Consider the following 115,343-nt stretch of genomic DNA (forward strand, 5'->3'; position numbering starts at 1 on the left):
CCCGGCCGTGGTCAGCGGCGAGCACGCCGCGGCCATGTCACCTCAAGGATGCCGGCTCGGCGTCGGCTCGGTGGCGCCCGGCACGGCGTGGACCGACCTGCGGTACCTCGGCACCCGGACGGTGCTCGTCGTGCGGGCCGGGCACGGCAGCGCCGCATGGCTGCACACCGTGGCGCGGCAGCTCGCGGACCAGCGCGTCGAGGTGATCGGCGTGGTGCTGATCGACCCCGACCCGCGGGACCGGACCGACGGCACGCTGTGGGACGGGCTGCACACCGCGCTGCGCGGCCGCGGCGAGCGACCGGCCCGGCAGGGCGGTGGGGGCACCTCCCACGCCGTTCAGGCAGTGGGCGAGGGCAGGCGGCGGGCGGAACGACAGCCGATGCGGGCCGCACTCGTCCCGGACAACGACCAGGAGGCGCGGTAGGACATGTGTGGCATCGCGGGTACGTTCCGATGGCCTGAGGGGAAGCTGGTGACCGACCGGCTCACCGACACCCTCGCCCACCGCGGCCCGGACGGGGCGGGCCGATACAGCCATCCCGTGGGTGACGGCGAGGTGCACTTCGGGCACCGCCGACTCGCCGTCATCGATTTGTCCGCAACCGGCGCCCAGCCGATGGTCTCGGACGGCCTCGCCCTGACGTACAACGGCGAGCTGTACAACGCGCCCGAGCTGCGGGCCGAACTGGCGGCCGCCGGGGCGCGCTTCAGGGGTACCTCGGACACCGAGGTGCTGCTGGAGGCCTGGCGGCGCTGGGGCACGAACTGCCTGCCCCGGCTGCGCGGCATGTTCGCGTTCGGGATCTTCGACGAGCGCACCGGTGAACTGGTGCTGGCCCGCGATCAGTTGGGCGTCAAGCCGCTGTTCCTGCTCCGGCGGGGCGCGGGCCTGGTGTTCGCCTCCGAGCTCAAGGCGCTGGCCGCCGCGACCGGCGGGGCGCTGGAGGTGGACCACGCGGCACTGGTGGCCTCGCTCCTCTACTACTGGGTGCCGGACTCACGCTGCGCGCTGCGCGAGGCGGAGAAGCTGCCGCCGGGGAGCTGGCTCAGGTGCCGGGCCGACGGCCGGGTGGAGCGGGGCCGGTTCTGGAACCTCAAGGACGTCGCGGCCGAGGGCCAGGAGCGGGCCCGGACCGGCGAGCGGCCGGACATCGCCGCCACCGTCGAGGAGTCGACACGGCGCCACCTGCTCTCCGACGTCCCCGTGGCGACGTTCCTCTCCGGCGGCCTCGACTCCAGCTATCTGACCGCGCTGGCCGCCCGCCACCGGCCCGGGATCTCCGCCTACACGATCGGGTTCCGCGCCGAGGACGCCAGGTTCGAGGCGATGCCGGACGACCTGCGCTACGCCCGGCAGGTGGCCGAGCGGTTCGGCGTCGACCTGCACGAGATCGAGATCGCCCCGAACGTGCTCGACCTGCTGCCGCGGATGACGTACCACCTGGACGAGCCGATCGGCGACCCAGCGGCGATCAACACGTTTCTCATCTGTACGGCCGCCCGGGAGGCCGGGGTCAAGGTGATGCTCTCCGGGATGGGCGCCGACGAACTGTTCGCCGGATACCGCAAGCACCTGGCCAACCTGCTCGCGCTGCGCTACCAGCGTGTCCCGCGGCCCCTGCGGCGCGGGGTGTCCGCGGCCGTGGACCGGCTGCCGGTCGCCACCTCCCGCCGCGGGTACCGGTCGGTGCGCTTCGCGAAGCGGTTCCTCTCCTTCGCCGATCTGCCGGAGGAGACCGCGTTCCGGCGCAGCTACACCCTGTACGACCGGGGCGAGCTGCTCGCCCTGGTCGATCCGGACCTGGCCGGAACGGTCGAGGACGTGCTGACCGAGCACGCGGACGTCTACCAGGACAACGACCTCGGCGACTTCGTCAACCGCATGTGCCTGGGCGACGCCCGGATGTTCCTGCCGGGCCTCAACCTCACCTACACCGACCGCTCCAGCATGGCCGCGTCGACCGAGGTGCGGGTGCCGTACGTGGACGTCGAGGTGGTGAAGGCGGCGTTCGCGGTGCCCGGCGACCGCAAGATCGTCGGGCGGCAGGGCAAGGCCGTCCTCAAGGAGGCGGCCGGCTCGGTCCTGCCCCGGGAGATCGTCCACCGGCCCAAGGGCCTGTTCAGCGCCCCGCTGCGGGCCTGGATGAGCCGCGACCTGGCGCCGCTGGTGCGCGAGGTGGTCAACGACGGCGAACTCGTCCGTTCCGGGTTCCTGCGCCGTGACGCGCTGGCGCGGATGGTCGCCGAGGACGCCGCCGGGCAGCGGGACTTCTCCAAGCATCTGTGGCATGTGCTGACCCTCGAGTACTGGTATCGCGACGCGACCTCCCGGTCCGGCCAGAGCACTCGGTTACCGGCTTAGGAATCAGAGGAGTTCGGGTGAAGCAGGTTGTGCAGAACTACAAGAGCGGCGAGCTGGCGGTGCTCGACGTGCCGGTGCCGGGGTGCAAGCCGGGCGGTGTGCTGGTCCGCAGCGCCTACTCGCTGATCTCCACCGGGACCGAGCTCATGAAGGTGTCCGAGGCCGGCATGTCGATGCTGGGCAAGGCCCGCTCCCGGCCGGACCAGGTGGCCAAGGTCATGCAGAGCGTGGCCACCAACGGGGTGCCGTCCACGTACCGCAAGGTGATGGGCAAGCTGGACTCCTACACGCCGCTGGGCTACTCGCTGTGCGGGGTGGTCGAGCAGGTCGGCGCGGGCATCGACGACGTGAAGGCCGGTGACCTCGTGGCGTGCGCCGGCAACGAGCACGCGCTGCACGCCGAGTTGAACTGGGTGCCGAAGAACCTCTACACCCCGGTGCCGGACGGCCTCGCGCCGCGGGACGCGGCCTTCGGCACCGTCGGGTCGATCGCGCTGCAGGGCGTCCGCCAGGGCGAGTCCCGGCTCGGTGAGGTGGCGCTGGTCATCGGCCTCGGGCTGATCGGGCAGCTGGTGGTGCAGCTCCTCGCCGCGTCGGGAGTGCGTGTCGTCGGCGCCGACCCCGATCCGGCGCGCTGCGAGCTCGCCGAGCGCCTGGGCGCGGCGGCCTGCGGCGATCCCGCGTCCGCGGCCGTGGAGACCGCGGTCGCCGAACTGACCGGCGGACACGGCGTGGACCAGGTGTACCTGGCCGCCGGGGGCGGCAGCAACCAGCCCGTCGAGCTGGCCGCCCGGCTGTGCCGGGACCGCGGCCGGGTCGTCGACATCGGCAAGTGCCGCCTGGACCTGCCGTGGAACGCGTACTACGAGAAAGAGCTCGACGTCCGCTTCTCCCGCAGTTACGGCCCCGGCCGCTACGACCCGGAGTACGAGCTGGAGGGGCGCGACTACCCGATCGGTCACGTGCGCTGGACCGAGCGCCGCAACCTGGCGTGCTTCCTCGATCTCCTCTCCCGCGGCAGCGTCGACGTGGAACCCCTGGTCTCCCACATCGCCGACTTCGACGACGCCGTGCAGACGTACCAGCGCCTGAAGGACGGCGACCTGAAGGCCGTTGCCGTGCTGTTCCGCTACCCCGGGCCCGGACACACGGCGGAGGCGGCGGCCCCGGCGGTGGATGTGCCCGCGGTGAACGTTCGGCGGATTCCGGCCCGGCCCGCCAGCACACCGGTGCGGCTCGCGTTCGTCGGCGCGGGGAACTACGCGAGTTCGATGCTGCTGCCGCACCTGGTGCGGCGCGACGGCGTCGAGCTGTCCACCGTCGTCACCACGACGGCGCTGTCCGCGGCCAACGCGCAGCGGAAGTTCGGCTTCGCCGGGGCGACCACCGACCTCGACGCCGTACTCGGCGACCCGTCCGTGGACGCGGTATTCGTGGTCACCCGGCACAGCTCGCACGCCGAACTGACCCGGAAGGCACTACTGGCCGGCAAGGCCGTCTTCGTGGAGAAGCCCCTGGCTCTCACCGAGGACGAGCTGGCCGGGGTGCTCGCGGCGGTGGAGGAGTCCGGCAACGACCGGCTGCAGGTGGGCTTCAACCGCCGGTTCGCGCCGCTGCTGCGGGAGGCCAGGCGGCGGTTCGGCGCCCGCAGCGGTGCGGCGAGCCTGCGTTACCTGGTCAACGCGGGCCGCCTCGACGCCGGCAGCTGGTACCTCCGGCGGGGCACCGAGGGCTCGCGGTTCGCCGGTGAGGGCGGGCACTTCATCGACACGGCGAGCTGGCTGCTCGACGCCGACCCGGTCTCGGTGTACGCGGTCGCCACGTCCGGCGACGACGACCTGCAGGTCGTGCTGCGCTACCCGGACGGGTCCACCGCCACCATCAGTTACGTCACGACCGGCCCGTCCGCGTTCCCCAAGGAGACGCTGGACCTGGTCGCGGACGGCAAGGCGCTGCGGCTCGACGACTTCGTCCGTGCCTCGGTCCACGGCCGCAAGCGGTGGGTCAGTTCGCGGCTGCCCAAGGCCCGGGACAAGGGCCAGAACGCCGAACTCGCCGCGTTCGTCAAGGCCGTGCGGACCGGTGGGCCGATGCCGGTGCCGCTTCGGTCGCTGGCCGCCACCACGGCGGCCACCCTCGCCGTGCGGGCCGGCCTGGCGGCCGGCGCCCCGGTGACGCTGGCGGGGGCGCGATGACGGTGAGCTCGGGCAGTGCGGGCTGGTACCTGCGGCGGCTGTCCCGGATGGGGCCGCAGGAGGTCGCGGGCCGGGTCGGCGACACGGTGCGCAGGCGGCGCTGGCGGTCGGCGCGGACGAGCTGCCCGGACGTGACCGGCGCCCGCTTCACCTCCGTCCTGCCCGCCGGGGCGATCGCCGCGGTGCCTCCCGACGCCGCGAAACGTCTCATCGCCGAGGCGGACCGGCTGATGCACGGGCACGCCGAGTACTTCGGGGTGGTCCGCGACGACCTGGCCGACCCGGACTGGTGGTACGACCCGAAGACCGGGCGCCGGGCTCCGTGGGGTTACGCCTTCGACCTGCCGTACCGGAGCGAGGACGCGGTCGGGGACATCAAGCAGATCTGGGAGCTGTCCCGCCACCAGTACCTCACCGTGCTCGCCGCCGCCTACGCGATCACCGGCGACGAGCGGTACGCCGAGCGCGTGGCCCAGCACCTGCGGTCGTGGTGGGCGGCCAACGCGCCGCTGCGCGGAGTGCACTGGATCAGCGGCATCGAGCTGGGGATCCGGCTGCTGTCCTGGGTGTGGATCCGCCGGCTGCTCGACGGCTGGCCGGGCGCGGCCGCTCTGTTCGAGGGCAACCCGGTGGCGCTGAACCAGATCTGGCACCACCAGCGCTGGCTGGCCGCCTTCCCCAGCCGGGGGTCCTCGGCGAACAACCACGTCATCGCCGAGGCCGCCGGGCAGTTCGCCGCGGCCTGCGCGTTCGGGTGGTTCCCCTCCTCGGCGCGCTGGCGGGCCGACGCGCTGCGGTCGCTGGAGCGGCACTTGCGCGGCAACACCTTCGGCTCCGGCCTCAACCGCGAGCTGGCCACCGAGTATCACGGACTGGTGCTGGAGCTCGGCCTGGCCGCGGTGGCGGAGGCCGACGCGGCGGGCAGGCCGGTCCCCGCGTCGATCCGGCTCGTACTGCTGCGGATGACCGACGCCCTCGCCGCCGTCGTGGACAGCAGATTGCGGCCGCCTCGCCAGGGAGACGCGGACGACGGGCACGGTCTGGTCGTGGACGGCGCGGGCACCGACCGCTGGGGCTCGCTGCTGGCCACCGGGGACGCCGTGTTCGGCCGGCTCGACTGGTGGCCGGCGCCGGCCGGCACCGATGTGCGCACCGCGCTGCTGACCGCGCTGATCAAGCCCACCGCACCGGCCGTGGCCCGGCCGGCGAGCCGCCCCGCGCACTTCCCCGACGCGGGCATGACCATCCTGCGCGGTCCGGGGGAGATCTGGTGCCGCTGCGACGGCGGTCCGCACGGCTTCCTGTCCATCGCCGCGCACGCCCACGCGGACGCGCTGTCCGTGGAGGTCCGGCACGACGGGGTCGACGTGCTCGCCGACCCGGGGACGTACTGCTACCACGGGCAGCCCGAGTGGCGGCGGTACTTCCGGTCGACCCTGGGCCACAACACCCTGCAACTGGACGGCGGTGACCAGTCCGTCTCCGGCGGCCCCTTCCTGTGGACCCGGCATGCCCGCAGCCGCGTCCTGGTGGCGGAGACCGCCGGGAAGGGGGCGGCACGCTGGAGCGCCGAGCACGACGGTTACCAGCGCTGCGTGCACCGCCGCCGGGTGGAGCTGACGGCCGCGAGCCAGGAGCTGAGGGTGGTCGACGAGGTCCGCGGCCGGCACGGCCCGCGCAGGGCCGTACGGCTGGCGTTCCACCTCGGCCCGGCGATCGCCGCGGACCTGACGGGGAGCCGGGCGGTGCTCACCTGGACCCGGGACGGCGAGGACCGCTCCGCGGTGCTCGACCTGCCCGGGCAGCTTTCCTGGCGGGCGCATCGCGGCGAGAGCGACCCCCCTCTGGGCTGGTACTCCGCCGGCTTCGGGCGCAAGGAGCCCAGCACGACGCTGCTCGGCACCGGCTTCACCGACGGCACGGAGGCGTTCACGACCGTACTCGGCTTCAGCGGCCAGGGGGACGTGTGACGTCGACCAGGCGACACCGGGCGTGGGCCGCGGCACCGCTGGCGCTTGCCCTGCTGTCGGTGACCGGCTGCGAGAGCGCGCCGGGCGCGCGGCCGAAGCCGACCGCCGCGCCCGCCACGTCGGTGGCCCGGGTGTGCGCCAGGCCCGCGGCCGGGCCGGTGAAGGCGCCGGCGGGCGCGGTGACGGTCGACCCCGAGGTGGTCGGTGACCTGGCCGAGAAGACGAAGAGCAGCCCCCCGGGCACCACGTTCTGGCTTCGGCCGGGCAAGCACAGGCTCCAGCCGGACCGCTACGCCCAGGTCGTCGCCAAGCGGGGGAACCGCTACCTCGGCGCTCCCGGCGCGGTGCTCGACGGCGGGAAGAGGAACAACTACGCGTTCAGCGGCACCGCCGGCGACGTCACGATCCGCCACCTGACCGTGCAGCATTTCACCGCGCCGCCCGACGAGGGCGTGGTCAACCACGACATGGCCGACGGTTGGGTGATCGAGCACGCGAAGATCCAGTACAACTCCGGTGCCGGGCTGATGGCCGGCGCCCGCCAGCGAGTCCGCGCCAGCTGCCTGCGCGGCAACGGGCAGTACGGGATGAATGCGTACAAGACCGGTGACTCCATCCGCCAGCTGGTGGTCGAGGGCAACGAGATCACGGGCAACAACACCGACGACTGGGAGCGGCGCAAGCCCGGTTGCGGATGCACCGGCGGTGTGAAGTTCTGGGCGGTCGACGGCGCCGACGTGCGGGGCAACTGGGTGCACCACAACCGCGGAGCCGGGCTGTGGGCGGACACCGACAACAACGACTTCCGCATCGAGAACAACGTGCTCGAGGCCAACGACGGTGCCGCGCTGATCTACGAGACCAGCTACAACGCGGTGATCCGGAAGAACACGATCCGGCGCAACAACCGGGTCGAGGGCCGTAAGGCGGCCGACCGCGGCGACACCTTCCCGTACGCGACCGTCTACGTGTCCGAGTCCGGCGGCGAGCCACGGATCCGGGCCCGCACGGACAAGCTGGAGATCTACCGGAACGTGCTGGAGGACAACTGGAACGGCATCACCCTGTGGGAGAACGCCGACCGGTTCTGCAACAGCCCGGCCAACACCTCGACCGGTTACTGCACGTTGCTGGTGAAGGACACCGGCCGCTGCGCGAGGACGGCGATCGCCACCGCACCGCTCCACGCCGACTGCCGGTGGAAGACCCAGCGCGTCGACATCCACCACAACCGCTTCCTGCTGGACACGTCGGTCGTCGGGTGCGAGACCGAGTGCGGCCGCATGGCGGTCCTCGCCAACTACGGCACCTATCCGCAGTGGTCGCCGTACAAGGGCAGGCGGGTGGCCGAGGCGATCACCCACAAGCAGCACAACCGCTGGCACCACAACCTCTACCGAGGACCGTGGAGCTTCGTCGCGGAGAACACGGACCGGCTGCTCGACTCCGGACAGTGGCGGAGCACGCCGTACCGGCAGGACGCGGGCAGCACCTTCTCACGACCGGCCGGTGGTTGAGATGGACGAAGACCTGAAGCGCGGCGGTGCGCCGGGCGGAGGGGGAACCGCCGTCCGGTCTCGCGCCGAGCCGCGTGCCGCCGGCACCCCGAAGGCCGTCGCGATCGTCTGGGCGCTGCTGGGCCTCAACACGCTCGGCTCCGCCGGGGCGAAGACCATCGTCCCGCTGCCCCGCTCCCTCATCCAGATGGTCACCATGGGCGCGCTGGCCGCCGCGTTCGCGTTGGCGCTCACGCTCAATCTCCGGCTGCGCGTCCGGCCCAGCGCCTTCGTGTTCCTGCTCACCCTGCTGCTGGTGCCGAGCGTGATCTCCAGCGCGGACCTGGAGTCCGGGTTCGGCGCGCTGTTCCGCTGCGCCCGGCTGGCCCTCTTCGTCGGCACGTTGTGGCTGCTCACCCGGTGGTGGGACGGCGGCCTGACATTCGTCCGGCACCACATCCGGATGTACTTCGCGGCCCTGGGGACGGCGGCCGCGGGCCTGGTCATCTCCCCGGGCGCGGCCATGCCCGAGACCTACGGCGGGCGTCTCGTCGGCGCGTTGTGGCCGCTCACCCCGCCGCAGATCGGACAGTACGCCGCGGTGATCACCGGGCTCACCGTGCTGCTCGTCATGGGCGGCCGGACCACCGGCGGCAGCGCGGCGGCGGTCATCGTGCCGTCCTTGGTGCTGCTCGCGCTGACCCACACCCGGACGGCCACGGTCGGGCTGCTCGCCGGGCTGGCGCTGGCGATCGGTTCGCTCGTCCTGACCAGCGCCGCCGCCCGCCGGTTCTTCACCTGGGCGGTGCTGGTCTGCGCGGTGGCCGCGGTGGGCTTCGCCTCCGCACTGCAGGCGTGGTTCCTGCGCGGCCAGAGCAGGGAGAACTTCACCAGCCTCACCGGCAGGGCCAAGGTCTGGGACGCCCTGCTGGCAGCGCCCAGGACGACCGCGGAGCAGGTGTTCGGCACGGGCCTGGGCGACAAGTCGTTCGGCGGGCTGCCGATCGACAACAGCTGGCTGGCCGTCTACAACGAGCAGGGTCTGATCGGCCTCACCCTCGTGGCGGCGTTCGTCGTCGTCCTCGCGGGTGTCGCGCTGCTGCGGCCACCGTCGCTGCCGAGGGCCTGCGCGATCTTCCTGATCAGCTATGTCGCGATCTCGTCGTACACCGAGGCCGGCCTCGGCGACGCCTCGCCGTATCTGCTGCATCTGGCCCTGGCCGCCTCGCTCCTGGCGGCACCCGCCGCGGCCGTGCAGGGTACCAGGCCCGCGGTCCCCCAGCCACGTATCCCGCGATGGGCCCGGAGGTGACCGTGAGCATGCACGTCCTCGTGGTGCACAACCGCTACTCCTCGGCGCAGCCGAGCGGGGAGAACAGGGTCGTCGACCAGGAAGTGGGGCTGTTGCGCGCGGCCGGCCACCGGGTGGGGGTCTTCGAGCGGCGCAGCGACGACATCGCCGGCCGGTCCCTCCTGGGCAAGGCCGCGGTGCCGCTCCTCGTGCCGTGGAACCCGGCGGTCCGCAGGGAGCTCACCGCCCGGCTGCGCAGCGACCGGCCGGACGTGGTGCACATCCACAACGTCTTCCCGCTCCTGTCGCCCGCGGTCCTCGCCGCCTGCGCGGAGGCCGGTGTACCCGCCGTCGCCACGCTGCACAACTACACCCAGGTCTGCCCGCCGGGCACGCTGCACCGGGACGGCCGGTCGTGCACCGAGTGCGTCGGGACGAAGGCGTCACTGCCCGCCGTCCGGCACGGCTGCTACCGGAACTCCCGCCTTGCGACGGTGCCGCTGGCGGTCAGCCTGTCGGCCAACCGGCGGCGGTGGTGGTCCGGCGTGGCGCGGTTCTTCTGCATCTCCGCGGCGCAGCGCGACGTCCTGGTGCGGTCCGGCATGCCGCCCGAGCGGCTGGCCGTGAAGCACAACTTCGTTCCGGAGCCGGGTGCCCGCCGGGCGGGCGCCGGCGAGCATGTGCTGTTCCTGGGCCGGCTCGCGGAGGCCAAGGGCGTGCGGCTGCTCATGACCGCGTGGGACGACATCGCGGCGAACGGCGGTGTGGGCGTGCCGCTGGTGCTCGCCGGCGCGGGGCCACTGGAGCGGGAGGTGACCGCCTGGGCGGCGGGCCGGGACGACGTGCGCCACGTCGGGCTGCTCGACCAGGCCCAGGTCCGGCACGCCGTCGCGCGGTCGGTGGCCGTGGTGGCTCCGTCGATGGCCCTGGAGACGTTCGGCCTGGTGGTCGCGGAGGCGATGGCGGCGGGGGTCCCGGCCGTCGCCGCCGGTCACGGCGCGTTCGTCGAACTCGTCGAGGACGGGGTGACCGGGCTGCTGCACCGCCCGGGCGAGCCCGGCTCGCTCGCGTCCTGCCTGCGCCGGATCACGGCCGAGCCGGACCGCAACCAGGAGATGGGCCATGCGGCCAGGCGCCGCTACGAGCGGCGCTTCAGCCCGGCCGTCGGGCTGGAGCGGCTGGTGGATGAATACCGCACCGCGATCGCGGGGCGGACGGAAGCGATGGGGGACGGAATCAATGGGGGGCAGTAGATGACACGATGCCGACTCTGCGGCTCGGCGGCGCTGGCGAGCGTCGTCGATCTCGGGGCGACGCCACCGTGCGAGAGCTTTCTCGCCGCGGACCGACTGGACGAGCCGGAACCGGCGTACCCGCTGCACCTGCGGGTCTGCACCGACTGCTGGCTGGCGCAGATCCCGCCGCTGATCACGCCGGAGGAGACGTTCAAGGAGTACGCGTACTTCTCCTCGTACTCGACCTCCTGGGTGGAGCACGCGCGTACGTTCGTCGCCGACGCCGTCCGGCGGGTGGGGCTCGGCCCGGACGCCTTCGTGGTCGAGGTCGCCAGCAATGACGGGTACCTGCTGAAGCACGTGGTGGACCGGGGGATGCGCTGCCTCGGCATCGAGCCGTCGGTGAACGTCGGCGCCGCGGCGCGCGAGGCGGGTGTGCCCACGCTCACGGAGTTTTTGGGCCCGGACACCGGCTCGGCCGTCCGCGAGGAGCACGGCCCGGCCGATCTGGTCGTGGCCAACAACGTGTACGCGCACATCCCCGACGTGATCGGGTTCACCCGGGGCCTGCGTGCCCTGGTCGCCGACGACGGCTGGGTCTCCATCGAGGTGCAGCACCTGCTGACCCTGATCGAGGAGAACCAGTACGACACGATCTACCACGAGCACTTCCAGTACTACACGGTGGCGTCCGCGATCCGGGCGCTGGCGAGCGGCGGACTCGCGCTCGTGGACGTCGAGTTGCTGCCCACGCACGGCGGCTCCGTCCGGCTGTGGGCCCGGCCCGCCGAGGTGGCGGGAGAGCCGAGCCGGCGAGTGGCCGACGTGCTGGCCCGGGAGAAGGCCGCCGGTCTGCGGGAGCTGTCCGGGTACACGGAGTTCTCGGCCCGGGTGGCCAAGGTGCGCCGGGACCTGCTCAAGTTCCTCATCGAGGCGGCCGAGCGCGGCGAGACGGTCGTCGGCTACGGCGCCCCGGGCAAGGGCAACACCCTGCTCAACCACTGCGGCATCCGGCCCGACCTGCTCCCGTACACGGTCGACCGCAACCCCTACAAGCACGGCAGGTTCACCCCGGGCACCCGCATCCCGATCCTGCCGCCGGAGCGGATAGCCGCCGACCGGCCGGACTACGTGCTCGTCCTGCCCTGGAACCTGCGGGCCGAGCTGGTCGAGCAGCTGTCCTTCGTCCACGACTGGGGCGGCCGGCTGGTCTTCCCCGTCCCGGAACTGAGCATCGTCGAGGCCGCGTCCCGAGAGGTCACAGCATGAAGGTCGTTCTGTTCTGCGGTGGTTACGGGATGCGGATGCGCAGCGGTGCCGCGGACGACGTGCCCAAGCCGATGGCGATGGTCGGCCCCAGGCCGCTGATCTGGCACGTCATGCGCTACTACGCGCACTACGGGCACAGGGAGTTCATCCTGTGCCTCGGATACGGGGCCCACCACATCAAGGACTTCTTCCTCAACTACGAGGAGACGACGTCCAACGACTTCGTGCTGAGAGGCGGGCGGACCGAGCTGCTGTCCACCGACATCGCGGACTGGACGATCACGTTCGCGCAGACCGGCATCGAGTCACCGATCGGGGAGCGGCTGCGCCGGGTGCGGCACCACCTGGAGGGCGACGAGATGTTCCTCGCCAACTACGCCGACGTGCTCACCGACGCCCCGCTGCCGGAGATGATCGACCGGTTCGCCCGGCGCGACGCCGGGGCGTCGATGATGGTGGTGCCGCCGCAGTCGTCCTTCCACTGCGTGGAACTGGGCGAGAACGGCCTGGTGGGGGGCATCACCGCGGTGAGCGAACTGCCGCTGTGGGAGAACGGCGGCTATTTCGTGCTGCGCCAGGAGGTCTTCGACCACATACCGGAGGGCGGGGACCTGGTCGCCGACGGCTGCGCCCAGCTGGCCAAGCGGGGCCGCCTGGTGGCGCACCGGCACCGCGGCTTCTGGAAGCCGACCGACACCGTGAAGGAGCGGGCCGCGCTCGACGAGGCCTACGCCCGGGGCGACCGTCCGTGGGCCGTGTGGGAACGGGACGGCGCCGGGGTGAGCGCGTGATCCGCCTGGGGTCCCGCCGCCTGGACCGGATCGTCGCGGTCGGGGCGCACTGCGACGACATCGCCATCGGCGCGGGCGGGACGCTGCTGACGCTGTGCCACGCGAGGCCTGGTCTGCGTGTCGACGCACTGGTGCTCTCCGGTGGCGGCACCGAGCGGGAGCGGGAGGAGCGGGCCGCGCTCGCCGCCTTCTGCCCGGGTGCCGACCTGCGGCCGACCGTGCTCAAGCTGCCGGACGGCCGGATGCCCGTGCACTGGGAGGAGGCCAAGGCCGCGGTCGAGGAGTTGCGCGCGCGGAGCGAGCCGGATCTGATCCTGGCCCCGCGCACCGACGACGCGCACCAGGACCACCGCGGACTGGCACGGCTGATACCCACCGCGTTCCGCGACCACCTGGTGCTCGGCTACGAGATCGTCAAGTGGGACGGCGATCTCGGCCGCCCGGCGGCGTACCAGCCGCTGTCGCCGGAGATCGCCGAGCAGAAGGCACGGCTGCTGCAGGAGCACTACCCCTCGCAGCGGCACCGGCCCTGGTACGACCGGGAGGCCTTCCTCGGCCTCGCCCGGATCCGCGGTGTCGAATGCCACGCGCGCTACGCCGAGGCGTTCGCCGTCACCAAACTCACGCTCGACCTGGGGGACTGAACCTTGCGCGTACTGCTCACCGGACACCAGGGCTATCTGGGCACCGTGATGGCCCCGGTCCTTGACGCGGCCGGACACGACGTCGTCGGCCTCGACGCCGGCCTGTTCGCCGGCTGCGTCCTCGGCCCGGCGCCCGCCGACCCGCCGGGTCACCGGGTGGATCTGCGCGATGTCACGGCCGGCCACCTGGCCGGGGTGGACGCCGTGATCCACCTGGCCGCGCTCTCCAACGACCCGCTGGGCTCCCTGGCGCCGGAGCTCACCTACGACATCAACCACCACGCGTCCGTACGCCTCGCCCGGCTGGCCCGCGACGCCGGGGTGCGGCGCTTCCTGTACGCGTCGACCTGCTCGGTGTACGGAGCCGCCGGCGGGGACGATCTGGTGGGCGAGGACGCCCCGCTGCGCCCGGTGACCCCGTACGCGGAGTCCAAGGTGCGGGTGGAGGACGACCTGCACGCGCTGGCCGACGGCGACTTCACCCCGGTGTTCATGCGCAACGCCACCGCTTTCGGCTACTCGCCCCGGCTGCGCGCCGACATCGTGCTGAACAACCTGGTGGGCCACGCGCTGCTGTCCGGCGAGGTGCTCGTGCTCTCGGACGGCACCCCCTGGCGCCCGCTGGTGCACGCCGCCGACATCGCACGGGCGTTCACGGCCGCGCTGACCGCGCCGCGCGAGGCCGTGCACGACCGGGCGTTCAACATCGGCAGCGAGACCAACAACGTCACGGTCGCCGAGATCGCCGGTCAGGTCGCCGAGGCGGTGTCCGGCGCGAAGGTGGTGATCACCGGGGAGACCGGTGCGGATCCGCGCTCGTACCGGGTGGACTTCTCCCGGTTCCGCGCCGCGGTTCCCGGATTCGACTGCGAGTGGACGGTGAAACAGGGCGCCCTGGAACTCGCCGACGCCTACCGGGAACACGGGCTGACCAGGGAGGACTTCGAGCGGCGCTTCACCCGCCTCGCGGTGCTGCGCGCGGCGTTTGACGCCGGTGCCGTGGACGGCACCCTGCGGTGGCGCCGGTGACCGGGCTCGGCGCTGAGATGCACGCGCTGGTGGAGCGGCTGTACCCGCTGTGCCGGAGCATCACCGGCGACGGTGTGCGCGCCACCCTGGACATCGTCGGCGAGTACATCCCGCTGCGGGTGCACGAGGTGCCGACCGGGACGCAGGTGCTCGACTGGACGGTGCCGCAGGAGTGGAACATCCGGGACGCGTACATCGCCGACGCCGCCGGGAACCGGGTCGTCGACTTCGCGGCGTCCAGCCTGCACGTGCTCGGCTACAGCGTGCCGGTGTCGGCGACGATGCCGCTGGACGAGCTGCGCCCACACCTGCACACCCTGCCGGACCACCCGGGCTGGGTGCCGTACCGCACCAGCTACTACCGGCGGGAATGGGGGTTCTGCCTGGCCCAGGAGACCCTGGACGCGATGCCGGACGGCGAGTACGAGGTGTGCGTCGACTCCACACTCGCCGACGGCCACCTCACCTACGCCGAGCACGTGGTCCCCGGGCAGGTCACCGACGAGGTGATCGTCTCCTGCCACGTCTGCCACCCGTCGCTGGCCAACGACAACCTGGCCGGCATCGCGGTGGCGACGTATCTGGCCCGGGCGCTGGCACGGCGGACGCCGTACTACACGTACCGGTTCCTGTTCGCGCCCGGCACCATCGGGGCGATCACCTGGCTGGCCCGCAACGCGGAACGGGTGGAGCTGATCAAGCACGGACTCGTGCTGGCGTGCGCCGGAGACCCGGGTCAGCTGACGTACAAGCAGAGCAGACGCGGCGACGCGGAGATCGACCGGGTGATGCGGCACGTACTGGCCCGCTCCGAACGCCCCCACCGGATAACGGAGTTCACTCCGTACGGCTACGACGAGCGGCAGTTCTGCTCACCCGGGTTCAACCTCGGCGTGGGCTCGCTCACCCGGACCCCGTACGCCGCCTATCCCGAGTACCACACCTCGGCGGACAACCCGGAGTTCGTCTCCCCGGAGGCGATGGCGGACACCCTCGACGTCTGCCGCGAGGCGTTCGCCGTGCTGGACCGCAACCGGCGCTACCTGAACCTCAGCCCTTACGGCGAACCGCAGCTGGGCCGGCGCGGGCTGTACGACGCGCTCGGCGGCCGCAGCGACACCAGGCAGGCCCAGATGGCCATGCTATGGGTGCTCAACCTCTCCGACGGCGAGCACGGTCTGCTGGACGTCGCCGAGCGGTCAGGGCTGCCGTTCGACACCGTCGCCGCCGCGGCCGCGGCCCTGCACGGCGCCGGGCTGATCAAGGCATGACGCCGATGACCACCGAGGAGGAACAGACGACGGCACCGGCCGGGTCCGCCAAGCGGGCCCTCGCCGGCCGGCTGTCCTGGGGGCTGGCCGACCAGGCGGCCTCCAGCATGTCCAACTTCGCGGTGGGCCTCTACGTGGCCCGCTCGCTGGGAGTGACCGCGTTCGGCGTGTTCAGCCTCGCCTGGGTGAGCTACGGCGTGGTGCTCAACGTCTCCCGCGGCCTGGCCACCGACCCGCTCGTGGTGCGCTTCAGCGGCGTGCCCACCGAGACCTGGCGCGCGGCGGTGACCCGGTCGTCGGGGACCGCGCTCGGCGTCGGTGCCGCCCTCGGCGCGGCGTGCCTGGCGACCGGGCTCGGTGCCGGCGGCCGCGCGGGTTCCGCCTTCGCCTGCCTCGGCGTCGTCCTGCCGGGGCTGTTGTTGCAGGACGCGTGGCGGTTCGCGTTCTTCGCCGCCGGCGCCGGACGGAAGGCGTTCGTCAACGACGTCGTGTGGGGCGTCGCGCTCGTCCCGGCCCTGGTGATGGCGGCCCGAGTGGGCAGCGTGTCCGCGTATCTGCTCGCCTGGGGCGGGTCCGCGGCGGTGGCCGCGGTGTACGGCTGCTTCCAGTCCGGCATCCGGCCCCGGCTGACCGGTGCGCGCGAGTGGCTGCGCGCGCACCGGGACCTCGGCTGCCGGTACCTGGTCGAGAACGTCGGCAACAGCGGTGCGAGCCAGCTGCGGGCATACGGGCTCGGCGCGATCGCCGGGGTCGGCGCGGTGGGCGTGATCCGGGGTGCCGAGCTGCTGCTCGGCCCGTTCCTGGCCGTGCTGATGGGTCTTTCGCTGGTCACCGTCGCGGAGGCGGCACGGGTGCTGCGGCGGGCCCCGCACCGCCTCGGCGCGTTCTGCCTGCTGCTGGGCGGCGGGCAGGCCGCCGCCGCGCTGCTCTGGGGCGGGGCGCTGCTGCTGGTCCCCGACCGGCTCGGCGTGTTCCTGCTCGGCGGCGTCTGGAGCGCCGCCTCGGGGCTCATCGTGCCGGTCACGCTCGGCGTCGCGGGCGCGGGACTCGGCACCGGCGCGGCGGCCGGACTGCGCGCGCTCGGCGCGGCCGCGCGCAGCCTGCGCAGCCAGCTGATCGCCTCCGCCTGCTACGTCACCGGCGGGCTCGGCGGTGCGGCCGTGGCCGGCCCGGCCGGCTCCGCCTGGGGCGTCGCCGCCGCCACCGTCACCGGCTCGGCCGTGTGGTGGCTGCAACTGCGGTCCGCCCGGCGTGAGCACCACCACAAGCCCCTTCGCGAAGTGAGGACGTCATGACCGCCCATCCCCGGCTGAGCATCGGCCTGCCCGTCTACAACGGCGAGGAGTACCTCGCCGAGTCGCTCGACGCCCTGCTCGGCCAGAGCTACGAGGACTTCGAGCTGGTCATCTCCGACAACGCCTCCACCGACGGCACCGAGGACATCTGCCGTGAGTACGCGGCGCGGGACTCGCGCATCCGGTACATCCGGCTGCCCCGGAACATCGGCGCCGCCCCCAACCACAACTACGTGTTCACCCGCTGCCACGGTGAGCTGTTCAAGTGGGCCTCGCACGACGACCTGTACGCCCGGGACCTGCTGCGGGCTTGCGTGGAGGCGCTGGACGAGCGGCCCGACGTGATCCTGGCGCACGCCGACCAGGCGGTGATCGACGGCGACGGCAAGGTGAAGGTCCCGTACGAGTACACGCTCGCCACCGCCTCGCCGAGCGCGCCCGAGCGTTTCCGCAGCATGCTGTTCGAGCCCGGCGGCGACGACTTCTACGGGGTGATGCGGGCCGACGTGCTGCGCCGGGTGAAGCCGCACGACAGCTACCACCACGCGGACCGCACCTTCGTCGCCGAGATCGGCCTGCACGGGCCCTTCCACCAGGTGCCGGAGCTGCTGTACTTCCGCCGCGACCACCCCACCCGCGCCGAGCGGGCGAACCCGTCCAAGCGCTCCCGGTGCGTCAACCTGGACCCGCGGCGGGCCGGTCCGCTGCACCCGACGCCACGGCTGCTCGCCGAGTACGTCTGGGGCTTCGTCGCGGCGATCCGGCGGGCGCCGCTGTCCGCGGCCGACCGGCGCGCCTGCTACCGCCACCTGGCCGCCTGGATGACCAGCCGGGCCCGGCCGGGCGCCGGCGAGCGGGTGGAGGACCGCGCCCCGGTCGACCCGGACCGGTTCGACGTCTGCGTCGACGCCCTCGTCGCCGGCCGTGAGGGGAGGCGGGCATGATCCCGGTGCGGGTGGGCGTGTTCGGCCTCCTCGGCTCCGGCAACCTCGGCAACGACGGATCGCTTCAGGCCCTGCTCGGCTACCTCCGCGCCGAGCATCCGGATGCGGTGGTGGACGCGCTGTGCGGCGGACCCGAGGCCGTCGCGTCCCGGTACGGGATCCCCGCGACGCGACTGCACTGGTACCGCGGGGAGTACCGGACCGCTTCACGTGCCGGCGCGATCGCGGCCAAGGGTCTGGGCAAACTCGTCGACGCCGTCCGCACCGCCGCCTGGGTGCGCCGGCACGACGTGGTGATCGTGCCGGGCATGGGCGTCCTGGAGGCCACGCTGCCGCTGCGGCCGTGGGGCTTTCCCTACTCGCTGTTCCTGCTCTGCGCGTCCGGCCGGCTGTTCGGCACCCGCGTCGCGCTGGTCGGCGTCGGCGCCGCCGCGATCGGCGCCCGGCCGACCCGGGCCCTGGTGCGCTGGTCGGCACGGCTGGCCGCCTACCGGTCGTACCGGGACGCCCTGTCCCGCGACGCGATGCGGGCGATGGGTGTGGACACCGCAGGCGACGAGGTCCACCCGGACCTCGCCTTCGCCCTGCCGGCGCCGCCGCCGGGCACGCCCCCGGACCCGTCGGCCCACCCGCGACCGGTCTGCGTCGGCGTCATGGACTTCCACGGCGGAGACGACGACCGCGGCCGGGCCGAGGAGATCCACCGGCGCTACCTCGACGGGACGACCCGGTTCGTCCGCGCGCTGGCCGAGGAGGGCAGACCGGTCCGGCTGCTCACCGGTGACGCGTGCGACGCGCCGGTGGTCGCGGCGATCCTCGACGCGGTGGACTCGCCGCTGGTCACCGCTGCCGAAGTGACCTCGCTGACCGACCTGATGAAGGAGACGGCGGCCGCCGACACCGTGGTGGCGACCAGGTACCACAACCTGGTGTGCGCGCTGAAGACCGGAACGCCGACACTCGCCCTCAGCTATGCGGCGAAGAGCGACGCGCTGATGGGCCGGATGGGCCTTGCCGCGTACTGCCACCCGGCTCGCGAGGTCGACGCCGACCGGCTGCTGGAGCAGTTCCGGGCGCTGGAGCGGCGATCGCCCCAGGTGCGGCAGACCCTCGCCGAGCGGAACCTGGTCGCCGCCCGGCAACTCGAGCGCCAGTTCACCGCGTTGACCGCGGCCCTGTTCCCGGGGACCGACCACACCACCGCCCGTCAGGAGGCTGCGTGAAAGCGACCGAAGTCCCGGCGATAGCCGGCGCGTACCTGTTCGAGCCGACGCCGTACACCGACGAACGCGGCTTCTTCTGCCGCACCTTCGACGCCGACGTGGTCCGCTCGGTGGGCCTCGACCCGGACGCCTTCGTCCAGGACAGCCTGTCCCGCTCGGTCCGGGGCGTGCTGCGCGGCCTGCACCTGCGCTCCGGCGCCGGCGAGGCCAAGCTGGTGCGGTGCTCGTACGGGCAGATCTTCGACGTCGTCGTGGACCTGCGGCCGGACTCGCCGACCTACCTGGGCCGGGCCTTCTTCGAGCTGTCCGGCGAGACGCAGGCGACCCTCTACATCCCGGCGGGATGCGCGCACGGCTTCCAGGCGCTGACCGAAACCGCCGACACCTCGTACCGGATCGACCGCCCGCACGATCCGGCCGAGGACGTGACCATCGCCTTCGACGACCCGGAACTCGCCGTTCCCTGGCCACTGCCGGTCACAGCGATGTCCGAACGGGACCGAAAGGCGCCAACCCTGGCCGAAATCCTGCGGCAGAAGGAGAGTTGAGGCCGCCGTGCACACCGAAGGCGCTGCAGAGACCGAAGAGCTCCTCCTGCCCCGGTCGCGTACGGCGAACGAGCGGCTGCACACCATGATCCCCGGCGGCGCGCACACCTACGCCAAGGGCGACGACCAGTACCCCGAGAACCTGGCCCCGGTCATCAGCCACGGCCGCGGTGCCCACGTGTGGGACATCGACGGCAACCGCTACGTCGAGTACGGCTCCGGCCTGCGGTCGGTCAGCCTGGGCCACGCCCACCCACGCGTGATCGAGGCGGCGCGCCGGGAACTCGACCGCGGCAGCAACTTCGTCCGCCCGTCCATCGTCGAGGTCGAGGCCGCGGAACGCTTCCTGGCCACGGTACCGACCGCCGAGATGGTGAAGTTCGCGAAGAACGGCTCCGACGCCACCACCGCCGCGGTGCGCCTGGCCCGCGCCGCCACCGGGCGCGCGCGGGTGGCCCTCTGCGCCGACCACCCCTTCTTCTCCGTCGACGACTGGTTCATCGGCACCACACCCATGTCGGCGGGCATTCCGGCGGCCACCACCGACCTCACCGTGGCGTTCCCCTACGGAGACCTGGCCGCCACAGAGGAACTGCTGGAGAGCTACCAGGACGAGATCGCCTGCCTCATCCTCGAACCCGCCACCCACACCGAGCCACCGCCCGGTTACCTCACGGGCCTGCGCGAACTGGCCGACCGGCACGGCTGCGTACTGGTCTTCGACGAGATGATCACCGGCTTCCGCTGGTCCGAGGCGGGCGCGCAGGGTCTGTACGGCGTCGTCCCCGACCTCTCCACGTTCGGCAAGGCGCTGGGCAACGGGTTCGCCGTCTCGGCGCTGGCCGGGCGCCGCGATCTGATGGAGCGGGGCGGGCTGCGGCACTCCGGCGACCGGGTGTTCCTGCTGTCCACCACGCACGGCGCGGAGACGCACTCACTGGCAGCCGCGATGGCCGTGCAGACCACCTACGTCGAGGAGGGTGTCACCGCGCGGCTGCACGCCCTCGGCGAGCGGCTGGCCGCCGGTGTCCGCGAGGCCGCGGCCGCCATGGGCGTCGGCGAGCACCTCGTCCTGCGGGGCCGGGCCAGCAACCTGGTCTTCGCCACCCTCGACGAGAACGGGCAACCGTCGCAGCGGTACCGCACCCTGTTCCTGCGCCGGCTCCTCGCGGGCGGAGTGCTCGCCCCGTCGTTCGTGGTGAGCGCCGCGCTCACCGACGCCGACATCGACCACACCGTCGACGTGGTGGCCCAGGCCTGTGCGGTGTACCGGAAGGCACTGGACGCCGCCGACCCCACCGGCTGGCTGGGCGGGCGCCCGGTGAAGCCGGTGTTCCGCCGCTTGGCGTGACGTGGCGTCAGCGCCGCTCGGGACGGCGACCGGCGTCGGCGGTACGGTCGACTGTTCGGTCAGCCACCTGGTCGACCAGCCACCCCGTCGCCGGTACCACCGCCAGCGCGGTGCACCAGCCGCCGAGGACGTCGGTCGGGTAGTGGGCGCCCAGGACGACCTGGGCCCAGCCCATGGCGGCGCCGGCGACCAGCCCCGCGGCGAGCACGAGTGCGGTGCCGGCCGCCCTGCCGAGGCCGAGCCGGCCGGTCGCGAGCAGCGCCACCGCGAGGGCGAGGGCGGTGAGGAAGGCGGTGTGCCCGCTCGGATAGGACAGGTTTCCGTCGCCGTGGATGGTGCGTCCGACCAGGGACTTGAGCAGCGTGGTCACCGCCACCGCCAGGCCGGCCCCGGCAACGGCGAACACCGCCGCCCGAGGACGCCGGAGCAGCAGGCACCCCGCCACGGCGGCCGCGACCAGCGTTGCCGCTCCTGCCGGCTCCCCCAGGAAATCCACGGCCAGAGCGACGTCCCACCAGGTCGCCCCCACCCCGTCCACGGCCGCCGAGATCCGCGCGTCCACCCTGCCGGGCCGGCTGTCGCCGGCATACAGGGCCGCGAGCACGACGACCACCGCCGCGGCGAGGGCCGCGACCAGAGCGAGCCCGACGCGCAGCCGGGGGGCCAGCACGGCGGACGCGGACCGGGCGGTCACACTCCCACCTCCTTGTCCGTTGTGCACGGCGGGGGACGTGAGTCGATCACGAGGTACCGCTTCCGGCCCTGGACCGTTGTGTGGAGCGGCGCGCCGTCAGGAGCGGCTGGACCAGTCGGCGGCGGGTCACGCCGCGGCGGCCGTTGATGAGGGCGATCAGGAGGTCGACCGCTTGCTCGCCCACCTCGTCCGGCCGGAGGCTGACCGTGGTGATGGGTGGGGTCGTCGTCGCGTAGTCCGGGTCCTCGCTGATGCAGGCGACCAGGAGATCCCGCGGCACCCGGAGGCCGCGGTAGCGGGCGGCGGCCAGGATGTCGTGGCCTGAGTCGGAGTACACGCCGATGACGGCGTCCGGTCGGGGGTCGCGGTCCAGCAGCCGGCCGACTGCCTCACGTTCAGCCGTGACGTGGTCGGGCAGCGTGGCGTACCCCTCGACGAGGACGGCCATGTCCCGCTCGGCGCACCGGGCGTGCCCGGGTTCGCGTGCCGCGGCGAGTACGCGCTGCCTGGTCGCGTCGGACAGGCGTCCGGTGCCGTCGAGTGCGTGGGACACCGTGGCCGTGGACACCCCGGCCCGTGCGGCCACCGCACCGAGCGTGGGACGCCGCCAGGCACGCGAGATCGTCATCCGTACCCCAACACCCTTGCGGCTTGCGGTTAAGACGTTAATCACACACCGTACCGGGCGACGGCGGCCGGTACGGCCGCCGGGTGAGGAGGCGGCGCAGCACAGGGGCGCGCCTCCGCGCCCTGGTCCCCGACATCACCGAACGCGACGTGTACGTCTGCGGGCCGCCCTCGATGACCGCGGCCGTGCTCGGCGCCCTGCGCGAGCTGACGGTTCCCCACCGGCAAGTGCACGCCGAGCGGTTCGGCCTGGCCTGACAGGCCCGGGCGTCCCCCTTCCTGCCGGGACATCAGTGCCGAGGTGTCAAGGCAGTCGACCACCCGGCGAATTCGCCAACTGCCCGCCGGCCGCGGGGTGCAGCGCGTCGGAGTAGAGGGCGAACAGGCGCAGGGCCGGAGTGCCGTCCGCGCGGGGGCCTCGCTCCAGTCGCTTCCAGCAGTCGGCGGCCAGACGGCGGGCGCGGACCCCGGGCCAGGGTTGTGGCAGGAGTTCCGGTGGCAGGAGGGGGTCGGGTCGCATCGCCGCGGCGAAATGGGCGGCGAGCTCGACCGCGTCGGTGAGCCGCCGGGCGTCCGACGGGCCCGGCCCCTCGGTGAGCCGGGTCAGGCAGCCTTCGGTGAAGGCGGCCAGGAGGTCGTACCGCCCGGCGATCTCGCTGAGTGGCCACAGTGCGGCGGCCAGGGCCCGCGGATCGGTGACGTCGCCGATGCGCAGGCCGGTGGTGGTGAAGCGGGTGAGGGTGTCGAGGACGCCGAGGTGCCGCGCTTGTGCGTCGACGAGCTCGGCGATGCGGTTCGCGCTGACGTACAGGCCGCTTTGGACGGGTGCGGCGCCGAGATGGAGGAGGTGCTCGCGCAGGGCGTCGCGGGCGGTACGGCGCGACTCGGGAACGGCGAAGGCGAACAGGTGCCATGTGCCGTCCCACGAGGCGAGTCCGGCGTCCTGCCGGTAGGCGTGGCGGACGTGGGCGGCGTCGGGTGCCAGGGATCCGGTCACGTCGGCCACGGCGTGCAGCGTGGCCTTGCGGCCGCGTCCTTCCTGCGTGAAGCGGCCTTCGGCGACCAGTCGTTTGACGCAGAGCCGGATCTGCTGGTCACTCATGCCGAGCAGGCCGGCGACGTCGTAGAGCTCGCCGGCGTCGACGGTGCCGTCCTCGCGGACCAGGGCGTGGACGACCAACCGGGTGGGGATCTCGGGCCGACCGGCCCCGTCGGCGGAGGCCGGGGTAGTGGTCATCACGCCCGCCGCTCGCTCACTGCGTCCGTGTCCGCGTCGGTGACGAGGCGGTGCATGGTGGTGACCGCCCCGAAACCCATGAGCCTGCGCAGGTAGGGGGTCCGCTCGGTGCGGTGGGCGGTGAAACCGTGCCGCTCGTACAGCGCCCTGGCTCGGGGGTTGGTGTCGATGACGTCCAGACGGACGCGCCGGCAGCCGTGGTCGGCGGCGACGGCGATGATCTCCCGCAACAGGAGGCTGCCGATGCCTCGGCTCCGGTGCGCCGGGTCGACGGCGATGCCGTCCATGACCAGTTCCCCCTCCGCGGGTGTGCGTTCGAACAGGGCGAGGAGCGCGAGCCGGGGAAGGCCGCGGAAGAAGCCGTAGGCGGACAGGACGTCCCTGACGCCGCCGCCGGTCAGCGCCCGGCCCTGGAGCCGGTAGCCGGCGACGCCGACCACCCGGCCCGCGGCGAGCGCGACGGCACCCCGGTCGTGATGGAGGTGGGCCGCGATGAACGCCCGCCCCGTGCCGGGCGGGCTGAGCGCCGGGGCGAGTTTGCGACCGAACGCCTCCCAGTACAGGGCCGCCACCCGTTCCTCGCTGCCCTCGGGCACACCCCTGTGCACCACGGGGCGGTTCTCCGCTCCTTGAGTCCAGCCGGTCCTTGCCACCACGCCACTCCTCGTCCAGCGACAAACCACCTTGCGCTATCAATACTAATACGTTCACTATGGATACGACCGTTTCTTGAATGATAGTTTTAGGGGGGCTGCGGTGTTCCGCTCACGGGGTGCGCCGATGCGGCGCCGGCGGCGATGGGCCGTATGGACGGTGGTGGGACTGCTGCTGGCCACCGGCGGACTCGCCGGGGTGGCGGCGTGGCAGAACACCTACGCCCTGCGCGAGGAGAAGGTGTCGCTGCGGCACGACGGAAAGCTGTTCGAAGGGGTGCTGGCCCGGCCGACTGGCGGCGAGGGGCCGTTCGGCCTGGTGGTGTTCGTCCACGGCGACGGGCCGATCGACGCGACGCACGAGACGTTCTACCGACCGCTGTGGGAGTCCTTCGCCCGCGCCGGGTACGCCTCGTTGTCGTTCAGCAAGCCCGGGATCGGGGGGTCACAGGGCAATTGGCTGGACCAGAGCATGGGCGACCGGGCTGACGAGACGCTGGCCGCCGTGGCCTGGGCACGCGACCGCCCCGACATCGACGGCCGCCGCATCGGCCTGTGGGGAGCGAGCCAGGCCGGCTGGGTCCTGCCCAAGGCCGCAGCCCGGGACCGGCGGTTGCAGTTCGTCATCGCCGTCTCCCCGGCCGTCAACTGGCTTCGGCAGGGCCGGTACAACCTCCTCGCCGAACTGGAGCGGGACGGTGCGACCCCCCGGGAGAAGGACGCGGCGCTGCGCCGGCGGGAGACCACCCTGCGCCTGCTGAAGCGGGGGGCCTCCTTTGACGAGTACCGGGCCGCGGTCGCCGACGTGGGCAGCATGACAGCGGACCGATGGAGGTTCATCGCCAGGAACTACCGCTCGGACGCGACCGCCGACCTGCGCACCGTGCGCGGCACGCCGCTCCTTCTGGTGCTGGCCGGTCATGACGTCAACGTGGACGTCACAGAGACCGAAGCCGTCTACCGCAAGGTCCTTCCCGCGGCGTCCCTGAGCGTCGCGCACTACCCCGACGCCACCCACTCAGACGTAGAACAACGCCCCGCCCAGCAGCAGGGCGAGCATCATGAGCAGGAGGACGATCAGCGCGACGGTGGTGGTCATGGGGTCCCTCGGTCGGTCCGGTGCAGGTGACCGATCATGGAAGGCAGACGCGTGTTTCGGCACGCGCACACTGTTGCGACTTCACGCAACGGCGCAAATGGGGTCGACGGAGGAGAGCGGATGCCGCAGGGGGAGCTGGTTCCGAGGGGACCGCGCACGATGGTCTTCCAGAAGGACGTCGACAGAGCCAAGGTCGGACCGGAGCGTTATGAACTGGCCCTTGCGCTGCGCGATCTGGCTCAACGCCTCGGAGTGTCCCTGAGTCGCTACGCGGTGCGCGTCTCGTGGGACCGATCCACCCTCTCCCGGTTCTTCAGCGGAGCGTTGGTACCTCCCGCCGAATTCGTCGAACAACTCCTGGAGAATGGCGACCGGGAGACCGGTACCGAGTTGACGCCGGCCGCCAAGGACGTGGTGCGCAAACTGCACCGGACCGCCCTGCGTGCCACGAGTCCGGCAAGTGGCGCCCTGCAGGACCTGCGGGACCAGCTGGCAGAGGCCGACCGTGACAACCGCCATTTCCAGCAGGAGGCCCGACTCCTGCGGGAGGTGATCCGCCGCGCGCAGGAGCAGCTCGACGAGCAGCAGTTGCAGCTGCGGCAGTTGGAGAACGCGGGGGCCGCCGAGCGCCTGGCTCACCGCGTCGAACTCGAGCAATGGTCCGACACCTTCGAGGCCATGCTCACCGAGCGGGATGCCCTGCGGGAGTCACTCGCTCGGTACAAGGCGGAACTGGAGCAGGCACAGCGCCGCGCCCACGAAGCCGAGCTGCGGTGCGCCGCGCTGGAACGGCAACTGGAGACCGCCGAGAGCGAAGCCGAGGAGAACGAGGCTCGGGGCGAGGCCGCAAGCGCCCTGCCCCCCGAGTCCCTCCGCGCGGCGACTGCGACCGGACAGTCCACGGCCCGTGACGGTGTCAGCTTTCATCTCGGCTTCGATGCGGCGCTGGGCGCCCGGCTTTGGCGGGCTCTTGAAGAGCAGGCACCCATGCCGCTGTCCGAGGAGAAGCTGCGTGAAATGGTCCCGCGACCCGGGATCTTCCAGCTGATCCGCAAGGTGCCGTACCTGTCACCGGAACTCGTCTACGTGGGCAAGTCCGAGCGGGCCCTGCCGGACCGGCTCGACACCCTCCGCCGGAAGATCCTGGGCCGAAGAGGGATTCTCCCGGAGGAGATGTACTTCACCTCCATGTACATCGAGGACGACATGTCGGCGGTCGCCCCCGAGCGGCTCGTCATCAGGTACCTGAAGGAGGAGCGCGGCGCCCGGCTCCCCTGGAATTCCAACGGGTTCGGCAACAAGGACGCGGGCCGGCAACGGGACCACTCGGAACTCAGCCCCCGGCATTTCAACATGGTCCACCCGATCGACCTGGACTGGGTCCTCCACGACGACGGAACGCGTCGAACATGGCCTCCGAAGGACTTCGCCGATTTCATCAAGGCCGGGCTCCCCTACCGTTTCAGGCACCAGCTGGGACCCGACTACCTGGAAGCCGCTCCGCTGGTAGTCCCGGAGGGTCCGTTGTCCGCGGACGCGGCGTTCCGCCTCCTCGCTCGGAGCCTCGGCGATACGTGGCAGATCAGCGCGCTCAAGGGGCACGTACTGCTGTACCAGGAGCACACCCGATACCCCAATGCCGTCCGCTACTACCGCGGCAGAAGCGTGCAGAACGCCTGAAGTCATGGAGCAGCTGTGCTCGGCAATGGCTCGGTACTCGTCGGATCTGCACCCGCCGCGCTCTCAAGCCGCGCTTCAGCCAGATGTCCAAGGTCCGTGAGCAAGTCGTCCACCACCGTCTCCTCCTCGACCCGGACACCGCACTCGGCGAGAGTGACGGCCAGGGCAGGGTCCCAGGGAGTCGCGGCGGGCGGACCCGTCAGGTCCGGGGCTTCGGCCACCGCGGTCACTGCCGCTCGGTAATCGGCCTCCGTGTAGCGCCACGGCCGCCAGGGGACGCTTCGCGCCAGTGCCGCGGCGATGCGCACACCGCCCCAGTCGAAATCGCCGTGGTGGAGGAGGCGGACTCCCCGCGTGGACAGGTCGCGCAGCAAGATGAGCGCGGCGGCCGACGGTTGCCCCTGGAGGCACACCATCGGCGGGCACGCCGGGCCGAGAGCGTCGGCGGCGGCGGACAGCACGGCCGGGTTCTCGCAGATGTGAACGGTTCCCGCCGCCACAACGGAGGCAACCGGTGCGCGACGGCTGAGGGAGCGGAGCGTCAGCGTCACGGCCGACAGTCCGCCCCTTCAACCCGGTCACTCCGGCCTTCGCCCACACCCTGCTCGACGCGACCGGCGTCCGCCTCGACCGACTCCCGCTCACTCGCGACCGAGTATGGCTGGGGCTGCGAGACGCGGGCCTGACGGATCGGTAGGTGAACGACTCGTGGTGGAACGCTCCCCGTCAGCCGGCCCGAAGACCGACCGCCAGCGTCAGTTCAAGGACCCGGTGTGGCGATGCGAGATCCGGAAACAGCTCCCGCAGCTGTGACATCCGGTACCGGACTGTCTGAGGATGGACGAACAACGCCGCCGCCACCTCGTCCCGCCTGCCCTGGTGCAGCAGCCACGCCCGCAACGTCTCCTCCAGCCGCTGTGCGGTCGCGGCAGGCAAGGGGCGCAACGGTGCGAGGGCTCGGGCACGCAGGTCTGCGAACGCGTCCGCGTCGGCGCTCAGCACCAGCTCGGGCAGGTGATCCTCGGTGTCGCGAATATCGCAGGAGAGGGAGCGCGCGCGTACGGCTCGTGCGTACGACGCGGACGCACGAGTCCATGGCCGGGCCGGGCCGACCACGGCGGTGCGGTCGGTCAGCTGCCGCAAGAGATGTGATCGGTCGGCATCGGGGACGAGCAGCACACCGGTGGTGTCCGGCAGATCGTCGAGGACGAGGGTGCTCGGGTCGAGCGCGCGGTAGGCGGGCCGGGCCTGGGCGGCGGGCAGCAGGACCGCGGTCAGCGAAACCGGAGGCTGCCACCCGGCCCGTTGAGCGGAGGCCAGCAGCACGTCCGGGCTCGCGCCGGCGAGGAGGTCGCGGGCCAGGTGTTCCAGGTGGCGCTCGTGGGCCCTGCCCCGGGCGGCCAGTTCGTCGGCGTGGCCCGCGGCGCTCGCGGCGGAGAGCTCGTCGATGTAGGCGAAGGTCAGCTCGGCGAACTTGGCGACCTCGGCGGCGGGCAGACCCGCGGGTACGGCACCCGCTGCCAGGCATCGCCAGGCCACGCGGGCGCCGACGCGGTAGGCGCTGAGCAGGGCGTCCATCGAGCGGCCGTCGCGCACCTCGCCGCGGCCCAGCTCGTAGGCCGCGTCACTGCCGTCGCCGCCGGTAGCGTTCCCGCTCGCGAGGTCCAGGTAGTGGCCCAGGGCGGTTCGGACGGCTCGGCGGATGGTGGCGCCCATGTGGCCCGAGAGGGCGCCTGCGTAGGGAGGGACCTCGTCGATGATCGCCTGGACGACCTCGTCGGCGGTGGTCTTCAGCGCGGCCCGAAGTGCGGTGACCGTCGTCTCGTCCAGCGCCAGTTCGCTGGCCCTCCGGATTGCATGGCTCACGATTTTGTTCCCTGCGAACAATTCTGTCGACCAAATTCACGTCCTTCGGTCAGGACTTTACGCCTTGCGGCGCACCAAGCTGGAGTCATGACGAGTACAGCCCTCCGCAGCAGGGCGTGGAAACTGCTGGAGATGGTCACGACGCCGTTGCTGCCGTCGGACTACCTCGACCTGGTCAGTCCGCTGCGTGCGGGCGCCGACCTGCGTGGGCGCATCGAGGCCGTGCACCCCGAGACGGGTGACGCGGCGACCATCGTGATCAGGCCGGGACGGGGCTGGCGCGGCCACACGGCCGGTCAGTACGTGCGGATCGGGGTCGACGTCGACGGGGTGCGCCTGTGGCGTGCCTACTCCCTCACCTCGCCGACGAACCGCCAGGACGGCCGCGTCACGATCACCGTGAAGGCGATCCCGGACGGCAAGGTCAGCAACCACCTGGTCCGCAGAGTGAAGCCGGGCACGCTGATCCAGCTCGACCAGGCGACCGGAGACTTCGTGCTGCCGCAGGCCAAGCCCGCCAAGGTGCTCTACCTGACGGCCGGCAGCGGCATCACGCCTGTGATGGGCATGCTGCGCGACACCGAGTTCGACGACGCCGTCATGGTCCACTGCGCGCCACAGCCACACGACGTGATCTTCCGCGACGAACTGCACGCCCTGGTGGCGGCCAGGAAGCTTCGGCTCACCGAGGTGCACACCGACACGGACGGCATGCTCGACATCGCCCGTCTCGACGAACTCGTGCCCGACTGGGCCGAGCGCGAGACCTGGGCCTGCGGGCCCGCGGGCCTGCTCGACGCCGCCGAAGAGCACTGGAGCGAGCACGGCGTCCAAGAGCGCCTGCACACCGAACGCTTCCGCCCCGGCGTCGTCGCGACCGGCGACGGCGGCGAGGTCACCTTCACCGCCACCGGCAAGACCGTCGACGCGGACGGCGCCACGCCGTTGCTGGACGTCGGCGAGGAGGCCGGCGTGCTCATGCCCTCCGGGTGCCGCATGGGCATCTGCTTCGGCTGCGTCACGCCGCTCAAGGCGGGCGCCGTCCGCGACCTGCGGACCGGCGAGATCACCGAAGCCGAGCCGGGCGTCCTCATCCAGACCTGCGTGTCCGCCGCGGCGGGCCCCTGTGACATCGAACGGTAGGAACACCTTGACCGCCATCGACCCCACCGCCCACCTGACCGCGGAGCAGATCGAGGAGCTCGGCCGCGAGCTGGACGCGATCCGCGACGAGGTGATCGCCGGCCGCGGCGAGAAGGACGCCGCCTACATCCGCAAGGTCATCTCGGCGCAGCGCAAGCTCGAGCTGGTCAGCCGGGGCGTGCTGCTGTTCTCGTTCTTCCCGCCCGCGTGGATCATCGGCACCGCCGGTCTGTCCGTGGCGAAGATCATGGACAACATGGAGATCGGCCACAACATCCTGCACGGCCAGTGGGACTGGATGCGGGACCCGAAGATCCACTCCACCACCTGGGAGTGGGACCACGTCTCGCCGGCCGACCAGTGGAAGCACTCGCACAACGAGCTGCACCACGCGTACACCAACGTGATCGGCAAGGACAACGACCTCGGCTACGGCATCATGCGCGTCGACGAGGACCAGAAGTGGCACCCGTTCCACCTCGGCCAGCCGCTGTGGAACTTCATCAACGCCTGCTTCTTCGAGTACGGCATCGCCGCGTACGACCTGGAACTCGGCAAGAACCTGAACAAGCGCCGCCGCAAGAACCCGGAGTTCCGCGCGCGGGCCAAGGCCGTGGGCCGCAAGATCCGCAAGCAGGTGCTCAAGGACTACGTGATCCACCCGCTGCTGTCGGGCCCGTCGTTCCTCACCACGCTCGCCGCCACGTTCACCGCGAACCTGGTCCGCAACCTCTGGTCCCACTCGGTGATCATGTGCGGGCACTTCCCCGAGGGCGTCCAGGTCTTCGAGCGCCGGTCGATCAAGGGCGAGACGCGCGGCCAGTGGTACCTGCGCCAGATGATGGGCTCGGCGAACATCAGCGGCAGCAGGGCCATGCACTTCATGACCGGCAACCTGTCGCACCAGATCGAGCACCACCTGTTCCCGGACCTGCCGAGCAACCGGTACGCCGAGGTCGCGGTGAAGGTGCGCGCACTGTTCGAGAAGTACGAGCTGGAGTACGTCACCGGTCCCCTGCCCAAGCAGGTGTTCTCCGCGTGGCGCAAGGTCTTCCGGCTCTCGCTGCCGAACAAGAAGCCCAAGGTCAAAACCCCGGACCGCGAGCAGGAGCTCGTCGCCGCCTGATGCGGCGGGCGTGGGGCGGTCGTGGCGGCTGACACATCCCACGATCACGTCGATTCGACAGCCACCATCAGCAACGCCGGGTCGGACAGCCTTCGCGAGCCAAGAGAGTGCTCCACACCGTGCGCTCGGGGAAACCGGTCGAGTCCACCCGGCCGCACCCGAGGCACCTGTGAAAGTCGCCGGTCAGAGGCCCTTCGCGGCAGGCTCGAGAATCGCCACGCACTCCACGTGATGCGTCATCGGAAACAGATCGAACGCCCGAAGCGTCCGCACCCGGTACCCCCCGTCCCGGAAGTACCCCAGGTCCCGAGCCAACGCCGCCGGATCGCAAGCCACGTACGCGATCCGCCGCGCCCCCAGCGAAGCCAGATGCTCCACCGTCTTCCGGCCCGCGCCCGCCCGCGGCGGGTCGAGGACGATCAGGTCGACCTCCGTGATGCCCGTGCGCGGCAGCACGCTCTCGACCTTGCCCTGTTCGATGCGCACCCGGTCGAAGTCGGCGAGGTTGTGCCGCGCGTCCTCCACCGCCCGCTTGCCGGACTCGATGCCGAGGACCGCGCCCTGCTCGCCGACCCGGTCGGCGAGGGCTCCGGCGAACAGGCCGACGCCGCAGTAGAGGTCGAGGGCCGTGTCCCCCTTGCGCGGGAGCAGGCCCTGCATGACGGCGGTCACCAGGGTGTCCGCGGCCTTCGGGTGGACCTGCCAGAAGCCGCCGTTGCCGACCCGGTGGGTCCGGCCGTCCGCGCGCTCGCGGACGAAGGGGCGGCCGTGGACGCGGTGGACGCCGCCGGAGCGCTCGTCGACGCGGAGGACCGACACCGGGCGGTCCAGTTCGACCAGCGGGAGGCGGGCGCCCGGCTTCGGCGTGAGCACCACCTGGCGGTCCTGTGAGCCCGTCGCCGCGATCGCCTCGACGGAGTCCATGCCGGTCCAGTCACGCTTTTCGATGCCCAGCTCGCTGACGCCCTCCGCGGCGATCATGCAGTGGTCGATCGGCTCGACCTCGTGCGAGCGGTGCCGGCGCAGACCGGCGCGGCCGTCGGCGGTGACGGCGTACTGGACGCGGGTACGCCAGGCCGGCACCTGACCCGCGGGCACCTTGTCGCCCTCGGCGGGCACCACCGTGCCGTCCCAGCCGGCCTCCTCCGGGGTGAGCCCGGCGAGGTGCTGGAGCTGCTCGGCGATGACGTCGGCCTTCAGGCGGCGCTGCGCGCCCGGCTTGGCGTGCTGCCAGTCGCAGCCGCCGCAGCGGCCGGGGCCGGCGAACGGGCAGGGTACGTCGATGCGGTCCTTGGAGGCGTCGAGCACCTCCACCGCGTCCGCGCGCAGGAAACGCGCGCCCTGCTCGCCCTCGGTCACCCGCGCCACGACCCGCTCACCGGGCAGTGCGTGCCGTACGAACAGCACCTGGCCCTCGGACGTGCGGGCGATGCAGTGACCGCCGTGGGCGACGGGGCCGACTTCGACCTCGTACTCCTCCCCCACCAGCGACTTCCTCGGTTCTGCCTGCATGGCGGGGTGACTCCAAAACGCGTGAGGGGCGTGGGCCGAACGGAAACGGCCGGACAACAGCCCACCAGTCTACGTGGCTGCCGCCCGGCCGTTTCACACGAGCCGTCGCCTCACGACTTGTGCTCGGAGGACTCCTTCGGCCGGACCTGCGCCGGCCCCCGCCGCACCGAACCCGGCGCGTTCCACTCCTGCTGCCTGCGGGCCCGCCGCTTGGCCGCCTCGGAGGACTGGAGCTGGTACGGCACCGACGTCACCATGATCCCCGGCGTGAACAGCAGGCGGCCCTTCAGGCGCAGCGCGCTCTGGTTGTGCAGCAGGTGCTCGTACCAGTGGCCGACGACGTACTCGGGGATGATCACCGAGACCGCGTCCCGCGGCGACTCCCTGCGCAGGCTCTTGACGTACTCGATGACCGGCCGCGTGATCTCGCGGTAGGGCGAGTCCAGGACCTTCAGCGGCACGTCGATGCCGCGCCGCTCCCACTCCTCGCGCAGTGCCTTGGTCTCCGCCGGGTCGACGTTGACGCTCAGCGCCTCCAGGCTGTCCGAGCGCATCAGCTTGGCGTAGGCCAGGGCGCGCAGCGTCGGACGGTGGATCTTGGAGATCAGGACGACGGAGTGGATGCGGGAGGGCCGTACGCTGTCGTCGCTCGGGCCCTCGGGGGCGGCGATCTCCTCGGCGACCCGGTCGTAGTGCTTACGGATGGCCGTCATCGTCGCGTAGAAGATCACCATGCCGAGCAGGGCGACCCAGGCGCCGTGCGTGAACTTCGTGCCGAGGACGACGACGAGTACGAGGCCTGTGAAGAAGGCGCCGAAGGCGTTGATGGCCCGCGAGCGGACCATGTGCCGGCGTTTGGCCTGGTCCGTCTCGGTGGCCAGGTGGCGGTTCCAGTGCCGGACCATGCCGGTCTGGCTCAGCGTGAAGGACACGAACACGCCGACGATGTAGAGCTGGATCAGGCGGGTGGAGTCGGCGCCGTAGATCCACACCAGCAGTCCGGCGGCGCCCGCGAGGAGCACGATGCCGTTGGAGAAGGCCAGGCGGTCGCCGCGGGTGTGCAGCTGGCGCGGCAGGTAGCGGTCCTGGGCGAGGATCGAGCCCAGCAGCGGGAAGCCGTTGTAGGCGGTGTTCGCGGCGAGGAACAGCACCAGCGCGGTGGCCGCGGCCAGGACGATGAACAGGAAGCTGCCCTTGCCGAAGACGGCCTCGGCGACCTGGGAGATCACCGGGTTCTGGACGTAGTCCGGGCCGAGCGGGACGCCGTTGTGGACGAGGTCCTCGGCCGGGTTCTCGGCCATGCGGACGTCGCTCGCCATGGCGAGGCCGATGATGCCGCAGAACATGGTGACGGCCAGCAGGCCCATCATCGCGAGGGTGGTCGCGGCGTTCTTCGACTTGGGCTTGCGGAAGGCCGGCACGCCGTTGGAGATCGCCTCGACGCCGGTGAGGGCGGCGCAGCCGGAGGAGAAGGCGCGCAGGAGGAGGAAGACCAGGGCGAAGCCGGCCAGCCCCTGGTGCTCGGGCTTGATGACGTAGTCCGCGGTGGGTGCCCGCATGGTGTCGTCCAGCACCAGTCCGCGGAAGGCGCCCCAGGCGATCATGGTGAAGACGCCCGCGACGAAGATGTACGTCGGAATCGCGAACAGCGAGCCCGACTCCTTCACCCCGCGCAGGTTCATCAGCGTCAGCAGCACGATGACGCCGATCGCGCAGAGGACCTTGTTCTCGACCACGAACGGGATCGCCGAGCCCAGGTTCTCGATGCCGGAGGAGATCGACACCGCGACGGTGAGGACGTAGTCGACGAGCAGCGCGCTGGCGACCGTGAGTCCCGCCTTGGGGCCGAGGTTGGTGTTCGCCACCTCGTAGTCGCCGCCGCCGCTGGGGTAGGCGTGCACGTTCTGCCGGTACGACGCCACCACGGTGAACATCAGCACGACGACCGCGACGGCGATCCACGGGCTGAAGTGGTACGCCGTCACTCCCGCGATCGACAGGACCAGCAGGACCTCGCCGGGCGCGTACGCGACGGAGGACAGCGGGTCGGAGGCGAAGACGGGGAGTGCGATGCGCTTCGGCAGGAGCGTTTCCCCCAGCCGGTCGCTGCGCAGTGCGCGCCCGATCAGGATCCGTTTGGGCACGTCGGTCAGTTTGGACACAACAGAGGATCGTAAGCGTTCGATTGCGGGCTCGCCCACTCGCCCACCCCTCATCGCTGTTCCGTCTGCTCTCCGAGTGAATTCAGGGGCGGCTGCGGCAGCGGATTCCGCAGGTCACACGCTTCACATGCCTATATGACTAAGCTCCCCCGACTCCTGCCCGCCGCCATCCTCGGAGGCCCCATGCACCCGACCGCAGAACTGATCGGCGCAGCGGCCACACTGGTCGTCCTCGGAATTCTCACAGTGGCGAGCGTGCGGAGCATCAGCCGCCGCAAAGGAGTGCCGCCGGGCGCGCGATAGGGGCCAGGCGCTTCAGCCGCGCTGCCCGCTTCTGACCCTGGCCGGCCCCAGTTCCGCCACCCGGGCGCGCAGTTCCTCCCGCCCGATGGCCGCCGCCCGGGTCGACGGGATGGTGCAGGCGTACGCGCCGGAGACCGTGCCGTGCAGGGCGCAGCGGTGGGGTGGCTCGGCGTTCAGCCAGGCGTGCAGGAAGGCGGCGGCGAAGGCGTCGCCCGCGCCGTTGGAGTCGATGACGGGGGCCGGGGGCGGGGCGGCGGGTACGTGGGTCAGATCGCCGTCGGCGAGCAGATACGCCCCGTCCGCCCCGGCGGTGGCGACGACCAACCGGGCCCGGCCCCGCTCGGCGATCCGCCGCATGGTGCGCTCCGGGTCGGCCAGTGCCGCGGTGGACAGGAACACCAGGTCGGCTTGGTGGGCGAAGGGCTCGTGGTAGGGGTTGGACCCGTCCCAGTCGTGCAGGTCGGTCGAGATCGTGATGCCGGTCTCGCGCAGGACGGGCAGCGCGTGGGCGCACGGCTGGGTGATGACCACGTGGGCGTGCCGGCTGGCGGCCGCCAGTTGTCGCACCGTGGCCTCGGGCAGCCGGTCCGGGTCAGCCGCGCGCGTGGCGTCGTACAGGGACACGCGGCTGCCGTCGGGGCCGACGAGGTTGACCGCGCGCTTGGTGCCGAGCGGCTGCGGGACGGCGGTGAGGGCGATGCCGTGGTCCCGGTGCAGGGCGCGGACCAGCTCACCCTCGGGGTCGTCGCCCAGCATGTCGAGGTGGTGCGTGCGCAGCCCCAGTTCGCTCGCCTGGAGAGCGAAGAAGTCGCCGCTCTGGCCGGCCCGCGTCACGATCCCCTGCCGGATCATGTGGCTGTCCGCGAGCGGCACGGGCAGCTCGGGCACGTGCACGATCGTGTCCACACCCGCGCCGCCCAGGACCAGGACGTCGATCTCGGAGCTCATGGCGATTTCTTCCTCCCCCGTGGCCGCCCCCGCACAAGCCCTGCCCACGCGCCGGCGCAGCCACACCCCCTGGCAGGGCCCCCGGCGCCCCCTGCGGCTTTGCCGATACGTTGGACTCGGGCAGGTGGACGCGGGCACCGGCCCCGAGGGACGTCGTGGCGTCGTTCCACCGGCATGATGTTGCATGGCGGTTGGCACTCAGGCCGCGGCGTGAGGCCCGGCGAGCCGAAAGAGAGACATGATCACGACAGTCATGAAGGTCAGAGGGCCTGCAGGAAGCGCGGTGTGACGCGATGCATATTGTCATCATGGGTTGCGGAAGGGTGGGGTCCGCACTGGCCCAGAACCTGGAGCAACAGGGCCACACGGTCGCCGTGGTCGACCAGGACCCCACCGCCTTCCGCCGCCTGGGGTCCTCCTTCGGCGGCCGCCGGGTGACCGGGGTCGGCTTCGACCAGGACACCCTGCGCGAGGCCGGTATCGAAGAGGCCGGCGCTTTCGCCGCGGTCTCCAGCGGCGACAACTCCAACATCATCGCCGCGCGTGTCGCCCGCGAGATGTTCGGCATCGAGAACGTCGCCGCCCGCATCTACGATCCCCGCCGCGCCGAGGTCTACCAGCGCCTGGGCATCCCCACCGTCGCGACCGTCCGCTGGACGGCCGACCAGATGCTGCGCCGGCTGCTCCCCTCCGGAGCCGAGCCGCTGTGGCGCGACCCCACGGGCGGCGTGCAGCTCGCCGAGGTGCACGCCTCTCCCGCCTGGGTCGGCCACAAGATCAGCCGGCTGCAGGAGGAGACCGGCGTGCGCGTGGCGTTCCTGACCCGGCTCGGTGAGGCGGTCCTGCCCACCTCGCAGACGGTGCTGCAGGAGGGCGACCTGGTGCACGTGATGATGCGCACCGACGAGGTCGACACGGTCGAGGCGGCGTTCGCCAAGGGTCCCGAAGAGGAGGGCGGTCACTGATGAGGGTCGCCATTGCCGGAGCCGGCGCGGTCGGCCGCTCGATCGCGGGCGAGCTGCTGGAGAACGGCCACGAGGTCCTGCTGATCGACAAGGCACCGACCGCCATCTCGGTCGAGCGCGTCCCGCAGGCCGAGTGGCTGCTCGCCGACGCCTGCGAGATCACGTCCCTCGACGAGGCGGCGCTGCAGCGCTGCAACGTCGTCATCGCCGCGACCGGTGACGACAAGGTGAACCTGGTCGTCTCGCTCCTGGCGAAGACGGAGTACGGCGTTCCACGGGTGGTCGCCCGGGTGAACAACCCGAAGAACGAGTGGCTGTTCAACGAGTCGTGGGGCGTGGACGTCGCCGTCTCCACGCCGCGTCTGATGTCGGCCCTGGTGGAGGAGGCGGTGAGCGTGGGCGACCTGGTCCGTCTGCTCCGCTTCAGCCACGGCGACGCCAACCTGGTCGAGCTGACCCTGCCGGAGGAGTCCGCGCTGGCCGGCACGCAGGTCGGCGATGTCGAGTGGCCCGAGGACACGTCCCTGGTCACCATCATCCGCGGCACCCGCGTTCTGGCCCCCTCCCGTGAGGACTCCCTGGAGGCGGGCGACGAACTCCTCTTCGTGGCCGCGCAGGCACGTGAGGAGCAGCTGGAGGACCTGCTGTCCGTACGGCGGGACAGCGCGGGGGGCTGAGCGGGGCCCTGCTGGGGGGCACGCGAAAGGGGCGTCCTGAGATCTCAGGACGCCCCTCCTTCTTCTTCACCTCTGGGCCGACCGCTTCGGGTGGCGGGTGGGCAAAGGTCCCGGAGGCCTGGCGGAGCCCCCGGCGAGCCCAGCGCGAACGCCGGGCACTATTCGGCCGACCGGGCAGCCGCCTCCCTCTCCTCCGCGGCCCTCTCCTCCGCCTCCATCTCCGCGAACACGTCGATCGGCGCGGGCGCCTTCGCCAGGAACACCCAGGTCAGGTACACGGCGAGCAGGAACGGCGGGATCTTCAGGACGACCAGGACCCAGCCCAGCTGCGTGGTGTCGGCCCACCAGTACAGCGGGAAGAGGATCGCGCACTTGGCGAGCAGGATCGCGCCCCAGGCGTAACTGGCTTTCGCGTACGCCTTCTTGCGACCGGGGTTCCGCGTCCGCCAGGAGAGGTTCTCCTTGAAGACCGGACCGAGGATCAACCCGATCAGCGGAACACCGCACAGGGTCGTGATGATGTACGCCAGCCCGAGGCCCAGCGTGTAGAGCATGCCGGGCAGGTAGAAGTCCTTGGCGTTGCCGGTCATCATCGCGAAGACGACGCCGAAGGCCACACCGAAGACGCCGCTGAAGGCGTGCTTGACGGTGTCCCTCGTCACGAGCCGGACCACGACCAGCACCAGCGACACGGCCAGCGCCGCGATCGCCGACATGTGCAGGTCCTTGTTGATCGTGTAGATGGTGACGAAGAGCAGGCCGGGCAGCACCGTCTCGACCATGCCCCGCAGGCCGCCGAACGCCTCGAACAGGGCGGCCTCGGTCACCGCCCGGGCGTCGTCCGCAGATGTCTCTTCGGTCGGCTTGTCGAGCGACGTCACCGGCTACTCCCGTCCGAGGGGTCTCAGTTCGTACTTGGGATTGAACAACACCCGGCGGCCCCGGCTCATCGAGATCCGGCCCGATGCGATCAGCTTGCGCCCCGGCTCTATGCCGACGATGGAGCGTCTGCCGAGCCACACCACGTCCAGCGCGGCGGAGCCGTCGAACAGCTCGGCCTCCAGGGCCGGGACTCCGGCGCGCGGTCGCAGGGTGACCGTGCGCAAGGTACCAGTAACCGTCACTACCTGCCGGTCGTGACAGTCTCCGATCCGGATGCAGCCGGTGGTCTCGGAGTCCTCTCGCAGTTCCTCGGACTCCAGGTCCTCCTGCGAGGAGGAGAGCCGGTCGAGCATGCGCCGGAACCGGCCCGCCGGCTTCTGCGAACGAGGAACAGCACTCATGTCTAGAGCGTACCGGGGCGCCCTGACAGTCTCGAAGCCCCGTGGCGAGGCCCCTGTGTCTCCCGGCCCCCGGTCCCGTATCCACGCTCACTTCTCGAAGCGATACCCCATCCCCGGCTCGGTGATGAAGTGCTTGGGATGCGAGGGGTCCGCCTCCAGCTTCCGCCGCAGCTGTGCCATGTACACGCGCAGATAGTTGGTCTCCGTCCCGTACGACGGCCCCCACACCTCCTGGAGCAGCTGCTTCTGCCCGACGAGGCGGCCCCCGTTGCGCACCAGGACCTCCAGCAGATGCCACTCCGTGGGGGTCAGCCGTACGTCCTTCCCGGCCCGGTTGACCTTCTTCGCGGCCAGGTCGACGGTGAACTCGTCGGTCTCCACGAGCACGTCGTCCTCACCTCCTCCGGCCGGTTCGGCCCGGCGCACGGCGGCCCGCAGCCGGGCCAGCAGCTCGTCCATCCCGAACGGCTTGGTGACGTAGTCGTCGGCGCCCGCGTCCAGCGCCTCGACCTTCTCGTCGGAGGAGTGCCGGGCGGACAGCACCAGGACGGGCACCCGGGTCCAGCCGCGCAGGCCCCGGATCACCTCGACCCCGTCCATGTCGGGCAGTCCGAGGTCGAGGACGATCACGTCGGGGTGGCGGGCGGCGGCGAGCCGGAGGGCGGTGGCACCGTCGTGGGCCGCGTCGACCTCGTACTTGCGCGCCTTGAGGTTGATCACGAGGGCCCGCACGATCTGCGGCTCGTCGTCGACCACCAGCACCCGGGTCATGAGGCCTGCCTTTCTCGTTCCGCCGGCCGGCGGGGCTCCGGACGCGTTCGCGCGGCGCGGAGGGTGAGGACCATGGTCAGTCCGCCGCCGGGTGTGTCCTCGGCGTCCAGGGTGCCGTCCATGGCCTCGGCGAAGCCGCGCGCCACGGCGAGACCCAAACCCACTCCGGCGCCCCGCGGGGCGTCGCCGTAGCGCTGGAACGGTTCGAATATGCGGCCCTTGGCCTCGTCGGGAACGCCCGGCCCCCGGTCGACCACCCGTACCTCGACCCGGTCGGCGAGGGCGCTGGCGGCGACCAGTACGGGCACACCGGGCGGACTGTACTTGACGGCGTTCTCGACCAGGTTGGCCATCGACCGTTCCAGCAGCCCGGGGTCCACGCCCACCATGGGCAGGCCCTCCGGGACGTCCAGGTCGACACTGCCCTCCGGTACGCCGCCGAGCGCCATCGGCACGACCTCGTCGAGGTCGATCTCGCGGATCAGCGGGGTCACCGTGCCGGTCTGGAGCCGGGACATGTCGAGCAGGTTCCCGACGAGGTGGTCGAGGCGGTCGGCGCCCTCCTCGATGCCCGCCAGCAGCTCCGCCCGGTCCTCCTCGGACCACTCGACGTCCCGGGCGCGCAGGGAGGACACCGCCGCCTTGATGCCGGCGAGCGGGGTGCGCAGGTCATGGCTGACGGCCGCCAGCAGCGCCGTACGGATGCGGTTGCCCTCCTCGAGCGCGCGGGCCCGGTCGGCCTCCTCCTGAAGCCGGCGGCGGTCCAGCACGACGGCCGCCTGGGCGGCGAAGGCGGCCAGCACCCGGCGGTCCTCGGCGGGCAGGACCCGGCCGGTCAGCGCGAGCGCCATGTGATCACCGACCGGCACGTCCACGTCCGCCTGGTCGGGCCGCTCGACGGGGCGCCCCTGGCCGACGCGGCCGGCGCAGGTCCACGGCTCGATGTCACCGGCCCGCTCCAGCAGGGCCGCCGACTCCATGCCGAACGTCTCCCGGACGCGCTCCAGCAGGTCCTCCAGGCCGGTCTCGCCGCGCAGCACGTTGCCCGCCAGGAAGGACAGGATCTCCGACTCGGCCCGCAGCCGGGCCGCCTGGTGGGTGCGGCGGGCGGCGAGGCCGACGACGGAGGCCACGGCCACACCGACGGCCACGAAGATCACGATGGCGACGATGTTCTTCGGGTCGGCGATGGTCCACCGGTGCAGGGGCGGTGTGTAGAAGTAGTTCAGCAGCAGCGAGCCCACCGCCGCCGAGGCCAGCGCCGGGAACAGCCCGCCCAGCAGGGCCGCGGCCACCGTCAGCGCCAGGAACAGCAGCATGTCGTTGGCCAGGCCGAGGTGGACCGTGCTGAGCAGCGCCGTCAGGACCGGTGGCCCCGCCACCCCCACGATCCAGCCCCACACCCGCCGGGACCGCCCGAGGCGCGCGCCCCGGGCCACCGGCAGGCCGCGGCCCTTGGCGACCTCGTCGTGGGTGACGATGTGCACGTCGAGGTCCGGCCCGGAATCCCGGGCGACGGTCGCTCCCACGCCGGGTCCGAAGACGTACTGCCAGGTCTTGCGGCGCGAGGAGCCCAGCACGATCTGGGTGGCGTTCACCCCGCGGGCGAAGGCGAGCAGGGCGGCCGGTATGTCGTCGCCGACGACGTGGTGGAAGGTGCCGCCGAGGTCCTCCACCAGGGTCCGCTGCACCGCGAGTTCCTTGGGCGAGGCCGAGGTCAGTCCGTCGCTGCGGGCTATGTAGACGGCCAGCACCTCGCCGCCGGCGCCCTTCTCGGCCAGCCGCGCGCCCCGGCGGATCAGCGTCCGGCCCTCCGGTCCACCGGTCAGCCCGACCACGATCCGCTCGCGCGAGCCCCAGATCCTCGACACCCGGTGCTCGCTGCGGTACTGGGTGAGGTGGGCGTCGACCCGGTCGGCCACCCACAGCAGCGCCAGCTCGCGCAGCGCGGTCAGGTTGCCGGGCCGGAAGTAGTTCGACAGGGCGGCGTCGACCTTGTCGGGCCGGTAGATGTTGCCGTGCGCCATCCGCCGCCGCAGTGCCTCGGGCGACATGTCGACCAGCTCGACCTGGTCGGCCCGCCGTACCACCTCGTCCGGAACCGTCTCCTGCTGCCGCACCCCGGTGATCGACTCGACCACGTCGCCGAGCGACTCCAGGTGCTGGATGTTGACGGTGGAGACCACGTCGATACCCGCGGCGAGCAGCTCCTCCACATCCTGCCAGCGCTTGGCGTTGCGGGAGCCGGGTACGTTCGTGTGGGCGAGTTCGTCGACCAGGGCGACCTGCGGGCGGCGGGCGAGGACGCCGTCCAGGTCCATCTCGGGGAAGACACCGCCGCGGTACTCCAGCCGCCTGCGCGGCACCTGCTCCAGACCGTGCAGCATCACCTCGGTGCGCTGCCGGTCGTGGTGCTCGACGAAGGCCACCACGCAGTCCGTGCCCCGCTCGACGCGCCGGTGTGCCTCGGAGAGCATCGCGTACGTCTTTCCGACGCCCGGTGCCGCACCGAGGTAGATCCGGAGCTTGCCGCGTCCCACGGCCTCATTGTCTTCCGGTCTGCCGACTGCGCAGCGTCGACCTTACGGCCGACCATCACGGCGAACGGGTGCCGGGCGCGGCTCGGGGACCGTCTTTGACGGAACTCTGACGCGCGGAGGTGAACGCGCAGCGCTCTGTGAACGCCAGGCGTGGGACGGAAACGTGGGCGGGAAAAGGGCCGCATCCCCTCTCGGGATGCGGCCCTGATGTCGTCACGACGCTCAGCGGACCTCGGTGATCTCCGGTCCGCGCTGGAGCTGGCCCATGCCGCCGGCGAAGCGGGAGCCCTCCTCCTGCTGGACGCCCTCGGGGACCATCTGCGCGTCGTTCGGCAGCTTCAGCACGATCGGGTCCCGGGGCGCCATGGGCCCCTCGCCGCGGACCACGACCGTGTCCCTGAAGATCTGCTCGAGCAGGCCGGCGGCCTGCGGCTGCACCGCGCCCTGGCCCGAGATGACTCCGCGCAGGAACCAGCGGGGGCCGTCCACACCGACGAACCGCACGACCTGGAAGCCGCCCGTGCCGTCCGGCAGCTGCACCGGCACCTGGGCCCGCAGCTCCCAGCCCAGCGGTCCCTCGACCTCGTCGACGATGCCGCCCTGCTGGGTGATGCCGGCGCCGATCTCCTCGCGCACCTCACCCCAGATGCCCTCACGCTTGGGCGCGGCGAAGCCCTGGAGCTGGATGGCGCTGTCCCGCAGCACGACCGTCGCCGCCACGATCGCGTCACCCGCGACCTCGACCCTCAGCTCCATGCCGTCGACGCCCGGTACGAACAGCCCGCCCAGGTCGACCCGGCCCTCGGCCGGGTCACGCACCTCGGAGCTGTCCCAGGGCCCGTCGGGCCGCGGCGCCGGCTCGAGCCTCAGGCGCTCGCCCTCACCGTCCGCCTCAGTGTCGACACCGTCGACGACCTGCTCGGCCTCGCCGGCCGCGTCCTCGGCGGCATCCCTCTTCTTGCGACGTCCGAACACGTCACTGTCCTTCCCGGTCGGATACGACCGAAGCGTATCGATTCCCACCCGTCTGACCGCCGAAGGCGGCCTGACCGCTTGTGCCGCTCATCCCGTCCACCGCGGCGTGGCCTCCGGTGGATCCGAAGCCCCCCTCGGCCCGCGCGGAGTCGGGAAGCTCCGCCACCTCCTGGAAGCGGACCCTCTCGACCTGCTGGACAACCAGTTGGGCAATCCGGTCGAAGCGCTCGAACCGCACGTCCTCGCGCGGGTCGAGATTCACCACGATCACCTTGATCTCCCCACGGTACCCGGCATCAACCGTCCCCGGGGCATTCACCAGGGCGACGCCGCAGCGAGCGGCAAGACCGGATCGTGGGTGCACGAAGGCCGCGTACCCCTCCGGCAGTGCCACAGACACTCCCGTGGGCAGCACGGCCCGCTCCCCCGGGGCCAGTTGGCAGGCCTCCGTGGTGCGCAGATCGGCTCCCGCGTCACCGGGATGCGCATACGACGGAAGCGGCACCTCGGGGTCGACGCGCCGGATCAGCACGTCCACGGGGTGACGACTCATAGGGCTGGTAGTCATGGGGTTTTCCAGGCTCATGTGGCTCGTGAGGGAACTGGGGATCGTGAGGTCTTCCGGGTGGCGCTTGCAGGGGCAGCGCCCGTCGAGGCGCCCTCCGGCTGGAGGGGCCACCCGGTTCGCACGGGCTCCCCGGACCGAAGAGGCTTCTGTGGCCCGCAGGGTTCCCCGGACTCAAGAGGTCCTTGTGACGGAGGGTTCCCCGGACTCGTGTGGCGGTCCGCGGCCAAGAGGCCCTCCCCGCTCACGGGTTCACCTCGAACGCACGGGTGCGCCGGAGCTGGTCCGGGTCGTTCATGGCGGCCTGGATCTCCTCCCGGCGGCCGTGCCGGACGAAGTGGTCGACCCTCACCTCGACGAACAGCGCGTCGGCGCGGACGGCGACCGGCCCGTCCGGGCCGCCGATGCGTCCGGTGGCGGTCGAGAAGATCTTCCGTCCGGCCACCGCCGTCACCTCGGCCTCCAGGTACAGCGTGCTGCCGACGGGCACGGGCCGTATGAAGTCGGTCTCCAGCCGTCCGGTCACGGCGATCGTGCGCAGCAGCCAGTTCAGCGAACCGAGGGTCTCGTCCAGGGCGGTGGCGAGCACACCGCCGTGTGCGAGGCCGGGGGCTCCCTGGTGGGCGGGCCGGACGGTGAACTCCGCGGTGAGCGACACGCCCTCGCCGGCCCGCGCCTCCAGGTGCAGCCCGTGCGGCTGGTCGCCGCCACAGCCGAAGCACTGGCCGTAGTGCGCGCCGAGGAGCTCACCGGGCGCCGGAGCGTCCGGGTGGCGCACCGGTGGCACGGCGCCGGCCGGAGGCTGAAGAGCTGGGGAAGTACCACTCACAGCCGCAGACCTTACCCGCGCGTCGGCCCGCCGCGGACACCGTGCCAAGCTTGGCTCCATGCAGCTCTCCGCCGCCCCGTACGAAGAACGCCTCACCGCTCCCCGGTCCTGGTGGCTGATCTCGTTCCTCGTCGGGGTCTCCATGGCCCTGGTTCTGCTTCCGTTCGGCACGCTGCCGATGCTCGGCGGCCTGGCCGGGGGCACCGCGGTCGCGGCCGTCGCCGCGAGTTCGTACGGCTCGATCCGGATCCGCGTGGTGGGCGACTCGCTGATCGCGGGTGAGGCGAAGATCCCGGTGGCGGCACTGGGCGAGGCGGAGGTACTGGACGCGGAGGAGGCCCGCGCCTGGCGCACCCACAAGGCCGACACACGCGCCTTCATGCTGCTGCGCGCCTACATCCCCACGGCCCTGCGCGTGGAGGTCACGGATCCGGAGGACCCGACTCCGTACCTGTACCTGTCCACGCGCGAGCCGGAGCGCCTGGCTGAGGCGCTGAGGGTGGCGAAGGGTGCGTAGCACATGCGCGCGGACCTTCACCCGGCGGCGTGCCTGACGACAGGCATACGCGCGCTCTCGTGCCGCCTCAGCGTCCGTCGTCGCGCTTGCCGTGCTCGTCGTGCTCGCGGCGCCCGAGGGGGTCGTGCATGATCTCGCTCATCTCCAGGGCGTCCGCCGGGCGCTCCAGTGCGGGCAGCGCCTCGAGGGCCTCCCAGGGCACCTGAATCCTGCGCAGGTCCTCGCGGATCCGGGTGGCGAGCTTTCTGGTCTCGCTGCGGTTCATGGCCGCCCCGACGGCGGCGCCCACCAGGAAGGGAATCAGGTTCGGCATGTTGCGGACCATCCGCTTCATGATCCGCTGCCGCAGCTCGCGCTTCATGCGGCTGTTCAGCGCCGTGCTCACGGTCGACGGCCTGGTCGCGTCGATCCCGCGCTCCCCCGACCACGAGTCGAGGTACGCCGTGCTGCGCTGCTTGAGATTGCCGGGCGGCCGTACGCCGTAGACCTCGTGGAGTTCGGCGATCAGCTTCAGTTCGATCGCGGCGACACCGGTGACCTCGGCGGCGAGTTCCGTCGGCATCGCGGGCGGCACGGGGAGCATCGCTGCCGCGCCGACACCGGCTCCGACCGCCGCCGTCGCCTTCGCCGCTCCCGTGACGAGCTTGTCCGCGAGCTCTTCGGGCCCGAGGCCCGGGAACTGCCTGCGCAGGGTCGCCAGGTCCCGTACGGGGACCCGCGGGGCCAGTTCGATGATCCGGTCGGCCAGGTCGGCGAGCGCGGCCCGGGCCCGGACCGAGCCCTTGCGGGCGCCCTCCCTGGCCCTCTGCCGGAGCGTCCCCGCCGTCCGCCGGGCGACGGGTGCGGGGACGTCCGCGGACGCCGGGAGGTCACCCCGGTCCGCTGCGGGTTCGAGCGAGGCCGCCCCCGTTCCGGTGGTGCCTCGCTCGTCGTCAAGCGCGCCGTACCGCGGGCCGTCGATCGGCCCTTCGTCCGCCTTCCGCTTGGTCAGGCGGCGCTTCCAGGGAGGGGTCGAGCCAGTCACGGCCGACCCCGCCTCAGTCGCAGTCGCGGCAGATCGGCTGGCCGTTCTTCTCCCGGGCCAGCTGGCTGCGGTGGTGCACCAGGAAGCAGCTCATGCAGGTGAACTCGTCCTGCTGCTTCGGGAGCACCCGGACGGCCAGCTCCTCGTTCGAAAGGTCGGCGCCGGGAAGCTCGAGGCCCTCGGCGGCCTCGAACTCGTCGACGTCCACGGCGGATGCCGACTTGTCGTTTCGTCGAGCCTTCAGCTCTTCGAGGCTGTCCGAGTCGACGTCGTCGTCGGTCTTGCGTGGAGTGTCGTAATCGGTTGCCATGTCGCTCTCCCCCTCTGGGTGTCTGCGGTGTCTCCAGCGCACTAACGCGTGAGAGGCCGGACTTGTGCCCGACCTGAGGCGGAGATTTTGCCTCACATCAAGGTCTGTTACTCAATCGACACCCAACCGGACTCCTCACGAGTGATCGGCTTGGATGGCGATGGGGACCGTACACGGTCCGAATGCCGCGCGCCAAAGGCGTCTCACCGTGTACTTCCCGTGATCAAGACCCCTGAAAACCGGGATTTTCCCGGCTTTCCGGCAGGGTGCATGATCACGGAGAGTAGATGGCCGGAAAGCCGCCCCTGTGATCGATCACACACGGCACACGCGCGGTCAGGTCTCGAAAATTCCGCGCAAAGCGAACATCCCCCCGTGAACCCCGTGCTGATCGGCGTCATGATCTCAGATGGGCAGCGCGACCCGCATCACCAGCCCACCTCCCTCGCGCGGCTGGGCGTAGATGTGCCCGCCGTGCGCCCGGGCCACGGACCGGACGATGGACAGACCCAGTCCCACGCCCTTGTCGCTGCCCGTGCGCTCCGTGCGCAGCCGCCGGAACGGCTCGAAGAGGTTGTCGATCTCGTACGCCGGCACCACCGGCCCCGTGTTGGAGACGACCAGGACGGCCTGGCCGTGCTGGACGTCGGTGGTGACCTCGACCCAGCCGTCCTCGGGGATGTTGTAGCGCACGGCGTTCTGCACCAGGTTCAGCGCGATCCGCTCCAGCAGCACGCCGTTGCCCTGGACGAGCGCGGGCTTCTGCTCGCCGCGGATCGTCACGCCCTTGCTCTCCGCCTCGGCGTGCACCTGGTCCACGGCCTGCCCGGCGACCTCGGCGAGGTCCACCGGCCCGCGCTCGACGATCTGGTTGTCGCTTCGGGCCAGCAGCAGCAGGCCCTCCACGAGCTGCTCGCTGCGCTCGTTGGTGGCCAGCAGCGTCTTGCCTAGCTGCTGGAGTTCCACGGGCGCGTTCGGGTCGGACAGGTGCACCTCGAGGAGCGTGCGGTTGATCGCCAGCGGCGTTCTCAGCTCGTGCGAGGCGTTGCCGACGAAGCGCTGCTGGGCGGTGAAGGCCCGCTGGAGCCGCTCCAGCATGTCGTCGAAGGTGTCCGCGAGCTCCTTCAGCTCGTCGTCCGGGCCGTCCAGCTCGATCCGGCGGGACAGGTCGGAGCCCGCCACCGTGCGTGCGGTGCGGGTGATCCGGCCCAGCGGGGACAGGACGCGGCCGGCCATGGCGTAGCCGAAGGCGAAGGCGATGACCGCCAGCCCCAGCAGGGCCAGGAGCGAGCGGCTGAGCAGGCTGTCCAGAGCGTGCTGGCGCTGATCGTTGACGCACTGGTTCATCGCGTCGTTGAACTCGCTGGGCGAGGCCTGGTCGGGCAGGTTGCAGATGTCGCTGACGACCTTGCCCTCGACGATCTTGAACGGCAGGTCGCTCCCGACGTTCAGGGCCTGTGCGGCCAGCAGGTAGATGATCGACAGCAGCAGGATGCCGGCGATCAGGAACATGCCGCCGTACAGCAGCGTGAGCCGTATCCGGATGGTCGGGCGCAGCCAGGGGAAGGGCGGCGCCGGCCGCCTCGGGTCCCAGGTGGGCTTCGGAGGCGCCTGCGGAGGCGCGGGTGTCGCCGCCACGGGATCAGATCCGGTAGCCGGAGCCGGGCACGGTGACGATCACCGGCGGCTCGCCGAGCTTGCGGCGCAGGGTCATGACCGTCACGCGCACGACGTTCGTGAACGGGTCGGTGTTCTCGTCCCAGGCCTTCTCGAGCAGCTGCTCCGCGGAGACGACGGCGCCCTCGCTGCGCATCAGTACCTCGAGGACGGCGAACTCCTTGGGTGCGAGCTGGACCTCCTTGCCGTCGCGGAAGACCTCGCGGCGATTGGGGTCCAGCTTGATCCCGGCGCGCTCCAGGACGGGCGGCAGGGGCACGCTGGTGCGCCGGCCGAGGGCCCGCACACGTGCGATGAGCTCACTGAACGCGAACGGCTTGGGCAGATAGTCGTCGGCGCCGATCTCCAGGCCCTCGACACGGTCGCTGACGTCGCCGGAGGCCGTGAGCATCAGCACGCGGGTGGGCATGCCGAGTTCGACGATCTTGCGGCAGACGTCGTCGCCGTGCACGAGCGGGAGGTCGCGGTCGAGGACCACCACGTCGTAGTCGTTGACGCCGATGCGCTCCAGGGCGGCCGCACCGTCGTACACGACGTCGACGGCCATGGCCTCCCGGCGCAGTCCGGTGGCCACCGCATCGGCGAGCAGTTGCTCGTCCTCGACGACGAGTACGCGCACGTCTGGTCCTTCCTGATGTCCACCCGCACCGCCCTTCACGGGCGCACGCGGGCAGGGGTCTTCGACGGTGTGTTGGTGTTGCCCTCCATCCTGCCCTTTTCGGTCATAAGTCGGAGGTAAGGCGGGTGAGGGGCGGTGGCCGCGGGAGGGAATACGAGATTTTCTCCTCCGGTTAGGTTTCCTCGGATGGGAGCTTGGGGAGGACGGCTTTACATCCCACGATCACACTCTGCCGGTACCGCACCACCATGCGGTGCGCATCGATCCGCTTCCGCAGAGCGGGCGTGGGTGTCCGGCACCGTCGCCGCCCGGCTGGGCGGCGCTGGGCATCCACCGGAGACGTGATCGTCCCTTCCGAACGGCACACCCCCGTGCCGTCGACCCACGACCCAGGACGAGGGGGCGCAGCATGGACGCATTCACCGCAGGACTTCTGCAGCGCATAAGGGCGACCGAGTCCGATCTGACCCGGGCTCTGGACGACGGCGACGACTTCCTCGTCGAGGTGGAGCAGGGTGAGCTCGACGACCTGCGCCGTCTCGCGGCCGAGCACGGTGTGGAAGTCGGCGCGTAGAGCGTCTGATCAGGCCGTACGGAGCGGGCCCCGGCGAGCACTCGCCGGGGCCCGCTTCGTGCTTCGCGCCCGACGCGCAACGGATCAGTCGTGCCAGGCGCCGAAGTCCTCCAGGAGGCGCTGGAGGGGTTCGAAGACGCCGGGGGTGCCCGCGATGGCGAGATCGCCCGAGGGGCGCTCTCCGGGACGTCCACCGGTCAGCGCGCCCGCCTCACGGGCGATCAGGTCGCCCGCCGCGAGGTCCCAGGGGTGCAGGCCGCGCTCGTAGTAGCCGTCGAGGCGGCCCGCGGCCACGTCGCACAGGTCGACCGCGGCCGATCCGCCGCGCCGGATGTCGCGCAGCCGCGGGATCAGCCGCCGGGCGACCTCGGCCTGGTGGGCACGGACCTCGGCGACGTAGTTGAAGCCCGTCGAGACCAGCGCCTGGTCCAGGGACGGCGCGGGACGGCACGCCAGCCTGCGCTCGCCGTCCCAGGCCCCGGTGGCCCAGGCACCCCCGCCGAGCACCGCGTGGAACGTCTCCGCGCGCATCGGTGCCGTGACGACCCCGACAACGGTCTCGCCGTCCTGCTCGGCGGCGATGGAGACGGCCCAGGTGGGCAGCCCGTACAGGTAGTTCACCGTGCCGTCGAGCGGGTCGATCACCCAGCGGACGCCGCTCGTGCCCTCCGTGGCGGCACCCTCCTCACCGAGGACGCCGTCGTCGGGGCGGCGCTCGGCGATCAGACCGGTGATCAGCTTCTCGGCCGCGATGTCCATCTCCGTGACGACGTCGATGGGGCTGGACTTGGTCGCGGCGACCGCCAGGTCGGCCGGGCGCCCGTCGCGCAGCAGCGCGCCCGCACGCCGGGCGGCCTCCTGGGCGATCTCGAGCAGTTCGGTGTGCAGGGGGTCGGTCACAGGGCTCCTCACGCGTAGGGGCTGTCGGCGCCCGCGGCGGCGGGCCGGGGGGCGCGGCCCGGGCAGCAGCCGACCGGGCAGAGGTGGTGGCTCGCTCCCAGGGAGCCCAGGGCGCAGGGGGTGATCTCCTGTCCGCGCTCGACGGCGGCGCGCTCCAGGACGAGCTCACGGACCGCCGCGGCGAACCTGGGGTCGGCGCCGACCGTGGCCGAGCGGCGCATCGGCAGCCCCAGCTCCTCCGCCTTGGCCTTCGCCTCCGTGTCGAGGTCGTACAGGACCTCCATGTGATCGGAGACGAACCCGATGGGCGCGATCACCACGGCCGGGACACCGGCCGCGTGCCGCTCCTCCAGGTGGTCGCAGATGTCCGGCTCCAGCCACGGGATGTGCGGGGCGCCCGAGCGGGACTGGTAGACGAGCTGCCAGGGGTGGTCGACGCCGGTGCGCTCCCGGACGGCGTCCGCGATCAGCTGCGCCACGTCCAGGTGCTGCTTGACGTACGCGCCGCCGTCCCCGTGGTCGTCGACGGTTCCGGAGGTGTCGGCGGCGGCCGTCGGGATCGAGTGCGTCGAGAAGGCGATGTGTGCCCCGTCCCGGACGTCCTCGTCGAGCTCGGCGAGCGAACGGATCACCCCGTCGATCATGGGCTCGAGGAAGCCCGGGTGGTTGAAGTAGTGCCGGAGCTTGTCGATCTCCGGCAGCTCCAGGCCCTCGGCTTCGAGGGTGGCGAGCGCGTCGGCGAGGTTCTCCCGGTACTGGCGGCAGCCCGAGTACGAGGCGTAGGCGCTGGTGGCGAGGACCAGGACGCGGCGGCGGCCGTCGCGCACCATCTCGCGCAGCGTGTCCGTCAGGTACGGCGCCCAGTTGCGGTTGCCCCAGTAGACCGGCAGGTCCAGGCCGTGGCCGGCGAAGTCCTTGCGCAGGGCGTCCAGCAGGGCACGGTTCTGGTCGTTGATGGGACTCACCCCGCCGAACAGGAAGTAGTGCTGCCCGACTTCCTTGAGTCGTTCCTTGGGGATGCCGCGCCCGCGCGTCACGTTCTCCAGGAACGGGACCACGTCGTCCGGGCCTTCCGGGCCGCCGAAGGACAGCAGGAGCAGTGCGTCGTAAGGGGTGGCATCGCGCGCGTCTGGCATGAGTCGATCCTGCCACCCGGCACCGACAGCCGGGAAACGGCGGGTGCCCCTGTGCGGCGGCCGGCCGGGGCCGGTCCGCAGCCGGGCCGGACCGGTGCGTGACGGCGTTCTGAGCCGTAAGCTGTCTCGACTGCGTTCGCAGCTTACTGAGCCTTTCGGAGACTCCCGTTGCCCAGCCCCTACCGCGCCCTGTTCGCCGCCCCCGGCTCCAAGGGTTTCTCCGCCGCGGGCTTCCTCGGCCGCATCCCGGTGTCGATGATGGGCATCGGCGTCGTCACGATGGTCTCCCAGCTCACCGGGCGGTACGGCCTGGCCGGTGCCCTGTCGGCGACCATCGCGCTGTCGGCCGCGATCGCCGGGCCGCAGGTCTCGCGGCTGGTGGACCAGTACGGGCAGCGGCGGGTGCTGCGTCCGGCGACCCTGCTCGCGCTGGCCGCGGCGGCCGTCCTGCTGTGCGCGGCGCACTACGGGTGGCCGGACCCGGTGCTGTTCGCGGCGTGCGTCGGCATCGGCTGCGTGCCGAGCGTCGGAGCGATGATCCGGGCCCGCTGGGCGGCCCTGTACCGGGGCACCCCGCGGCTGCACACCGCGTACTCCTTCGAGTCCGTGGTGGACGAGGTCTGCTTCATCGTCGGGCCGATCATCTCCATCGGGCTGTCCACGGCGTGGTTCCCGGAGGCCGGTCCGCTGCTCGCGGCGTGCTTCCTGGCGGTCGGCGTCTTCTGGCTGACCGCGCAGCGCGCCACCGAACCCGAGCCACATCCGCGCGAGCGGCACGGCGGGGGCACGGCGATGCGCTCGCGCGGCCTTCAGGTCCTGGTGGCGACCTTCGTGGCGACCGGCGCGATCTTCGGGGCGGTCGACGTGGTCACCGTGGCCTTCGCCGACGAGGAGGGGCACAAGGCCGCGGCGAGCGTCGTCCTCGCGCTGTACGCGGCGGGCTCCTGCGTCGCGGGGATGGTCTTCGGGCTGATGCACTTCGCCGGGGCGCCGGAACGCCGGTGGCTGCTGGGCGTGATCGCCATGGCCGTGAGTATGATCCCCCTCCTACTGGTCGGAAACTTGCCGTCTCTGGCCGTGGCGCTGTTCGTTGCGGGTCTGGCCATCGCTCCCACGATGATCACGACGATGTCCCTCATCGAAGAGCACGTACCACGCGCGCAGCTCACCGAGGGCATGACCTGGGTGAGCACCGGGCTCGCGGCGGGAGTCGCGCTCGGCTCAGCCGCGGCCGGCTGGGTGATCGACGCGGCCGGGGCGCGCGCCGGGTACGGGGTTCCGGCGGTGGCCGGGGCCGTCGCGGTCGCGGTGGGTTTCCTCGGGTTCCGTCGGCTCAAGCGGCCGGCACCGGGTCGTGGAGGCGCCGTTGAGCAGCACAGCGAACGGAAAGAACGGCACGTGGCGTAACTGGGGCGGCAACGTCTCCGCGCGTCCCGCGCGGGAGGTCGCCCCGGCCTCCGTCGACGAGCTGGCCGCCGTCGTGCGGCGGGCCGCCGAGGACGGCCTCAGGGTGAAGGCCGTCGGCAGCGGGCACTCCTTCACGTCCATAGCCGCCACGGACGGAGTGCTGATCCGCCCTCAGCTGCTGACCGGCATACGCGACATCGACCGCGAGTCCATGACCGTCACGGTGGAGGCCGGCACGCCGCTCAAGAGGCTCAACACGGCCCTCGCTCGCGAGGGTCTGTCGCTGACGAACATGGGCGACATCATGGAACAGACGGTCTCCGGGGCGACCAGCACCGGTACGCACGGCACGGGCCGCGACTCGGCCTCGATCGCCGCCCAGATCAAGGGACTGGAACTGGTCACCGCCGACGGCTCCGTCCTCACGTGTTCCGAGAAGGAGAACCCGGAGGTCTTCGCCGCCGCCCGGATCGGCCTCGGCGCCCTGGGCATCGTCACCGCGGTCACCTTCGCCGTGGAGCCGGTCTTCCTGCTGACGGCCCGCGAGGAGCCGATGCCGTTCGACAAGGTCCTCTCCGACTTCGAGGAACTGTGGGCCGAGAACGAGCATTTCGAGTTCTACTGGTTCCCGCACACCGGAAACACCAACACCAAGCGCAACAACCGCAGCGCGGGCCCGGAGAAGCCGGTGCCCCGGCTCCAGAGCTGGTTCGAGGACGAGTTCCTCTCCAACGGGGCCTTCCAGGTGGTCAACTGGGTCGGCCGAGCGGTGCCCGCGACGATCCCCGCGATCGCGCGGATCTCCAGCAAGGCGCTGTCCGCGCGGACGTACACCGACATCCCGTACAAGGTCTTCACGTCGCCGCGCCGGGTGCGCTTCGTGGAAATGGAGTACGCCGTTCCACGCGCGGCCGTCGTCGAGGCATTGCGCGAACTGAAGGCCATGGTGGACCGCTCCGGCCTGAGGATCAGCTTTCCCGTGGAGGTGCGCACCGCCCCGGCCGACGACATCACGCTGTCGACCGCCTCCGGCCGGGACAGCGCGTACATCGCCGTCCACATGTTCCAGGGAACGCCCTACCAGCGGTACTTCACCGCGGCGGAACGGATTTTCACGGCGCACGAGGGGCGCCCGCACTGGGGCAAGGTGCACACGCGGGGCGCCGAGTACTTCTCCCGGGTGTATCCGCGCTTCGCCGAGTTCACGGAGTTGCGGGACCGTCTCGACCCTGATCGGCGGTTCCAGAACGACTACCTGCGGAGGGTTCTGGGGGCGTAGGCGACGCGCGGGGAGTTGCGTTTTCTTGGCTTCACTCCCCTCGGGGCGGTTCCGGACGAGCAGTTGGCCGCCATGTCGCCGTCATGCGGCATTTCTCGTGATTACGTGAACTTCCCCACGTTCAAGATCACGGAAGGGGGGAAGGAGGCGGCCGAGTCTCCCCCTTGCCAAAAGATTCGACGGCGTGCCAATCCACGCACGTGGCCCAAATGGAGTACTGTGGCGAGCCCTGGGTCCGGTCTCCCATCAGGGTGTACGGGGCCTTTAAGGACCGCCGGGAGGGGGCTAGTTGCACACGGTGACACAGTTCGTCACTTAGCGTTGCGAATAGGTAACCGTGCCATAACGGCGATCCAGGGCCCGTGCCCGACACGCCGGGCAACTCGGCAAGGTTGTGGCAGGCTGCACCCGGGCAGGCCACACTCGACTAGCGGAAGCAGCGACGCACGTGACGTCGGCAGGCACCACCCGGGAGGTCCCCATGCCCGAACTGCGTGTCGTGGCCGTCTCGAATGACGGCACACGGCTGGTGCTGAAGGCTGCGGACAGCACGGAGTACACGCTTCCCATCGACGAACGGCTCCGCGCCGCCGTGCGTGGTGACCGTCCCCGCCTCGGCCAGATCGAGATCGAGGTGGAGAGCCATCTCCGCCCCCGCGACATCCAGGCCCGTATACGAGCCGGCGCGACCGCGGAAGAGGTCGCCCAGCTCGCGGGCATCTCCGTCGACCGGGTCCGCCGCTTCGAGGGCCCGGTGCTCGCCGAGCGTGCCTTCATGGCCGAGCGGGCCCGCAAGACCCCCGTCCGGCGCCCCGGCGAGAACTCCGGACCACCGCTGGGCGAGGCCGTGCAGGAGCGGCTGCTGATCCGCGGTGCCGAGCGGGACACCGTCCAGTGGGACTCGTGGCGTCGCGACGACGGCACGTGGGAGGTCCTGCTGGTCTACTGCGTCGCGGGTGAGCCGCACTCGGCGAGCTGGACGTACGACCCGCCCCGGCGGCTCGTGCAGGCCGTCGACGACGAGGCGCGCATGCTCATCGGCGAGTCCGACGACCTGTCCGCGCCCGAGCCCAGCTTCCCGTTCGTGCCGCGCATCGCCCGGCTGCCACGCGACCGGCCGCTCGACCGTCCCGGCGACCGGGAGCGGCCGAGCCTGCCGGCCCAGGCGTCCGAACCGGCCGAGGAGAGCACGGGCGAGCGGGACTCGCTGACCAGCCTGCTGGAGGCGGTGCCCAGCTTCCGCGGTGACCTGGTGGTTCCGGAGCTTCCCCCGGCGGAGTCCGAGGAGGAGCCCGTCGCCGAGCCCGAGGCGGAGGAGCCTCCGGCCCCCGCGGCCTCGGCCGGTTCCGCTTACGCGGATGTCCTCATGCCGCGTTCCGTCAGCAGTCACCGCGACCGTCTCGTCGGTGCCACGGACCGGCAGGCCGAGGCCGACGGCGTCCGTCCGGGGCGCAGAGCCGCCGTGCCGAGCTGGGACGAGATCGTCTTCGGGACGCGGCGCAAGAAGCAGGACTAGCCGGGCGTCGCGGTGCCGACGCCCGGCGAGTGACGCGGAGAGCCGCGCCTTGCGCGCCTTCCGGGGCACCGCCGGCTCATCCGATCGGCGAGCACGACTGTCCTCCGGGTCTCAGCGCCACGCCGTACGCCCGGTGTGGCGCTGAGACTCAGAGGACACTCTCCGCAGAGGGCCCTGCCGGGGTCCGGCCCCGGCACTCCGGCCCTACTCGGGGTCCGGCCCCACCGCGACGGGCCGGTCCGGGTCGGAGGACCACTCCGACCACGACCCCACGTACAGCTCCGCGGGAATGCCCGCGACCGCCAGTGCCAGGACCTCGTGGGCCGCGGAGACGCCCGACCCGCAGTAGACGCCGACCCGCGCGTCCGCGGTCACGCCCAGCTCCTTGAAACGGGCCCGTAGCTCCTCCGCGGGCAGGAAGCAGCCGTCCGGTCCCACGTTCTGAGTGGTGGGCGCCGACACCGCGCCGGGAATGTGCCCCGCCACCGGATCGATCGGCTCCACCTCGCCCCGGTACCGCTCCCCCGCCCGCGCGTCCAGCAACACTCCGGACCTGGCCAGGTCCGCGGCGGCATCGGCGTCGAGCAGCCCCGCCGCCCCCGGCTCCGGCACGAAATCTCCCTCGGCCGGTGTGGGTACGGACTTCTCCAGCGGCCCCTCCCAGGCCGGCAACCCGCCGTCGAGGACCCGCACGTCCGGGTGACCCGCCCAGCGCAGCAGCCACCACGCGCGGGCGGCCGCCCAGCCCTGGCCGCCGTCGTAGACGACCACCGGCGTCCCGGACGACACGCCCGCCCGGCGCATCGCGGCTCCGAACACCGCGAGGTCGGGCAGCGGATGCCGACCGGCCCCACCAGGGGCGGAGGCCAACTCCCGGTCCAGGTCGACGAAGACGGCCCCGGGCAGATGCCCTTCCTCGTACGCGGCCCGGCCGTCGAACGGCGGTTCACCGGCGGCCTTGGCGGCCGTGAGCTGCCAGCGGACGTCGAGCAGGACCGGCGGGTTGACGCCCGTCAGGGCGCTCGCGAGTCCGGATGCGGAGATGATGGCGTTCATGGCCCCATCCTCCCGCACGGGGGAGGCCGAGCCACCTGTGTTTGTCAGGAGGCCGACACCGGCAGCACGTCCGGGGACAACGCCGCCGCCCGCGCCGTCGCCGCCGTCATCCGGCGGCGGTGGTGGCGGCGGCAGAGGACCTCGTAGCCGATGTCGTCGGGCTGGTTGACGTCGCCGACGACGACCTGGGCGCCCTCCACGACCATCTCACCGCCTATGGTGCGGGCGTTGTGGGTGGCACGGGCGCCGCACCAGCAGAGGGCCTCGACCTGGAGGACCTCCACGCGGTCGGCCAGCTCGACCAGGCGCTGGGAGCCGGGGAACAGCTTGGACCGGAAGTCGGTGGTGATGCCGAAGGCGTACACGTCGAGGCCCAGGTCGTCGACGACACGGGCGAGTTGGTCGATCTGCTCGGGGGCGAGGAACTGGGCCTCGTCGGCGATCACGTAGTCCGCGCGGCGGCCCTGGGAGAGATGGTCGACGAGGTACGCGTAGAGGTCCTGGCCGTCCTCGACCTCCACCGCGTCCGTGACCAGGCCGAGGCGGGAGGACAGCTTGCCCTCGCCGGCACGGTCGTCACGCGAGAAGATCATGCCCGACAGGCCGCGTGCCGAGCGGTTGTGCTCGATCTGCAGAGCCAGGGTCGACTTCCCGCAGTCCATCGTTCCGGAGAAGAACACCAGCTCGGGCATGGAGAGTTGTGCGCCTTTCGGGGTAGCGGGGATGTGCCGGGACGTCAGGAGCGTACTTCGAGCAGGGGGACCAGCTGCTCGGCAGGGGTCATCGAACCGTGGTTGCCGACCATCGCCGACTCCTTCGGCTCCCGCTCCGAGGCGATGAGCAGGACGTCGTCGCGCGCGGCGGCGATGACGTCGCCGATACGGCCGTGGACCCGTTCGTCGATGTGCGGGCCGAACCAGCCCGCCGCGATGGCCTCGTCGCGTGAGGCCACCCAGAACTGCTCGCCGAGCACCTCGCGCCAGCAGGTCAGGACGTCGTTCGCGGCACCGGGCACCGCGTAGACGTGCCGGGCGCGGCCCTCGCCGCCGAGCAGGGCGACTCCGGCGCTCAGTTCCCAGTCCTCGTCGAAGTCGATGCGGTGCTGCTCGTCGAAGGGCACGTCGATCATGCCGTGGTCGGCGGTGACGTAGAGAGCGCTGCGCGGCGGCAGTTGCTCGGCCAGGCGCTGGACCAGGCGGTCGGCGTACATGAGCTGGCCGCGCCAGGTGTCGGAGTCGACGCCGTAGCGGTGGCCGGCGCCGTCGACCTCGGCGAAGTACGTGTAGACCAGGGAGCGGTCACCGGCGGCGAGTTGCTCGGCCGCCAGGTCGACGCGGTCCTCGCCGGAGAGCCGCCCGAGGAACGTTCCGCCGCTGAGTGCGACCTTGGTCAGCGGGGTGTGCTCGAAGGTCGGGGACGACACCTGCGCCGCGTGCACGCCCGCCCGGTGCGCCAGCTGGAAGACCGTCGGGTAGGGCTGCCAGGGGCCGGGCGGGGCCCACGGCTGCCAGCGCAGCTGGTTCATCAGCTCGCCGGTGTCGGGGTTGCGCACGGTGTAGCCGGGCAGGCCGTGCGCGCCGGGCGGCAGGCCGGTGCCGACGGAGGCGAGGGAGGTCGCCGTGGTCGCCGGGTAGCCGGCGGTGAGCGGACGCCCGGTGCCGCCGCGCGAGGTGGCGAGCAGGGACGCCATGAAGGGGGCGTCCTCGGGGTGTGCCTTCAGCTGCTCCCAGCCGAGGCCGTCGATCAGGAACACGCAGTTCCGGTCGGCGGGGGTCAGCTCGGAGATCGAGGCGGTCATACCGGGCACGCCCAGGCCCGCGGCGAGCGTGGGCAGGAGGTCGGCGAGTGAACCGCTGCCGTATTCGGGGACCGGCGCGGAGGAGACGGTGAGCGGTTCGGGGTGCTGGTCCCAGGCCGTGGGGAGCTGTGTCATCAGCGGGTGGTGTCCGCGGTCGCCTCGGAGAGGGCCTGCGCGAAGACGAGTGCCTGGCGCACGGTCTCCGGCCCGTCCCCGGCCTCGCTGACGCGCAGGCTGAGGTCGTCCGCCGTCGAGTTGCCGGTGTAGCCGTGGTCCGCCTCGCAGTTGGGGTCGCCGCAGGCGGCCGGCTCCAGGTCGATGCGGGAGACGGCGCCCCAGCCGATGGTGAGGACGACCTCGCGGGGCAGGGTGCCCGGCTTGTACGACTCGGGGTTGGCGACCACTCGGCTGACCACGATCGACGAGATGCGGCCGAGCTTCACGGATTCCGTGGACGTCGTGGCGTACGGCGTCGGGGAGGTGCTGTCGGCGGCTTGTTCGTCGGTGTGGCTGACGATGAAGCGGTGGTCCGTGAGGACGAGCACGGTCACGTGCCGCCGGACCTCGTTCTGGTCGAAGGTCGTCTCCTGGTGGACCAGGTACGACCGGATGGGATCGCCGCCCACCGCGGCCTCCACCGCCTCGGCCACGAGGGCCGGGTAGTAGCCGCTGCGCTCGATCGCCGCCCGCAGCCCCTGGGTCGTCGTACTGGTCTTGGCCATGACGCCCATCCTACGGGGGAGCACTGACTGCGAGGGACAGCTCGCCCCCCGTCAGTAGGCGGGGAGGGTCCTCGGGCCGAGGTCGTCGCGGGCGGGCGGCGGGGCCAGGCGGACGGAGGCGCCCAGGACGCTCAGGCCGTGCGAGGCGACGACGACCGGCTCCAGGGTGACCGCGACCACCTCGGGGTGGTCGTCGACCAGCCGGGACACCCGCAGCAGCAGCTCCTCCAGGGCGCGGGTGTCGGCCGGCGCGGAGCCGCGCCAGCCGAACAGCAGGGGCGCCGTGCGGATCGACCGCACCAGCGAGTTCGCCTCCTTGTCGGTGACCGGGATCAGCCGGTGGGCGGTGTCCCCGAGCAGCTGGGAGGCGGCTCCGGCGAGCCCGAAGGAGAGCACGGCCCCGGCCGCGGGGTCGATGACGGCCCGTACGACGACGTCCACGCCGCGCGGCGCCATCCGCTGCACCACCGGACGCAGCTCGTCCGGCGCGCCGAACAGCTCCGTCAACTCCGCGTAGGAACGCCGCAATTGGTCCTCGTCCGCGAGGTCGAGGCGTACTCCGCCCAGGTCGGCGCGGTGCCGCAGGTGCGGGGCGGTGGCCTTGAGGGCCACGGGGTAGCCGAGGCTGCGGGCGGCCTCGACGGCGGCGTCGGGGGTCGGGGCGGGCAGGGTGCGGTGGGCGTGGATGCCGTAGTGGCCGAGCAGGTCGCAGGTCTCGTCCGCGCCGAGCGTGAAGCCCTTCCCACGCGCGAGCAGCCCGTCGATCAGTGTGGCGGCGCCCCTGACGTCGATGTCGTCGTACTCGGGGACCTTGCCGGGCTCCGCGGCGTCGCGCCGCCACTGGGCGTAGGTGACGGCCTGGGCGAGGGCCCGTACCGCGCGTTCGGCGGCGGGATAGGCGGGGATGAGGTGGGTGCCGTCGGGGGCTTCTTCGGCGGGCGTCGGGCGGGACGCGACCTGGGAGGCATCGGGGGTGGTTCGCGGCGAACTGCCCGCCTCGGCCTGGGGTGCCGTGCTGGCCGCCGCCGACAGGGCCTCGGCCAGGCCGCCGAGCTCCACATGGACGACCAGGACCGGCTTGGCCGGAGCCGCGGCCGCCGCGGACCGGAGCGCCTCGGCGAGGGCCGCGTCCGCGACCGGCCCCTCCCCCACCGCCGGTATGGCGGTGACGACCACCGCGTCGCACGAGTCGTCGGCCAGTGCCCGGGACAGGGCCGCGTGGAAGTCCGCCGCCGATGCCGCCGTGGTCAGGTCGAGCGGGGGGTGCGGCCGCAGCCCCTCGGCGAGGCACGCGTCGTAGGTGAGCAGGCCGAGCGACTCGGAGTTGCCGAGGATCGCCACCCGGGGCCCGGCGGGCAGGGGCTGGCGTGCGAGCAGCAGGCCCGCGTCCACCAGGTCGGTGATGGTGTCGACCCGGATGACGCCGGCCTGCCGCAGCAGCTCCGAGACGGTCGCGTGCGGCAGCCGGGTCGCCCGTACGGCGTGTCCCTGGGGAGCCGCGCCGTGCCGGGCGCCCTGGACCACGACCAGTGGTTTCGCCGCTGCGGTGCGGCGGGCGAGGCGGGCGAACTTGCGGGGGTTGCCGATGGACTCCAGGTACATGAGGACGACGTCGGTGTCGGGGTCCTCGTGCCAGTACTGGAGGACGTCGTTGCCGGAGACGTCGGCCCGGTTGCCGGAGGAGACGAAGGTGGAGACGCCGGTCACACCCGTGACGCCGCCGCCGCGCCGGTGCAGCCGGGACAGCAGGGCGACGCCGATGGCGCCGGACTGCGCGAAGAGGCCGATTCGGCCGGGGCGTGGCATCTCGGGGGCGAGGGAGGCGTTGAGCCGCACCTTTGGGGAGGTGTTGATGAGGCCGAAGGCGTTCGGCCCGATGATCCGCATGCCGTAGGTGCGCGCGTGCCGCACCAGGGCGCGCTGGCGTTCGCGACCCTCGGCACCGCTGTCGGCGTACCCGGCGGAGACGACGACGAGACCCTGCACGCCGTGTTCGCCGCACTCGGTGACGACCTCGGGGACGTGCTCGGCCGGTACGGCGACGACCGCCAGGTCGACGGGGCCGTCGATGTCGCGCACCGAACGGTGGGCGGGCACCCCGTCGAGTTCCTTCTGCCCCTCGGGAAGGGCCTTGTTCACCGCGTGGAGGCGGCCCGTGAAGCCGGCGTCGCGGATGTTGCCGAGGACGCTGCGGCCCACGCCGCCGGGGTTGCGCCCGGCGCCGATGACGGCGACCGAGCCGGGCGCGAGCAGCCGCTGCACGGAGCGCGCCTCGGCGCGCTGTTCGCGCGCGTACTGCACGGCGAGGGAGCGGTCGGTGGGTTCGAGGTCGAACTCCAGACGGACGACGCCGTCCTCGAAGCTGCGCTTCTGGGTGTACCCGGCGTCCGTGAACACCTTGATCATCTTGTTGTTGGCGGGCAGCACCTCGGCGGCGAAGCGGCGGATGCCGCGCTCACGGGCCACGGCGGCGATGTGTTCGAGGAGGGCGGAGGCGACGCCGCGGCCCTGGTGGGCGTCCTGCACCAGGAAGGCGACCTCGGCCTCGTCAGCGGGTGCGGACGCGGGTATTCCGTCCGGGCCGATCCGGTCGTAGCGTACGGTGGCGATGAACTCGCCGCCCACTGTGGCCGCGAGTCCCACCCGGTCCACAAAGTCGTGGTGCGTGAAGCGGTGGACGTCCTTGGCGGACAGGCGAGGGTACGGCGCGAAGAAGCGGTAGTACTTCGACTCGTCGGAGACCTGCTCGTAGAAGCTGACCAGGCGCTCGGCGTCATCAACGGTGATGGGCCGGACGCGCGCGGTGCCACCGTCGCGCAGCACCACGTCGGCTTCCCAGTGGGCGGGATACTCGTGCCGGTCCGGCGAGGTCTGCATGGGCCCCAGAGTACGGCTCGCGTCCGGCGACGGCGCGGGACGGTCTCTGGAGGGCGTCAGCCGGGTCGAGGCCGCGACCCGGCGGCACCCCGGGGCGGGTTCCTTGAGGACCGCCCCGGTACAACTTCACGCTGTGGGAAACTGGTCTAGACAACCCTGAACACCGAAGGGCAGCAACACATGGCTGAGCGCCGCGTCAACGTCGGCTGGGCCGAGGGCCTCCACGCCCGCCCCGCCTCCATCTTCGTCCGAGCCGCCACGGCCGCAGGCGTCCCGGTGACGATCGCCAAGGCAGGCGGCACCCCCGTCAACGCGGCCTCCATGCTGGCCGTTCTCGGCCTCGGCGCACAGGGCGGCGAGGAGATCGTCCTCGCCTCCGACGCCGAGGGCGCGGACGCCGCTCTCGACCGGCTCGCGAAGCTGGTCTCCGAGGGTCTCGAGGAACTCCCCGAGACCGTCTGAGCATTTCCCCGCGCCCGACCCGGCGCACCCTGAAGGGCTCACCCGAATTCACCGGGCGAGCCCTTCGGCTTTTCGGCGAATTCCCCGCCCACGGGCAGCGGAATTAAACCCCCGCGAATTAGCTTCTCTTTGTATACGGCTCTTGTGTTAATGCCGCAGGCCCGCCGTGTTTACGGAATGTTGCGAGTTCCTCACACGCTCGGCGCGCTCACCGGCGGAGCCGAAACGCAGCCGGTGCGCGGCCGTCGCGCGCTCGGTGTGCAGCGCCGTGACCGCCCGCGCGCGCTCGCCGTCGCCGCGCGCCACCGCGTCCACGATCGCGCCGTGCTCGGTCCAGGCCTCCACGGGACTGACCGGTGCCTCCACGGCGTACATCCAGGCGATCTTGTGGCGCAACTGGGTGAGCATCGAGGTCAGCGCGGGACTGCCGGAGGCCTGCGCGAGCGTCTCGTGGAACCAGCCGTCCAGAGAGCGCAGGTCGTCGCTGCTGCCCCGGCGGGCGCGGTCCTGCCCGAGCCGGACCAGTCCGCGCAGGACCTTCAGATGGGCCTCGGTGCGGCGCTGGGCGGCGCGGGCGGCACCGAGCGGCTCCAGCAGCGCGCGCATCTCCAGCAGGTCGGCGGCCTCCTGCTCGGTGGGTTCGGCGACGCACGCGCCCGCGTGCCGCCGGGTCACCACGAAGCCCTCGGCCTCCAGAGTGCGCAGGGCCTCCCGGACGGGGACGCGCGAGACGCCGTAGCGGCGCGCGAGGAGTTCCTCGGTCAGCCGGCCGCCACGCTCGTAGACACCCGCGACGATGTCGTCCCGGATGGCCGTGCACACCGAGTGCGCGGGAATACGCATGACCGACCTCCGTTTAATCCCCGTGAAACGTCGAGGAGTGACGCGTGTTCCGTGACTCTATTGCAATCAGCCGGAATTTCCGACGGCGGGCGGGAATCCATGGATATTTTTTGGACAGTCGGTCGCCGCAAACGCCGAAAGCCCCGGCTCGGGGAGCCGGGGCCGCGGGATTCGGAAGCGGTGTGCCGTCAGACGTTCACGCCGTGCGAACGGAGGTAGGCGACGGGGTCGATGTCGGAGCCGTACTCGGGGCTCGTGCGGGCCTCGAAGTGCAGGTGCGGGCCGGTGACGTTGCCGGTGGCGCCGGACAGGCCGATCTGCTGGCCGGGGGTGACCTGCTGGCCGACCGAGACACCGATGGACGACAGGTGGCCGTACTGGGTGTACGTGCCGTCGTTCATCTTGATCACGATCTGGTTGCCGTAGGAGCCGCCCCAGCCGGCCTCGACGACCGTGCCCGCGCCGACGGCGTGGACGGAGGTGCCGGTGGCGGCGTGGAAGTCGACGCCGGTGTGGCTGCCGGAGGACCACAGGCCGCTGCTTGCCTTGTAGCCGGTGGAGACGTACGAGCCGGAGATCGGGGGCACGTAGGAGTTGAGGCGCTTGCGCTCGGCCTCGCGGGCGGCGCGCTCCTTGGCCTCGCGGGCCTCCTCGGCCGCCTTCTTGGCCGCCTTCTTGGCCTTCTCGGCGATTTCGGCGGCCCGCTCGCGGGCGGCCTCCTCGGCCTTCTTCTTGGCGGCGGCCTCCTCGGCGGCCTGCTTCTGGGCGGCGGCCTGGGCGTCGATCTGATGGGCCACGGTGTCGCCCATGGTCACGACCGGGGTGAGGCCGGTCTGTTCGGCTGCGGGCTCGGCCGCCATCGCCGCCGGGGCCGCCACGGTGCCGATGACACCGGTGGTGGCGAGGGCCGCGACGCCCGCGGCGCGGGCCGTGCGGCGCTGGATACGACTGGGACGACGGTGCTTCCCGGTGGCGCGCGTGAACGCCATGGAGTGGCTGATCCTTTCCTTCCCTCTCGCCTACCGGGTTAGCTGACGGGTTCGGAGCAGGAAGGTCTCCTACGGACCCCCTCGCGATGCGCGCGGGCGTCCGATTCACCCCAGGGACTGCGGTTGGGTCCCCGGCTCCCCTGGCTCGCGCCGTACGGGGACTCGGCGATGACTGTCCGGTGCCGCGGTTGCGGCGCACTGCCTGACGAACAGCCCGAACGACGCTAAGCGGGGTCACTTTCAATTCCCAAACGGATCCAGATGTTTGTAGCGCATCCCACAGGGCAGACAGGCAACTCCCACCCCAATTCGGGCATAAAGGGGCCCTGGTGCCTTCGAAGACAACCAGGGCCCCTGGGCGCGTGTGCCGTTACTCGGCGGCGACGACCGTGACTTCGCCGATGCCCAGGGCCTCGACCGGGCCCTTGATCTGCGCCGCGTCACCCACGAGGACGGTCACCAGACGGTCCACCGGGAAGGCGCTGACGGCCGCCGCGGTGGCCTCCACGGTGCCGGTCGCGGCGAGCTGCCGGTACAGCGTGGCCTGGTAGTCGTCGGGCAGGTGCTGCTCGACCTGGTCGGCCAGCGTGGACGCGACGGCCGCCGCCGTCTCGTACTTCAGCGGCGCCACGCCGACCAGGTTCTGCACGGCGACGTCCCGCTCGGCGTCGGTCAGCCCCTCGGCGGCGAGGGTACGCAGCACCGTCCACAGGTCCTGAAGGGCCGGGCCGGTGTTGGGCGTGTCCACGGAACCGCTGATGGCGAGCATCGCGGCACCGGTCCCGTCCGGGGCGGACCTGAGGACCTGGGCGAACGCCCGCACGCCGTAGGTGTAGCCCTTCTCCTCACGCAGCACGCGGTCCAGGCGGGACGTGAGGGTGCCGCCCAGGCAGTACGTGCCGAGCACTTGCGCGGGCCACACACGGTCGTGCCGGTCGGCGCCGATGCGGCCGATGAGCAGCTGCGTCTGGACGGCGCCCGGGCGGTCCACGATGACGACCCGGCCCGTGTCGTCCGCGGTCACCGGCGGCACCGGGCGCGGCTCGGCCGGTGAACCGGTCCACGAGCCCAGCGTGTCGCCGAGCAGGACGTCGAGGTCGATGCCGGTGAGGTCGCCGACGACCACGGCGGTGGCCGTGGCGGGCCTGACGTGCTTCTCGTAGAAGCCGCGTACGGCCGCGGAGTCGATCGCGGCGACCGTCTCCTCGGTGCCCTGCCGGGGCCGCGACATGCGCGAGTCCGCCGGGAACAGCTCCTTGGAGAGCTCCTTGGCGGCGCGCCGCGACGGGTTGGCCAGCTCGTGCGGGATCTCGTCGAGACGGTTGCGGACCAGCCGCTCGACCTCGCTGTCGGCGAACGCGGGCGCCCTCAGGGCGTCGGCGACCAGGGCGAGTCCCTTGGCGAGGCGGGAGGCCGGCACCTCCAGGCTGAGCCGGACACCGGGATGGTCGGCGTGCGCGTCGAGGGTGGCTCCGGCGCGCTCCAGCTCGGCGGCGAACTCCTCGGCGGAGTGCTTGTCGGTGCCCTCGGCGAAGGCCCGGGCCATGATCGTGGCCACCCCGTCCAGGCCGGCGGGTTCGGCCTCCAGGGGTGCGTCCAGCAACACCTCCACGGCGACGACCTGCTGGCCGGGGCGGTGGCAGCGCAGCACCGTCAGACCGTTGTCGAGCGTGCCGCGCTCGGGGGCCGGGAAGGCCCACGGCCTGGCCTCGCCCGCCTGGGGCTGGGGGTGGAAGTCCATCGCGGCGAGCTCGGTCACTTGGCCGCCTCCTCGTTCTCGTCTCCGGCCGCGGCTGCGGTGTCCGCGTCTGTCGCGTCGCTCTCGGCGTCCTCGTCGGCGACGGGCTCGTAGACCAGCACCGCGCGGTTGTCGGGCCGCAGGCGGGCCTTGGCGACAGCCTGGACCTCCTCGGCCGTCACCTCCAGGACACGCTGGACGGCGGTGAGGGCGAGCTGCGGGTCGCCGAACAGCACGGCGTACCGGCACAGTTCGTCGGCGCGGCCCGCGACCGTGCCGAGCCGGTCCAGCCACTCGCGCTCCAACTGGGCCTGGGCGCGCTCCATCTCCTCGGCCGTGGGGCCCTCCTCGGCGAACCGGGCGAGCTCCTCGTCGATGGCGGCCTCGATGACCGGCACCTCCACGTCACCGGACGTCTTCACGTCCAGCCAGCCCAGGGAGGGGGCCCCCGCGAGCCGCAGCAGGCCGAAGCCCGCCGCCACGGCCGTGCGGTCACGCCGGACCAGGCGGTTGTAGAGGCGGGAGGAGTCGCCGCCGCCGAGGACGGTGAGGGCCAGGTCGGCCGCGTCGCACTCACGCGTGCCGTCGTGCGGCAGCCGGTAGGCGGCCATCAGGGCACGCGCCGGGACGTCCTCCTCCACGACCTCGCGCAGCTGCTCACCGATGACCTCCGGCAGCGCGCCGTCACGCGGGGCGGGCTTGCCGTCGTGACCGGGGATGGAGCCGAAGTACTTCTCGATCCAGGCCAGGGTCTGCTCGGGGTCGATGTCGCCGACCACGGAGAGCACGGCGTTGTTCGGCGCGTAGTAGGTGCGGAAGAACGCGCGCGCGTCCTCCAGGGTCGCCGCGTCCAGGTCGGCCATCGAGCCGATCGGGGTGTGGTGGTAGGGGTGGCCCTCCGGGTAGGCGAGGGCGGTCAGCTTCTCGAAGGCGGTGCCGTAGGGGACGTTGTCGTAGCGCTGGCGGCGCTCGTTCTTGACGACGTCCCGCTGGTTCTCCATCGACTCGTCGTCGAGGGCGGCCAGCAGGGAGCCCATGCGGTCGGCCTCCAGCCAGAGGGCGAGCTCCAGCTGGTGGGCCGGCATGGTCTCGAAGTAGTTGGTCCGCTCGAAGCTGGTGGTGCCGTTCAGCGAGCCGCCCGCGCCCTGGACGAGCTCGAAGTGGCCGTTGCCCTTCACCTGGGCGGATCCCTGGAACATCAGGTGCTCGAAAAGGTGAGCCAGGCCGGTACGGCCCTTGACTTCGTGGCGCGAGCCGACGTCGTACCAGAGGCACACCGCCGCGACCGGGGTCAGGTGGTCCTCGGAGAGCACCACGCGCAGGCCGTTGGCCAGGCGGTGCTCGGTCGCTGTCAGGCCCCCGGAGCCTGCCTGGGCTGTGGCCGTGTGACCCATGGGCATGTACGTCCCTTCGATCGCGAAGCGGTTGATCAAACCGCCGGTTCCTGCCGGTCCTGCCACTGTATGCAAGCGCGCGAAGCACTGTTGAAGTTCCCGGACCCGGTACGCGCGGAGCGTGACCTCATGGCGGCCACCGAGGCGTGTGCTGCCACCGGAGGCCGGGTCCTGGTCCCGGTTGTCAGTGCGGCGGTCCACAATGGTCGGCGTCAGATCTGGATCGCAGCAGCAAGGAGCCGGCAGCGATGGCCCGCCGCAGCACGAAGAACCCGCCGCCCGACGACTCGTACGAGGAGAGGATCCTCGACATCGACGTCGTCGACGAGATGCAGGGCTCCTTCCTCGAGTACGCGTACTCGGTCATCTACTCCCGCGCCCTGCCCGACGCCCGCGACGGCCTCAAGCCGGTGCACCGCCGGATCGTCTACCAGATGAACGAGATGGGCCTGCGCCCCGAGCGCGGCTACGTCAAGTGCGCCCGGGTCGTCGGCGAGGTGATGGGCAAGCTGCACCCGCACGGCGACGCGTCGATCTACGACGCCCTCGTGCGCATGGCCCAGCCGTTCTCGATGCGCGTCCCCCTGGTCGACGGCCACGGCAACTTCGGCTCGCTGGGCAACGACGACCCGCCGGCCGCCATGCGGTACACGGAGTGCCGGATGGCCGAGGCGACGAGCCTGATGACGGAGTCCATCGACGAGGACACCGTCGACTTCAACCCGAACTACGACGGGCAGGAGCGGGAACCGGTGGCATTGCCCGCCGCCTTCCCGAACCTCCTGGTCAACGGCGCGTCGGGCATCGCGGTCGGCATGGCCACGAACATGCCGCCGCACAACCTGCGCGAGGTCATCGCCGCCGCCCGCCACCTGATCAGGCACCCGAACGCGGACCTCGACGCCCTGATGAAGCACGTCCCTGGCCCCGACCTGCCCACGGGCGGCCGCATCGTCGGCCTGTCCGGCATCCGGGACGCGTACGAGACCGGCCGCGGCACCTTCAAGATCCGGGCGACCGTGTCGGTGGAGCAGGTGACGGCCCGCCGCAAGGGCCTGGTCGTCACCGAGCTGCCCTTCACGGTCGGCCCGGAGAAGGTCATCGCCAAGATCAAGGACCTGGTCGGCTCGAAGAAGCTTCAGGGCATCGCCGACGTCAAGGACCTCACCGACCGTGAGCACGGCCTGCGCCTGGTCATCGAGATCAAGAACGGCTTCGTGCCGGAGGCGGTCCTGGAGCAGCTGTACAAGCTGACGTCGATGGAGGAGTCCTTCGGCATCAACAACGTGGCGCTGGTCGACGGCCAGCCGCTCACGCTGGGCCTGAAGGAGCTCCTGGAGGTCTATCTCGACCACCGTTTCAACGTGGTGCGGCGGCGGTCGGAGTTCCGGCGCGGCAAGAAGCGCGACCGGCTGCACCTGGTCGAGGGTCTGCTGACGGCCCTGCTGGACATCGACGAGGTCATCCGCCTGATCCGCTCCAGCGAGAACTCGGCGCAGGCGAAGCAGCGCCTGATGGAGCAGTTCTCGCTGAGCGAGGTCCAGACGCAGTACATCCTCGACACGCCGCTGCGGCGCCTGACCAAGTACGACCGCATCGAGCTGGAGGCGGAGAAGGACCGCCTCAACGCGGAGATCGAGGAGCTGACCCGGATCCTCGACTCGGACGCTGAGCTGCGCAAGCTGGTCTCCTCCGAACTGGCCACCGTCGCCAAGAAGTTCGGCACCGACCGGCGTACGGATCTGCTGGAGTCGGGCGGCGCCCCCGTCGCCACCGTGCCCCTCCAGGTGGCCGACGACCCGTGCCGCGTGCTGCTGTCCTCGACGGGTCTGCTGGCCCGTACGGCGAACGGCGAGCCGTTCGCGGAGGACGCCGGGGCCAAGCGCGTCAAGCACGACGTGATCGTCTCGGCGGTGCCGGCCACCGCACGCGGCGAGATCGGCGCGGTCACCTCAGCGGGCCGGCTGCTGCGGCTGAACGTGATCGACCTGCCCCAGCTCCCCGAGTCGATGCCGACGCCGAACCTGGCGGGAGGTGCCCCGCTCGCGGAGTTCGTCTCCCTGGAGGACGACGAGACGGTCGTCTGCCTGACGACACTCGACGAGTCGTCGCCGGGCCTGGCACTGGGCACGGCTCAGGGCGTGGTCAAGCGCGTGGTGCCGGACTATCCGTCCCACAAGGAGGAGCTGGAGGTGATCACCCTCAAGGAGGGCGACCGGATCGTCGGCGCGGTCGAGCTGCGCACGGGCGAGGAGGACCTGGTCTTCATCACCGACGACGCCCAGCTGCTGCGCTTCCAGGCCTCGCTGGTGCGTCCCCAGGGCCGCGCGGCGGGCGGTGTGGCGGGCGTCAAGCTCGCCGAGGGCGCGAAGGTCATTTCCTTCACGGCGGTGGATCCGGCCGCGGACGCCGTCGTCTTCACCGTCGCGGGCTCGCGGGGCACGCTGGACGACTCCGTCCAGACGACGGCCAAACTGACCCCGTTCGACCAGTACCCGCGCAAGGGCCGCGCCACCGGCGGCGTGCGGTGCCAGCGGTTCCTCAAGGGTGAGGACTGCCTGTCCCTGGCCTGGGCGGGTCCCGCCCCGGCGCTCGCCGCGCAGAAGAACGGCACCCCGGCCGAGCTCCCGGAGATGGACCCGCGCCGGGACGGCTCGGGCGTGTCCCTGGCGAAGACGGTGGCGGTGGTGGCGGGGCCGGTCTAGGGGTTGTTTCGAAAGTCCTGTGCGGTGCCCGCGGTGTCCGGTGCGTGCTCTCGGCGTGCCGGACGCAAGCCCCCGCACTGGACGTACTCGGGCTTGCGGCCGGTGCGGCGAGAGTGCGTGCGGGCGCCGTGGGTGCTGTGCGGGACTTTCGTAACACCCCCTAGGCCTCGGCCGGCTCCTCCTCGGAGCCCTGCACGTACCGCAGGACGCCCCACATGCCGCGCTCGTCGCCGTGTGGGGCGTCGCTCCGGCACGCGTCCAGTTCCTTGCCGAGGGCTGTGGCGTCGATCCCGGAGCCGATGAGGACCAGCTGGGTGAGGCGTTCACCGCCGGGCCAGGGCTCCGGATAGAAGCGCAGGAACCGCCCGACCGCGTGGACGGCGTAACGGTTCCGGACGTCGTGCGGCCCGAAGTCGACGTAGCCCTTGATCCGGTACAGCCCCTCGGGCCGGCTGTCGAGGAACTCCATCAGCCGGCGCGGATCCATGGGCTGCTCCCGCGAGACGAACGACAGGCTGTCGTAGCCGGTGTGCAGATGCCCGGTGTGGTCGTCGTGGTCGCCCTCGCCGTGCTCGTGGAGATCGTCGAAGGACAGCTGCCCGATGCGTTCCTCGCTGGGCCGGCAGTCGAAGAGGAACTCGGGGTCGATCCGGCCGTAGGTGGCCGGGACGACGGCGGCGCGATCGGCGAGGGAGCGGACCAGCGCGAGGACGCGTTCACCGTCCGCCGTCCGGTCGGTCTTGTTGACCACGACGAGGTCGGCCAGCGCGAGGTGCCGGTCGATCTCGGGGTGCCTGGAGCGGGTGTCGTCGAACTCGGCGGCGTCGACGACTTCGACGAGACCGCCGTACACGATCCCCGGATGCCCGCTGGCGAGCACCATCCGCACGAGCTCCTGCGGCTCGGCCAGTCCGCTGGCCTCGATGACGATGACGTCGAGGCCGAGGGAGGGTTCCGCGAGCCGCTCCAGGTACTCGTCCAGTTCGCTCGCGTCGACGGCACAGCACAGGCATCCGTTGCCGAGCGACACCGTCGAGTCCCCGAGTGCTCCGGCCACGGCCATCGCGTCGATCTCGATGGCCCCGAAGTCGTTGACGATGGCCCCGATACGGCTGCCACCGCTGCGGTGGAGCAGGTGATTGAGCAGGGTGGTCTTTCCCGAGCCGAGGAATCCGGCCAGGACGACGACCGGGATCTGCCGCGGTTTCGGGCTCGGCTGGCTCACCGTGCGACCTCTCTCACGCCGACGCGTGCACCGGCTCGCGTTCCCGGCACACGTACGAGGATGGGATGCCGACTCAGGATACGAGTCACCTCCGGGGCCGCCGCCCACTGACGGAGCAGCGCCCGGCGGGGCCCGGCGGCCGACGGGAGACAAGTCAGGTTAGGCTCACCTCTGTGAGTACGTGTTCAAGCGTCTCCCGGGACTTCGGCGAGCCCGTCTCGGGGACCGCGGCCACCGCGAGGACCTGGCTGTTGCTGGAACAGCCCGGCCCCTGGGGTGTCAAGGCGCTCACCTCGAGCCACCTGGACCCCGCGCTGGGCCGTGCTCTGGAGGCGGCGGCGAAGGACACGGGCGTACGCATCGTTCTCATCCGCCGCCCCGGACGCCACGCGGACCGCCGGATGCCCGCCGCGCGCCGGGTGTACGTCGCCCACACCGTCCCGGGGAACGTGTGGCTGCACGCCGCCACGACCTCGGACCCCGGGCAGTTGCTCGCTCTCGACTTCGCCGCACTCGGCCGCGGCGACCACCGCTCCTTCGGCGCGGTGCTCGGCGGCCGGCCCCACGACGGCGATCCGCTCGCCCTCGTCTGCACCAACGGCAAGCGCGACCGCTGCTGCGCCCTCCTCGGCCGGCCCCTCGCGGCCGAACTCGCCACGTCCGGGGTCGAGGGCGTCTGGGAGGTCACCCATCTGGGCGGTCACCGCTTCGCCCCGACGGTCCTGGTGCTGCCGTACGGATACGCGTACGGCCGGGCCGAGGCGCACACCCTGAAAGAGGTGCTCCTCGGCGCGCGCGAGGGCCGGATCGTCCTGGACGGGTGCCGGGGCAGCTCTGCCTGGGACCGCCCCGGTCAGGCCGCCGAACTCGCCGTGCGCGACAGGACGGGCGAATACGCCGCGCAGGCGCTGAGCGTCGTGCGGACTACCGGCGCGGCGCCGCGCTGGGAGGTGACCGTCGCCCATACCGACGGGCGCCGCTGGCAGGTCGCCGTCGCCCAGGGGGCGGCCCTGCCGCCCCGCCCGGAGAGCTGCGGGACGGCGGTCCTCGGGTCGCCCGCGCGGATGGACGTGGTCGAGGTCCGTGAGATGAGGACGACCACGGCCCTCGCGAGCTGACCGGGCCCCGATCCGTCCGCTCAACCATGGGCAAGAGATCCACCTCACACCCGTTACGGCAGCTGGGAAGCCCCACGTACCGTCTTGGGTATGAGCCCCACTCCGCCCGCACGCCGTCTGCGCCTCGGCCTGCCCCGGCGGGTCTTCTCGCAGGTGCTGCTGATGCAGGTGGTCATCGCGGCGGGAGTCGCGGTCCTCGCGACCGGGCTGTTCCTCGCACCCCTCGGTGACCAGCTCGACGATCAGGCGATGCGCCGCGCGCTCGCGATCGCGCAGACGACCGCACAGCAGCCCGGCCTCGTGGAGGACCTGCGGGACACCCCTCCCGCACCGGACGGGCCGGTGCAGCGGGAGGCCGAGCGGATCCGGAAGGCCACCCAGGCCGAGTACGTCGTGGTGATGGACTGGCGGGGCGTGCGCTGGTCGCACCCGGACCGCAAGCAGATCGGCGGCATCGTCTCGACCGACCCCGGCCAGGCGCTGGCCGGCAGGGAGGTCATGGAGATCGACAGCGGCACCCTGGGCCGTTCCGCCCGCGGCAAGGTGCCGTTGCGGGACGGCGACGGCATGGTCGTCGGCGCCGTCTCGGTCGGTATCGCCTACGACAGCGTCCGGGCCCGGCTGATCCACGCGATCCCGGGGCTGTTCGCCTACGCCGGCGGTGCCCTGGCCGTCGGCGCGCTGGCCGCGTGGCTCATCTCCCGGCGGGTCCACCGGCAGACCAGGGACCTCGCCTTCTCGGACATCGCGGCGCTGCTGTCGGAACGCGAGGCGATGCTGCACGGCATCCGGGAGGGTGTCGTCGCCCTGGACCGCACCGGCCGCATCCGCCTCCTCAACGACGAGGCGCAGCGCCTGCTGGGCATCGGGGACACCGCGGTGGGCTCTTCCCCCGACGAGGCGCTCGGCGCGGGCCGCACCGCCGACGTGCTGGCCGGGCGCGTGACCGGCACGGACCTGCTCACCGTCCGCGGCCAGCGAGTGCTGGTCGCCAACCGCATGCCCACCGACGACGGCGGAGCCGTGGCCACCCTGCGCGACCGCACCGAGCTGGAGCAGCTGGGCCGCGAACTCGACTCCACCCGCGGTCTGATCGACGCCCTGCGGGCCCAGGACCACGAACACGCCAACCGCATGCACACACTTCTCGGGCTGCTCGAGCTGGAGATGTACGACGACGCCGTCGAGTTCGTCGGCGAGGTGGTCGGTGACCACCGGGCCACCGCCGAGCAGGTCGCCGAGCGGATCGAGGACCCGCTGCTCGCCGCCCTGCTGGTCGGCAAGGCGACGGTCGCGGCCGAGCGGGGCGTCGCCCTGTGGGTGTCGGACCGGACCCGGCTGCCCGACCGGCTGATCGATCCCCGAGGCCTGGTCACCGTCGTCGGCAACCTGGTGGACAACGCCCTCGACGCGGTCGCCGGCAAGCCGCAGGCGCGGGTGGAGGTCGAGCTGCGCGCCGAGGGACGTACGGCGATCCTCAGGGTGCGCGACACGGGGCCGGGCGTCCCGCCGGAACACCGGGAGCTGGTTTTCGCCGAGGGATGGTCCACGAAGAAGCCGCCGGCGCACCGTGAACGGGGCATCGGGCTGTCCCTGGTGCGCAGGTTCGCCGAGCGGCAGGGCGGCAGCGCGACCGTGGGCGAGGCCCAGGGCGGGGGCGCGGAGTTCACCGTCGTCCTGCCCGAGGCGCTGACCACCCCCGACCCGGAACCGGCCCTGGCCGTGCCGTCAGCCCCGCAGACCGCCGAGGAGGAGTCGTGATGATCGAGGTCCTGGTCGTGGACGACGACACCAGGGTCGCGCGGGTCAACGCCGCCTACGTCGAGAAGGTGCCGGGTTTCCATGTGGCCGGCGAGGCTCACACCGCCGCGGACGCGCTGCGCCGGCTGGAGACGCTGCCCCGGCTGGACCTGGTGCTCATGGACCACTACCTGCCCGACCAGACAGGGCTCGCGGTCGTCCAGGAGATGCGGCGGCGCGGCCACCAGACCGACGTGATCATGGTGACGGCGGCCCGGGACGTGTCCACCGTGCAGGCGGCCATGCGGCACGGCGCGCTGCAGTACCTCGTCAAACCGTTCGCCTTCGCCGGCCTGCGCGCCAAGCTGGAGGCGTACGCGGAGCTGCGGCGCACGCTCGACGGGGGCGGGGAGGCGGAGCAGGCCGAGGTGGACCGCATCTTCGGGGCGCTGTCGGCATCGTCGGAGCCCGCCTTGCCCAAGGGCCACTCCCCCACCACGGCGGAACTGGTCCGCCAGTGCCTGATGAACGCCGGCGGGCCGCTGTCCGCCCAGGAGATCGCCGAGCGGACCGGGGTCAGCCGCCAGACCGCCCAGCGGTATCTGAAGCTGCTGGAACGCACCGGACGGGCCAGGCTGACCCTCAAGTACGGTGACGCGGGCCGCCCGGAGCACCGTTACGTGTGGGCGACCCGCAGCTAGGTGTGCTGTCGTACCCGGACCTTCGGCCCGTGGCCTTCTTCACGAACTCGGTGGTGTCTCGCCGAGGTCGATCCTGGCGTTCCCGACGGCGATGAAGGCGCCGCCCCTACGCCGCTCCCGCCCCGGTCAGCGACCTCACCTCCGTTTCGGCGTGCTTGGCCTCGTCCGGCACCTCTGCCGCGGTGACGGTGCCCAGCCACCCGGCGAGGAAGCCCAGCGGGATCGAGACGAGCCCCGGATTCTGCAGCGGGAAGTACTGCAGGTCCACGCCCGGGAACAGCGAGTCGGGGCTTCCCGAGACCACCGGCGACAGCACCACGAGCACCACGGCCGGGACCAGACCGCCGTAGACGGACCACACGGCGCCGCGGGTGGTGAATCCGCGCCAGAACAGCGAGTAGAGCAGCACCGGCAGGTTCGCCGAGGCGGCGACGGCGAAGGCCAGGCCCACCAGGAACGCCACGTTGAGATCCCGCGCCAGCAGGCCCAGCGCGATCGCGACCACACCGACCCCGACGGCGGCGACCCGGGCCACGGCCACCTCACTGTGAGGCTTGCCGCGGCGGCGCAGGGACGCGTAGAGGTCGTGGGCCACGGACGCCGAGGACGCGAGCGTGATCCCGGCGACCACGGCGAGAATCGTGGCGAAGGCGATCGCGGCGACGATCGCGAAGAGGACCGTTCCGCCCGTCGAGCCGGCACCGCCGCCCAGGTCGAGCGCCAGCAGCGGAACCGCCGTGTTCCCGGCCGTGTTCGACCCGCGCACCGCGTCCGGACCGAGGACGGCGGCAGCGCCGAAGCCGAGCACGATCGTCATCAGGTAGAAACCGCCGATGAGCCCGACGGCCCAGACGACCGAGCGGCGTGCGGCGCGCGCGGTGGGCACGGTGTAGAAGCGGGACAGGATGTGCGGCAGACCTGCCGTACCCAGCACCAGGGCCAGCCCCAGACTGATGAAGTCGAAGCGGGCGGTCCAGTCCCCGCCGTACTTCAGCCCGGGCGCCAGAAACGCCTCCCCGTGCCCGCTGCGTTCGGCCGCCGTGAGCAGCAGACGGTCCAGATCGCCGTGGAAGCGCACGAGGACGAGCACCGTCAGGGCGATGGTGCCGCCCAGCAGCAGGACCGCCTTGACGATCTGGATCCAGGTCGTCGCCCGCATCCCTCCCAGTGACACGTAGATCACCGTGAGCGCACCGACACCGATCACGGTCCAGGCACTCGCCACCTCGCTCGTGCCCCCGAGCAGCAACGCCACGAGGCTGCCCGCGCCGACCATCTGCGCCACGAGATACAGCACGGAGACGGTGACCGAGGACGTCCCGGCGGCGATCCGTACCGGGCGCTCCCGCATCCGCGCCGCCACCACGTCCGCCAGGGTGAACCGGCCGCAGTTTCGCACCAGTTCGGCCACCAGGAAGAGCACCACCAGCCAGGCCACGAGGAATCCGACGACGTACAGCAGCCCGTCGTAGCCGAACAGCGCGATGAGCCCGGTGACTCCCAGGAAGGAGGCGGCCGACAGATAGTCGCCCGCGATGGCGAATCCATTCTCTATGGGCGTGAAGAGCCGCCCGCCCGCGTAGAACTCCTCGGCCGAGCCCCGCCGGTTGCGGCTCACCCAGGTCGTGATCGCCAGCGTGACCGCGACGAACGCGCTGAACAGCAGCAGCGCCAGCGTCTGGTGTTCACCCGTCACGAGGCACCGCCGTTCATGCCGCGGGTCAGCTCCTGGGTGTCCCAGCGCAGCTCCAGCGCGGCCCGGTCTCTGCGCAACCGCGCGTGCCGCGCGTACGCCCAGGTGAGCAGGAACGTGGTCGCGAACTGCCCGAGCCCCGCCACCATCGCCACGTTCACCGATCCCGCTACCGGGTGTGCCATCAGCTCCGGCGCGGTCGTGGCCGCCACGACGTAGCCCACGTACCAGGCGAAGAAGGCCACGAAGGCCGGCGCCACGAACCGCCGGTACCTCCGTCGTACCTCCTGGAAGGCCGTGCTGCGCTGCACTTCCAGATACACGTCGGCCGCCGCGCTCCCGGCCCCGCCTTCCCTTCGCGTCGGCGGCATCACTCCCGGAGGGGACTCACCGGCACCGGCCGACTCGCCCCAGCCGGAGGCGAGGGCGTCGTACCAGGGATCGTCGTACCGCGGGTTGCCGGCGTCCTGGGCTGGCTCGGGGCGGCCCTTGCTTGACTGCATGCCCAAGGATGGACAGAACGGGAAGATCCCCGACTCTTCTTCCCCACGCTCTTCACCCCATCAGGTGACTGAACCCGTGGGGGCCGGGCACCTCCGGAATCCACCGGAATCCGGCCCCGGCCCGCCCGGCCCGAGCGCAGCGGCTACGCGTCGATCCGCGACCGGTCCAAGGTGGCCGCCGAGTTGGAGATGAACTCCTTGCGCGGCGCGACGTCGTTACCCATCAGCAGGTCGAAGACCTGCTCGGCGGCCTCCAGGTCGGAGAGGTTGATCCGGCGCAGGGTGCGGTGGCGCGGGTCCATGGTCGTCTCGGCCAGCTGGTCGGCGTCCATCTCGCCGAGACCCTTGTAGCGCTGGATCGAGTCCTTGTAGCGGATGCCCTTGCTCTGGAACTCCATGAGCTTGTCGCGCAGTTCACGGTCGGAGTACGTGTAGACGTACTTGTCCTGCCCCTTCTTGGGCTGGACGATCTCGATGCGGTGCAACGGCGGCACCGCCGCGAAGACCCGGCCGGCCTCGACCATGGGCCGCATGTAGCGGTGGAAGAGGGTCAGCAGCAGTGTGCGGATGTGCGAGCCGTCGACGTCGGCGTCGGTCATCATGATGATCTTGCCGTAGCGGGCGGCGTCGATGTCGAAGGTCCGGCCCGAGCCGGCCCCTATGACCTGGATGATCGCACCGCACTCGGCGTTCTTCAGCATGTCCGTGACGGACGACTTCTGAACGTTGAGGATCTTGCCCCGGATCGGCAGCAGCGCCTGGAACTCGGAGTTCCGGGCGAGCTTCGCCGTACCGAGCGCGGAGTCGCCCTCGACGATGAACAGTTCGCTGCGGTCGACGTCGTCGCTGCGGCAGTCGGCGAGCTTGGCCGGCAGCGAGGAGGACTCCAGGGCCGTCTTACGGCGCTGCGCGTCCTTGTGCTGCCTGGCGGCGATGCGCGTGCGGGCCGCTGCGACGGCCTTCTCCAGCACGGTCCGGGCCTGCTGGGCGGCGTCCCGCTTCGTGGACGTCAGGAACGCCTTGAGTTCCTTGCTGACCACGTTGTTCACGATCCGGCGGGCGGCCGAGGTCCCGAGCACCTCCTTGGTCTGACCTTCGAACTGCGGCTCGGCGAGGCGGACCGTGACGACCGCGGTCAGACCCTCCAGTGCGTCGTCCTTGACGATGTCGTCCTCGGCGACGCGCAGGAGCTTCTTGGCGCGCAGCACCTCGTTCATCGTGGCCGCCACGGCCTGTTCGAAGCCGGCGACGTGGGTGCCGCCCTTGGGGGTGGCGATGATGTTCACGAACGACCTCAGGGTCGTGTCGTATCCGGTGCCCCAGCGCAGGGCGACGTCGACGTCGAGCTCGCGGGTGACCTGGGTGGGGGTCATCTGGCCGTGCTCGTCCAGCACCGGGACGGTCTCCCTGAACGTGCCCTGCCCGGAGAAGCGGAGGACGTCGCAGACCGGCTTGTCGTTCGCCAGGTACTCGCAGAACTCGCTGATACCACCGTCGAAGCGGAAGGACTCCTCGCCCTTGCTGCCGCCCTCGCCGAGTCCGAGTTCGTCACGGACGACGATGGTCAGGCCGGGTACCAGGAAAGCGGTCTGGCGGGCGCGCTGGTGCAGCGTCTCCAGGGAGAGCTTGGCGTCCTTGAGGAAGATCTGGCGGTCCGCCCAGTACCGCACGCGCGTCCCGGTGCGGGCCTTCGGGATCTTCTTGGTCTTGCGCAGGCCGGCCTTGGCCTCGAACTTGGCGTCCGCTCCCGTCCCGGCGAACGCGCCGGGCACGCCGCGCCGGAAGCTGATCGCGTGGGTGTGCCCGCCGCGGTCCACCTCGACGTCCAGGCGGGCGGACAAGGCGTTCACCACGGAGGCGCCGACGCCGTGCAGGCCGCCGGAGGCGGCGTACGAGCCGCCGCCGAACTTGCCGCCGGCGTGCAGCTTGGTCATGACGACCTCGACCCCGGAGAGGCCGGTCTTGGGCTCGACGTCGACCGGGATGCCCCGGCCGTTGTCCCGGACCTCGACGGACCCGTCGTCCTGCAGGACGACCTCGATGTGGTCGCAGTAGCCGCCCAGGGCCTCGTCGACGGAGTTGTCGATGATCTCCCAGAGGCAGTGCATCAGGCCACGGCTGTCGGTCGAGCCGATGTACATGCCCGGACGCTTGCGCACGGCCTCGAGCCCCTCGAGGACGAGCAGGTGCCGCGCGGTGTAGTTGGAACCGTCCCGGTCTGCTCCTGCCAGCAGAGCTGTGGACGGCACGGACGTCTCGGCGGTCACGCGGTTCGCTCCTCGCTGAATTTCAAATGGGGCCCTCATGGGTAAGGGCACGGCTTCGGTCACCGGTGAGAGGGTACCGAGGCCTGGTAGAGCCGTTGTAACGCCACCCTCGCCGAAAACTCACACTAGCTCACACTCGCATACCTGTTCGATCCCTCGATGGAGTGAAGCACACATCACGTTCCCTTCCAGGCATGAACCATTTAGGCTCCGGGCACGTCCTCATGAACAACCGGCAACCCAGCCGGGAGGACCGACCACCGATACACCGCGAAGCCCCGTAAGACACATAGACACGCAATACGGCACATTCGCCGCCAACCGGCAGCAGACAGCCACCCGGGAAAGATTTTTCCAGGGAAAGCCACGAGCGGGAACGTTTGGGGCTGGTTGGATGTTGACCCTGGTACGACAGCTCGTCGAGCTAGAGAAGAGGCGACGTGACTACTGTTCTGACCCCCGCGAGCCCGTTGACGGCCGCCGATCGCTGCGACCGCTGCGGCGCCCAGGCATACCTGCGCGTCGTCCTGCTCAGCGGCGGAGAACTGCTCTTCTGCGCCCACCACGGCCGCAAGTTCGAGCCGGAACTCAAGAAGATCGCCGCTGAGATACAGGACGAGACGGAGCGGCTGACGTCCGCTCCCGCGACTGCCTCCGACGAAGAGCGCTGACACTCGCGTCCGACGACGAGCAGCCCGGCACAGGCCGGTGAACGGGCGGCTGCCTCCGAGCAGAGGCAGCCGCCCGTCCTCGTCCCCGCGGACCTGCTCAGGCTTGGCCGGCGACCCGCGTTCTCACACCCGCGTCCAGCCGAGCGTGCGCATGAGATCGGACACCCGCACGTAGACCCCCGGCTTACCGGCCCGCCCGCAGCCGATGCCCCAGGACACCAGCCCGATCAGCCGCCCCCGGGCCACCAGCGGCCCCCCGCTGTCGCCCTGGCAGGCGTCCCGGCCACCCACCGTCTCCCCGGCACACAGCATGCTTGAGGCGTCGTAGCCGCCGTCGGCACCTCCGGGATAGGCGTCCTCACAGAGAGCGTCGGGAAGCACACGCACACGCGCGGCACGCAGGCTGTTGGGGTAGTCACCGACGCCTGAGGTGTCACCCCATCCGTACACCGCCGCCTCACCGCCCGCCGCGTACGCGGGGTCACCCGCTGCCGCCATGCCGATGACGGAGCCGACGGGCAGAGGCCGGGCCAGGATCAGTACGGCGAAGTCGCCGACGTTGCTGGCACCGTCGTACGCCGGATTCACCCAGGCGGCCCGCACGGCGACCTCCTGACCGTCACCGGCCGAGAGCAGGTTGGTGCGGCCGGCTATGACCTTGAGGTCGTGCACGCGCTCCAGCGGCTCACCCAGCACCTCCTCGCTCAGGCAGTGGGCCGCGGTGAGCACGGTGCTGCGCCCGACCGCGACACCGCCGCAGAACTGCCCCGCCCGCGTACCGCCGAATCGGTTACGGCTGGACAGGGCCACCGTCCACGGACTGTCCGACGCTTCGACGGGGAAGCCGCCTATGACCACCCTGTCGGAGGTCGCAGCGAGGGCGGAACCCGCTGACAGGGCGGATGCCACGGCTGCCAGGACCAGCGGCCGGGCCAGGGCTCGGACCAAGCGACGACGCATACGCACTCCTCACTCCGTGGTGTCGGTGAGACACCCAGAGTGATTCACCCCGGGGTCCCCCGCACCCGCGAGAGGCGGGCATGCGGAAAGGCCCGGCCCCCGAGGGGGCCGGGCCTTTCCGCGTCGTCCGGCTCGACTCAGTCGAGGTAGTCGCGCAGCACCTGCGAACGGGACGGGTGGCGCAGCTTCGACATGGTCTTGGACTCGATCTGGCGGATCCGCTCACGCGTGACGCCGTACACCTTGCCGATCTCGTCGAGGGTCTTCGGCTGACCGTCGGTGAGGCCGAAGCGCATGGAGACCACGCCGGCCTCGCGCTCGGACAGGGTGTCCAGGACGGAGTGCAGCTGCTCCTGGAGGAGCGTGAAGCTGACCGCGTCGGCCGGGACGACCGCCTCGGAGTCCTCGATGAGGTCACCGAACTCGCTGTCGCCGTCCTCGCCGAGCGGGGTGTGCAGCGAGATCGGCTCGCGGCCGTACTTCTGGACCTCGATGACCTTCTCCGGGGTCATGTCGAGCTCCTTGGCCAGCTCCTCCGGGGTGGGCTCGCGGCCCAGGTCCTGGAGCATCTGGCGCTGCACGCGCGCGAGCTTGTTGATGACCTCGACCATGTGCACCGGGATACGGATGGTGCGGGCCTGGTCGGCCATGGCACGGGTGATCGCCTGACGGATCCACCAGGTGGCGTACGTGGAGAACTTGTAGCCCTTGGTGTAGTCGAACTTCTCGACGGCGCGGATCAGACCGAGGTTGCCCTCCTGGATGAGGTCCAGGAAGAGCATGCCGCGGCCGGTGTAGCGCTTGGCCAGGGAGACCACCAGACGGAGGTTGGCCTCCAGGAGGTGGTTCTTGGCGCGGCGGCCGTCCTCGGCGATGATCTCCAGCTCGCGCTTGAGCTTCGGCGCCAGCTTGTCGGCGTTCGACAGCTTGTCCTCGGCGAACAGACCCGCCTCGATGCGCTTGGCGAGCTCGACCTCCTGCTCGGCGTTGAGCAGCGGGACCTTGCCGATCTGCTTGAGGTAGTCCTTGACCGGGTCGGCGGTGGCACCGGCGGCGGCGACCTGCTGGGCGGGCGCGTCGTCCTCGTCCTCGTCGGACAGGACGAAGCCCGCGTTCTCAGTACCCTCGGGCTCCTCGCCGGCCTTGCCGGGAGCGGCCTCTTCGAGCACCTCCTCTTCGAGAAGCTCGACGTCGTCCTTCTTGGCGCTGGTCTTCTTGGCCACGGCCTTCTTGGCAGGCGCCTTCTTGGCGGCCGCCTTCTTGGCGGTCGTCTTCTTGGCCGCTGCCTTCTTGGCGGGTGCCTCTTCCTCGGTGGCGGGCTCGGTGGCGGGCGCCGCCGGTGTTGCGGTGGTCTTCCTGGTGGTCACCGCCTTGGCCGCGACCGTCTTGGTGGCGGTGCGCTTGGCGGGACTCTTCGCTGCGACGCTCTTTCGGGTGCGCTTGGGTTCTGCGGCACTGACCATCAGCGTCACACCCTCTTCCTCGAGGATCTGGTTGAGGCTGCGCAGTACGTTCTTCCACTGAGTGGCCGGAATCTGGTCAGCTTCGAAGGCCCGACGCACGTCATCGCCGGCGATCTGCCCCTCAGCCTTTCCCCGCTCAATGAGAGCCATGACAGAGACGGACTCGGCGATCTCCGGCGGGAGCGTACGGGATGTGCTGGCCGACACGAACAACCTCTCGGAAAGTTGGAAAACGGCTTCCGGCCCCGTCCACTATGGACAGGAGCCGACCGCCGGCGGATGGGCCGACGGCGCGGGCGGGGGCCGGGAAGATGCACAGCGCCGTGAACGGCGTCCGTATTCCCTCCTCGGCTGTCACCTCTTAGGTCATCGCGTTCTTCCCGCGAGCGTTACGCCCAATTCGCGTGGCCCGAGTCACACCCCGTAGGCGAACAAAAACAGCCATAAGCAGACATCCAAGGTCATTCCGTACTGCGACCTGGTCGCCGTGACGGAACTGCGCCCCCTTCGCGCCGTCGGACCCCGCGGGATCGCGTGGATCCCGCGGGGTCCGACGGGAGGCGGATCACCGGTCGAGTGCTGCCACAGGAGGGGGGTGACAGTCCCGGCCGCGCCGCCCGTGGAACGCGGTCAGTGCTCGCGAGGGGCGGGCACCACGCGTTCCACCTCGGGGTGGAGCGTGAGGAGTTGCCGCATCGCCGCCTCGGCCGCGCCGCCGTCACCCGCGGCAAGGGCCTCACAGATCCGGCCGTGGTGTGCCAGCGACGCCTCGTTCGGCCGGTCACAGCCCGTGACTGGCCCGCCCGAGACCTGGAGGGCCGCGGACACGATCCCGGACAGGTGCTCCAGCATGCGGTTGCCCGCGATCTGGATCAGCAGCGAGTGGAACTCGGAGTCGGCACGGGAGAAGGTGAGCGCGTCACCCTGGGCCATCGCGTGACCCATGATCTCGACCATGTCCGCCAGGCGCTGCTGCACGTCCTCGCGCCCGTGCCCGGCGGCGAGGCGGGCGGCGAGGGGCTCGATGGTCCAGCGCAGCTCACTCAGCTCGCGGCGCTGGTCGTCCCGCTGCGGCCCGAAGGCGCGCCACTCGATGATGTCCGGATCGAGGAGGTTCCAGTCGCTGACGGGCCGCACGCGCGTGCCGACGTTGGGACGGGCGCTCACCAGACCCTTGGCCTCCAGGACGCGGAGCGACTCGCGGACGACGGTGCGGGAGACCTCGAAACGCTGCCCGATCTCCTCGGGGACCAGCGGACGGTCGGCACCCAGGTCGCCGGAGACGATCATCTGACCCAGCTGCTGTACGAGTTGGCCGTGCAGTCCGCGTCCGCGGCTGCCCGCGGCGCGCCGGCCCACACGGCCCAGCTCGGGATCCGCGCCGTCCCAAGCAGGGGCCCCGACCCGGTCGACGGCGGGCGCCTCGGCGTAGGGGTAGCGGTCGAGTTCGCCCGGGCTCGCGAGGCCGGAGTCAGCGGAGCGGGCGGCGGTCATCATGGTGTGCGCAAGGGTACTCACGCATCCTTTGTCGGCGCCGTCTCCAACTCCCTTGAGGTCTTTGGTGAAAAGCACACGAAAGGGTGATCGCTCACCCCGTCGCAATTGACGCCTTATCGGAAAGAAATGGGCGTTCTGCGGGGAGTTGTGGGCATGGCCGGACGAAGCGTTACGGACAGTCGTCACCGGAACCGGCTGCGCAGGGTGGTGAGCAGATACGCGCTGAGCAGGGCGGTCAGCGACAACGCCAGTCCTCCACCGACAGGTTGCGAGATCACCCCGAACGCGGCCTCCAGATAGCGCTCCCCCCCGAAGGGCCACCGCGGCAGCAGGGCCTCTCGCAGCCGCACGGGGAGTCCCGCCGCGGTTCGCACGGACGCCCCCGCCAGAACCTCGTGCACCACGGGTACGACGAGGAGCGGCACGGCGGCCACGGCGGCGAGTCCGGCCGTCGTGGACCTGAAGACGCCTGCGGCCAGCACACCGGCCCATGCGCAGCCCACCACGAGCCCGACCCAGCTCGTACTCTGCGCGAGCCAGTCCGCGGGCACCCGTGCGAGTTCCGGTCCGTAGACGAGGTAGAGCACTTCGGCGTCGCACCCGACGGTGAGAACGGCCAGCACCACCGCGGTGACCGAGGCGACGAGCAGTTTGGCGGCCAGCAGCCCCAGCCGGCGGGGCACGGTGCCACGATCCGCCGCCAGGGCGGGGTGGCGGAACTCGTCGCCGAAGGCCAGCGCGCCGAGCAAGCCCGCGCCGAGCGCCGCGGGCGGCAGGGGCAGTTCCCGTGGCCATGCCGCGAGCAGGCGGGCCTGCGGGGTGTGCCCGATACGGGCGAGAGCGACGGCGGTCACAGCCGACACGAGGAGAACGACGGCCCCGGTGAGGAACCCGGTGCCGATGCCCGTGGCACGTCGGATCTCGTAGCGCAGGGGGCGCAGGGGGCTGGGGGCCGGGCGGACGGAGATGGGGGGCGGCAGAGCGGGCAGCGCGTCGAGCGTGCGAGGAGTGCGAGCCCGGCAGGACGGACGGGCCTTGCCGGGCTCGGCCGGTTGAGGAGAGGCGGCCGAGGCCGCCTGGGAAGCGGCAGTGGCGCCCCGCGGACGACCGGCAGCGGGGACGCACGGGCGCTCATGCGGCGGGGCAGGGGGCCGCGCGCACCCGGCGGAGGGCGCCGGCTCAGGGGCGGGCCAAGTAGGTACGTGGGACGACGGTCCAGGCGAGTCGGACGCAGCGTCGCCGGACGCTCGGGCGGCCCGTTCAGGTACGTCGGTGAGCGGTTCAGGCGCGTCGATGGGCGGTTCAGACGCGTCAGCAGTCTGTGCAGGCGCGTCGGCGGTCGCGTCAGGCACGCCGGCGGTCTGTTCAAGCGCGTCGGTGGACGCTGCAAGTACGCCGGTGGGCGGTTCGGACGTATCAGCGGTGGGACGTCGTTCGGCCAGGGGGCCCGGGCCGGCGGTGGGCCGAGGTTCGGCGGCGCCTCCCACTGGTGCCGCCGTGGCCTCGGCGCACGCTTCGAGGGGTGCTTCCGGCACTCCGTCCAAGAGCCGTGGCACGACGGTCTTCCGCTCCACGACGGCGCCCTGCGCCGGCTCGGCGTCGGCACACTCCCGGCTCTCGGTGACCTCTCGCCCCTCGCCGGCCTGATGCGACTCGACCGCCGCCTGCCCTGCCCCGGCACCTCGCCCGTCACGGCAGCCGTCAGGATCACCTTCCATGGCCGCTCCGGCGCCGGGTCCCATGTCTCCGACCTCGTCGGCGAGTTGGTGGACGACGACGCCGTGGCGAAACGCGATCTCGCCGACGTCCGCGCACGTACTGCCGTAGACGGAGAGGCGGTTGCCGCCCTCGTGTGCGACTTCCACGGAGCGCTGCGAGGTACGCGCATGCTTGGCCAGGAGGGCCGCCAGGCGGGCCGCGTGCGGGCTGCGCACGGCGACCCGGGGGCGCAGGCGGGTCCGCGAGAACTCCGCGGCCTCCTGGTCGGCGACGACCCTGCCCTGCTCCAGGGTGACGACATGATCGGCGGTGCGCGCGGCCTCTTTTGGATCGGCCGTGGTGATCAGGACGGTGCCGCCCTTGGCGGCATGGGCGCGCAGCATGCCGTGCAGCCAGTTGCCGTCACGGGCGGAGAGGCCGTGAGCAGGGTTGTCGAGGACAAGCGCGTGCGGGTCGGCGAGGAGGGCGCAGGCCAGGCCGAGACGGCGGTCCATGCCGCGCGACAGGGCGCCCAGGCGTTCGTCGCGCAGACTCAAGAGCCCCACCGCCTCGAGAGCTTCGTCGGCGCGCCGCACGGACACCCCCGCCGCGGCGCACAGCATGCGGAGATGACCACGCACCGTGCGGGCGGGGTGCCCCGGCACGTCGCCCAGCAGCACACCCACCTCGCGCGACGGATGGGCGATGCGATGCAGGGGGCGGCCCCGGAAGTAGGTGACGCCACGGCCCTGTTGCAGCTCGAGCATGAGTCTGAGAACCGTCGTCTTACCGGCGCCCGGTGCTCCGAGCAGCGTGGTGACGCGGCCCGCTCGCGCCTCGAAGGAGACGTCGTCAGCTGCGGGCGGAAGCTCCTTGCGGGGATTGCTGGTCAATCCGAAGGCCTGGATCACTCGCAGCAAGATAGCGCGGTATGTCCGGTTTTTCGGGCAGCGCAAGGCCTTCCGCGGCTGCGGCGATCTCCTTCACCATGTCCCGGGCGGTGACGTCCGAGGGCCCGGCATCACACTTCGGGGCGCAGCATCGGAGGGTTGAGCAGGGTCGCGCCGCCGGCACGGAAGAGCTGAGCGGGGCGGCCGCCCTGGCGGGTGGTCGTCCCGCCGGTGGGCACGAGGAAGCCCGGTGTACCGGTGACCTTGCGGTGGAAGTTGCGAGGGTCCAGCGCCACACCCCACACCGCCTCGTAGACCCGGCGCAGTTCCCCCACGGTGAACTCGGGCGGGCAGAAGGCCGTGGCCAGCGACGAGTACTCGATCTTGGATCGAGCGCGTTCCACGCCGTCCGAAAGGATCTGCGCGTGGTCGAAGGCAAGTGGCGCGACCGGCTCCGCGTCGCGCCCGTACCCGCCCTGCTGCAGCAGTTCCTCGACCGGGGCCCACCGGGCGTTGCTGGCGTCGCCACCCGCCCTGGGTGCGGGCAGGTCGGGAGCGAGGGCGAGGTGGGCGACGCTGACGACCCGCATCCTCGGGTCCCGCTCGGGGTCGCCGTAGGTGGCGAGCTGCTCCAGGTGCGCGCCGTTGTCCTGGGCGGGCACGGACGGATCGTGGACGCGCAGTCCGGTCTCCTCGGCCAGCTCACGTGCAGCGGCCTGCGCCAGGTCCTCGTCAGCCCGCACGAAACCGCCGGGGAGCGCCCAACGCCCCTGGAACGGCGGTTCGCCCCTGCGCACCGCCAGCGCACACAGGGCGTGACGGCGTACGGTCAGCACGACCAGGTCCACGGTGACGGCGAAGGGCGGAAACGCTGACGGGTCGTAGGGCATGCGGCGATCATAGTCGTCTGCCTGACGATAAACCCTCCCTTCGCCTCGCGCATCGGCCATTGATCCACTTCGGTCGGCTGCGTACTCCACCCTCTGTTCCCCGTGGTCCGGCGATGGCGCCCGCGCCGGTTCATCCCCCCAGTTGGAGGCCATCGGCCGCCTCCTCGACCATGGCGAACCCGAGCCGGCTCACCCGCACGGAGAACGGTGATCCCGCCACCCGCAGACCGGTCAAGCCGATCTCGCCCAGGGGTGCGCTGCGCACGGGGCACAGGGTGACCGTTCCGGCCGGGGCGTCGGGGCGGATGCCCGCGAGTGTGGTCAGCAGCAGGATTCCGGCCGCCGCCGGTGCGGCGGCGGGGCGGCAGGCCGCCGGGTGCGGGAGGGGAGCACTCCCCTCCGTGCGCTGGTCCCCCGCGTACATCTCGGGCAGCCGGTAGGCGAAGGCCTCGGCCGCCCCGAGCAGGCCCCGCAGCAGCGAGCTCGCCTCCTTCTCGTAACCGGTGGCGGCCAGGCCCGCGACGGCGAGTGCCGTCTCCTGGGGACGTACCGCCCCGGCGCGGTGGCCGAACGGGTTGAATCCCGGTTCCTTCACACCCAGTCCGCGCAGGCCCCATCCCGAGTCCATGAGGGGGCTGCCCACCAGCCGGGCGAGCTTCTCGACCTGCGCCTTGTCGAGCAGACCGGGTGCCAGGGCGCCCCCGCCCAGCAGGCCGGTGTCGAGGAGGTGGACGGCGGCCGCGCCCAGATGAGGCACGGCCGTGCCGTCCGGGGCTCGGGCCGCGGCGGGTCGGCCGCCCCCGCGGTCATCGACCCAGAAGTCCTTGCGGAACGCGGTCCGCAGGGTCTGTGCCCACTGCCGGAGTGCCCCACCACCCGTACGGCCGCAGGCATCGAGCAGATCGGCGCCGAGCAGCGCGGCCCGGTGGGCGTGGGCCTGTATCTCGCACCGCACCGGACCGTCCGGGTGCGGGTCGCGCAGGTACGTGTCGTCGCCCACGGTGGTGCGCAGCCAGGTCAGACAGCGCTCGGCTGCGGGCAGCAGCTCCTCCGTCTCCTGCTCGGTCAGGCCCCAGCGGCGGGCCTCGGCGAGCAGGGCGGGAAAGAGCAGCGTGGCCTCGGTGCCGGTGCATTGCGGCGGAAGGTGGGGCCCGGCGTCCCGTCTCGGGCCGGGAATCGTCCCGGACCGCGGTCCCGGGCCGTTGAGCTGCGTCCGGGCGAGGATCCGCAGCGTCCCCGCTGCCAGACCGGTTCCGAGTGGCAGGGCCATCCGAGCGGCCACCAGTGCGTCGGCGGGTGCCAGGGCGCAGCGCCAGGGTGCCCCGGCCGCGAGGTGGGTGTCGGCAGGGCTGGCGGAGTCACGCAGCAGGAGCGCCTGGAGGTCCTCGATGCTCGTCCGCAGGAGGCCGGAAACTCTGGGATCATCGCCCTCCGCGCGCGCGGCGGCGAGGGGGCTTGCCGCCGTGCGGCCCACGGCCCGGACGGGACCGGCACCGCCCGGCCGCACCCGCAGTTCGAGACTCGTGCTGCCGCCAGGTGGCAGGTCGAGTTCCCACCGCAGCAGCCCGGCCGAGGCCAGGGCGTCCGAGGGAGGCGGTTCGGCCGTCACGGACGTGCAGCCGGTGGCACAGGACCAGCGCAAACCCGAGGCGTGGACAGTGGCGGCGACTTCGGGCCCCGCGTTTCCCGAGGCGATCGACCCGAGGTCGGCCAGGTCCGTACCCAGGGACACTTCGACCGGCAGGCGCAGCGGGCGGGAGGCCGCGCTGTGCAGGGTGATCCGCTCCGTGCCGTCCGCGTAGCGGTTGCGTTCCACGACCACGTCGGGGTCCGGCCCGGCCTGTGGGGACGTACGGAGCGTGCCCACGAACCTGGCGTGGTCGGCCCCCGCCATCCGGGCCTGGACAGCGAGGGGCTCCCGTCCGGCCACGCGGATCCGGCACCGGGAGAGCACGCGTCGGCCGGCTCGGTAGAACCCCTCCAGTCCCCGGCCGGTCATCTGCCCCGTCTCCGTCGAGATGGCAAGGCCGGGGAGGGAGACGCAGATGATCATTCCGTGGGCGGGCGGCAGGTCTGCGGACCAGCGCGGTCCCGGGCTGGTGACGCCCCTGGGAGGAGCGGGGGACGCGGGCGCCGGGCCTGCGGTGGACGGGGCACGGTCCCGGACAGTGGGGCTCCGGCCCTGCGCTGAGGCGTGTGCGCCAGGTGACGGCGGGCCGTAGCGCGAACGGGAGCCGGGGTTACCGGGTCGGCCCGCCCGACGGGCGGACGCGCGATCGAGGCCTGGCGGTGGGCACGAGTCCGGGACCGGGGGAGGCAGGGGCGCGACCGGTGAGCGGCGGTCGAGGGGAGGCGAGAGAGAGGTAGACGGCGGAGTCGGCTGATGCATGGAGAGGCTTCCTCTGCGCTGAGTGCGCGTCGATCGGGTTCGGCGAGGGCGCCGCAGAGCCCGGGCGTGGCAGGGGCGGTGCGGCGTCACGGCCCGTCCAGCCGTTCCGCCACTCAGGTGAACGGCGTGGAGCTCTTCCGGGTCACGCCCGTACCTCGAGCGCCCCTCACACGTTGAAGCTCCCAGGCCGGCTCTCACTCGTCCCTCTCAGTGCTGTGGCCGGGCCGCACGACATCCCGGCCGGTGTCTGCGCACGGCATGGCCGCCTGCCGTGAGGCACGCGCCCCGGTGCCGGTTTCCGGGGTAGCGGCAGGTCGCGAGCCGCCCGGCGGCTTACGCCGAGGGGCCCGCCGCGTAGTCGGAACGCGGTCTCCCGCGCGGCTACGGCCCGGGGCCGCGCCGGCCGTGTCGACGGAGCGGGGACGGCGCCGACGACGTGGGGACACCACTGTGGTCGTGGGTTCGGTCACCGGCTGGTCACCGGTCATGGCCGTATCGGTCGCGGCGGCCTCGATGCCGAGCGGCCGAGCGGCTGCGTCCTCCGTCCGGCTCGTGGCGCCACACCTCCGAACGAGAGCGCCGTCCGCCTGGCCCAGGGGCCCATCCGCCAAGCCGACGGAGCGGTCCGCCGCCACGGCCGAGCCGTCTGCCCTGGCTTTCGAGCCGTCCGCCCGGCCTTCGCGCTCAGCCCGCAAGCAGCTGCGGATCGACTCCGGGTCGAGACCTTCGTTGCAGGCCTGGTGCAGAAGACGGGCGAAGAGATAGTCGGGGTCTGCGCCCAGCGCCATGGCGAGTGCTTCCCTGGCCTCCAGTTCGTCACCGGTGGACCATGCGACCCAGCCGGCGAGAGTGAGTGGTGCTGCGGCGTGCTCGCCGTAGGGGCCGACGCAACGGCGGGCCAGCGACCGCCAGAGGCGCAGCGCGCGCCCGGCCTCGTCCCCCTCCATCCACTGGGCCGCGCGGTCACGGGTCTCGCGGTCCTGGAGGCCGAGAATCAACCGGGCTGCCTCGTCATGCCCGAGAAGCCCGTCGTCGCGGAGGTCCGCGAGGAGCGTGCCGGAGGCGGGCAGTGCCTGTGCGAAGCGGTCCAGGATCCGCGCGGCCAGTTCCAGCGTCTCGGCGGCCACCCCGGCGCGCCCCGATTCGTCCAGGATCCGGGGCACCAGCGCCAGGCTGGCGCTGTCCAGGGCGGCCTCCTGCTCGAGGGCGGCGGCGTTCTCCCACGGGAGCAGCCGGGCCCGGAGCTCCCGGAGGGTGCCGCGGACCTGGATTCCCGCGTAGGTGGCCGCGGCGGCCAGCACCGATGTGCCGGGCAGGCCCATGCTCGCTCCTTCGGACGGGCAGCATGCGGCGTTGTCGCAGCAGTACGACCAGTAGCGGCCGTCGGAGATGCACAGGGCCTCGACCACCGTCACGTCCAGCGAACCGCACTCCACACGCAGCCTTTGCGCCAGGGGCTTGAGCCGCTCCATGACCTGCTGCCCCGTCTGGCCCCGCTCCGGTTCCTGGCACAGGAAGGCGACCATCGACTCGGGCCGGGCCCCTCGGCGCTCGCCGCCTCTCACCAGGCCGTTGGCCAGTTGCCGGGCCGCGGCCGGCCAGTCGTCCGCGTTCGCGGGGATGCCGAGCCGGGCCCGGCCGCCGAACCGCCCGCGCCCGTCCTGGTCGTGCAGCGCGACCAGGACGATGCTGTCCTCGGGCCGGTACCCGAGCAGATATGGCAGGGCGTCGGCCAGTTCGGCCGGAGTGCGCAGGGTTACCTGGTGGTCGCCGCCGTGGCCGTCGTACAGGGGGCCGGGAGCATGATGCCCGGCCCTGTCACCCGGGCCGCGCCCCTGCTGCTCCCGCCCACCGTCGTGCTGCTCGCCGGGCACCTCGGGCCCGGTGATGTCGCCGTTTTCGGGGGATCCGGTCGTTTCACCGTGGTTCGTCATGCGAAGACGATCTCGCGGAATGCAGATCTCCGCTTGAGCCTGTGGATAAGTCTGATCAGGGACACATCACTCGGAAGCGGTCCGGGTCCGCCCTCCCGGTGCACCGCTCGCACTGTCAGTGCCGTCCTGTTGTATGGACGCATGGAGCACACGAGCAACGCGGATCTCAGGGCGGCGGCCGACGCGGTCCTCGCCCGTCTCGTCGGGGACATCCAAGGGACGGCCCGGCTGCGCGAGGACCAGTGGCGGGCGATCGAGGCACTGGTCGCCGACAGACGCCGCGCCCTGGTCGTCCAGCGCACGGGCTGGGGCAAGTCCGCGGTCTACTTCGTGGCGACCTCGCTGCTGCGCGCGCAGGGCAGCGGCCCGACAGTGATCGTCTCTCCGCTGCTCGCGCTCATGCGGAACCAGGTCGAGGCGGCGGCCCGGGCAGGCATCCACGCCCGCACCATCAACTCCTCGAACACCGAGGAGTGGGAGGCGGTCCAGGACGAGATCGCCTCGGGCGCCGTCGACGTCCTGCTCGTCAGCCCCGAGCGGCTCAACAACCCGGACTTCCGGGACCAGGTGCTGCCGCGGCTCGCCGCCGCCACCGGGCTCCTGGTGGTGGACGAGGCCCACTGCATCTCCGACTGGGGTCACGACTTCCGTCCCGACTACCGACGGCTGCGCACCATGCTCGCCGACCTTCCGCCCGGGGTGCCGGTACTCGCGACCACCGCCACCGCCAACGCACGCGTGACCGCCGACGTCGCCGAACAGCTCGGCACCGGCGGCGGCTCGGACGCTCTCGTACTGAGGGGTCCACTGCACCGGGACAGCCTCAGCCTGAGCGTGCTACGGCTGCCGGACGCGGCCCACCGGATGGCGTGGCTCGCCGAGCACCTCGACGAACTGCCGGGTTCCGGGATCATCTACACGCTCACCGTGTCCGCCGCGGAGGAGGTCACCGCCTTCCTCCGGCAGCGCGGGCACACAGTCGCCTCGTACACGGGGAAGACGGAGAACGCCGACCGCCAGCAGGCCGAGGAGGACCTGCTCGCCAACAAAGTGAAGGCGCTGGTCGCCACCTCGGCTCTCGGCATGGGCTTCGACAAGCCCGACCTCGGCTTCGTGGTGCACCTCGGATCTCCCTCCTCCCCCATCGCCTACTACCAGCAGGTGGGCCGGGCCGGCCGCGGTGTCGAGCACGCGGAGGTGCTCCTGCTCCCCGGCAAGGAGGACGAGGCGATCTGGGAGTACTTCGCCTCGCTCGCCTTCCCCGCGGAGGACCTCGTGCGCCGCACGCTCGACCTCCTCGCCCGCGCGGAGAAGCCCCTTTCGCTACCCGCACTGGAACCCCTGGTCGAGCTGCGCCGCTCCCGCCTGGAGACCATGCTCAAGGTCCTCGACGTGGACGGGGCGGTCAAGCGGGTCAGAGGAAGCTGGGTGGCCACCGGGCAGCCGTGGACGTACGACGCCGAGCGGTATGCCTGGGTGGCGCGCCAGCGCAAGGCCGAGCAGGAGGCGATGCGCGCGTACGCGTCGGCCCCGGGCTGCCGGATGGAGTTCCTGCAGCGGCAGCTGGACGACGAGGCCGCCAGGCCCTGCGGTCGCTGCGACAACTGCGCGGGGCCCCGCTTCGTCGCGGACACGTCCGAGGAAGCGCTCGACGCCGCACGCGTGGATCTGGGGCGGGCGGGTGTCGAGGTGGAGCCGCGCCGGATGTGGCCGACGGGACTGCCGTCCATCGGAGTGGACCTCAAGGGACGTATTCCGGCCGGCGAACAGGCCGCGCCGGGACGCGCGCTGGGGCGCCTGTCGGACATCGGCTGGGGCAACCGGCTGCGCCCCATGCTCGCCCCTCATGCTCCCGACGGGCCCGTCCCGGACGACGTGGCGAAGGCTGTGGTGGGGGTGCTGGCCGACTGGGCCAAGGGCCCCGGCGGCTGGGCCGCGGGCTCGCCGGACACCCAGCCGCGCCCGGTCGGCGTCGTCACCGTCGCCTCGCGCACGCGCCCCCGGTTGATCGGCTCCCTGGGAGCGCGTATCGCGGAGGTCGGCCGACTGCCGCTACTGGGCGCCGTCGAGTACACGGGCGACGCGCGTCCGGGTTCGCGCAGCAACAGCGCCCAGCGGCTGAAGGCGCTCGACGGCGCCCTGACCGTGCCGCCCGCCCTGGCCACCGCCCTCGCCGAGGCCGGGGGCCCGGTGCTGCTCGTGGACGACTACACGGAGACCGGCTGGACCCTGGCGGTGGCGGCCCGCATGCTCCGAAGGTCAGGTGCGCAGGGGGTGTTGCCGCTGGTGCTGGCCGTTCAGGGCTGACCGGCGCATCGAGACTTTGGCCGCCATCTCCCGGCCTGGCCACACCATGGGCCAGGCACCGGCCGGCTCATCGCTCGCGCACACCTCTCGACACCACGCCTGCGCCTGCGCCTGCGCCTGACGTACGAACGTGCCGTGCTCGAACGCCCCACGGGTGGCCTGTCGACGCACGGGGTAGGGATATTAGCGGCGCATCATCTGATAACGGTCGACTGCTCCAATTGCTCGTTGCCGCATCCAAGTTCGAGAGGAAGAATTGAGGTCCGCTCCCCGCAGGCATGTCCGCCGATCCGGTAGGGCTTTGCCGCGGTGCGCGCTCCCAGGAATCCGACCTCGCCCGCAGTGTGGGCGCGTAGCCGAAGGGAGGACCGTGACCTTCGGATTCGCTCCGGCCTCGGCAGCGGCGTCGACGTCCACCGCGTCCGCCAACCGCTTGCTCGAACCCTCGGAGTGGGCCGCCGCCGGCATCCCGCTGCTCCGCGACCCCCGCGAGGTCGTCAGCGGACTGCACGCCCGGCACCACCCGCAGCCGGCGACCGCTGTCGTCGCCGTGCTCGACCCCGATGAGCGGCTACGGGCGAGCGCCTCGTTCGTCCGCAGGCAGGCCCCGGCCGACGGCTGGATGTCGCGCAACGTGCTGCTGGCGCAGCTGCGCCGGGTCATACCGCACGATCTGCGGCGCCGCACACCGGTGCGCACCGCGGTGCTGCTCTACTGCCGTGAGGGCGACGCGCGTTGGACGGAGGAGGACGGCGCGTGGATGTGGGGGCTGCGCGACGCCTGCACCCTGCACGGGTTGCGCTGCGGTGCGTACATCACGCTGACCCGGGACGGCTGGCAGGTCCTGGGCGAGGGCCGCGGCGGACGCCGCCCGCACTCCGCCTCGGCGCCGGAGCCGTTCGCCACGTCGGAGGCACCGCCGCCGCTGCCGCGCACCGGTGGCGCAGCTTCCGAGATACTGCGCCGCGCGGCTGCGGCACGCTGAGGCCCCGGCCAGGCCGTTCACACGGCTCCGGGGCCGTGCCCGGCCTGGGCAACGCTGCCCGGGAAGCGGCCACATACAACTGGCCGCCCACAGCAGAAGGCGCTCCTTCGGCAGGTCAGGATCCGTCCACCGCCCCGGCATCAGGCCTTCAGGGCAGGCTGGACCGCCCACCGTGCGCGGCTGCCGAAGCGGCGCCTGCGATCGACCCCGGCACAGCGAAGCGGCGCACGGCCTCGCCTTCAGCGCCCGGCGGACGCCACGGCACCGCTCAGACGCCCGCGCCCAGCACCGAGTTGATCCGCTGCGGATCGCCACAGACGATCAGCAGGGCGGTGGCACGCGCGTGGGCCAGCGACAGGGCGCTCACGGCTGGGGCCTCGGCCTCGCCGTTCACGGCGACCACGACCACAGGGCGCGACGCCGCACGGGCCGCGACGGTGGCGTCCGCGTAGAAGACGTCGTCACCGGCGTCGTGCTGGGCCCAGTAGGAGGTCTCGCCGAAGGACAGCTCGTGGGCGGCCCACGGGTGCTGCTCGCCGGTCGTGATCACCAGGACGTCGCCGGGGGCGCGGCCGGAGTCCAGGAGCAGGTCCACCGCTTCCTCGGCGGCGTCCAGCGCGCCTTCGGCGGAAGCGGGGATCAGCTGGATCTGCGGTGCGGCCGGAGCGGCGGGGCCCGACGGACCGGGCTTGGCGGCCGTGTCACGCGCCGTGCGCTGCACCGGCGGCGTGGGCCGCAGGGGGCCGGGACGACCGGGACGCGACGGAGCCGCGGGACGGGGGCCGGGTACGGGACGTGGGGTCGGCGCGGTGCGGCCGGTGGCCGGAGTGGCGCGGGGACCCTGGGCACTCTCGTGAATCTGAGGCTCCTCGGGAATGAGAGGCATGAGTTGATATCTATCAAACGTTAGTACGGCCCGCGTCAGCGGGTGGCGCATGTGTGCGAAACGAAACCTTCAGAAATCGAAGCCGAGCTGACCCTCGATTTCCGGAACGCTTCCGTCCGTCCAGCTGCGGACCTTCTTGAGGTGCCGCCACTGGGGCAGCGCATCAAGATACGCCCACGACAACCGGTGGTAGGGGGTGGGGCCCCGCTCCGCGAGTGCGGCCTTGTGCACGGGTGAGGGATACCCGGCGTTGTCCGCGAAACCGAAGTCTGCATGCTCGATACCCAGTTCGGCCATCATTTTGTCACGCTGGACCTTGGCGATCACCGAGGCCGCCGCTACCGCCACGCAGGACTGGTCGCCTTTGATCACCGTACGGACCCGCCAGGGGGCGCCGAGATAGTCGTGCTTGCCGTCGAGGATGACCGCCTCCGGGCGGACCGGCAGGGTCTCCAGGGCACGTCCCGCCGCCAGCCGCAGCGCGGCCGTCATGCCCAATTCGTCTATCTCCTCCGGGGAAGCGTGTCCCAGAGCGAACGACGTCACCCACTTCCGCAGTTCCTCAGCGAGTTGGGTGCGCCGCTTGATGGTGAGCAGCTTCGAATCGGTGAGGCCTTCGGGCGGCCGACGCAGTCCGGTGATCGCCGCGCAGACGGTGACCGGGCCGGCCCAGGCGCCGCGCCCCACCTCGTCGACACCTGCAACGATCTTCGCTCCGGTCGTGGCTCGAAGGGAGCGCTCGACGGTGTGAGTAGGCGGTTCGTACGGCATGGCGCCCCTAGATTACGCCGCACGGGACCTCGCGCGACACCCCGCCCCGCCCCAGCGCCGTAACGACCCCCGCCTGCCTCCACCGGGCACCGCTCGACCGTCCCCCCATTCGCGGCCGCACACCCTGCCGCGATACGTCAACGTCGTCGGGACGGCGTCGAAGGCGAACTCGTTCCTCGCGCTCGGGCGCACCTCGCACCGCCCTGCCCAGTGCTCGATACGTCACGCGGCACCCTTACCGACGGACTCCACAGCTCCTCGAAGATCGCGACGCGGAAGCGCTCGACCTGTATCGCGTCGCTTTCGTGAATCGCTGAGCGAAGCACGCACCGGACAGGAGAGAACCGCGTCAGGTCTTCCTGTGCGCCACCATCATCAGAACCGTTCACCGAGAATTCCTCGATGCGTACGGAGAGTTCCAACGGCTAGAGCCGCGCAGGCACCCAGTCCGGGACCGGCTCCGTCCGCTGCACCCACTCGGCGGGCGGCGCACCCGCCTTATCCGAAGCGATCACGCCGCCCACGATGGCGCAGGTCGTGTCGACGTCCCCGCCGACCTGGGCGGTCGTCCAGAACGCCTGCTCGAAGTCGCCGAGGTTCCTCGCGGCCGACCAGAGGGCGAAGGGCACGGTGTCGTGGGCGGTCGTCCGCCGCCCGCACCCCAGCACCGCCGCGACGGTGGCCGCGTCCCCGTAGTCGAGCATGTCCCGGGCCCGGCGCAGCCCCGCGCCGACCGCGCTCTTCGGCACCAGGTCGATGACCCCGTCGAGCAGTGCGCCGGCATCGGGCGGCCCGCCGGGGGCGGCGACGAACGCGGCGGCCGCGGCGACGGCCATGGCACCGGCGACGGCCTCGCGGTGCTGGTGGGTGGTGTACGCCGAGATCTCCGCCTGGTGGGTGGCCTGCTCCGGGTCGTCCGCGTACCAGGCGCCCAGCGGGGCGATACGCATCGCGGCGCCGTTGCCCCAGGACCCCTGCCCGTTGAAGAGCGCGGCGGCCAGTTCGCGCCAGTCGCCGCCCTCCCGGACGAGTCGCAGCAGGCGGTTGACCGCGGGGCCGTAGCCCCGGTCGAAGTCATGGCGCTCGGCGAAGGAACGGGCCAGAGCGTCCTGGTCGATGCGGTGGTGGGCGGCCAGCACGGCGACGACGGAACCGGCCATCTCCGTGTCGTCGGTCCACTGCCAGAACCCGGACGGCACCTCGCGGCGCTTCAGCAGCGGATAGTTCACGGGCACGAAGTACTGGGAGCCCAGGGCGTCACCGACGGACAGTCCGCACAGGCAGGCCAGGGCGCGCTCCAGGCGCATGTCGGGAGAGGTGTCAGCGGTCATCGCCGTGCCACTCTATCCGCTGATCCCGTACGGCTCAGGATCTCGCCAGCGGTCGAACGGCCGGTCGAGCGTGTACTTGCCGTCGTCTCCCAGAACGAGCATCCGCACCTCGCCGTTCCCCGGGTTCGACAGTGACTCGAACTCCGCGACCGTCCAGTGGAACCACCGCATGCAGAACAGCCGCATGGCCAGACCGTGGGTCACGATCAGCACGTTCGGCGGGTGATCGGGGTCCTCGAAACTGCGGAACAGGCTCTCCAGGAAGCCTCCGACCCGGTCGTAGACGTCGGCACCGGACTCGCCCTGTGCGAAGCGGTAGAAGAAGTGGCCGTACGCGTCACGGTAGGCCTTCTGGAGGCGGACCTCGTCCCGGTCCTGCCAGTTGCCCCAGTCCTGCTCGCGCAGCCGGGGCTCCTCACGCACCCGTATCAGGCCGGCGTCGAGGTGGAAGGCGCGCAGTGTCTCGTGGGTGCGGCGGTACGGGGAGACGTACACGCTGACGCGCTCGTCACCGAACAGCTCGCGCAGCTTCTCGCCGGTCGCCTCCGCCTGCCGCCGTCCCCGCTCGGTCAGCGCGAGGGCGTGGTCGGGTACACGCTCGTACACGGAGTCATCAACATTGCCCGTTGACTCGCCGTGCCGGACAAGGACGATGCGCCGTGGTCGTGCCATGCCAAGACCCTAGATCGGGTGAGGCCTCGCCGAGCACACGTACCGCACCCATACAGCGTAGGTCACACAGATTCCGCACCGCAGATCACACACCCACCCGACCGGAACCTCTCCTTCAGCACCTACCGGGCCGCGTCACACCGTCCAGCTCGGCTCCATGTCCACGACGTCCCCGGTGAGCGCCGCCACGTCCGCCTCCGTCTGGGCTCTCAGGGCGAGCCGTTCCACCCGTTCAGTGCGGTACTTGCCGTGCTCGGCGGCCGATCTCCACATCGACAGCACCAGGTACTCGTGCCCGGGTGCCTCGCCGAAGAGCCCGCGTACCATGCCGGGTGATCCGGCCATCGCCGGGTTCCAGACCTTCTCCTGCATGAGCACGAAGTGCTCCGCCCGTTCCCGGTGGACCCGGCAGAGCGCCACGCGCAGCAGGTCCGCGTCCGTGAAGCGCGGTTCGAAGCCGGTCTTCACGTCGAAGCGGTAGTCGAACAGCCTGGTCTGGGCGTCCTTGAACGTGCCCGACTGGGCCGACGCGAGCCGGTCGTGGGATCGCGCCATGAAGGAGTCGTAGAAGGCGCGGCTCTCCCAGAAGGCGAAGATGTGCGCCACGTCCGGCCGCCCCCGGCTCCAGCCACCCCCCTGTCCCCGAAACCCCGGCTCCCCCAGAAGCCCCGCCCACTTCCGCTGCCCCCGCTCGAACCCGCGGCGGTCCACCACGGTGCAGCGAATCCACTTGACCAGCACCGCGCCATGGTAAGGCCACGGGACGTGGCGCCGGTCACTCTCGACTGGACCGCTCCCCGGTGGTCGCACGCCTGCGCGTGGCAGGATGGACAAACAGTCGTGAGTGCCCGGCAGTTGGGGCGAACGGGCGAGTCGGTACGGGGAAGGGGACCGCAGTGGACGGGATCAGCAAGGGGCTTCGCAAGGTCGAGATCGCGATGCGGTGGGATCCCAGTCCGGCGGGGCAGCCGTCCACCGATCTGGACCTCGTCGCGGCGACCTACCGGGCGGACGATCCGTACGGGGAGCCCGCCTATGTGGTGCACTTCGACAGCCGCTCCCCCGACGGCACCATCTATCTCAACCGGGACAGCAAGGACGGCCAGGGCTTCGGCTACGACGAAGTGATGACCCTGGAACTCGACCGGCTCGACGCCCGGTACGCGCGCGTGGTGGTCGGTGTCGTCATCCAGCAGCACCCCGCGGAACGCACGTTCGTCAGTGTGGTCAACCCCGGCCTGCGCATCCGCGAGGGCTACACGGTCCTCGCGGAGGACGACTTCGGCGGTGTCCTCGGCGCCACCGCGGCGACTGTGGCCGAGTTCGCCCGGGACGGCTCGGGCCCATGGGGTTTCCGGCCCGGCCTGCGCGGCTTCGAAGGCGATCCGGCGTCCTTCACCAGCACGATGGGCGCGGCACACCGCCCCTGAGGTCTCTGCCGCCTGCGGCAAGAGGGGCACCACCCGAAGGCGGTGCCCCTCTGTCATCGGCTCAGGCGCCCGGCGTCAGCTGCAGCCGCTCGTCGAACCGCAGCCCTCGCAGATGTAGCAGGACCCGGCGCGCTGCATCTTCGTACCGCAGGAGAAGCACAGCGGTGCGTCGGCCTGGATGCCCAGCTGCATCTCGACCAGTTCGGCACTGGTGTGGGCCTGCTGCGGGGCGGGCTTGGCCGCCTCGTCGTCCTGAGGCCTGGTGAGGGCCTTCAGCTCCTGCGCCCGGGGGGCCGACTGGGCCAGGCCCTCGACGTCCACCTCGTCCTCGGACGGCTCGTACGAACCGGTCTCCAGGTGGCGCTGGCGCTCTTCGGCGGAGTGGATGCCGAGCGCGGAGCGCGTCTCGAAGGGCAGGAAGTCCAGCGCCAGGCGGCGGAAGATGTAGTCGACGATCGACTGCGCCATCCGCACGTCCGGGTCGTCCGTCATACCGGCCGGCTCGAAGCGCATGTTCGTGAACTTCGAGACGTACGTCTCCAGCGGCACGCCGTACTGGAGGCCGACGGAGACCGCGATGGAGAAGGCGTCCATCATGCCCGCGAGGGTCGAGCCCTGCTTGGACATCTTCAGGAAGACCTCGCCGAGACCGTCGTCCGGGTAGGAGTTGGCGGTCATGTAACCCTCGGCGCCGCCGACGGTGAAGGACGTGGTGATGCCGGGACGTCCCTTCGGCAGACGCTTGCGGACCGGGCGGTACTCGACCACCTTCTCGACCTTGGTCTCGACGACCGCGGGCTCCTCGGCCTTCTTCTCCTCCTTCTTCTTGGCGGAGAGCGGCTGGCCGACCTTGCAGTTGTCGCGGTAGATCGCGAGCGCCTTGACGCCCAGCTTCCAGGCCTCGAAGTAGATCTCCTCGACCTCCTCGACGGTCGCCGACTCCGGCATGTTGACCGTCTTGGAGATGGCGCCGGAGATCCACGGCTGGATCGCGGCCATCATGCGGACGTGACCCATCGGGGAGATGGCCCGCTCGCCCATGGCGCAGTCGAAGACCTCGTAGTGCTCGGGCTTGAGACCGGGGGCGTCGATCACGTTGCCGTGCTCGGCGATGTGGGCGACGATCGCCTCGATCTGCTCCTCGAGGTAGCCCAGGCGGCGCAGGGCCTGCGGGACCGTGCCGTTGACGATCTGCATCGAGCCGCCGCCGACCAGCTTCTTGAACTTCACCAGCGCGAGGTCGGGCTCGACACCGGTGGTGTCGCAGGACATCGCGAGGCCGATGGTGCCGGTCGGGGCGAGCACGGACGCCTGGGAGTTACGGAAACCGTTCTTCTCGCCGAGGCGCAGCACGTCCCCCCAGGCCTCGCTGGCGGCGGCCCACACCGGGGTGTCCAGGTCGTCCATGCGGACGGCCTTGTCGTTGGCGTCGAAGTGCTGCTTCATGACGCGCTTGTGCGCGTCGGCGTTGCGGGCGTAGCCGTCGTACGGGCCGACCACCGAGGCGAGTTCGGCGGAGCGGCGGTACGCCGTACCCGTCATCAGGGAGGTGATGGCGCCGGCGAGGGCGCGGCCGCCGTCGGAGTCGTAGGCGTGACCGGTGGCCATCAGCAGGGCGCCGAGGTTGGCGTAGCCGATGCCGAGCTGGCGGAACGCGCGCGTGTTCTCGCCGATCTTCTGGGTCGGGAAGTCGGCGAAGCAGATCGAGATGTCCATCGCGGTGATGACCAGCTCGACGATCTTCTGGAAGCGCTCGGCCTCGAAGGACTGGTTACCCTTGCCGTCGTCCTTGAGGAACTTCATCAGGTTCAGCGAGGCCAGGTTGCAGGACGTGTTGTCCAGGTGCATGTACTCGCTGCACGGGTTCGACGCGGTGATCCGGCCGGACTCGGGGCAGGTGTGCCAGCCGTTGATGGTGTCGTCGTACTGGATGCCGGGGTCGGCACAGGCCCAGGCGGCCTCGGCGATCTTGCGGAAGAGCGCCTTGGCGTCGACCTCCTCGATGACCTCGCCGGTCATCCGGCCGCGCAGCCCGAACCGACCGCCCTGCTCGACCGCCTTCATGAACTCGTCGTTCACACGGACCGAGTTGTTGGCGTTCTGGTACTGGACGGACGTGATGTCGTCGCCGCCCAGGTCCATGTCGAAGCCCGCGTCGCGCAGGACGCGGATCTTCTCCTCTTCCTTGACCTTGGTCTCGATGAAGTCCTCGATGTCCGGGTGGTCCACGTCGAGGACGACCATCTTGGCGGCGCGGCGGGTGGCGCCACCGGACTTGATGGTGCCGGCGGAGGCGTCGGCGCCGCGCATGAAGGAGACCGGACCGGAGGCGTTGCCGCCGGAGGACAGCAGTTCCTTGGAGGAGCGGATCCGGGAGAGGTTCAGGCCGGCTCCGGAGCCGCCCTTGAAGATCATGCCCTCTTCCTTGTACCAGTCGAGGATCGACTCCATGGAGTCGTCGACGGACAGGATGAAGCAGGCGGAGACCTGCTGGGGCTGCTTGGTGCCGACGTTGAACCAGACGGGGCTGTTGAAGCTGAAGATCTGGTGCAGGAGGGCGTACGCCAGCTCGTGCTCGAAGATCTCGGCGTCGGCGGGCGAGGCGAAGTACTTGTGGTCCTCGCCGGCCTTCCGGTACGTCTTCACGATGCGGTCGATCAGCTGCTTGAGGCTGGTCTCGCGCTGCGGGGTGCCGACGGCACCGCGGAAGTACTTGCTGGTGACGATGTTGACCGCGTTCACCGACCAGAAGTCGGGGAACTCGACGCCGCGCTGCTCGAAGTTGACCGAGCCGTCGCGCCAGTTGGTCATGACGACGTCACGGCTCTCCCACGCCACCTCGTCGTAGGGGTGGACCCCAGGAGTGGTGTGGATGCGCTCGATACGCAGGCCCTTGCTCGCCTTGGTGCCCTTGGCGCGGGAACTCCGTGCCGGACCGCTCGCCGTCTCTGTCATGCCGCCTCCCTGTACGGGCGAAAACGCCCTGAAGTGCCCCGTTTGTTCCCGTGGCACGGTGTTCTGTCTGGTGTTGCGGGCATCCACTCACCACCCGCAACAGGTCTTCATGCCGCCGCCGCCCGGCCGGGCCCGGAGCTGCCTTCCGGGGCCCGGCCCGCCGGTCAGTCGGCGGCGCCGGCGGGCTCGGGGACCTGCGTGGTCCCTCCGGGCCCGTCATCGTCTTCCTGGCTCCCCGCCGCCGCGCCCTCACGGTCGCCGTCGTCCATTCCGGGGCGCCCCGTCCCTTCCCTCAGCTCCGTGATGGCCGCCTCGAAGTCCTCGAGCGAGTCGAACGCCCGGTAGACGGAGGCGAATCGCAGGTAGGCGACGAGATCGAGCTCCTGCAGCGGGCCGAGTATGGCCAGCCCCACGTCGTGCGTGGTCAGCTCGGCGCTTCCGGTGGCCCGCACCGCCTCCTCGACCCGCTGGCCGAGCTGGGCCAGCGCGTCCTCGGTGACGGGCCGCCCCTGGCACGCCTTGCGCACCCCGTTGATGATCTTGGTGCGACTGAAGGGTTCGGTGACTCCGGACCGCTTGACCACCATGAGCGAACACGTCTCCACGGTCGTGAAACGACGGGAGCAGTCCGGACACTGGCGGCGCCTGCGGATCGACGTGCCGTCGTCCGTCGTACGGCTGTCGACGACGCGGCTGTCGGGGTGCCTGCAGAAGGGGCAGTGCATGAACTCCCAACCCTCCTCACAGCAGACTCAATAGCCTCGCGGGGCCTCTTTCGCCCCACGAAGCAGCCCCCAGCATAGGTGATGACCATGAGTGCCGAGACCCGGGGGACCACAACTTGTGGGCTGCTGTAGCAATCCAACCACTAGATGTGGGGATTGGCTCATACATCCACGCCGTACGCGCGCGCGTCGCGCACTCCCGCGCAGGTGGGACGCGATCGGCGCGGGCGGACCGGCCTCGGGCGCCCGCGGCCGCACCCCCGCTCCCACCGGGCCGACCCGCCGGCCGGATTCATCGACGCGCGGTCGTATGACCCGGGCGCATGCGGAGATACCGTGGGCGCCGCGAGGAGGGGGCGTGGGACTCCCGCACAGATGAGGGCGGATCCCGAGGCGGGGGAATGCCGGATGGCAGACTGGGGCAACAGTCCACCAGGTGATCACCCCGGCGGTGAAGAGTACAGCAATGAACCCTTTTGCCTGCCAGGTGGCACGGCTGCCAATACACCCGGGCGCATGACCGCGTCCGGCGATTCGCGGTTTTTCACTCGAACGTGTGTTTGGCGCAACCTTTCGAAAGCAACTACCGTTGTCCAGCAGGGAGACCATCGAGAGGGGCCGACGTGACCACCACCGCAGACAGTGCCACCATCACTGCCCAGGAGCGCTCACAGGGCCGACTGGAGCCGGTGCACGCGATGAACGAAGCCACGACCCCAGAGGGGCACAAGCGCTCCCTGCCGGGCCGACCTCCCGGCATCCGGGCGGACAGCTCGGGACTCACCGACCGCCAGCGCCGCGTGATCGAAGTGATCAGGGACTCGGTGCAGCGGCGCGGCTACCCGCCGTCGATGCGGGAGATCGGCCAGGCCGTCGGCCTCTCCAGCACCTCCTCCGTCGCACACCAGCTGATGGCGCTGGAGCGCAAGGGCTTCCTGCGCCGCGACCCGCACCGCCCGCGCGCGTACGAGGTGCGCGGTTCCGACCAGGCCGCCTCCGTGCAGCCCACGGACACCGCCGGCAAGCCGGCCGCGTCGTACGTTCCGCTGGTCGGCCGCATCGCCGCCGGTGGCCCGATCCTCGCCGAGGAATCCGTCGAGGACGTCTTTCCTCTGCCCCGCCAGCTCGTCGGCGACGGTGAGCTGTTCGTCCTCAAGGTCGTCGGTGACTCGATGATCGAGGCCGCGATCTGCGACGGCGACTGGGTAACGGTCCGCCGCCAGCCGGTCGCCGAGAACGGCGACATCGTGGCCGCCATGCTCGACGGCGAAGCCACCGTCAAGCGCTTCAAGCGCGAGGACGGCCATGTCTGGCTCCTGCCGCACAACGCGGCCTACGAGCCGATTCCGGGCGACGACGCGACCATCCTCGGCAAGGTGGTGGCCGTGCTGCGCCGCGTCTGACAGCACGCGCCGCGTCAGGTGGGCCCCTCGGCCCACCCCCCTGACCGGGCCCCGGGACCCCTGCGCCGGTTCCGGGGCCCTGCGCTGTCCGGGCCCGGCACGGGCACGGCCGGTGAGAGAGGGGCCGCCTGCGTCCGACTCGCCGCAGACCACCCCGGGACTCACTCGGCTTCCGCCTGCCGCGCCATCGCGTCGATCGCCGCCAGCGACTTCCGCACCTGATTACGGTCCGTCGTGTACCAGAAGTCGGGCAGCGACGCCTGCAGAAAGCTCCCGTACCGGGCGGTCGCCAGACGCTGGTCCAGGACGGCGACGACACCGCGGTCGCCCGAGGCCCGCACGAGACGGCCGGCGCCCTGGGCCATGAGGAGGGCGGCGTGAGTGGCGGCGACCGCCATGAAGCCGTTGCCGCCCGCCTCCTCCACGGCCTTCTGCCGGGCACTCATCAGAGGATCGTCCGGCCGCGGGAACGGGATCTTGTCCATGACCACCAGCTGGCAGCTCGGTCCGGGGACGTCCACTCCCTGCCACAGCGACAGTGTGCCGAAGAGGCAGGTCCTGGGATCGGCCGCGAAGTTCTTGATGAGCTCGCCGAGGGTCTCCTCCCCCTGGAGGAGGATCGGGTACTCCGGGATCCGGGACCGCAGCTCCTCCGCCGCGACCTGGGCACCCCGCATGGAGGAGAACAGGCCCAGGGTGCGCCCGCCCGCCGCCTGGATCAGCTCCGTGAGTTCGTCGAGCATGTCCGCGCGGTCGCCGTCCCGCGCGGGGCGCGCGAGGTGCCTGGCGACGTAGAGGATGCCTTGCTTGCGGTAGTCGAACGGCGAGCCGACGTCGATGCCCTTCCACTGCGGGAGGTCGTCGCCCTCGGAGCCCTCGGGGGCGAGCCCGAGGGAGGCTCCGACGCCGTTGAAGTCGCCGCCCAGTTTCAGCGTCGCGGACGTCAACACCACCGAGCGGTCCGCGAAGAGTTTCTCCCGCAGCAGCCCCGAGACCGACATGGGGGCCACGCGAAGGGAAGCCCCGAAGCGGTCATGACGCTCGTACCAGACCACGTCCCATTCGGAGCCGTTCGTGATCCGCTCCGCCACATCGTGCACGTTCTCCACGGAGGCCAGGGCCTGCTTGCGGACGGCGTCCTCGTCCTGGACGGACTTGTCGCGGGTCGCGCCGATCGCGGAGATGACCGTACGGCACGCGTCGCGCAGCGCCATGAGCGCATAGCCGAGGTCCTCGGGGATCTCCTCAAGGCGCCCCGGCAGTGCCAGCTCCATCAGTCGCTCGAAACCCTCGGCCGCGGTCTGGAGCTGGTCCGCGGCCTTCTCGTTGACGAGTTTCGCGGCACGGCGCACCGCGCGGTTGACCTGGCCGGGAGTGAGCTCGCCGGTGGCGACTCCGGTGACCCGGGAGACCAGTTCGTGCGCCTCGTCGACGATGAGCACCTCGTGCTGCGGGAGGACCGGGGCGCCCTCGATGGCGTCGATCGCGAGCAGCGCGTGGTTGGTGACGACGACGTCGGACAGCTTGGCACGCTCACGGGCCATCTCGGCGAAGCACTCGGCCCCGTAGGCACACTTCGAGGCGCCGAGGCACTCCCTCGACGACACGGACACCTGGGCCCAGGCCCGGTCCGAGATGCCGGGTGTGAGGTCGTCACGGTCGCCGGTCTCGGTCTCGTCGGCCCAGTCACGCACCCGCAGCAGGTCCTGGCCCAGTCTGCTGGTGGGGGCGGCTGCCTCGAACTGGTCGAAGAGGCCCTCCTCCTCGTCCTGCGGAACTCCCTCGTGCAGTCTGTGCAGGCACAGGTAGTTCGACCGGCCCTTCAGCATCGCGAACTCCGGGCGGCGGCGCAGCAGCGGGTGCAGCGACTCGACCGTTCTCGGCAGGTCGCGCTCCACCAGCTGGCGCTGCAGGGCCAGGGTGGCGGTCGCGACGACCACCCGCTCCCCGTGCGCGAGCGCGGGCACCAGGTAGCCCAGTGACTTGCCGGTTCCGGTGCCGGCCTGGACCAGCAGATGGGAGCCGTCGTCGATCGCCTCCGCGACGGCTTCGGCCATGGCCACCTGACCGGGGCGCTCCGTACCGCCGACGGCAGTGACGGCGGCATGCAGGAGTTCGGGGAGTGAGGGCTTCGTCATAGCGCGACCACCCTACGACCCAGCACTGACAATCGGGTGATCAAGGCGGGGACAGTGGGCGGGATCAAGGCCTGGGCTCCTCGGAGGTGAGGGGGTACGCGGGACGGCCGAGCGGGGAACCGGGCGGCCTCTCGAGAATCCGTGACGTGAACGGGAACTGCCGCGGCACAGTCCGCGTTCAATGAGTGACGGGGCGGTGACGCAGGGCTACAACAGGTGCCGGAGGGACCGGTCTCGGACCATGAGGGCGGCGCGCTTGGCGGGCAGGTCGACCTCGCAGGAGAACCTGAAGCCCGCGGTCAGGAAGGCAGCGATGGAGGGGGTGTTGCGAATGTCGGGTTCAGCGATGACCCGGGCGCAGGAGGGGCGCCGCGCGAGAACGAGATCGGCCACGGCCCTGAGCAGCAGGCCGCCGAGACCACGCCCTCGGTCGGCGACCGCGCCGACGAGAAGGTGCAGCCCCGTGTCGTGAGGCCGGGCCGGGTAGTGGCGGGCCAGCGGGTCCAGGTCCGCCCGGTAGACCTCCCAGTAGCTCATCGGCGTTCCGTCCAGCACGCCGATGCACGGAACACTGCGTCCGTCGCCGGAGATCTGGGCGCGCATATGGTCCTCCGCCACGTTGGGAGGCCCGGACAGCTCCCAGAACACCTCGGCGGCGGGGTCGTTCATCCAGCGGCTGACGAGCGGCAGGTCGCGTTCGATCCGAACGGGGACGAGGTGGAAGACGCCCGCGGATGTGTCGATGGGGCCCCAGTCGCCGAGGCGGTCGAGGAGGGCGTCCTGGGCTTCGGCCCTCTCGTGGCCCGGCTTGCGCGCCCTGTCGCTGCCGGGCTCCTCCTCCGCGACGAAGGCGAGGAGTTCGTCCGGCAGCCGCAGCTCCATGGTGTCCTCGCCGTGCCCGCCCGCATCGGAGGTGACGGGGACGGCGGAACCGGTACTGGCGGTCGGGTCGGCGGGAGGCACCAAACGCTCCTCTCAGGAAGGGGAGTGGGGCGGATCCTCAGGGGGAGGAAAGGAGACCGGCTGTGAGTGATCAGGGGTGCAGGGGGTTGGCGATGGTGACATAGACGGACTGGGTGTCGACCGGGCCGACGAGCTCGTCCAGGCCGTGCAGCCGGGTCAGCAGGTTGGCCTTGCAGCGCAGGACGGGTGAGTCGAGCAGGAGGGCGGGCAGCGGAGTGCGCAGCCTGGCCGGGCCGGAGGCGACGCCACCGAGGAACCGGCGGAAAGCGGCGAGCAGAAGCCGCTCGTCGGCCAGTCGCTGAGAGCCGAACGCGCCGATGAGGCCGAGCACGTTGTTGACCCCCAGGTAGTAGGCGAACCGCTCATCGGTGACCTCGTCCCGGACGAAGGTGTCGCTCTGCTTCCCGACGCCGGGCAACCTGGCGTCGATGTCGGCACGCCGGGACTCGCGGAAGTAGTAGCCCTGGTTGTCGCGGTAGCGCCCGCCCGCGGGCCAGCCGTCGGTATCCAGCAGGAGCAGGGTGTTCTGCTGGTGCGCCTCCAGGGCGATGCCGGCCTCACCGTCCAGCCACAGGATGGGACGCACGACGTGCTCGAGGTAGCGCAGGAACCACTCGACGGCCACGGCTCCGCGGGCCCGCCCGGTCCGGCGGGCGAGTCGGGTGACGACTTCGGCCAGCCGGGAGCGCGGGGCCGGGTCGTATGTCCCGGGGCGATTCGGAACGGCTCCGGGGCGGACCTGGGAGCAGGGGCGCGGCGAGACGAGCCCGGCGACACAGAGGACTTCGTCCGAGGGGCTGAACGGGTTGTGGCGGATCACCACGTTCAGTCCGGCCGACGGGGCGCCGTCGGAATCGTCCACGGCGAGCCAGGCCGGGTCGCGCACGATGTCGAAGCCCGGATGGGCGGCCCGCCACTGCTCGGCGAGTCCGCTGCGGAGCAGGCGGTGGACCTCGACGCCGCGGTGCAGTTCCTTGCGGAGGTTTTCACGACGGGAGTTGGTGATGCGCAGGGCCAGCGACAGCTTGAGCATCGCGGGGGCGCCGGTCCGGTAGACGGTTCGTACGGAGGAGGTGGGGTGCCAGGGAGTGCCGTGGGTGCCGAGGTCACGGAGCAGTCCGCTGTTCAGCAGGGCAGCGGTCTTCGGACGGTGCCGGACTTCACGTGCCTGCCAGGGGTGCAGGGGCAGGAGGACGTACCCGTCCGGCAGCGGCAGACCGGGGCCGGCCAGGCGGGCGGTGAGGCGGGCCGCTGCGACAGGGCGGCCGCGTTCGGTCCAGGCGGAGTCGGTGGCGAGGACGGAGGGGGCGACAGCCATCCAGTGCAGAGGGAAGGAGCCGCGCAACTCGGGCGAGTACAGGGGTGCTTCGGACTCGGAGAGGCCCTCGCGGCTTTTCGGGGTCGGGTGCAGGGGGTGGCCGAGGACGAGTGCCTGTTCCGCGGCCAGGAAGAGGTCGGGGTTGTCGACGGGGTGTTCCCGGCGGTGGCGGACGAAGGCGGCGACGCGGCGGAGGGAGTCGGCGACACCCGCCGGCAGCACGACGTCATCGTCGCAAGCGCCGCCGTGGCCGCAGGCGTCTGTGGAAGCCTCCCTGGAGAGCAGGGCGGCGACGGTGACGGCGTCCGCCGGAGGGGCGTGATCGGGCGCGTCGGCCAGACGGGGCCGGCCGAAGCGGTGCCAGCCCGTGGGGGACCAGTAGCGGACCGGCACGAGCAGAGCCGTGCCGCTGGCGGGAAGGGGGATGCGGAGGATGCCGTCGCGGGGCGCGGGCCGGCTGGTCTCGCGGACCCAGCAGCGCAGCAGGTTCTCCACGGCTGCCGCCTGGGCGGCGGTGTGCGGGTCGGGATGGCCCAGGGGGTCGGCGGTGGGGCTGTGGTCCCACACCCGGTCGAGCCGTGTCCCGACGGGCCGCGTCCCAGGCCACTGCCGCGGAACCGCCGGGTTCGCCGATGCCGCCACGGCCGGGAAGCCGGTGCGGCTTCGTCCAGGCGTCGCGGTGTGATCGTCGGGCTCGGGGGTGGCGTTCAAGACAGGTACCTCGTGGGGTGGTTCCGGGTGGTGCGCGCGGAGCCTGCGGGTCGAGGGGCGCTACTCGGATTGCTCGGTGGCGCCTGGGTCGCGGTACGGCCGCTCAAGGCGTGGGTGGCCTCTTGTGGTGTCGGGCATCATGACGCTCACGATTGCGGGCGCCTACGGCCCATGGCAGCGAGCCACTTCCACGACGGCATCCGCCAGGCGCTCCAGGACTGCGGCCGCCTGCTCGTCGGTGATCGTCAGGGGCGGCAGCAGCCGTACGACGCTCGTGTGGCGGCCGCCGAGTCCGACGATGAGGCCCCGTCGCAGGCACTCCCGCCGGACCGCGGCCGCCAGTTCGGACGCGGCGGGCAGAAGCCGGCGCGAGGTGTCCGGCATCGTCGGCGCCCCCGTGCCGTCCCCGGCCGGGGAATCATCCGAATCCCACTGCTCCGGATTCACCAGCTCCAGCCCGATCATCAGCCCTCTCCCCCACACCTGACCGACGCACGCGGACTCCCCCGCGAGCCCCTGAAGCCGACTCAGCATCCATGCCCCGAGATCCGCGGCGCGCTCGGCGAGGTCGTTCTCCCGGACGTGGGCGAGGGTCGCCGTGCCGGCGGCCATGGCGAGCTGGTTGCCCGGGAATGTGCCGGCGTGGCCGCCGGGGTCCCACACGTCGAGGTCGTCGCGGTACACCACGACCGACAGTGGCAGGCTGCCGCCGATGGCCTTGGAAAGGACCATCACATCGGGGGTCACCTGGCTGTGCTGGACCGCCCAGAAGGCGCCGGTCCGGCCGACACCGGTCCGGGTCTCGTCGGCGATCAGCGGGACGGACCGGTCGGCGGAGAGCTGCCGCAGGCGCCGCAGCCAGACGTCGGGCTCGGGGGCCGCGCCGCTGGCGCCCGGGACGGGCTCGACGATCACCGCGGCAGGGAGTGGCACGTCCGGCTCGGTGCCGTCGAGGAGGGAAGCGGCCCAGCGAGCGGGGAGGTCGGCGCCTGCCTCGTCCGCGACGCCGAACGTACAGCGCCCGTGCGCCTCGAGCGGCGCGTGGGCCCCTTGGTCACCGGCGCCGGTGAACGCGAGGAGGCCGGTCCGTCCGGTAGCCGCGCGTGCGAGCCGGCAGGCGGTTTCGAGGGCGTCGGTGTCGGCCGGTCCGCAGAACCGTACCCGGGCGCGGTCGGCGAGTCCGGGAGGCAGGGTGCGGAACAGTTCGGTGACGAAGGCGTCCTTGAGGGGGGTGGCGAGGTCGAGAGCGTTCAGGGGAGCGCCGGAGTCGAGGACCTTGCGGATGGCTTCGAGGACGACCGGGTGGTTGTGCCCGAGCGCGAGAGTGCCGTCGCCCGAGAGGCAGTCCAGGTAGCGGCGGCCGTCCGCGCCCTCGATGGTCAGCCCGCGGGCCCGCACCGGCACGATCGGCAGGGCGCGGGCGTACGTGCGGGCCGCGGACTCGCGTGCGGACTGGCGACGGAGGATCCCCTCGTGCGCGGCGCGGGCGCCGGGTGCCGTGTCGCCGTCGTGGGCAAGGGCGTTCACCGGCATACGCCCAGCGGCCTCCTCGGCAGTGCGTCCCCCGGGGGTCGGTTCCGCCACGACTTCTCTGACCTCCCACTGGGCACGGGCACAGAGGACCGCCCGCGGACAGCAGGCCCCTCACCGCTACCAACCCCGGGCCGCCCGCCGGGTTACGGGTTGCCTCAAGATCCTTGCCGTGACGGAACTGTTGCGGTCTCGTCGGGCCTCCCCCACAGCCACTGCATAGTGTGTGGTGCCGTTCCCGGGCGGTGCGGTCGGCCTGAAGTGCCCGTGAGTCAGCGGAAGGTGCGACCGCGACGCCGGTCCGTTCACGTTCGTTCCACATCTGGGGGAGTCAGATCATGCGATCCATACGGCCGTCGTCCGCCATCAGCCGCGTGGGGAGGGCGCGCCGCAGGAACTTCCCCGTCCTGGCCGCCGTGGCTCTCGCCTCGGCGCTCGCGCTGACCGCCACCGCCTGCGAGCCGGGCGACGCCGCGGCGGGTGGTGAGGCCTCCGCGTCCTCGAGCACCTCCGACGGCAAGCTGAGGATCCCGGACGACATCCGCGACCGGCTTCGCGAGCACGGCATCGACGTCGACAAGTGGAGGAACGGCGCCTGGAAGAACTGGGACCGGGACGACTGGCTGCGCGAGGCCAACGAGTACATCAACCCGATCATCGAGGGGCTCTGGAACCCGGACCGCATGAGGGAGGCCGAGGAGCCCGGCCAGAGCGTCGTCGACGACAGCGACCTCTCCGGTGACCAGGGCGTGACCGATCCCACACCCGAGCCGGTCGACGCGCGGGCGGTGCCGCCGTCGTACCACGCCAGCGTTCCCACGGCCGGGAAGGTCTTCTTCGACTCGCCCAAGGGTTCGGCCGTCTGCTCTGCGACCGTGGTGAAGGACCCGGCTCACCCGGGCAAGTCCAACCTGGTCTGGACGGCGGGCCACTGCGTGCACGCGGGGAAGAAGGGCGGCTGGTACCGCAACATCGCGTTCGTTCCGTCGTACAACGACGACGGCAGGCCGGTCGCCGAACTGGAGAACGCCACCCGGGAGGACGTCGCTCCGTACGGTGTCTGGTGGGGTGACTGGGCGCAGACGTCGGACCAGTGGATCGAACAGGGCGGTTCGACGGGCGGGGACGGCGCGCCGTACGACTTCGCGGTCATCCACGTGACGCCGGAGAAGGGCAGCGGCGGCAGGTCGCTGGAGGAGACGGTCGGGTCGGCGCTGCCGGTCGAGTTCAACGCTCCCGCCGTACCGAAGGTGAAGAGCCTGACCGCGATCGGTTACCCGGCCGCGCCGCCGTACGACGGGCAGAAGCTGTACCGGTGCCAGGACCGGCCGGTCCGGCTGTCGCTGGCCGCGTCGGAGCCGACGATGTACCGCATCGGCTGCACCATGACCGGCGGTTCCTCCGGCGGCGGCTGGGTCACGGCCGGCTCGGACGGCCGGCCGGCGCTGGTGTCCAACACGTCGATCGGCCCGGTGAAGTCGGGCTGGCTGGCCGGGCCGCGGCTGGGCGACGTGGCCGAGGGCGTCTACGACTCGGTCAGCGAGAAGTTCACGGGGCGCTGAGGTCCCCTTGACGCACTTGGCGCCCAGTCCCGAGTGCTGCGCATGAAGCTCGAGGCCCGCCCCGATCAAATCGAAGGGCGGGCCTCTTCAGCGTCCGGTCAGGCCAGCTGCGCCGGAACGTACGGGGCGAGTTCCGCCGCCAGTTCCTCGTGCACCCGCACCTTGAGCAGGGTGCCCTCCGGAGTGTGCTCCTCGGAGATCACCTCACCCTCGTCGTGCGCACGGGCGACCAGCTTGCCGTGCGTGTACGGCACGAGCGCCTCGACCTCGACCGACGGGCGCGGCAGCTCGTTGTCGATGAGCGCGAGCAGCTGCTCGATGCCCCGTCCGGTACGCGCCGAGACGGCGATGGAACGCTTCTCGACCCGCAGCAGCCGCTGCAGCGTCAGCGGGTCGGCCGCGTCCGCCTTGTTGATCACGACGATCTCGGGTACGTCCGTGGCGCCGACGTCCCGGACCACCTCGCGCACGGCGGCCAGCTGCTCCTCCGGGTTCGGGTGCGATCCGTCCACCACGTGCAGGATCAGGTCGGACTCGCCGACCTCCTCCATCGTGGAGCGGAACGCCTCGACCAGGTGGTGGGGCAGATGGCGCACAAAGCCGACCGTGTCGGCCAGCGTGTACAGCCGTCCGCTCGGGGTCTCGGCCCGGCGCACGGTCGGGTCGAGGGTCGCGAACAGGGCGTTCTCCACCAGCACGCCCGCGCCCGTGAGACGGTTGAGCAACGAGGACTTTCCGGCGTTGGTGTAACCCGCGATGGCGACGGAGGGCACCTTGTGGCGCTTGCGCTCCTGGCGCTTGATCTCGCGGCCGGTCTTCATCTCCGCGATCTCCCGGCGCATCTTCGCCATCTTCTCGCGGATCCGCCGCCGGTCCGTCTCGATCTTGGTCTCACCGGGACCTCGGGTGGCGAGGCCGCCGCCCTTGCCGCCGCCCATCTGCCGGGACAGCGACTGGCCCCAGCCTCGCAGCCTCGGCAGCATGTACTGCATCTGGGCGAGCGCGACCTGCGCCTTGCCCTCCCGGGACTTGGCGTGCTGGGCGAAGATGTCCAGGATCAGGGCCGTACGGTCGATGACCTTGACCTTGACGACGTCCTCGAGGTGGATCAGCTGGCCCGGGCTGAGCTCACCATCGCAGATCACGGTGTCCGCGCCCGTCTCCAGGACGACGTCCCGCAGCTCCTCGGCCTTGCCGGAGCCGATGTACGTGGCCGCGTCGGGCTTGTCGCGGCGCTGGATGACACCGTCGAGCACCAGCGCGCCCGCCGTCTCCGCGAGGGCGGCGAGCTCCGCGAGGGAGTTCTCGGCGTCCTGCACGGTTCCCGAGGTCCAGACACCGACGAGGACGACCCGCTCCAGACGGAGCTGGCGGTACTCGACCTCGGTGACGTCCTCGAGCTCGGTGGAGAGGCCCGCCACCCGGCGCAGGGCCGCGCGGTCGGAGCGGTCGAACTGGTCGCCGTCCCGCTCTCCGTCGATCTCGTGGCTCCAGGCGACGTCCTCTTCCATCAGGGCATCGGCCCGAAGACCCTCGGGGTGGCTGTGCGCGAAGCGCTTGGTGTCCTGGGAAGGGGAAGAAGAGGAGGTCATTGGATCCTTACGTAGCTGGGAAACCGTTTACGGCGACGGAGCGCCGCTCCGAAGGAGCCGGAGCTGATCCGTCAGTGTCCACAACGCATGAGCACTCCGGGAGATTCCCGGTGCTCCGTGCCGTGCCGACAGGTCGATGGTCGCACGGCACGGGGCGTCTCGTCACCGGCTTATCGGGCGGCCGTTCCGGAGGGCGCGGCCGCCTTCCAGTCCGGGTGCCCCGGCATCGGCGGGGTCTTCTTGCCGTACAGCCAGTCCTGGAAGAAGGCGGCCAGGTCGCGCCCGGTGATTTCGCCGGCGAGCCGGACGA

The 115,343-nt window shown here is 71.6% G+C and carries 95 protein-coding genes and 1 riboswitch (2 of these 96 running past the window's edge); of the genes, 40 read left to right on the forward strand and 55 right to left on the reverse strand.

What is annotated here, in order from left to right; translation table 11 throughout:
- The 17 genes in view from IE212_RS17465 to IE212_RS17545 are tightly spaced (at most 17 nt apart) and all read left to right on the forward strand, a layout consistent with a single transcriptional unit that may run on beyond the window.
- Positions 1-427 carry the end of a Wzz/FepE/Etk N-terminal domain-containing protein gene (locus IE212_RS17465; protein ID WP_190198788.1) on the forward strand. It extends 1,136 nt beyond the left edge of the window, so only the last 427 of its 1,563 coding nucleotides appear in the window; its start codon lies off the left edge, out of view; its stop codon occupies positions 425-427.
- A 3-nt stretch (positions 428-430) separates the two neighbouring features.
- The gene (gene asnB / locus IE212_RS17470) at positions 431-2,365 is read left to right on the forward strand and encodes an asparagine synthase (glutamine-hydrolyzing) (protein ID WP_190198789.1); all 1,935 of its coding nucleotides are present in this window, start codon (positions 431-433) and stop codon (positions 2,363-2,365) included.
- A gap of 17 nt (positions 2,366-2,382) precedes the next feature.
- Positions 2,383-4,560 carry a bi-domain-containing oxidoreductase gene (locus IE212_RS17475; RefSeq protein ID WP_190198790.1) on the forward strand — a complete coding sequence of 726 codons (2,178 nt, stop codon included), beginning with the start codon at positions 2,383-2,385 and terminating at the stop codon, positions 4,558-4,560.
- Positions 4,557-6,530 (forward strand): heparinase II/III family protein, encoded by a 1,974-nt coding sequence (locus IE212_RS17480; protein WP_190198791.1) that lies wholly within the window; start codon positions 4,557-4,559, stop codon positions 6,528-6,530. Before IE212_RS17475 ends, IE212_RS17480 begins: the two co-directional genes overlap by 4 nt.
- Positions 6,527-8,047 (forward strand): right-handed parallel beta-helix repeat-containing protein, encoded by a 1,521-nt coding sequence (locus tag IE212_RS17485; RefSeq protein ID WP_190198792.1) that lies wholly within the window; start codon positions 6,527-6,529, stop codon positions 8,045-8,047. The genes IE212_RS17480 and IE212_RS17485 overlap by 4 nt, the downstream gene beginning before the upstream one ends.
- Before the next feature lies 1 nt (position 8,048).
- Positions 8,049-9,338 (forward strand): O-antigen ligase family protein, encoded by a 1,290-nt coding sequence (locus IE212_RS17490; RefSeq protein WP_190198793.1) that lies wholly within the window; start codon positions 8,049-8,051, stop codon positions 9,336-9,338.
- Positions 9,339-9,346: 8 nt separating this feature from the next.
- A complete protein-coding gene (locus IE212_RS17495) occupies positions 9,347-10,570 on the forward strand; it encodes a glycosyltransferase (RefSeq protein WP_190198918.1) in 1,224 nt (407 codons plus the stop codon).
- Positions 10,571-11,821, forward strand: coding sequence for a class I SAM-dependent methyltransferase (locus IE212_RS17500; RefSeq protein WP_190198794.1), 1,251 nt, complete (start codon positions 10,571-10,573; stop codon positions 11,819-11,821). It abuts the gene before it with no gap.
- Entirely contained in the window at positions 11,818-12,612 is a 795-nt protein-coding gene (locus IE212_RS17505; protein WP_190198795.1) for a sugar phosphate nucleotidyltransferase, read from the forward strand. The genes IE212_RS17500 and IE212_RS17505 overlap by 4 nt, the downstream gene beginning before the upstream one ends.
- Positions 12,609-13,256 carry a PIG-L deacetylase family protein gene (locus tag IE212_RS17510; protein ID WP_190198796.1) on the forward strand — a complete coding sequence of 216 codons (648 nt, stop codon included), beginning with the start codon at positions 12,609-12,611 and terminating at the stop codon, positions 13,254-13,256. Before IE212_RS17505 ends, IE212_RS17510 begins: the two co-directional genes overlap by 4 nt.
- A gap of 3 nt (positions 13,257-13,259) precedes the next feature.
- A complete protein-coding gene (locus IE212_RS17515; RefSeq protein WP_190198797.1) occupies positions 13,260-14,285 on the forward strand; it encodes an NAD-dependent epimerase/dehydratase family protein in 1,026 nt (341 codons plus the stop codon).
- Positions 14,273-15,556 carry a DUF4910 domain-containing protein gene (locus IE212_RS17520; RefSeq protein WP_190198798.1) on the forward strand — a complete coding sequence of 428 codons (1,284 nt, stop codon included), beginning with the start codon at positions 14,273-14,275 and terminating at the stop codon, positions 15,554-15,556. The genes IE212_RS17515 and IE212_RS17520 overlap by 13 nt, the downstream gene beginning before the upstream one ends.
- A 5-nt stretch (positions 15,557-15,561) precedes the next feature.
- A complete protein-coding gene (locus tag IE212_RS17525) occupies positions 15,562-16,851 on the forward strand; it encodes an MATE family efflux transporter (RefSeq protein WP_373301403.1) in 1,290 nt (429 codons plus the stop codon).
- Positions 16,848-17,795 (forward strand): glycosyltransferase family 2 protein, encoded by a 948-nt coding sequence (locus IE212_RS17530; RefSeq protein WP_190198800.1) that lies wholly within the window; start codon positions 16,848-16,850, stop codon positions 17,793-17,795. The genes IE212_RS17525 and IE212_RS17530 overlap by 4 nt, the downstream gene beginning before the upstream one ends.
- Positions 17,792-19,018, forward strand: a complete 1,227-nt coding sequence (locus IE212_RS17535) for a polysaccharide pyruvyl transferase family protein (RefSeq protein WP_190198801.1) — start codon at positions 17,792-17,794, stop codon at positions 19,016-19,018. Before IE212_RS17530 ends, IE212_RS17535 begins: the two co-directional genes overlap by 4 nt.
- Positions 19,015-19,566: a dTDP-4-dehydrorhamnose 3,5-epimerase gene (rfbC, locus tag IE212_RS17540; RefSeq protein WP_190198802.1), complete on the forward strand. Its 552-nt coding sequence runs from the start codon at positions 19,015-19,017 to the stop codon at positions 19,564-19,566. The genes IE212_RS17535 and rfbC overlap by 4 nt, the downstream gene beginning before the upstream one ends.
- A gap of 7 nt (positions 19,567-19,573) precedes the next feature.
- Positions 19,574-20,917, forward strand: coding sequence for a glutamate-1-semialdehyde 2,1-aminomutase (locus tag IE212_RS17545; RefSeq protein ID WP_190198803.1), 1,344 nt, complete (start codon positions 19,574-19,576; stop codon positions 20,915-20,917).
- 7 nt (positions 20,918-20,924) lie between these two features.
- Here the strand turns inward: IE212_RS17545 and IE212_RS17550 are convergent, their stop codons facing one another.
- Together IE212_RS17550 and IE212_RS17555 are read right to left on the reverse strand one after the other, a co-directional pair.
- A complete protein-coding gene (locus IE212_RS17550; protein WP_190198804.1) occupies positions 20,925-21,611 on the reverse strand; it encodes a phosphatase PAP2 family protein in 687 nt (228 codons plus the stop codon).
- Positions 21,612-21,657: 46 nt separating this feature from the next.
- The gene (locus IE212_RS17555) at positions 21,658-22,239 is read right to left on the reverse strand and encodes a substrate-binding domain-containing protein (RefSeq protein WP_190198805.1); all 582 of its coding nucleotides are present in this window, start codon (positions 22,237-22,239) and stop codon (positions 21,658-21,660) included.
- Between the two features lie 83 nt (positions 22,240-22,322).
- On the opposite strand from IE212_RS17555, the gene IE212_RS17560 reads away from it, so the two are divergent.
- Entirely contained in the window at positions 22,323-22,496 is a 174-nt protein-coding gene (locus IE212_RS17560; protein ID WP_373301401.1) for a hypothetical protein, read from the forward strand.
- 46 nt (positions 22,497-22,542) lie between these two features.
- Here IE212_RS17560 and IE212_RS17565 read toward each other — a convergent pair whose 3' ends face one another.
- Both IE212_RS17565 and IE212_RS17570 read right to left on the reverse strand, forming a co-directional pair.
- The gene (locus IE212_RS17565; protein WP_190198806.1) at positions 22,543-23,475 is read right to left on the reverse strand and encodes a PaaX family transcriptional regulator C-terminal domain-containing protein; all 933 of its coding nucleotides are present in this window, start codon (positions 23,473-23,475) and stop codon (positions 22,543-22,545) included.
- The gene (locus IE212_RS17570; protein WP_229864397.1) at positions 23,475-24,131 is read right to left on the reverse strand and encodes a GNAT family N-acetyltransferase; all 657 of its coding nucleotides are present in this window, start codon (positions 24,129-24,131) and stop codon (positions 23,475-23,477) included. Before IE212_RS17570 ends, IE212_RS17565 begins: the two co-directional genes overlap by 1 nt.
- A gap of 124 nt (positions 24,132-24,255) precedes the next feature.
- On the opposite strand from IE212_RS17570, the gene IE212_RS17575 reads away from it, so the two are divergent.
- Both IE212_RS17575 and IE212_RS17580 read left to right on the forward strand, forming a co-directional pair.
- Positions 24,256-25,257 carry an alpha/beta hydrolase family protein gene (locus IE212_RS17575; protein WP_190198807.1) on the forward strand — a complete coding sequence of 334 codons (1,002 nt, stop codon included), beginning with the start codon at positions 24,256-24,258 and terminating at the stop codon, positions 25,255-25,257.
- Between the two features lie 90 nt (positions 25,258-25,347).
- Complete coding sequence (locus IE212_RS17580) at positions 25,348-26,907, forward strand: helix-turn-helix domain-containing protein (protein ID WP_190198808.1); 1,560 nt, start codon at positions 25,348-25,350, stop codon at positions 26,905-26,907.
- A gap of 2 nt (positions 26,908-26,909) precedes the next feature.
- Here IE212_RS17580 and IE212_RS17585 read toward each other — a convergent pair whose 3' ends face one another.
- Together IE212_RS17585 and IE212_RS17590 are read right to left on the reverse strand one after the other, a co-directional pair.
- Complete coding sequence (locus IE212_RS17585) at positions 26,910-27,458, reverse strand: DUF2399 domain-containing protein (protein WP_229864399.1); 549 nt, start codon at positions 27,456-27,458, stop codon at positions 26,910-26,912.
- 175 nt (positions 27,459-27,633) lie between these two features.
- Complete coding sequence (locus IE212_RS17590) at positions 27,634-28,773, reverse strand: PucR family transcriptional regulator (RefSeq protein WP_190198809.1); 1,140 nt, start codon at positions 28,771-28,773, stop codon at positions 27,634-27,636.
- A gap of 87 nt (positions 28,774-28,860) precedes the next feature.
- Here IE212_RS17590 and IE212_RS17595 point away from each other — a divergent pair, with 87 nt between their 5' ends.
- Together IE212_RS17595 and IE212_RS17600 are read left to right on the forward strand one after the other, a co-directional pair.
- On the forward strand, positions 28,861-29,916 hold the full coding sequence (locus IE212_RS17595) for a ferredoxin reductase (protein WP_190198810.1): 1,056 nt from the start codon (positions 28,861-28,863) through the stop codon (positions 29,914-29,916).
- Positions 29,917-29,923: 7 nt separating this feature from the next.
- On the forward strand, positions 29,924-31,042 hold the full coding sequence (locus tag IE212_RS17600; protein WP_190198811.1) for a fatty acid desaturase family protein: 1,119 nt from the start codon (positions 29,924-29,926) through the stop codon (positions 31,040-31,042).
- Between the two features lie 183 nt (positions 31,043-31,225).
- Here IE212_RS17600 and IE212_RS17605 read toward each other — a convergent pair whose 3' ends face one another.
- From IE212_RS17605 to IE212_RS17615, 3 genes are all read right to left on the reverse strand, one after another.
- The gene (locus IE212_RS17605) at positions 31,226-32,554 is read right to left on the reverse strand and encodes a class I SAM-dependent RNA methyltransferase (RefSeq protein WP_190198812.1); all 1,329 of its coding nucleotides are present in this window, start codon (positions 32,552-32,554) and stop codon (positions 31,226-31,228) included.
- A 110-nt stretch (positions 32,555-32,664) separates the two neighbouring features.
- A complete protein-coding gene (locus IE212_RS17610; protein WP_190198813.1) occupies positions 32,665-34,716 on the reverse strand; it encodes an APC family permease in 2,052 nt (683 codons plus the stop codon).
- Positions 34,717-35,031: 315 nt separating this feature from the next.
- On the reverse strand, positions 35,032-35,967 hold the full coding sequence (locus IE212_RS17615; protein WP_190198814.1) for a PfkB family carbohydrate kinase: 936 nt from the start codon (positions 35,965-35,967) through the stop codon (positions 35,032-35,034).
- 293 nt (positions 35,968-36,260) lie between these two features.
- Between IE212_RS17615 and IE212_RS17620 the strand changes: the two genes are divergently transcribed.
- On the forward strand, positions 36,261-36,932 hold the full coding sequence (locus IE212_RS17620) for a potassium channel family protein (protein ID WP_190198815.1): 672 nt from the start codon (positions 36,261-36,263) through the stop codon (positions 36,930-36,932).
- Positions 36,932-37,609: a potassium channel family protein gene (locus IE212_RS17625; protein WP_190198816.1), complete on the forward strand. Its 678-nt coding sequence runs from the start codon at positions 36,932-36,934 to the stop codon at positions 37,607-37,609. Before IE212_RS17620 ends, IE212_RS17625 begins: the two co-directional genes overlap by 1 nt.
- A 158-nt stretch (positions 37,610-37,767) precedes the next feature.
- Here IE212_RS17625 and IE212_RS17630 read toward each other — a convergent pair whose 3' ends face one another.
- From IE212_RS17630 to IE212_RS17660, 7 genes are all read right to left on the reverse strand, one after another.
- Positions 37,768-38,490, reverse strand: a complete 723-nt coding sequence (locus IE212_RS17630; RefSeq protein WP_190198817.1) for a DUF3159 domain-containing protein — start codon at positions 38,488-38,490, stop codon at positions 37,768-37,770.
- Positions 38,491-38,493: 3 nt separating this feature from the next.
- Positions 38,494-38,892 (reverse strand): OB-fold nucleic acid binding domain-containing protein, encoded by a 399-nt coding sequence (locus tag IE212_RS17635; RefSeq protein WP_190198818.1) that lies wholly within the window; start codon positions 38,890-38,892, stop codon positions 38,494-38,496.
- Positions 38,893-38,979: 87 nt separating this feature from the next.
- Positions 38,980-39,663, reverse strand: a complete 684-nt coding sequence (locus tag IE212_RS17640) for a response regulator (RefSeq protein ID WP_190198819.1) — start codon at positions 39,661-39,663, stop codon at positions 38,980-38,982.
- Complete coding sequence (locus IE212_RS17645) at positions 39,660-42,203, reverse strand: sensor histidine kinase (protein WP_190198820.1); 2,544 nt, start codon at positions 42,201-42,203, stop codon at positions 39,660-39,662. The genes IE212_RS17640 and IE212_RS17645 overlap by 4 nt, the downstream gene beginning before the upstream one ends.
- Before the next feature lie 222 nt (positions 42,204-42,425).
- Positions 42,426-43,178: a DUF3710 domain-containing protein gene (locus tag IE212_RS17650; protein WP_190198821.1), complete on the reverse strand. Its 753-nt coding sequence runs from the start codon at positions 43,176-43,178 to the stop codon at positions 42,426-42,428.
- 1 nt (position 43,179) lies between these two features.
- Positions 43,180-43,731 carry a dUTP diphosphatase gene (gene dut, locus IE212_RS17655; RefSeq protein ID WP_190198921.1) on the reverse strand — a complete coding sequence of 184 codons (552 nt, stop codon included), beginning with the start codon at positions 43,729-43,731 and terminating at the stop codon, positions 43,180-43,182.
- Between the two features lie 256 nt (positions 43,732-43,987).
- The gene (locus tag IE212_RS17660) at positions 43,988-44,572 is read right to left on the reverse strand and encodes a PaaI family thioesterase (protein ID WP_190198822.1); all 585 of its coding nucleotides are present in this window, start codon (positions 44,570-44,572) and stop codon (positions 43,988-43,990) included.
- Positions 44,573-44,630: 58 nt separating this feature from the next.
- Here IE212_RS17660 and IE212_RS17665 point away from each other — a divergent pair, with 58 nt between their 5' ends.
- Entirely contained in the window at positions 44,631-45,089 is a 459-nt protein-coding gene (locus tag IE212_RS17665; RefSeq protein WP_190198823.1) for a DUF3093 domain-containing protein, read from the forward strand.
- Positions 45,090-45,156: 67 nt separating this feature from the next.
- On the opposite strand, the gene IE212_RS17670 is transcribed toward IE212_RS17665, so the two are convergent.
- From IE212_RS17670 to IE212_RS17685, 4 genes are all read right to left on the reverse strand, one after another.
- The gene (locus IE212_RS17670) at positions 45,157-46,113 is read right to left on the reverse strand and encodes a hypothetical protein (protein WP_190198824.1); all 957 of its coding nucleotides are present in this window, start codon (positions 46,111-46,113) and stop codon (positions 45,157-45,159) included.
- Positions 46,114-46,126: 13 nt separating this feature from the next.
- Positions 46,127-46,423: a DUF4193 domain-containing protein gene (locus IE212_RS17675; RefSeq protein ID WP_003993510.1), complete on the reverse strand. Its 297-nt coding sequence runs from the start codon at positions 46,421-46,423 to the stop codon at positions 46,127-46,129.
- A gap of 405 nt (positions 46,424-46,828) precedes the next feature.
- Positions 46,829-48,061 carry a sensor histidine kinase gene (locus tag IE212_RS17680; protein WP_190198825.1) on the reverse strand — a complete coding sequence of 411 codons (1,233 nt, stop codon included), beginning with the start codon at positions 48,059-48,061 and terminating at the stop codon, positions 46,829-46,831.
- 4 nt (positions 48,062-48,065) lie between these two features.
- Positions 48,066-48,719 carry a response regulator transcription factor gene (locus tag IE212_RS17685; protein ID WP_003993508.1) on the reverse strand — a complete coding sequence of 218 codons (654 nt, stop codon included), beginning with the start codon at positions 48,717-48,719 and terminating at the stop codon, positions 48,066-48,068.
- Between the two features lie 409 nt (positions 48,720-49,128).
- On the opposite strand from IE212_RS17685, the gene IE212_RS17690 reads away from it, so the two are divergent.
- Positions 49,129-49,293, forward strand: coding sequence for a hypothetical protein (locus IE212_RS17690; protein ID WP_190198826.1), 165 nt, complete (start codon positions 49,129-49,131; stop codon positions 49,291-49,293).
- An 84-nt stretch (positions 49,294-49,377) separates the two neighbouring features.
- Here the strand turns inward: IE212_RS17690 and IE212_RS17695 are convergent, their stop codons facing one another.
- Together IE212_RS17695 and IE212_RS17700 are read right to left on the reverse strand one after the other, a co-directional pair.
- Entirely contained in the window at positions 49,378-50,193 is an 816-nt protein-coding gene (locus IE212_RS17695) for an inositol monophosphatase family protein (RefSeq protein WP_190198827.1), read from the reverse strand.
- An 8-nt stretch (positions 50,194-50,201) separates the two neighbouring features.
- Positions 50,202-51,329, reverse strand: a complete 1,128-nt coding sequence (locus IE212_RS17700; RefSeq protein ID WP_190198828.1) for a ferrochelatase — start codon at positions 51,327-51,329, stop codon at positions 50,202-50,204.
- Between the two features lie 168 nt (positions 51,330-51,497).
- Between IE212_RS17700 and IE212_RS17705 the strand changes: the two genes are divergently transcribed.
- From IE212_RS17705 to sepH, 3 genes are all read left to right on the forward strand, one after another.
- Positions 51,498-52,736, forward strand: coding sequence for an MFS transporter (locus IE212_RS17705; protein ID WP_190198829.1), 1,239 nt, complete (start codon positions 51,498-51,500; stop codon positions 52,734-52,736).
- Positions 52,696-54,015, forward strand: coding sequence for a D-arabinono-1,4-lactone oxidase (locus IE212_RS17710; RefSeq protein ID WP_190198830.1), 1,320 nt, complete (start codon positions 52,696-52,698; stop codon positions 54,013-54,015). Before IE212_RS17705 ends, IE212_RS17710 begins: the two co-directional genes overlap by 41 nt.
- A 481-nt stretch (positions 54,016-54,496) precedes the next feature.
- Complete coding sequence (gene sepH / locus IE212_RS17715) at positions 54,497-55,531, forward strand: septation protein SepH (protein WP_190198831.1); 1,035 nt, start codon at positions 54,497-54,499, stop codon at positions 55,529-55,531.
- Positions 55,532-55,735: 204 nt separating this feature from the next.
- On the opposite strand, the gene IE212_RS17720 is transcribed toward sepH, so the two are convergent.
- The 5 genes from IE212_RS17720 to IE212_RS17740 are packed head-to-tail and all read right to left on the reverse strand — an operon-like array spanning position 55,736 to position 61,984.
- Positions 55,736-56,587 carry a sulfurtransferase gene (locus IE212_RS17720; RefSeq protein WP_190198832.1) on the reverse strand — a complete coding sequence of 284 codons (852 nt, stop codon included), beginning with the start codon at positions 56,585-56,587 and terminating at the stop codon, positions 55,736-55,738.
- Positions 56,588-56,631: 44 nt separating this feature from the next.
- Positions 56,632-57,279 carry a thymidine kinase gene (locus tag IE212_RS17725; RefSeq protein WP_190198833.1) on the reverse strand — a complete coding sequence of 216 codons (648 nt, stop codon included), beginning with the start codon at positions 57,277-57,279 and terminating at the stop codon, positions 56,632-56,634.
- Between the two features lie 44 nt (positions 57,280-57,323).
- Complete coding sequence (locus IE212_RS17730) at positions 57,324-58,520, reverse strand: alkaline phosphatase family protein (RefSeq protein WP_190198834.1); 1,197 nt, start codon at positions 58,518-58,520, stop codon at positions 57,324-57,326.
- A complete protein-coding gene (locus IE212_RS17735; RefSeq protein ID WP_190198835.1) occupies positions 58,520-59,107 on the reverse strand; it encodes a DUF5998 family protein in 588 nt (195 codons plus the stop codon). Before IE212_RS17735 ends, IE212_RS17730 begins: the two co-directional genes overlap by 1 nt.
- 51 nt (positions 59,108-59,158) lie before the next feature.
- Positions 59,159-61,984, reverse strand: coding sequence for a bifunctional acetate--CoA ligase family protein/GNAT family N-acetyltransferase (locus IE212_RS17740; RefSeq protein WP_190198836.1), 2,826 nt, complete (start codon positions 61,982-61,984; stop codon positions 59,159-59,161).
- 180 nt (positions 61,985-62,164) lie between these two features.
- Here IE212_RS17740 and IE212_RS17745 point away from each other — a divergent pair, with 180 nt between their 5' ends.
- The gene (locus tag IE212_RS17745; RefSeq protein WP_030235221.1) at positions 62,165-62,446 is read left to right on the forward strand and encodes an HPr family phosphocarrier protein; all 282 of its coding nucleotides are present in this window, start codon (positions 62,165-62,167) and stop codon (positions 62,444-62,446) included.
- 147 nt (positions 62,447-62,593) lie between these two features.
- Here IE212_RS17745 and IE212_RS17750 read toward each other — a convergent pair whose 3' ends face one another.
- The 4 genes from IE212_RS17750 to IE212_RS17765 all read right to left on the reverse strand — a co-directional run bounded on the left by IE212_RS17750 (position 62,594) and on the right by IE212_RS17765 (position 67,416).
- Entirely contained in the window at positions 62,594-63,289 is a 696-nt protein-coding gene (locus IE212_RS17750) for a GntR family transcriptional regulator (protein WP_190198837.1), read from the reverse strand.
- Positions 63,290-63,477: 188 nt separating this feature from the next.
- On the reverse strand, positions 63,478-64,278 hold the full coding sequence (locus IE212_RS17755; RefSeq protein WP_190198838.1) for a M23 family metallopeptidase: 801 nt from the start codon (positions 64,276-64,278) through the stop codon (positions 63,478-63,480).
- A gap of 12 nt (positions 64,279-64,290) precedes the next feature.
- A riboswitch (cyclic di-AMP (ydaO/yuaA leader) is annotated at positions 64,291-64,456 on the reverse strand.
- A gap of 192 nt (positions 64,457-64,648) precedes the next feature.
- The gene (locus IE212_RS17760) at positions 64,649-66,037 is read right to left on the reverse strand and encodes a M16 family metallopeptidase (RefSeq protein ID WP_190198839.1); all 1,389 of its coding nucleotides are present in this window, start codon (positions 66,035-66,037) and stop codon (positions 64,649-64,651) included.
- Positions 66,034-67,416, reverse strand: a complete 1,383-nt coding sequence (locus IE212_RS17765) for a M16 family metallopeptidase (RefSeq protein ID WP_190198840.1) — start codon at positions 67,414-67,416, stop codon at positions 66,034-66,036. Before IE212_RS17765 ends, IE212_RS17760 begins: the two co-directional genes overlap by 4 nt.
- 242 nt (positions 67,417-67,658) lie before the next feature.
- Between IE212_RS17765 and IE212_RS17770 the strand changes: the two genes are divergently transcribed.
- Complete coding sequence (locus IE212_RS17770) at positions 67,659-70,115, forward strand: DNA gyrase/topoisomerase IV subunit A (protein ID WP_190198841.1); 2,457 nt, start codon at positions 67,659-67,661, stop codon at positions 70,113-70,115.
- 160 nt (positions 70,116-70,275) lie between these two features.
- On the opposite strand, the gene IE212_RS17775 is transcribed toward IE212_RS17770, so the two are convergent.
- Positions 70,276-71,340, reverse strand: coding sequence for a CobW family GTP-binding protein (locus IE212_RS17775; RefSeq protein WP_190198842.1), 1,065 nt, complete (start codon positions 71,338-71,340; stop codon positions 70,276-70,278).
- 173 nt (positions 71,341-71,513) lie between these two features.
- Between IE212_RS17775 and IE212_RS17780 the strand changes: the two genes are divergently transcribed.
- From IE212_RS17780 to IE212_RS17790, 3 genes are all read left to right on the forward strand, one after another.
- Positions 71,514-72,458 (forward strand): ferredoxin family protein, encoded by a 945-nt coding sequence (locus tag IE212_RS17780; protein WP_190198843.1) that lies wholly within the window; start codon positions 71,514-71,516, stop codon positions 72,456-72,458.
- Between the two features lie 90 nt (positions 72,459-72,548).
- Positions 72,549-74,219, forward strand: a complete 1,671-nt coding sequence (locus tag IE212_RS17785) for a sensor histidine kinase (protein ID WP_190198844.1) — start codon at positions 72,549-72,551, stop codon at positions 74,217-74,219.
- Complete coding sequence (locus tag IE212_RS17790) at positions 74,219-74,899, forward strand: response regulator (RefSeq protein ID WP_190198922.1); 681 nt, start codon at positions 74,219-74,221, stop codon at positions 74,897-74,899. The genes IE212_RS17785 and IE212_RS17790 overlap by 1 nt, the downstream gene beginning before the upstream one ends.
- Before the next feature lie 106 nt (positions 74,900-75,005).
- On the opposite strand, the gene IE212_RS17795 is transcribed toward IE212_RS17790, so the two are convergent.
- From IE212_RS17795 to IE212_RS17805, 3 genes are all read right to left on the reverse strand, one after another.
- Positions 75,006-76,595 carry a monocarboxylic acid transporter gene (locus IE212_RS17795; RefSeq protein ID WP_190198845.1) on the reverse strand — a complete coding sequence of 530 codons (1,590 nt, stop codon included), beginning with the start codon at positions 76,593-76,595 and terminating at the stop codon, positions 75,006-75,008.
- Positions 76,592-77,095: a DUF485 domain-containing protein gene (locus tag IE212_RS17800; RefSeq protein ID WP_190198846.1), complete on the reverse strand. Its 504-nt coding sequence runs from the start codon at positions 77,093-77,095 to the stop codon at positions 76,592-76,594. Before IE212_RS17800 ends, IE212_RS17795 begins: the two co-directional genes overlap by 4 nt.
- Before the next feature lie 143 nt (positions 77,096-77,238).
- A complete protein-coding gene (locus tag IE212_RS17805) occupies positions 77,239-79,362 on the reverse strand; it encodes a DNA gyrase/topoisomerase IV subunit B (protein ID WP_190198847.1) in 2,124 nt (707 codons plus the stop codon).
- A gap of 440 nt (positions 79,363-79,802) precedes the next feature.
- Between IE212_RS17805 and IE212_RS17810 the strand changes: the two genes are divergently transcribed.
- Positions 79,803-80,033, forward strand: a complete 231-nt coding sequence (locus IE212_RS17810) for a DUF7455 domain-containing protein (RefSeq protein ID WP_190198848.1) — start codon at positions 79,803-79,805, stop codon at positions 80,031-80,033.
- Between the two features lie 123 nt (positions 80,034-80,156).
- On the opposite strand, the gene IE212_RS17815 is transcribed toward IE212_RS17810, so the two are convergent.
- From IE212_RS17815 to IE212_RS17845, 7 genes are all read right to left on the reverse strand, one after another.
- Positions 80,157-80,993, reverse strand: a complete 837-nt coding sequence (locus IE212_RS17815; RefSeq protein ID WP_190198849.1) for a S1 family serine peptidase — start codon at positions 80,991-80,993, stop codon at positions 80,157-80,159.
- 137 nt (positions 80,994-81,130) lie between these two features.
- A complete protein-coding gene (locus IE212_RS17820) occupies positions 81,131-82,663 on the reverse strand; it encodes an RNA polymerase sigma factor (protein ID WP_190198850.1) in 1,533 nt (510 codons plus the stop codon).
- A gap of 423 nt (positions 82,664-83,086) precedes the next feature.
- Entirely contained in the window at positions 83,087-83,974 is an 888-nt protein-coding gene (locus tag IE212_RS17825; RefSeq protein WP_190198851.1) for a FadR/GntR family transcriptional regulator, read from the reverse strand.
- A 161-nt stretch (positions 83,975-84,135) separates the two neighbouring features.
- Positions 84,136-86,562, reverse strand: a complete 2,427-nt coding sequence (locus tag IE212_RS17830; RefSeq protein ID WP_190198923.1) for an ATP-binding cassette domain-containing protein — start codon at positions 86,560-86,562, stop codon at positions 84,136-84,138.
- A gap of 110 nt (positions 86,563-86,672) precedes the next feature.
- Entirely contained in the window at positions 86,673-87,431 is a 759-nt protein-coding gene (locus IE212_RS17835; RefSeq protein WP_190198852.1) for an NUDIX hydrolase, read from the reverse strand.
- Positions 87,432-87,561: 130 nt separating this feature from the next.
- The gene (locus IE212_RS17840) at positions 87,562-89,484 is read right to left on the reverse strand and encodes a glycogen debranching N-terminal domain-containing protein (protein ID WP_190198853.1); all 1,923 of its coding nucleotides are present in this window, start codon (positions 89,482-89,484) and stop codon (positions 87,562-87,564) included.
- 530 nt (positions 89,485-90,014) lie between these two features.
- Positions 90,015-91,754 (reverse strand): DUF4192 domain-containing protein, encoded by a 1,740-nt coding sequence (locus tag IE212_RS17845; protein WP_190198854.1) that lies wholly within the window; start codon positions 91,752-91,754, stop codon positions 90,015-90,017.
- A gap of 141 nt (positions 91,755-91,895) precedes the next feature.
- Between IE212_RS17845 and IE212_RS17850 the strand changes: the two genes are divergently transcribed.
- Both IE212_RS17850 and IE212_RS17855 read left to right on the forward strand, forming a co-directional pair.
- Positions 91,896-94,061 carry a RecQ family ATP-dependent DNA helicase gene (locus IE212_RS17850; protein ID WP_190198855.1) on the forward strand — a complete coding sequence of 722 codons (2,166 nt, stop codon included), beginning with the start codon at positions 91,896-91,898 and terminating at the stop codon, positions 94,059-94,061.
- A gap of 370 nt (positions 94,062-94,431) precedes the next feature.
- A complete protein-coding gene (locus IE212_RS17855) occupies positions 94,432-95,046 on the forward strand; it encodes a hypothetical protein (RefSeq protein ID WP_190198856.1) in 615 nt (204 codons plus the stop codon).
- Between the two features lie 268 nt (positions 95,047-95,314).
- On the opposite strand, the gene IE212_RS17860 is transcribed toward IE212_RS17855, so the two are convergent.
- From IE212_RS17860 to IE212_RS17880, 5 genes are all read right to left on the reverse strand, one after another.
- Entirely contained in the window at positions 95,315-95,932 is a 618-nt protein-coding gene (locus IE212_RS17860) for a hypothetical protein (RefSeq protein ID WP_190198857.1), read from the reverse strand.
- 69 nt (positions 95,933-96,001) lie between these two features.
- The gene (gene rnhB / locus IE212_RS17865; protein WP_190198858.1) at positions 96,002-96,703 is read right to left on the reverse strand and encodes a ribonuclease HII; all 702 of its coding nucleotides are present in this window, start codon (positions 96,701-96,703) and stop codon (positions 96,002-96,004) included.
- A gap of 425 nt (positions 96,704-97,128) precedes the next feature.
- Positions 97,129-98,034, reverse strand: coding sequence for an ADP-ribosylglycohydrolase family protein (locus IE212_RS17870; RefSeq protein WP_190198859.1), 906 nt, complete (start codon positions 98,032-98,034; stop codon positions 97,129-97,131).
- A gap of 12 nt (positions 98,035-98,046) precedes the next feature.
- Entirely contained in the window at positions 98,047-98,706 is a 660-nt protein-coding gene (locus IE212_RS17875; protein WP_190198860.1) for a histidine phosphatase family protein, read from the reverse strand.
- 135 nt (positions 98,707-98,841) lie between these two features.
- On the reverse strand, positions 98,842-99,447 hold the full coding sequence (locus IE212_RS17880) for a YdbC family protein (RefSeq protein WP_190198861.1): 606 nt from the start codon (positions 99,445-99,447) through the stop codon (positions 98,842-98,844).
- Between the two features lie 155 nt (positions 99,448-99,602).
- On the opposite strand from IE212_RS17880, the gene IE212_RS17885 reads away from it, so the two are divergent.
- Positions 99,603-100,136, forward strand: a complete 534-nt coding sequence (locus IE212_RS17885) for a TerD family protein (protein ID WP_190198862.1) — start codon at positions 99,603-99,605, stop codon at positions 100,134-100,136.
- A gap of 75 nt (positions 100,137-100,211) precedes the next feature.
- On the opposite strand, the gene IE212_RS17890 is transcribed toward IE212_RS17885, so the two are convergent.
- Both IE212_RS17890 and nrdR read right to left on the reverse strand, forming a co-directional pair.
- Positions 100,212-103,091 (reverse strand): vitamin B12-dependent ribonucleotide reductase, encoded by a 2,880-nt coding sequence (locus IE212_RS17890; RefSeq protein WP_190198863.1) that lies wholly within the window; start codon positions 103,089-103,091, stop codon positions 100,212-100,214.
- A gap of 164 nt (positions 103,092-103,255) precedes the next feature.
- Positions 103,256-103,816, reverse strand: coding sequence for a transcriptional regulator NrdR (gene nrdR / locus IE212_RS17895; protein ID WP_190198864.1), 561 nt, complete (start codon positions 103,814-103,816; stop codon positions 103,256-103,258).
- A 623-nt stretch (positions 103,817-104,439) separates the two neighbouring features.
- Here nrdR and lexA point away from each other — a divergent pair.
- The gene (gene lexA / locus IE212_RS17900) at positions 104,440-105,219 is read left to right on the forward strand and encodes a transcriptional repressor LexA (protein WP_190198865.1); all 780 of its coding nucleotides are present in this window, start codon (positions 104,440-104,442) and stop codon (positions 105,217-105,219) included.
- 161 nt (positions 105,220-105,380) lie between these two features.
- Here lexA and IE212_RS17905 read toward each other — a convergent pair whose 3' ends face one another.
- From IE212_RS17905 to IE212_RS17920, 4 genes are all read right to left on the reverse strand, one after another.
- A complete protein-coding gene (locus IE212_RS17905; protein ID WP_190198866.1) occupies positions 105,381-107,357 on the reverse strand; it encodes an ATP-dependent DNA helicase in 1,977 nt (658 codons plus the stop codon).
- 207 nt (positions 107,358-107,564) lie between these two features.
- On the reverse strand, positions 107,565-108,320 hold the full coding sequence (locus IE212_RS17910; protein ID WP_229864401.1) for a GNAT family N-acetyltransferase: 756 nt from the start codon (positions 108,318-108,320) through the stop codon (positions 107,565-107,567).
- A gap of 70 nt (positions 108,321-108,390) precedes the next feature.
- Entirely contained in the window at positions 108,391-110,349 is a 1,959-nt protein-coding gene (locus tag IE212_RS17915; RefSeq protein WP_190198867.1) for an IucA/IucC family protein, read from the reverse strand.
- Positions 110,350-110,511: 162 nt separating this feature from the next.
- On the reverse strand, positions 110,512-111,882 hold the full coding sequence (locus IE212_RS17920) for an aminotransferase class III-fold pyridoxal phosphate-dependent enzyme (RefSeq protein WP_190198868.1): 1,371 nt from the start codon (positions 111,880-111,882) through the stop codon (positions 110,512-110,514).
- 335 nt (positions 111,883-112,217) lie between these two features.
- Between IE212_RS17920 and IE212_RS17925 the strand changes: the two genes are divergently transcribed.
- Complete coding sequence (locus IE212_RS17925) at positions 112,218-113,441, forward strand: trypsin-like serine peptidase (protein WP_190198869.1); 1,224 nt, start codon at positions 112,218-112,220, stop codon at positions 113,439-113,441.
- A gap of 98 nt (positions 113,442-113,539) precedes the next feature.
- On the opposite strand, the gene hflX is transcribed toward IE212_RS17925, so the two are convergent.
- Together hflX and IE212_RS17935 are read right to left on the reverse strand one after the other, a co-directional pair.
- Positions 113,540-115,033, reverse strand: coding sequence for a GTPase HflX (gene hflX / locus IE212_RS17930; RefSeq protein WP_190198870.1), 1,494 nt, complete (start codon positions 115,031-115,033; stop codon positions 113,540-113,542).
- 170 nt (positions 115,034-115,203) lie between these two features.
- Positions 115,204-115,343, reverse strand: the 3' end of a protein-coding gene (locus IE212_RS17935; protein WP_190198871.1) for a M1 family metallopeptidase. Its footprint extends 1,351 nt past the window's final position; 140 of the gene's 1,491 nt are visible here — the last part of the coding sequence; the start codon falls outside the window, past its right edge; its stop codon occupies positions 115,204-115,206.

The organism is Streptomyces djakartensis, assembly GCF_014651075.1.
Classification (GTDB): Bacteria; Actinomycetota; Actinomycetes; order Streptomycetales; family Streptomycetaceae; genus Streptomyces; species Streptomyces djakartensis.

Coding starts and splice junctions, on each gene's coding strand:
- asnB (WP_190198789.1), top strand. CDS start 431: ATGTGTGGCATCGCGGGTACGTTCCGATGGCCTGAGGGGAAGCTGGTG.
- IE212_RS17480 (WP_190198791.1), top strand. CDS start 4,557: ATGACGGTGAGCTCGGGCAGTGCGGGCTGGTACCTGCGGCGGCTGTCC.
- IE212_RS17490 (WP_190198793.1), top strand. CDS start 8,049: ATGGACGAAGACCTGAAGCGCGGCGGTGCGCCGGGCGGAGGGGGAACC.
- IE212_RS17495 (WP_190198918.1), top strand. CDS start 9,347: ATGCACGTCCTCGTGGTGCACAACCGCTACTCCTCGGCGCAGCCGAGC.
- IE212_RS17500 (WP_190198794.1), top strand. CDS start 10,571: ATGACACGATGCCGACTCTGCGGCTCGGCGGCGCTGGCGAGCGTCGTC.
- IE212_RS17505 (WP_190198795.1), top strand. CDS start 11,818: ATGAAGGTCGTTCTGTTCTGCGGTGGTTACGGGATGCGGATGCGCAGC.
- IE212_RS17525 (WP_373301403.1), top strand. CDS start 15,562: ATGACCACCGAGGAGGAACAGACGACGGCACCGGCCGGGTCCGCCAAG.
- IE212_RS17530 (WP_190198800.1), top strand. CDS start 16,848: ATGACCGCCCATCCCCGGCTGAGCATCGGCCTGCCCGTCTACAACGGC.
- IE212_RS17535 (WP_190198801.1), top strand. CDS start 17,792: ATGATCCCGGTGCGGGTGGGCGTGTTCGGCCTCCTCGGCTCCGGCAAC.
- IE212_RS17555 (WP_190198805.1), bottom strand. CDS start 22,239: ATGACGATCTCGCGTGCCTGGCGGCGTCCCACGCTCGGTGCGGTGGCC.
- IE212_RS17565 (WP_190198806.1), bottom strand. CDS start 23,475: ATGACCACTACCCCGGCCTCCGCCGACGGGGCCGGTCGGCCCGAGATC.
- IE212_RS17575 (WP_190198807.1), top strand. CDS start 24,256: ATGCGGCGCCGGCGGCGATGGGCCGTATGGACGGTGGTGGGACTGCTG.
- IE212_RS17580 (WP_190198808.1), top strand. CDS start 25,348: ATGCCGCAGGGGGAGCTGGTTCCGAGGGGACCGCGCACGATGGTCTTC.
- IE212_RS17595 (WP_190198810.1), top strand. CDS start 28,861: ATGACGAGTACAGCCCTCCGCAGCAGGGCGTGGAAACTGCTGGAGATG.
- IE212_RS17605 (WP_190198812.1), bottom strand. CDS start 32,554: ATGCAGGCAGAACCGAGGAAGTCGCTGGTGGGGGAGGAGTACGAGGTC.
- IE212_RS17615 (WP_190198814.1), bottom strand. CDS start 35,967: ATGAGCTCCGAGATCGACGTCCTGGTCCTGGGCGGCGCGGGTGTGGAC.
- IE212_RS17620 (WP_190198815.1), top strand. CDS start 36,261: ATGCATATTGTCATCATGGGTTGCGGAAGGGTGGGGTCCGCACTGGCC.
- IE212_RS17625 (WP_190198816.1), top strand. CDS start 36,932: ATGAGGGTCGCCATTGCCGGAGCCGGCGCGGTCGGCCGCTCGATCGCG.
- IE212_RS17635 (WP_190198818.1), bottom strand. CDS start 38,892: ATGAGTGCTGTTCCTCGTTCGCAGAAGCCGGCGGGCCGGTTCCGGCGC.
- IE212_RS17640 (WP_190198819.1), bottom strand. CDS start 39,663: ATGACCCGGGTGCTGGTGGTCGACGACGAGCCGCAGATCGTGCGGGCC.
- dut (WP_190198921.1), bottom strand. CDS start 43,731: ATGAGTCGTCACCCCGTGGACGTGCTGATCCGGCGCGTCGACCCCGAG.
- IE212_RS17665 (WP_190198823.1), top strand. CDS start 44,631: ATGCAGCTCTCCGCCGCCCCGTACGAAGAACGCCTCACCGCTCCCCGG.
- IE212_RS17675 (WP_003993510.1), bottom strand. CDS start 46,423: ATGGCAACCGATTACGACACTCCACGCAAGACCGACGACGACGTCGAC.
- IE212_RS17690 (WP_190198826.1), top strand. CDS start 49,129: ATGGACGCATTCACCGCAGGACTTCTGCAGCGCATAAGGGCGACCGAG.
- IE212_RS17700 (WP_190198828.1), bottom strand. CDS start 51,329: ATGCCAGACGCGCGCGATGCCACCCCTTACGACGCACTGCTCCTGCTG.
- sepH (WP_190198831.1), top strand. CDS start 54,497: ATGCCCGAACTGCGTGTCGTGGCCGTCTCGAATGACGGCACACGGCTG.
- IE212_RS17720 (WP_190198832.1), bottom strand. CDS start 56,587: ATGAACGCCATCATCTCCGCATCCGGACTCGCGAGCGCCCTGACGGGC.
- IE212_RS17725 (WP_190198833.1), bottom strand. CDS start 57,279: ATGCCCGAGCTGGTGTTCTTCTCCGGAACGATGGACTGCGGGAAGTCG.
- IE212_RS17730 (WP_190198834.1), bottom strand. CDS start 58,520: ATGACACAGCTCCCCACGGCCTGGGACCAGCACCCCGAACCGCTCACC.
- IE212_RS17735 (WP_190198835.1), bottom strand. CDS start 59,107: ATGGCCAAGACCAGTACGACGACCCAGGGGCTGCGGGCGGCGATCGAG.
- IE212_RS17740 (WP_190198836.1), bottom strand. CDS start 61,984: ATGCAGACCTCGCCGGACCGGCACGAGTATCCCGCCCACTGGGAAGCC.
- IE212_RS17745 (WP_030235221.1), top strand. CDS start 62,165: ATGGCTGAGCGCCGCGTCAACGTCGGCTGGGCCGAGGGCCTCCACGCC.
- IE212_RS17750 (WP_190198837.1), bottom strand. CDS start 63,289: ATGCGTATTCCCGCGCACTCGGTGTGCACGGCCATCCGGGACGACATC.
- IE212_RS17755 (WP_190198838.1), bottom strand. CDS start 64,278: ATGGCGTTCACGCGCGCCACCGGGAAGCACCGTCGTCCCAGTCGTATC.
- IE212_RS17765 (WP_190198840.1), bottom strand. CDS start 67,416: ATGCCCATGGGTCACACGGCCACAGCCCAGGCAGGCTCCGGGGGCCTG.
- IE212_RS17770 (WP_190198841.1), top strand. CDS start 67,659: ATGGCCCGCCGCAGCACGAAGAACCCGCCGCCCGACGACTCGTACGAG.
- IE212_RS17785 (WP_190198844.1), top strand. CDS start 72,549: ATGAGCCCCACTCCGCCCGCACGCCGTCTGCGCCTCGGCCTGCCCCGG.
- IE212_RS17790 (WP_190198922.1), top strand. CDS start 74,219: ATGATCGAGGTCCTGGTCGTGGACGACGACACCAGGGTCGCGCGGGTC.
- IE212_RS17800 (WP_190198846.1), bottom strand. CDS start 77,095: ATGCAGTCAAGCAAGGGCCGCCCCGAGCCAGCCCAGGACGCCGGCAAC.
- IE212_RS17815 (WP_190198849.1), bottom strand. CDS start 80,993: ATGCGTCGTCGCTTGGTCCGAGCCCTGGCCCGGCCGCTGGTCCTGGCA.
- IE212_RS17835 (WP_190198852.1), bottom strand. CDS start 87,431: ATGCCCTACGACCCGTCAGCGTTTCCGCCCTTCGCCGTCACCGTGGAC.
- IE212_RS17840 (WP_190198853.1), bottom strand. CDS start 89,484: ATGATCATCTGCGTCTCCCTCCCCGGCCTTGCCATCTCGACGGAGACG.
- IE212_RS17845 (WP_190198854.1), bottom strand. CDS start 91,754: ATGACGAACCACGGTGAAACGACCGGATCCCCCGAAAACGGCGACATC.
- IE212_RS17850 (WP_190198855.1), top strand. CDS start 91,896: ATGGAGCACACGAGCAACGCGGATCTCAGGGCGGCGGCCGACGCGGTC.
- IE212_RS17860 (WP_190198857.1), bottom strand. CDS start 95,932: ATGCCTCTCATTCCCGAGGAGCCTCAGATTCACGAGAGTGCCCAGGGT.
- rnhB (WP_190198858.1), bottom strand. CDS start 96,703: ATGCCGTACGAACCGCCTACTCACACCGTCGAGCGCTCCCTTCGAGCC.
- IE212_RS17870 (WP_190198859.1), bottom strand. CDS start 98,034: ATGACCGCTGACACCTCTCCCGACATGCGCCTGGAGCGCGCCCTGGCC.
- IE212_RS17875 (WP_190198860.1), bottom strand. CDS start 98,706: ATGGCACGACCACGGCGCATCGTCCTTGTCCGGCACGGCGAGTCAACG.
- IE212_RS17890 (WP_190198863.1), bottom strand. CDS start 103,091: ATGACAGAGACGGCGAGCGGTCCGGCACGGAGTTCCCGCGCCAAGGGC.
- nrdR (WP_190198864.1), bottom strand. CDS start 103,816: ATGCACTGCCCCTTCTGCAGGCACCCCGACAGCCGCGTCGTCGACAGC.
- IE212_RS17905 (WP_190198866.1), bottom strand. CDS start 107,357: ATGACGAAGCCCTCACTCCCCGAACTCCTGCATGCCGCCGTCACTGCC.
- IE212_RS17920 (WP_190198868.1), bottom strand. CDS start 111,882: ATGCCGGTGAACGCCCTTGCCCACGACGGCGACACGGCACCCGGCGCC.
- IE212_RS17925 (WP_190198869.1), top strand. CDS start 112,218: ATGCGATCCATACGGCCGTCGTCCGCCATCAGCCGCGTGGGGAGGGCG.
- hflX (WP_190198870.1), bottom strand. CDS start 115,033: ATGACCTCCTCTTCTTCCCCTTCCCAGGACACCAAGCGCTTCGCGCAC.